The sequence below is a fragment of the Gemmobacter caeni genome (genome assembly GCF_003054195.1).
Classification (GTDB): Bacteria; Pseudomonadota; Alphaproteobacteria; order Rhodobacterales; family Rhodobacteraceae; genus Gemmobacter; species Gemmobacter caeni.
Genome location: NZ_QBKP01000020.1, coordinates 1 through 80,955 on the forward strand (window position 1 = coordinate 1; position 80,955 = coordinate 80,955).

Sequence of the window (80,955 nt, forward strand, 5' to 3'; positions counted from 1 at the left end):
TGCGGCGGCTTCGGCCCGAGCGCCTGCTGCAGCGCCGACAGCGCCACCGAGGTCAGGAGTTTGCTGACAAGGCCGCCGACGACCGTGCTGCCGATATCCGCACCAAACGGCTGAAGGAACGCCCGGACGTAATCCTCGTCCGACAGGCCCGCTTCCGGCAGTGGCCGGGCAGAGAACGGCTTGGCCGCGTCGAGAAGATCCTGCAACGGCGCCGGGGGATCGATCTGGACCGCATGCCGCCCCACATGGATCAGACCGCCGCCTTCGTCGATCAGAGCGGACGGCACCAGACCACGCTCCCAGAGGTTACCGGGTTGATAGTCCCAGCCATAGCCGATCCCCTCGGGCAGCATGACGGTCAGATCGCCATAAAGCCGGTGCCAGCCAAGCGACCAGCTTTCCTCACCCGCACCCCAGCCCACCAGCTCGACGGCAAGCCATTCGTCCTGGGTGTCGATCCCGGCCGTGATGACGGCCACGCCGGGCGGCAGGCCCTCGCCCCAATGCTCAACGCGACGGGAAAGTGCGCCGGAATCGACCGTCTGGGCGGCTTCCTCCTCCCAAGTCTCGCCCAGCTTGGTGTTGACCCAAGATTTCAGGCGGGCAGGATCGGCGGCCACGCGGCCATGCTCGGCAGCAATCTCGGCCCATGTCTCGAATGGCGACAGCAGCGCTGGCAGATGATAGCCACGAATGCGGCCGTCACCGGGCGCGGTGGCCTGCCAATTTCCGCCGCGCAACAGGGTGGACTTCTCCCGCTCTTCGTGTACCCCACCGCATTCCGGGCAAACACATGCGGCATCCTCGGGTTTGCCCTTCGGCCAGCGAATATCCTTCCAAGCGACGGTAAAAGCATGGGCGCAGTGCAGGCAGGAGACGAAAAACCGCCGCTGATCCGATTCCAGATAGGCGGCCTCGATCCGGCCGAAGCCTTTGATCGTCGGGGTGCTGATCATCAGGATTTTGCGGCGGCCGCGATAAGTGACGGTGCGCTGGACCGCCAGTGCGATTGGGTCGCCTTCGCCCTCCACGTCCAGCGGGAAGGCGTCGATTTCGTCCATGACAAGGAACCGCGCCGGGGTCGAGCGGAGCGAGGATGCGGCATTGGCCCCGGTCATCACCAGCTCACCCCCAGTGAACCGCTTGTGGGTGGCGGTGTTCCCGGCCTCACGGCTCTTGGCGGGCACCACGCGGGCGGTGATCTCGGGCACGATCTCGAAGAACGGATCAATCCGGGTGCCTGACGTTGAAGAAGCTGCGCAGGTGCTTGTTCATTTCGGCCTCGCCTGACACCAGTTCCTGACGCAATCCAAAGCGCCGCCCTGTGTCATACACGGCGGCGCTTTTTACGTTCGAGCGAAAAATTTTCCTGCCAAAGCCTTTACGCCGTTCTGCCAAAGCTGGTACGCCGCTACACATATTGGCCGGATCGGCTTGCCAAGATGCGCGACACCAGCCAAATGCTGCCGTTCATCAGTTTTGTCGCCGATGATGGATGCTGCAATGGAGCATCCGCCATGCGTGGTCGGTGGGTATCGCATGACGAACTGAAACCTTTACCCCTTGACGGCTGCAGCAGCGATCACTGCGGCTGCGACTATCGATGCATGTCTCGAAGGATGGCGATAAGCAGGCAGCCAGACTGGACAATTTCCTCATGATTTGGCTGGTGGTAGAAGAAAGAGGCGGAATGCGTCAGGATTGCCACGATGAGCGCCGATCCTGACGTTTAGCTCGGTCAGACCTTGCTGCGGTGGCGGAGGCCTGTCACGCAACCAGAGAATCCAGCATTTATTGGCTTTTTTTCAGGTCTGACCACAGGAGCTAAGGTTTGGCGTTTCGGTCAGACCTTGATCCTCTGTTTTGGACCTCTCACTAGACCTGACGTTCAGGTTTGACACAGCGGCCTCGGCGTGGATCTGCAATTTTTTTGTGTGTTATCTGCCTGTTGCCCAATGCTGGCCGGATGATCGGTGGATGTTATCCATGTGATGGCTCGATGTTATGCAAAACGGTCAAATTTCGCGGGCTCTATCACGTCACTACCAAAGCACTTTTCGGCACAATGGGCAGTTTCTTCTGTGGTTTCATGCCCTTAGAGGAGATGCACCCCAACACCTTTCACTGACAAAGGTAAGACACCCCTACAGGCGCAACCTCAATTTCTGGATGGAAATTTTCCGCAGCGCCATTTCCCGTCCGTGCCAGATGGAAATGAGATGGTCAGCCTTAACAACCGGACAGCGTAGCTTCGCATCTGCCAGGCGTGGCCGGAACGCAGGACGCGGGGCGAACCCGCGCCAACCATGAAGTGGTCATCCGCAAAGCAAAAAGGGCGGCCTTCGCAGGCCGCCCTTTCCCAACTCGGCACCGCGCTTACTGGCCCAGCGTGCCAGCCTGATGTTCGGCGGCGGCTTCGGCGGCTTCGCGGGCGATCTGTTCCTCCAGCTTCTTCTCGTTGATCGCGCGTTTGGCGGCGATTTCCTCAAGACGGCTGGCGTCATAGGGGATCAGAAGGCCCCATTCATCTTCCATGAACTTGCCTTCCAGCCGCTCCGATTCCTCGCGCGAGCGCGACTTGACGGTGGTCCCCAGCGGGATGCGGTCATAGAGGTCGATGATGTCCTGATTGAACAGCCGGATGCAGCCCGCCGAAGTGGCCCGCCCGATGGAGCGGTTGTCGATGGTGCCGTGGATACGGAAATAGGTGTCCCGGCCGCCGCGATAGAGATAGAGTGCGCGCGAACCCAGCGGATTTTCCAGGCCGCCCGGCAAACCGCCCGCATATTCGGCATAGAATTCCGGCATCGTGCGGATCATGTTCGCAGTCGGCGTCCAGGACGGCCATTTCTGCTTGCGGTTCACCGTCGCATTGCCCCGGAACCCCAGACCGGCGCGGCCAACGGCGATGGAATAGCGCCGCGCCATCCCACCCTGCTCGACCAGATACAGCTTCCGGGCAAAAGCATCGACCACGATGGTGCCCGGCGCCTCGGGGCCGTTATAGGCCACATCCTCGCGCGGGGGAGAGCCGATGAACTGGTTCGGCTTCACCGCCGGAATGGTGATCCCCTCGTCCACCATGGCGCCGTAGCCGGGCGGGGCTTCCTGCGGCGCGGGCTGCTGGGCGGCGGGGGCGGCACAAGCCGCCAGAAGCGGCAGCACGATCAGGGCAAGAAAGCGGGAGCGCAAGCTGGAAACCATTCGCATGTTATCTTTCGGCAGAGATTCTTATTTGGGTGCGACCCTTTGGATCAGCACCGAGCACGCGGCTCAGGTCAAGCCCTCAAAACGGTTCGGCTTCAAAAGAATACCCCCGGCCAAAGGACCGGGGGCAGATTGCGCAACAGTCAGGCGATCAGCGCAGCGCGCCGACGGACCACAGGAAGGTTTCGCCCGAACTGTCGTCCACGCCGTCATTGTCGGTCACCAGCCAGCCGGTGCCGGTAGCGTCGATGGCAAAGCCCTCGACCTTTTCGGCGGTATAGCCATGCCACTGCGCCAGATCGGGTTTGAGATCCCGCACCAGCTCTTTCGTCACCACCGGCAGGTCACTCCCCAGCGGGGCGGGTTGCAGTTGCGCCAGCGGCACGCGGGTCAGGTGTTTCACCTGTGCGGCGTCACCCGTGCCGTTGTCACGCTCGATGAAATAGGCCCAGTCACCGTCGATCTGGATTTCAGAAAGACCCATCCAGCGGCCCTCGGCCGGAACTTCCAGCGGATAGTGCACGGCCCCCCAGGTCTTTTCCTTCAGATCATAGGCCAGCAGCTTGACCATGCCTTTTGGATCGTCCCCCCACTCGCGCTGCATGGCCAGCCACAGCCGGTCGCCCTGCACGGCAATGCCTTCGGCGCCGAAACGGGTCTGATGCGCCAGCAACTCGTCCGGCAGCGCGATTTCCTTGTCGATCGCGCCTTCGGCATCGACGTGGTAGATCGCATGCGGCACCAGTTTGTCGGCACGGCCTTCCGAGGCCAGCCAGAAGCCGCCCTCGCCATCCGTGGCAATACCTTCCAGATCCAGCTTCTGCGCCGGATCGCCGTCACGCGTCACCACCACGGCGCCGGTGATGCGGGCCGGGGTTTGAGTCGCGTCGATGGTGTAGATGGTGGGGGCGGCGCGATAGACGCTGTCCGACACCGCATAAAGCTTGCCGGGGGTCGCCGGATCGGCAGCCAGCGCCGACAACGCACCCCAGCCGATGCCGGTGCCTTCGGCGGTCAGTGTCGGATAGGCGGGGGTGCCCTCCGCGCGTTCATAGATCATGACATGGGCGCGCACGCCGCCATCCTCGACCAGATCGACTTCGTTCGCGGTAACGAACAGATTGCGTGAGGGGACTGCAACAGCGCCTTCCGGGCTGATGCCCGAGGGGAGAAGCTGCTTCAGCACCGGAGCGGCCGGATCAGTCAGATCATAGACCCCAACGATGGATGCACGCTCTGACACGACGAAAGCCATGGTCGTGCCGTCAAAGCTCGCGATCTCGATGGATTCGGTTTCGACGCCCTTCTTGTTGCGGTGCTCGGGGTAATGGCCGATGGCAGCAATCGCCTGTTCGAACCGCGCACCGTCCTCGTAAACGACCGAGCCATCGCGGTTCCAGATCGTCCAGCCACGCGAACCGCCCTTCCAGTCGCCTTCATTGGCGGTGATCAGGTGGTCATTGTCCAGCCATTTCACCCCGTCGGGTTCGCGCAGAACACCATCTTTCTTGCCCGAGAAATCCAGCTTGCCGTCTTTCTTGGTGTCGATACCCGCCAGATCGACCGCGCCGGCGCTGAAATGGCTGGCCACCTTGCCATCGGCACCAATGATCACGATGTGGTTGTTCTCTTGCAGCGTCACCACGATGTCACCGGCGGCATTCACGTCGATGAATTCAGGTTCCGGGTCTTCCGGAGCGATCCCGGCAAGGCCCGTAACGTCGATCTTCTGCGCATTGGCACAGTCCACCGCGCCATCCTTCAGCGGCAGCTTCACCACATAGCCCGCAGGCATCTGCGGCAGGTCACCGTCATTCAGATCCTCGTCGCGCTCGTTCTCGATGGCCACGGCGACAAAGCTGCCATCCTTGGCGCGCACCACCGAATCCGGCTGGCCGCCCAGATCGCATTCGGCCACGACCGCTTTCGACGCCAGATCGACCGAGACCAGCTTGCCCGACGGCGCGGTATAGCTTTCCGAGGTATTCACGCCGACGAAGGCCATGCCGCCGATCACCTGTGCCGTGGTCGGCTCGCCCCCCATGTCGATATTGCCCATGGGCTTCGGCGCTTTCGGGTCCGCGATGTCAACCAGACCGATCACGCCCAGCGGGCTGTCGGAATAGATCAGGGTCATCCCGTCCTCGGTCGCAGTGATGATTTCCGCGCTGGTCGGACGCGCGTGATCCTCGCCTTCCGCCATATTCTGCGGCGTGGCGAAGCTGGCGATGCGGTTGAACACGGGTTCGGACAGGGCCGGGGTCGCGGCCACCAGCGCAAGGGCCGAGGTGAAGGTCAGAAAACGCATGGGCAATCCTCGATGAGTGATGGCCGACCCATGCGGGCGCCGCGTAACGTGCCCATGACGGCGATATGACGCTTTCACGAAATCCCTGCGCCTGCTCGCGCCGATGTGTTCGGAAGCGGTGTCGACAGGCCCGCGCGGCGTTGCTACCTGTCAGCCATGTCCGCGTTGCGCCCCCTGTTCCTGACGCTGATGGTCCTCATGGTCTTGCCTTGGGGGGCCTATGCTGGTGTGGGCGGGTCCTGGGCGCATCTGCACGGCCATGGCACGGCGGTGACCACCGCGCCCGTGACGCCTGTGATCGAGCGCGCGCGCCACAACTGCCGCACCGCCACTCTGCCCGGTGCCCCCTGCGGCACCGATCTGGCGCCGCCTCCGGCCGAGACCGGGCTGGTGGCGCCCGACTGGCGCGGGGCCGTCGCCGCCAGAAGTGCCGCTTGGCACAACAGCCATCCATCACGCCCGCCGGTCCGCCCACCCAGGCTCCTGCTGAAACACCTGCCCCGCGCCTGAGGCGCTTTCGTTTCAGCCTGCATAGGCCCGTTCCAGCCTGCCAAGGATCATTTCGTCATGCTTACCCGTCGTCTGTTCGCCGCCGCCGGTGCTGCGGCCACCCTTTCCGCCTGTGTCAAACCCGCCGTCGCGCCGCCACCGCCCGAGCCGGAGAAACCGGACTGGCCACCGCTGCCCGCCTTTTACGGCGCCATTACGGACGAGCCCTTCCCGGTGCCCGCCGTGCCGGAGGGGATCGTCCCGCCCGAACTCTGGCGTCAGACCGTCGCCAATCCCTTCCCCGGCGACAAGCCCGGCACCATCGTCATCAACCCCTCCGCAGGATTGCTTTATCTGGTCGAATCGTCGGAAAGCGCTCTGCGCTATGGCGCGGGCACCGGCGCCGCCGCTTTCGCCTGGTCGGGCAATGCCCGCTTGCAGTTCGGTCGCAAATGGCCGGTCTGGAAGCCGCCCGCCGCGATGATCGCCCGCAGGCCGGAGCTGGAGCCCTATTCGGTGGCCAATGGCGGCATGCAGCCGGGACCGGACAATCCGCTGGGCGCTCGCGCGCTGTATCTGTTCCAGAATGGAGTTGACACGCTTTACCGCATCCATGGCGCCTGCGAACCGAAATACCTTGGCAAGGCCGTATCCTCAGGCTGCATCCGGCTACTGGATCAGGATGTGATTGACCTGTACGAGCGCGCGCCCCATGGCGCGACGGTCCGTGTTCTGCATGCCGAGATGCCTGCCGAGCTTCTGGGCGTGTACTGACGCCTTGCCCGGCCACAGAAAAAGGGCAGCGCCAAAGCGCTGCCCCTGCCCTTCGGTGCGGACGGGTGTTTTCAGCCCACGACGTTGAAGGCCGGCCCGAACGGGTATTTGGTGATATCCTCGCTGCCATCTTCGGTGATGAAAAGGATGTCATGTTCGCGGTAGCCCCCGGCGCCGGGCTGGCCTTCGGGAATGGTCAGCATCGGCTCCATGCTGATGACCATGCCCGGTTCCAGCACGGTGTCGATATCCTCGCGCAGCTCCAGCCCCGCCTCGCGGCCATAGTAATGCGACAGCACGCCGAAGCTGTGGCCATAGCCGAAGGTTCGGTATTGCAGAAGCTGGCGTTCCTCGAAGAAGGCGTTGATCTTCGCCGTCACCTCTGAGCAGGAGGCACCAGGTTTCAGCAGGCTCATGCCATATTCATGGGCGGCCACATTCGCCTCCCAGATCTTCAGGCTGGCGGCATCCACTTCGCCCATGAACATCGTCCGTTCCAGCGCGGTGTAATAGCCCGAGATCATCGGGAAGGTGTTGAGGCTCAGAATATCGCCCCGCCGCAACTGCCTTGCCGTCACCGGGTTATGCGCCCCGTCGGTATTGATGCCCGACTGGAACCAGACCCAGGTGTCACGGTATTCGGCATCGGGAAAGCGGCGCGCGATTTCCAGCTCCATCGCGTCGCGGCCCGCCATGGCCACGTCGATCTCGCGCGCGCCTTCCTTCACTGCCTCGCGGATGGCAAAGCCACCCACATCTGCCACCGCCGCGCCATTGCGGATGATCTCCAGCTCTGCCGCCGATTTCATCAGGCGCTGGCGCATGGTGGCAGGGGCGATGTCGACCAGCTTCGACGGCGACAGGAAGGACCGGAGCTTTTCGGATTGCACCAGCGTCAGGTGATCGCCCTCATAGCCGATTACACGGCCCGGCCCGGAAACCGACAGGATCGCGCGCCAGTAATTGTCCCGCTGCCAGTCGGTATAGGTGATGTTGTCGCCATGGCTTCGCCGCCAGGGCTGGCTCGCGTCGATGCCCGCGCTGATCGTCACGCTTTCGCTGGCGGTGACAACCAGACCGTAGGGCCGCCCGAACGAACAATACAGGAAACCCGAGTAATAGGCGATATTGTGCATCGAGGTGAAGACGCAGGCGTCCACCCCCTCGGCTTGCATGATCCGGCGCAGCCCCGCCAGCCGCGCGTCATATTCCGACGCGGCGAAGGGAAGCACGCGGTCCCCTTGGTGGAAGCGATACATTTGCGGACGTTCCGTCATGTCAGACCTCGTTCATGGGGTCCGGCATATGTGCGGCGAGACCCCGAAAGGTCCCGGCGTACAGGACTGAGGCAGGTTGCCCTGCAAGCGACGGGGCTAGTGGCCCCTGTGGCGACGCCATCGCCACGGCTCGGATCGAACCTTGCCCCAAACCGGATCATCCCGCAAGCCCGACCGCAAGCCCCGGCTTTCGGCTTGCCCACCGCGACAAAGCGGGCAAGTCTGCGCTGACAGGCAGGGAGAAGGCGATGCGACAGGGGCCACGCAATGCGATCACCGATGTGGCAGGGCTGCACGTCGGCCACGCACAGGATGCACGCCTGCGCTCAGGGGTCACCGTACTGCTGGGCACTGCGCCCTTCACAGCCGCCGTCAGCGTGATGGGCGGCGCGCCCGGCACGCGCGAGACCGACCTTCTCGCCCCCGACCGGCTGGTGCAGCAGGTGGATGCGATCACGCTTTCGGGCGGTTCGGCCTTCGGTCTGGATGCGGCCTCGGGCGTGGCCGAGGGCCTGCGCGCGATGGGCCGCGGCTTTGCCGTCGGCGATCAGCGGGTGCCCATCGTACCCGGCGCTATCCTTTTCGACCTGCTGAACGGTGGCGACAAGACCTGGGTCCGGAACCCCTATGGCGCGCTTGGCCAAGCGGCTCTGGCCGCAGCGGGGCCGGAGGTGGCACTTGGCACCGTCGGGGCGGGTTATGGCGCGGCGACCGGCAGCCTGAAAGGCGGGCTTGGCACCGCCAGCGCTGTGCTGGACAGCGGCATCACCGTCGGCGCGCTGGTCGCGGTCAATGCGCTGGGGGCGGCCACCATCGGCGACGGCCCGCAGTTCTGGGCCTCCCCGTGGGAAATAGACGCCGAATTCGGCGGCCTTGGCCTGCCCTTCAGCTTTCCGCCTCCAGACGATCCGCTGCCGATGAAACGGCAGGGCGAGGCCACGACAATCGCCATCGTCGCCACCGACGCGCGGCTGACCCAAGCCGAAGCACAGCGCATGGCCGTCGCCGCCCATGACGGTATGGCCCGCGCGCTGGTGCCCTCGCATACGCTTCTGGACGGCGATCTGGTCTTTGCCGCTGCCACCGGCACGCGCGATATGGCGGCCCCCCTGCGTGACCTCTATCAGATCGGCCACGCCGCCGCCTGCTGCCTCGCCCGTGCCATCGCGCGCGGCATCTACAGCGCCCGCCCCGAACCTAGTGATCTGCAACCCTGCTGGCAAACGCTTTACGGCTGAGCCTTCCGCGGCAGCCGCCTCCAAGGGGGTTCGATGCCCCCGAGGAGGCGCCCTCAATTGTCGAAGACCTACCAGCGCCGCAGCGCCGCCTCATCCTCGTCCTTCGCCGCGACCCACGCCGCGCCGTCAGCGCCAATTTCCTTCTTCCAGAACGGCGCGCGGGATTTCAGATAGTCCATCAGGAACTCCGCTGCCGCGAAAGCATCCGCCCGATGGGCAGAGGCGGTCGCTACCATCATGATCGGCGCATTGGCCTCCAGCCGCCCATGGCGATGAATCACCAGCGCATCGGCCAAGGCCCAGCGACGCGACGCCTCCTCGACCATGGCGGCGATGGCGCGCTCGGTCATGCCAGGATAATGCTCGATCTCCATGGCCGCCAGTCTGCCGCCATTGTCACGCACAATGCCGGTGAAGGTGACCACCGCCCCCGCCCCCGTCAGGCCAGCGGTAAAGGCGTTGGCTTCAGCTCCGGCATCGAATGCGGTCTCCTGCACAGAAACCCGCATCTCAGCCCCCCGTCATCGGCGGGAAAAAGGCAACCTCGCGCACCCCTTCCAGCGAGGCACCGAAATCGGCAAGCTCCTGATCCAGCGCCACCCGCAGGCTCGTCAGATCGGCGAAGGCCAGCGCGTAACGCTCTTCCCGCGCCGCAAGCTCGGCCACCAGCCCCGCCACCGTTGCCGCATCGGTTTCAACCCGCTCGCGCGGCAGGCCGATCCGTTCACGCACCCAGGCGAAATACAGCACGTCGATCCGTTGCATCACTTGTCCCGCAGATAGGGCAGGGATTTGCGGAAGTAATCCCAGCCGGTCACAAGGGTCAGCATCGCCGCCACCCAGATCAGCACCAGCCCCACATTGGTGGCATAGGCCGCGCAATCGCGCCCGCCGCAGGTGCGGATCGCGTCAGCCGTGCCCGCCTCGACCGCCAGCGCATATTGCTCGGGTGTCATGCCGCGCAGCGCGATCCCCTCAAGATACTCCAGCCCGGTGCCAAGGAACAGCACCGCAATCGCCACCATCTGCGCCGTGGTCTTCCACTTCGCCAGCTTCGTCACCCGCAGCAACCCGGCCTTGTGCCCCAGATATTCCCGCAGGCCAGAGACAAAGACCTCGCGGAACAGGATCGCCGTCGCGGGCAGGATCAGCCAGGGGTTCATGCCGGAATAGCCGGTGATCACCATGATCGCGATGACCACCATCGCCTTGTCGGCGATCGGGTCCAGCATGGCACCGAATTTCGATTCCTGTTTCCACAGCCGCGCCAGATAACCATCGAACCAGTCGGTGATGGCCGCGCCGATGAACAGGGTGAGCGCGAACCAGTCGGCCCATGGCCGCTGGAAATACAGGAACATCACCGCAACACCGGGTGCGGCCAGCAGGCGCAGAAGCGTGAGGACATTCGGGATGTTCCAGGTCATGGCGCAAGTCGTAGCCGAAGCCCCGCGCGCATGGAAGGGGGTGCGGCCTTTACAGCCCGCCGCGCGACGTATAGGCAAACCGCTTTCCGAAAGAACAGGAGGCGCGGATGCGGCATTGCGGGATCGACTTCGGCACTTCGAACTCCACCCTCGGCCTCGCCGACGGGTCCGGCGCAAGGCTCCTGCCGCTGGAGCGGGCCAGCCCCACCCTTCCCTCTGCCGTCTTCTGGGCCGAAGACGGCCCGCCGCAATTCGGCCAGGCCGCCATCGCCGCCTATCTGGAGCATGAGGAAGGCCGCCTGATGCGGGCGCTGAAATCCACGCTCGGTTCCGGGCTGATCCACGAACGCACCCGCGTCGGCAACCGCACCGTCGCCTTCCGCGAGGTGCTGGGCCGCTTCCTCGCCCATCTGGCCTCCCGCCTGCCCAACGGGCCCGAGGCCGTGGTCATGGGCCGCCCCGTGCATTTCGTCGACGACGATCCGGCGCTGGACGCCCAGGCTGAGGCCACATTGGGCGAGATCGCCCGCGATCTGGGCTTCCGCGAGGTCTCGTTCCAGTTCGAACCCATCGCCGCCGCCCGCGACCACGAAAGCCGCTGCACGACCGAGGAACTGGTGCTGATCTTCGACATCGGCGGCGGCACCTCTGACGTCTCGCTGGTCCGCGTCGGCCCGGACCGCGCCCGCCGCGCCGACCGCGCGGATGACATTCTTGGCAATGACGGTATCCGCCTCGGCGGCACTGATTTTGACCGCATGCTGAGCCTCGCCGAGGCCCTGCCCCATCTGGGCTTCGGGGCCGCGACCAAGGGCGGCGCCGGCACCATGCCCCGGCATTATTTCCTCGACCTCGCCACCTGGCACCGGATCAACCAGCTTTATTCCCGCAGCACCATGACCGACCTCAAGGCCCTGCGGCACGAGATCGACAACCCCGAGCTTATCGACCGGCTGATCCGCCTGATCGAGGGCCGTCAGGGCCACGCGCTTGCGATGGAAGTCGAGCGGGTCAAGATCGCACTCAGCGACACCGAGGCGGAGCGCCTGCTGCTCCGCCCGCTGTGCGGTGCGCCCAATCCGGTGGTGCGCCGCGAGGCTTTCGAACAGACGCTCGCCCCTGCTCTCACCCGTTTGCGTGACCTGATCACCCGCGTACTGGCGCAAGGCGGCGTCACCCCGGCAGAGGTCGGCACGGTCTTCGTGACCGGCGGCTCCAGCCGCCTGCCGCTCCTGCGTCGCCTCGTGCAGGATATGCTGCCGCAAGCGCAACTCCACAGCGGTGACGACTTCGGCGCCGTCGGGCTTGGCCTCGCGCTGGAAGCGCGGCACCGCTACACCTGATCCGCATTTACCCTGGCAAGAATATCCCCGCCGGAGGCAGGCCGTCCGCGCATCGCGCGGACGGGACAAGAAGGCTTGCGCCACAGGCGCTCCGCCTGAAAGGCTCAGGCGGCGGCGGGGCGCCGGATCTGCGTGGCGGCTTCCAGCACCAAAGGGCGGAAACCGTCACCACCGTTGTCCAGCAGTTCGAACAGCTGCCGCCGCATCCGGGGTTCCCAGAAATCGTTGATGTGATTGGCAAGGCCCGTCACCCCCTCGGCATGGGGCTTGCTTTCCATGAAGCGGGCGATCTGGTTGGCCATGGTGATCAGTTTGTCATGCGACATGGGCGGCCTCTTGCAGCGTGATGCGTTGCGGGTGGGTGAAACATTCAAAACCGTCGGGCCGGGCCAGCGCGACGAGGGTCAGGCCCGCCGCCTCGGCCATGGCCACGGCAGCGGCAGTCGGGGCCGAAACGGCGATCAACAGCGGAAAGCCCGCGGCACAGGCTTTCTGCACCATATCGACCGAGGTGCGGCAGGTCAGGATCAAGGCGCCCTGCGCCGCCGGCCGCCGGCCGGCCAGCGCGCCGATCAGCTTGTCCAGCGCGTTGTGGCGGCCGACGTCCTCGCGCGCGAGGACAATGCCGCCTTCCGCCCAGAAGGCCGCGCCATGGGCGGCGCGGGTGATGTCATGCAGCGGCTGATGCGCCTCGAGCGCGGCAATCGCTTCCATCACCTGTTCCGGCGTCATGGCGAAATCGTTGGCAGGCACCGGGCGAGGCACGCGAACCGCCTCTTCAAGGCTGTCGATGCCGCACAACCCGCAGCCCACCGGCCCGGCCATGGTCCGGCGCCGCTTTGCCTGCCGGTCCGCTGCCGCCTGCGTCAGCCAGATCTGCAAATCAATCCCGCGCGGGGTTTCCACCGGCTCGATGCTTTCGATCTCGTCGAGGCTGGCGATCCCTTCGGTCAGGGTGAAGCCACGGGCGAAATCTTCCAGATCGGCGGGCGTCGCCATCATGACGGCATGGGTCGATCCGTTATAGCTCAGCGCAACCGCCACCTCCGACGGCAGCTCACGGCTGCCGTCGCGCACCGCGCCCGCCCGGAAGGCAAGGCGCGGAAGGGGGCGGTGGCTGTGCATCACTCGGCCGCCGCGATCCGGCGGGCAAGCGTGGCCTGCGCCTGATACTCCTCCTGCCACTCGGACGGGCCGTTGGAGGGCATGATCTGCACCGCCGTCACCTTGTATTCCGGGCAGTTGGTCGCCCAGTCCGAGAAATCGGTGGTAACGACGTTCGCCTGCGTTTCCGGGTGGTGGAAGGTGGTATAGACCACGCCGGGCGACACGCGATCAGTGATCTCGGCCTTCAGCGTCGTCTCGCCCGAGCGGCTGGCCAGCCGCACCCAGTCACCATCGCGGATGCCACGGGTCTCGGCGTCATGCGGGTGGATCTCCAGGATATCCTGATCGTGCCAGACGGTATTGTGGGTGCGCCGGGTCTGGGCGCCCACGTTGTACTGGCTGAGGATCCGGCCGGTGGTCAGCAAGAGCGGGAAGCGCGGGCCGGTCTTTTCATCCGTCGCCACATATTCGGTGCGGATGAATTTACCCTTGCCGCGCACGAAGCCGTCGATATGCATCAGCGGCGTACCTTCCGGCGCCTTCTCGTTGCACGGCCACTGAACCGAGCCCATCTCCTCCAGCTTGTCATAGGTCACACCCGCGAAGCTGGGCGTGGTCATGGCGATTTCTTCCATGATCTGCGACGGATGGGTGTAGGTCCAGCCAGCCCCCATGGCATTGGCGAACATCTGGGTCACTTCCCAGTCGGCATAGCCCTGTTTCGGCGCCATCACCTTGCGCACCATGTTGATGCGACGTTCGGCATTGGTGAAGGTGCCGTCTTTTTCGAGGAAGGACGAACCGGGGAAGAACACATGGGCGTAGTTCGCGGTTTCGTTCAGGAACAGGTCGTGGACGATCACGCATTCCATCGCCGCAAGGCCCGCCGCCACATGTTTGGTGTCGGGGTCGGATTGCAGGATATCCTCGCCCTGGCAGTAGAGGCCCTTGAAGCTGCCATCCACCGCCGCATCCAGCATGTTCGGGATGCGCAGACCCGGCTCCGGGTCGATTTCCACGCCCCAGGCCTTTTCGAAGATCGCGCGCACTTCGGGCAGCTTCACATGGCGGTAGCCCGGCAGTTCATGTGGGAACGACCCCATGTCGCAGGAGCCCTGCACGTTGTTCTGGCCGCGCAGCGGGTTCACGCCCACACCGCGCCGACCGATATTGCCGGTCAGCATGGCGAGGTTGGCGATGCCGATGACGGTGGTCGAACCCTGGCTGTGTTCAGTCACGCCGAGGCCATAGTAGATCGCCGCATTGCCGCCGGTGGCATACAGCCGCGCGGCACCGCGCACTTCGGCCGCCGGAACCCCGGTCAGCAGTTCCACCGCCTCGGGCGAATGTTTCGGATCCGCGACGAACTCCATGTAATCCTGGAACTCATCCCAGTCGCAGCGGGTGCGGATGAACTCTTCGTTGTAAAGCTTCTCGGTCACGATCACATGCGCCAGAGCGGTGACGATGGCGACGTTGGTGCCAGGCTTCAGCGCAAGGTGATGCGCCGCGCGGTAATGTGCGCCTTCCGCCATCTCGGTGCGGCGCGGATCGACGAGGATCAGCTTCGCCCCCTGCCGCAGCCGCTTTTTCAGGCGGCTGGCAAAGACCGGGTGGGCCGAGGCCGGGTTGGCGCCGATGACCAGCGCCACATCGCATTCCTCGACCGAGTCGAAGTCCTGCGTGCCAGCCGAGGTGCCATAGGTCTGGCCAAGGCCATAGCCGGTGGGCGAATGGCAGACGCGGGCGCAGGTGTCGGTGTTGTTGTTGCGGAACACCGCGCGGGTCAGTTTCTGCACGAGGAAGGTTTCCTCGTTGGTGCAGCGGCTGGAGGTGATCACGCCGACCGACTGGCGGCCGTATTTTTCCTGAATGGCCTTCATCCGGGTGGCGGCGAATTCCATCGCCTCCGCCCAGGACACTTCACGCCACGGATCGTTGATCGTGTCGCGGATCATCGGGTTCAGGATGCGGTCCTGGTGGGTGGCATAGCCATAGGCGAAGCGGCCCTTGACGCAGCTATGGCCGCGATTGGCCTTGCCGTGCTTGTAAGGCACCATGCGCACCAGCTCGTCGCCGCGCATTTCCGCCTTGAAGGAACAGCCGACACCGCAATAGGCGCAGGTCGTGATGATGCTGCGATCCGGGGTGCCGATGTCGATGACCGATTTCTCGGTCAGCGTCGCGGTCGGGCAGGCCTGCACGCAGGCGCCGCAGCTCACGCAATCCGAGGACAGGAAGGTATCGTCCTTCAGACCGGCATGCACGCGGCTGTCCCAGCCCCGGCCCGAGATCGTCAGCGCGAAAGTGCCCTGCACTTCCTCACAGGCGCGGACACAGCGGTTGCAGACGATGCATTTGCTGGGGTCGTAGCTGAAATAGGGATTGCTGTCGTCCTTCGGCAGCCATTGCGGATTGGCCTCGCCGCTGGTGTTCTTGGTGCGGAAATGGGTGTCCACCGCATCATAGCGCACATCGCGCAGGCCGACGGCGCCCGCCATGTCCTGCAATTCGCAATCGCCATTGGCGGCGCAGGTCAGGCAGTCCAGCGGGTGATCCGAGATGTAAAGCTCCATCACGCCACGGCGAAGCTGTTTCAGCTTGCCGGTCTGGGTATGGACCTTGATGCCCGCCGCCACCGGCGTGGTGCAGGACGCCGGGGTGCCGTTGCGGCCCTCGATCTCCACCAGACACAGGCGGCACGACCCGAAAGCGTCGATGCTGTCGGTCGCGCAGAGCTTGGGCACCGAAATGCCGATCTCGGCTGCGGCGCGCATGATCGACGTGCCTTCCGGCACCGTCACCTCGAACCCGTCGATCGACAGGGTCACCAGGGTTTTCGATTTCGAGGCAGGCGTGCCGAAATCGCGGTCATCGGGGATGATGAAGTCTTTCATTCGGCGGCCTCCTTGTGGGTCGCGGTGAAATCATCGGGGAAATGGGTGAGAGCGGACATGACCGGATAGGGCGTGAAGCCGCCCAACGCGCACAGCGAGCCGGATTTCATCGTCTCGCACAGGTCGGTCAGCAGCGGGATGCCCGAGGCATCGCCCCCGCCGATCCGGTCCAGCGTTTCTACGCCACGCACGGCGCCGATACGGCAGGGAGTGCATTTGCCGCAGCTTTCGATGGCGCAGAACTCCATCGCGAAACGCGCCATTTTCAGCATGTCAACCGTATCGTCGGCGATGGTCAGACCGGCATGGCCGATCAGGCCGCCCTTCGCCGCGAAATCCTCGTAGGTGAAGGGGGTGTCGAACAGTTCACGCGGGAACCATGCGCCCAGTGGGCCGCCGACCTGCACCGCCTTGACCGGGCGACCGCTGGCGGTGCCGCCACCGATGTCATCGACGATCTCGCCCAGCGACAGGCCGAAGGCAGTTTCGAACAGACCGCCGAACCTGACGTTCCCGGCGATTTGCAGCGCCATGGTGCCATGCGAACGGCCCATGCCGAAATTCTTGTAGAAGGCCGCGCCGCGATCCATGATCACCGGCACCGAGGCCAGCGAGATCACGTTGTTCACCACCGTCGGACGGGCCATGAAGCCCTCCAGCGCCGGCAGCGGCGGCTTGGCCCGCACCACGCCGCGCTTGCCTTCAAGGCTGTTCAGCAGGCTGGTTTCCTCGCCGCAGACATAAGCACCCGCGCCGACACGCACTTCCATGTCAAAGGCCCGGCCGGAGCCAAGGACCGAGGTGCCCAGCACACCCCCCGCCCGCGCGACCTCAATCGCCTTCTGCATCTGTGATACGGCATCGGGATATTCGGACCGGGTGTAGACATACCCTTTGGTCGCGCCGACCGCGAGACCGGCAATCGCCATGCCCTCGATCAGGGTGAAGGGGTCGCCTTCCATCAGCATGCGGTCGGCAAACGTGGCGCTGTCACCCTCGTCGGCATTGCAGACGATGTATTTCTGCGGCGCTTGCGCGTCATGCACCGTCTTCCACTTGATGCCGGTCGGGAAACCGGCGCCGCCCCGGCCACGCAGGCCCGAGTCGGTCACTTCCTGCACGATGGCCGCAGGCTCCATCGCAATGGCGCGGCGCAGGCCCTTCAGGCCGTGGTGCAGTTCGTAATCCTTCAGGCTCAGCGGATCGACGACGCCAACGCGGGCAAAGGTCAGCCGGGTCTGACGCTTCATCCACGGCAGTTCCTCGGTGAGGCCCAGCGCTTTGGGATGCGCCTCGATGTCACCGAACAGTGCAGGCACATCCGCCACCGACATCGGGCCAAACCCCATGCGGCCATATTCGGTGACCACCTCGACCAACGGCTCCAGCCAGATCATGCCGCGCGAGCCGTTGCGAACAACCGTCACCTCGACGCCGCGCGCGGCGGCTTCGGTCACGACGGCGCGCGCCACATCATCGGCACCCAGCGCCTTGGCGGCCGCATCTCCGGGAACGTAAATCTTCATCAGCGCAGCTCCTCTGCCAGGGCATCGATGCGCGCCTCGTCCAGACGACCCACCAGACGGCCATCGACCATCGCCGCCGGGGCGCAGGCACAGAGACCCAGACAGAATACAGGTTCCAGCGTCACGGCGCCATCTTTTGTGGTTTCATGCCATTCGATCCCGAACCGGCGCTGTGCATGTTCGGCCATCCGGTCGGCGCCCATCGACTGGCAGGCCTCGGCCCGGCAGAGCTTCAACACATGGCGCCCGGCGGGCTGTTCGCGGAAATCATGGTAGAAGCTCATCACGCCATGCACTTCGGCCCGGCTGAGCGTCAGGTGCTGCGCGATCACCGGCAGCGCAGCCTGCGGCACATGGCCGAAGCTTTCCTGAATGGCATGAAGGATCGGCAGCAGCGGCCCTTCCATTCCGTTATGTTCTGCGAGGATCTCGTTGACCCGCGACAGGACGGCGGCTTCGTCAAGGGGCATAGCTGACCTCCGGTTGGCTTGACGCCAAAATCCGGCAAAACGATAGACGGATCAATCGTGAAATACCGTTGTTCAATAGATACTATCTATCAATCCTGCCGGTACCCATCCGCCGCGCACTGTCGATCAGCGCGGCGATCAGGGGCGTGGGCGGATCACGATGCGCCGCGATGAGGCCCACCAGATGCTCAGCCTCCGGCGCGACGATGGGAATGGCCTGCAACTGCCCCGACCGCGCAAACAGATCGGCCAGCTTCTTGGGCAGGACCGAGGCCCAGTTGCCGCTCATCACATGGGTCAGCAGCGTGATGGTCGAATTTGATTCGATGGTCGGTGCCGCAGTCACCCCCGCCTCGGCCAGATGCAGATTGACGATGCGCCGGTTCTGCATGTCCGAGGTCAGAAGGCACAGCGGCAGACCGGCAAGCTCGGCCCAGGTCACGCGGTCGCGGCCCGCCAGTTCGGTGCCGGGCGCGCAGAGCAGACGGTAGAACTCGGAATACAGCGGCACCTGGGTCACACGGCCCAGCGGCTCATTGTCCAGATAGGTGATACCCGCATCCAGATCGAGCCGCTCGATCCCGGTCAGGATCTCGACACTGGTACGCGACAGAATGGTAACGCGCACATTCGGATGCCGTTTGGTGAAAGGCGTCGTCAGATCGGCGACCATCGACAGCGCGGTCGGAATGACCCCGATGCGCAGATTGCCCGCCAGACCGGACCGGACCGACCGCATCTCCTCGCGCAGCGCCCGTGCGTCACCCACGATCCGCCGCGCGCGGTCCAGCACCCGCTGGCCCTCGGGCGTCAACCCCTGAAAGCGCGAGCCGCGATAGACAAGCTGCACCCCCAGATGATCCTCAAGCTGCTTGATGGCCGAGGAAAGCGTCGGCTGCGTCACACCGCAGACCTCGGCCGCGCGACCAAAATGGCCCTCGTTGGCCAGAGCGATGAACATTTCCAGCTTGTCGATCATGCCGACTTGTTGCCGAACCGACGGGCCGGGCGCAAATCTTTTCCAAAAGATTTGCAAATTTCTTGCAGAAGAAATTTGCCCGCGCGCGGAAGCCTTGCCGCATCGGACCGGGCCGCCTACATGCGGGACATGATGTTGCGCTTGCCCTTCACCCAGAAACCGCCGGTCGTTCCGGTAATCCGCCTGCAAGGCGCCATTGGCGCGGGCAGCCGGTTCTCGCCGGGCCTCTCCGATGCCACTCTGGCGCCGCTGATCGAGCGCGCCTTTCGCCTGAAGCCCGCTGCCGTGGCGCTGGCCATCAATTCGCCCGGCGGATCGGCGGTACAATCGAGCCTGATCGCCGCCCGCATCCGGCGGCTGGCTGCCGAAAAGGGTGTGCATGTCCACGCCTTCGTCGAGGATGTGGCGGCTTCGGGCGGCTACTGGCTGGCCTGCGCGGCGGATGAGATCTGGGTGGATGACAGCTCCATCCTCGGTTCCATCGGCGTGATCTTCGCGGGTTTCGGCTTTCCCGACTTCCTGTCCCGCCACGGGATCGAGCGGCGCGTTGTCACCGCCGGCACTTCGAAATCGCTGGCCGATCCGTTCCAGCCCTCGAAGCCCGAGGATGTGGCGCGGCTCCGCGCCCTGCAAGAGCCGATCCATCAGGCTTTCATCACCCATGTGAAGGCGCGGCGCGGTCCCCGGCTCGCCGGGGGCGCCGATCTGTTCAACGCCGATGTCTGGGTCGGGCAGCAGGCGGTCGATCTGGGGCTGGCCGATGGCGTGGCGCATCTGGTGCCGAAGATGAAGGCGCTTTACGGCGACAAGGTGCGGCTTGTGCCGCTGGGCCAGAAACGCGGGTTGATTTCGCGGCTGACCGGCCGCGCCGCCGCCGCCGCGCTGGCCGAGGTGGAGGACCGTGCCGCTTTCGCCCGGTTCGGGCTCTGACATGCTGGTAAAGGTCGTCACCCTCTTCCTGCTCGGCATGGCCGCCATGGCCATGGTGTTCAAGCATCTCAACAGCCGCAAACGACATACAAAAACCGGAACCTGCCCGCGCTGCGGCAGGCACAGGATTGGCAATGGCCCCTGCCCCTGCGGCGCGGCGCAGAAAAAGGTGTAAACTTTGGGAATGGATCTGCTTTATGTGGCCGGCGGGCTGGTGCTTCTGGTGCTGGGCGGCGACGGGCTGGTGAAAGGCGCGGTGGCGCTGGCCTTGCGGCTGGGGATTCCGGCGCTGATCGTCGGCCTGACCGTGGTCGCCTTCGGCACCTCCGCCCCCGAACTGCTGGTGTCCGTTCAGGCGGCCCTGAAAGGCCAGGCGGGGATCGCGCTTGGCAATGTGGTCGGGTCGAACATCGCCAATATCCTGCTGATCCTCGGCCTTCCCGCCCTGATCGCCACCATCCACACCAGCAAGATCGACACGCGGCGCGGCTATCTGGTGATGCTCGGCACGGCGGTGCTGTTCGTCATCCTCAGCCAGTTCGGCCCGATCACCTGGTGGCACGGGCTGATCCTGCTGACCGCTCTGGCCCTGTCGATCTGGGATAACATCCGTCAGGCCCGCGCACATCGCGATGCTCAGCCCGATGACCTGCCGGCCGGGGATCACATGCCGGTCTGGAAAATCGCCGCCTTCATCCTTGGCGGGCTGATCGGGCTGGGCTTCGGCGCTTCCTTCCTTGTGGAGGGCGCCACCAATATCGCCCGCGCACTGGGAGTTTCCGAAACCGTCATCGGGCTGACCCTTGTCGCCATCGGCACGTCACTGCCCGAACTGGTGACAAGTGTGATGGCCGCGTTCCGGGGGCAGGCAGATGTGGCCATCGGCAATGTGATCGGGTCCAACACTTTCAACATTCTGGCCATTCTGGGCATCACCGCCGTGATCGCACCGATGGAGGTGCCCGCCCAGCTTCTGAGCTTCGACAACTGGGTGATGCTGGGCGTTTCGCTGCTGCTGGTGCCTTTCGTATTCTTCAGGCTGGATATCGGTAAGCTGGCCGGGGTCGGGCTGGCGGGCGGCTATATCGCCTACACCCTTGCGCTGGTGTCCTGATGCGGGCGCTGGTCACGGGGGCAGGCAAGCGGCTGGGTCAGGCCATGGCGCTGTATCTGGCCGGGCGCGGCTATGATGTTGCGGTGCATTACGCGGGCAGCGCCGATGGCGCGGCCGAGACGGTGCAGCGGATCGAGGCCATGGGCCGCCGCGCCATGGCCCTGCAAGCCGATCTGCTGGATGAAGCCCAGACCGAAACTGTGGTCGGCCGCGCGGTGAAGGGCCTGGGCGGGCCTTTGACCGTATTGGTCAACAATGCCTCGATCTTCGAATATGACACGTTGGCCAGCGCCAGCCGCATAAGCTGGGACCGGCATCTGGAAAGCAACCTGCGCGCGCCGTTCGTTCTGACGCAGCAGTTTGCCGCGCAGGCGCCCGACGCCGCGCTGGACCCCGCCGGGGAGCCGCTGGCCACCGGCCTCATCGTCAACATGATCGACCAGCGCGTCCGCAAGCTGACCCCGGAGTTCATGAGCTATACGCTGGCGAAATCCGCGCTCTGGACGCTGACCCAGACTGCCGCACAGGCGCTTGCCCCACGCATCCGGGTCAATGCCATCGGCCCCGGCCCGACCATGCAGGGCGCGCGGCAGAGCCTTGACCACTTCACCCGGCAACGGGCCAACACGGTGCTGGGGCGCGGCTCCAACCCCGCTGACATCACCGCAGCGCTGGGTTTTCTGCTGGATGCGCCTGCGGTCACGGGGCAGTTGATCTGCGTCGACGGGGGTCAGCATCTGGGCTGGAAAACCCCCGATATTCTGGGGGTTGAGTGACCTAACGGCAGGTCGCTGCGGCGACTTGTCCACTTTTCACAATCCGTTTACACGCGCGTCAAGAAAACCCTGATTTATCAGTTATTTGCCAAGCGTTTAATTTTAAATCCAGCAATATCAAATGGTTAAAATATCGCCTATTTTTTAAGCAACTCAAGGAACCCGCCTGAATACAAGGGAAAATCGCGGGTCGGGGGATTTTCTCCGCAAAGTTATCCACAGAAACTGGGGACAGCTTTCCCCTTGCCCTCAGGTCGCTATCATTGCAGCGAGGGACCGGGAATCGGCATATCCGTAAGATGGGGTTTTCCGTGCAGGACGACAGGCAAACCGCGCCGGTGAAAACCGGGCATGAGGTCATTCAGGACCAACTGAAAACGCTCGACGGCTCGCCCGGCGTCTACCGGATGCTGAACGCCCAGAACGAGGTTCTGTATGTCGGCAAGGCCCGCAACCTGCGGGCGCGGGTGTCGAACTATGCGCGGGCCTCCGGGCATTCGGGACGGATCGCGCGGATGATTTCGGAAACCGCCTCGATGATGTTCCTGACAACGCGGACCGAGGTCGAGGCGCTGCTGCTGGAACAGAACCTCATCAAGCAGCTGAAGCCGCGCTACAATGTGCTGATGCGGGATGACAAGTCATTTCCGAACATTCTGATCCCGACCGACCACCCGTTCCCGATGATCCGCAAGCATCGTGGCAAACGCAGCGACAAGGGCCGCTATTTCGGCCCGTTCGCCAGCGCGGGCGCGGTGAACCGCACGCTGAACCAGTTGCAGCGCGTGTTCCTGCTGCGCACCTGCTCGGATGTAATGTTCTCGGGCCGGACCCGACCCTGCCTGCTTTACCAGATCAAACGCTGTGCAGGCCCCTGTGTGGGGCGGATCAGCGAGGCGGATTATGCCGCGCTGATCGACGATGCGACGCGGTTTCTGGATGGCAAATCCACCACGGTTCAGGCCGATCTGGCCAAGGCCATGGCCGAGGCATCGGAAGCGATGGAATTCGAGCGCGCCGCGGCGCTGCGTGACCGCATCAAGGCACTGACCGCCGTGCAGTCGACACAAGGCATCAACCCGCGCGGCGTGGCCGAGGCGGATGTGGTCGCCCTGCACCTTGAGGGCGGGCAAGCCTGCGTTCAGGTGTTCTTCATTCGGGGGAACCAAAGCTGGGGCAACAAGGATTTCTACCCGAAAACCGGCGCGGGTGCCGAAGAGCCGGAAATTCTGGAGGCCTTCCTCAGCCAGTTCTACGATGACAAGGAACCACCGCGGCTGATCCTGCTCAGCCATGGGGTCGAAAACCCCGATCTGGTAACGCAGCTTCTGTCAGACCGTGCGGGCCGTAAGGTGGAGCTCGCAGTGCCGCTCAGGGGGGAAAAGGCGGAGCTGGTCGAAAACGCCCATCGCAATGCCCGCGAAAGCCTGGCCCGGCGCATGGCGGAAAGCACGACGCAGAACCGGCTCTTGCAAGGGCTGGCCGAGGCGTTTGACCTTGAGGCCCCGCCGAAGCGGATCGAGGTCTACGACAACTCGCATATCCAGGGCGCCCATGCGGTCGGCGGCATGATCGTGGCCGGGCCCGAGGGCTTCCTGAAAAGCCAGTATCGCAAGTTCAACATCAAGGGCGAAGCGGGCGCGCAGGGCGACGATTTCGGCATGATGAAAGAGGTGCTGACCCGCCGCTTCGAACGCCTTCTGAAGGAAGACCCCGAGCGCAAGACCGACGCCTGGCCCGACCTTCTGCTGATCGACGGCGGCGCGGGGCAGGTTTCGGCGGTGGCCGAGATCATGGCCGAACTGGGCATCGACGACCTGCCCTTCATCGGCGTCGCCAAGGGCATCGACCGTGACCACGGCAAGGAGGAGTTCCACCGCCCCGGCGAGCAACCCTTTGCCCTGCGAATGAATGACCCGGTGCTGTATTTCATCCAGCGCCTGCGCGACGAGGCGCACCGCTGGGCCATCGGTGCCCACCGGGCCAAACGCGCCAAGGCCACCACCTCGACCCCGCTGGACGAGGTGCCGGGCGTCGGCGCCACCCGCAAACGCGCGCTTCTGGCGCATTTTGGCAGCGCCAAAGCCGTGACCCGCGCGGCGGTAGAGGATCTGACCGCCGTGCCCGGCATTTCGGAGGCCCTCGCACAGCAGATCCACGACTTCTTTCACGAAAAGGGCTGAGCGGCGTGCTCAGCCCGCCTGTTTTGACACCGCCCGCGCCCGCAACAGGGTGAACAGCGCCGCCGCGATCACCAGCGCCGCACCGACCACCACATTACGCCGCAACTCCTCGTCAAACACGGTCAGGCCCAGAATCGCGATGAACACCAGTTGCAGCAGGGCAAAGGGCTGGATATCGCTGGCCTCGGCCACCTCATAGGCCTTGATCATCATGAAATGCGCCCCTGCCCCGGTCAGGCAGAGAAGGCCCATCCATCCCCAGTCCGCCGGAGCCATCGGCTGCCAGAACCAGAGGCCCAGCGGCGTGATCAGCACGGCCGCCACGATGCCTGTCCACAGGAAGCTGGTGCCCGCGTTGTCGCCCCGCGCCACATAGCGTGTCAGGAGCCCGTAAAGCGCGAACATGAAGGCAGAGAGCAGCGGCACCAGCGCCCAGGGGCTGAACACCGCCACGCCGGGCTCCAGAATGATCAGCACGCCGATGAACCCCACCCCGATCGCCGTCCAGCGGCGCCAGCCGACGCTTTCACCCAGAATCGGACCTGACAATGCTGCCACCAGCAGTGGATAGCAGACAAAAACCGCATGGGTGGCGATCAGCCCCAGCTTGATGAAGGCGACGACCATGATGCAGACCTCGGCCACCAGCAGCGTGCCCCGCAGCGCCTGAAGCCACGGGTGGCGCGACCGCAACTGCCCGCCGATACCGCCGGGCCACCGCGAGGACAGCGCCAGCGCGAAGGCCGCGAAGAACCAGAAGCGGATCATCACCACCATCCAGACGTTGTATTGCCCGGCCAGATGGGTGGAAATCCCGTCCTGAAGCGCAAAGACGAACGAGGTGGCCGACATGAGCAGGATGCCAAGCCGGGTATTTTGATGCGCGCGATAGGCGGCGGCCATCGGATCTTCCTTTTCCCAGGGGAAGGTGACGTGGCCTCAGACCCGCCAGCCTGCGGTCATATGCCGCTTATGGCCATGCCCCGGCTGCCGCTCTACCTGAAACCCCGCCGCCTGCAAGGCCCTGCGGACATGTCCCGCGGCCGTATAGGTCGCAAAGCTGCCATGCGGTTTTGTATGGTCCGCTACTGCCTGCATCAGATCGTCAGACCACAGCTCAGGATTCTTCGCAGGGGAGAAGCCGTCAAGAAACCACGCATCCGCCGCGCCGGTCCATGCGGGCAGGGTCTGCCGCGCATCGCCGGTCACGATCTCGGCCCGGAGCCCCGGCAGGTCCAGCACCCTTTGCCCCGCAGCCCATTGATCCAGAAACGGCCCCGCCACCGCCCGCGCCTCGGGGAAATGCGCCAGCGCGCGGGCGATGTCGGCGGCCTCCATCGGAAAGGCCTCGAAACTGGTGAAGTGCAGGACGCCAGGCCTGCCCATCGCGGCCCAGAGGATCTGCACCGCCAGCAGGTTCAGCCCGGTGCCGAAGCCCAGTTCCGCAATGTGGAACCCGTCACACAACCGCGCTTCCAGCCGGTTGCCGTGCAGGAACACATGCCGCGTCTCGGCCAGCCCGTCGTTCAGGCTGAAATACGGGTCATCGAACCGGGTCGAAACGGGGATCACCCCGTCGCGCCAGTCAAGGGTCGGGGCCTCGGGGCTCTGGTCCGGCATGGCGGTTTGTCCTATGGCAGATCGGCGCGACACTGCGGAAAGGAGCGGCGAATGACAAGCTGCGATGTTACGGTGCGGGGCGGCGGCATATTCGGCCTCGCCTGTGCCTGGGAAATGGCCCGGCGCGGCGCGAAGGTCCGGCTGATCGAGGGGACGCGCATCGGCGCGGGCGCTTCAGGCGGGCTGGTCGGCGCGCTCAGCCCGCATATGCCCGACCAGTGGAACGCCAAGAAACAGTTCCAACTGGAAAGCCTGCTGATGGCGGAAAGCTTCTGGTCCGGGGTTGCGGAAGCCTCCGGCCTGCCGACCGGCTATGGCCGTGCCGGGCGGCTGCAAGCCCTGCCCGATGCCCGCGCGGTCGAGACGGCGCGGGCGCGCGAAGCAACCGCGGCAGACCTCTGGCAAGGCCGCGCCACATGGCAGGTGATCCGCGCCACCGGCGCGGCCTGGGAACCCGCCAGCCCCACGGGCCTTCTGATCCACGACACACTCTCGGCCCGCCTGCACCCGCGTATGGCCGCCGCCGCACTCGCCGCCGCCGTCACAGCAAAAGGCGGCGAGATTCACATCGGCGAAGCCCCGGAACAGGGCATCGTCCTGCACGCGACCGGGGTGGCAGGCCTGACAGAACTCGGCGCGGCCCTTGGCAAGCCCGTCGGCGGCGCAGTGAAGGGGCAGGCGCTGAGCCTCCGCTACCCCGCCCCCGATGCGCCACAGATCTATGCCAGCGGTCTGCATATCATCCCGCATGCGGACGGCACGGTTGCCATCGGCTCCACTTCGGAAAACAGCTACGACGATCCTGCAACCACCGACACGCAGCTTGACGCGCTCCATGCCCGCGCCCTCGCCGCCCTGCCCTGCCTCACGGAGGCCCAGGTGCTGGAACGCTGGGCTGGTCTGCGCCCCCGCGCCCGCTCCCGCGCGCCCATGCTTGGCCGCTGGCCCGGCCGTCCCGGCCATTTCATCGCCAATGGCGGCTTCAAGATCGGTTTCGGCATGGCCCCAAAGGTCGCCACCACCATGGCCGACCTGCTGCTCGACAGCCGCGACCACATCCCCGAGGGCTTCCGCGTCGAAGACAGCCTCTGACATACGAAAAGAGGAGCCACCGGCCCCCCTTTGCTTCTTGCAAAAATACTCAACTTCCGGGGCCATCCACCCCGCGCAGGCGTCAGGCCGCTTGCAGATCGCCGATCAGCCCGTCGATATCGCCCTTGCGCCTTTTCAGCATGGCGCCGATTTCCTCACGCTCGGAGGCAAGCATGTTCACACCCTCGATGATGATGTTGAAGAACAGATCCTTGCCGGATTTGTTCGACACATGCCAGCGCAGGTCAAACGGCGCCTCACCGCGCAGACGCGCAACCGAAATGACCTCGAAATAGCTTTTCAGCGGTTTCGCATCGACCACTTCAATGGTGCCCCCGATGAACTCGCGGAAGCGGCGGCCATATTTGCGGCCGATATAGCCCTGATAGGCGCGGGTGAAGGCCTTCATCTGGGCCGGGCTGGCCGACCGCGCGGCCGGGCCAAGTGCCGAACGGGCTATGGCATTCACATCGGCATAACGGGCGAAGATCGCCTCGAAATCCTTGAACATCGCGGCTTCGGGCTTGCCCGAGTTGATCACCTTGTTCACATCGGCAATCGCCCGGTCGATCAGCGCCCGCGCCGAGTTGAGATCCAGCGCCAGCGCGGCTCCGGGCACGGTGACCAGTGCGGCACCTGCCAGTGCGGTGGCGGCAAAGGCGCGGCGGTTCAGAACGGGATGAGCCATGTCACTCCTCGTAAGGGTCGATGAAACTGTCACCACCATCTTCGGCCTTCTGACCAAGCTCGAACCGGCGGTTCTGAAGATAGAGCAGCCGTGCCTGCGCATAGCTGTCGGCGCTATCATATAGGACCGAGTCGATGGTTTCGGAATAGCGGTCCCGATCACCAAGTTTTGAACCGACCTTGGCCGCCGTGGCGTAATAGCTTTCGGGCGTCGGCAGGACCAGACGCACCGGATTGGCCACCACATCGACCGCCGTTCCGACGGTATCGCGCACCGTGCTCGGCCCAATGCCCGGCAGTTCGACATAGGCGCCTTCGCCCACGCCCCAGACATGCAGGGTTTCACCGAAATCGGTCTTGCTCTGATGCACCCCCATCGCGCCCGCCGGATCGAACAGCCCGCCGATCCCGATGGTGGAGTTGACCGCGAAGCGCAACACATTGGTGACAAAGCGTTCCGGGTTGCCCTGAAGCGCGCCGTTCACCGCATCCCCGGGCAGATCGAGGTTAGAGGCGAAGTTCGACACCCCTGTCTTGACCGGCGCCGGAATGATCGCGCCATAGGCTTTGGACGATGGCCGGACCAGCGCCTTGTCGAGCCCGAGATTGACCGAATGAAAGGCCCGGTTGGTCTTTTCATAGGGGTCGTAGGGTTCGGCAGGCGGCGGCGGCGCGGCGCAGGCAGACAGAATCGCTGCCGTGAGTCCGGTCAGGCCAAGGCGGATCGCCGAATTGCGCCGGATACGAGAATTCAATGGAAAAACCATCACCATAAGCCTAGTGTCGCGTCCATTCAGCGCCCCGAAGGACAGTCTTCCGGGCCAGAAGGCAAGGGATAAGCCGCACGCCATGCATTGACAACCGCAAAGCGTGGCGCACAGGTGACGCAAAATGATTTGGCAGCGGCTCCGACGGCCGATGCGAAAGGAGTAGGCAATAATGAGCCGACCAGAGCTTTCGGTGAATGTCGCACCGGGTCTAGCCGAACTCAGGGCCGCAAGACGCGAATCCTACGGCGTCATCCTCGCGGTGTTCCTGTTCAGCGTCGTGGTCAACCTGCTGATGCTGACCGGACCGCTTTACATGCTTCAGGTCTATGACCGTGTGCTGGGCAGCCGGTCCGAGCCGACGCTGGTCGCGCTTTCGGCGCTGGTTATCTTTCTTTTCATCATGATGGGTGTGCTGGATCACGCGCGCGGCCGCATCATGGCACGGGTCGGCGCGGCCTTTCAGGCCCGGCTGGACCGCCGTGTGTTCGAAGCTGCGCTGCGCCGCTCGCAGGTGGCGCCGAACGACCCCGCCGCCACTGCCGCCCAGCGTGATCTGGAGGCGGTGCAGCGGCTCTGGACCTCGCCGGTCCTGCTCGCGGTGTTCGACATTCCGTGGACGCCCCTGTTCATCGCCGCGATCTTCGTCTTCCATTCCTACATGGGCTGGCTGGCCATCATCGGCGGTATCCTGCTGATCTTCGTGACCATCCTGAACCAGCGGATGACCAAGACGCCGCTGAACCGCGCCAACAGCGCCACCATCGTGGCCGAACGCATGGCCGACAACCTCAAGGCCGAGGCCGAGGTGGTGCAGGCGCTGGGGATGCAGAGGGCGGGCTTTGACCGCTGGCAGAAGGCGCGCGCCACCGCTCTGGCGCAAACCATATCCGCCGCCGATCTGGGCGGCACCTTCTCGGTCCTGACCAAGACATTCCGCCTGTTCCTTCAATCGGCCATGCTCGGCCTCGGTGCCTGGCTGGTGCTGAAGGGCGAATTGTCCGCCGGCGCAATGATTGCCGGATCCATCCTGATGGGCCGTGCGCTGTCGCCCATCGAGGTGGCCATTGGTCAATGGGCCGTCGTCCAGCGGGCGCAGGAGGGCTGGAACCGCCTGGCCGAACTGTTCACCCGCGTGCCTGTCGAGCCGCCGCGCACCCAGCTTCCGCGGCCCAGGGCCAATCTGGAGGCGCAGAACCTGACCGTCGTGCCGCCGGGCGAAAGCTTCGCCACGCTGCGCATGGTGAATTTCCAGCTTCAGCCCGGCCAGGCGCTGGGGGTGATCGGGCCGTCGGGCTCGGGCAAATCCACGCTGGCCCGCGCACTGATCGGCGCGTGGAAACCGGCGGGCGGGAAGGTACGGCTGGATGGCGCAGCGCTGGATCAATACGATCCCGACACGCTGGGCAGCTACATCGGCTATCTGCCGCAGCGCGTAACCCTGTTCGACGGCACGATTGCGGAAAACATCGCCCGCCTTCAGGGTAACCCCGACGGGCTGAAGGTGGTCGAAGCGGCGCGCAAGGCCGCCGCCCATGACATGATCGTCAAGCTGCCCGAAGGCTATGACACCCGGGTGTCGGCCCTTGGCGGGCGGTTGTCGGGCGGTCAGATCCAGCGGATCGGTCTGGCCCGCGCCATGTATGGCGACCCGGTCATCGTGGTGCTGGACGAGCCGAATTCCAACCTCGACAACGAGGGGTCCGTGGCGCTCAATGCCGCGATCCGCTCGATGAAGGATGCCGGTTGCGCCATTCTCATCATGGCCCACCGCCCCGCCGCCATTCAGGAATGCGAACTCCTGCTGGTGATGGAGGATGGCACCCGCCGCGCCTTCGGGCCGCGCGATCAGGTGCTGCGCGACATGGTCAAGAACCACACTGAAATCGTCAAGAATGCCGGCCCCGGAGGCGTGACATGAGCGAACCCAAAACCCCCGCCGGTAACGAGGGCAAGCCGGAGAACCCGCTTCCCGCCGCGCCGCGCGCCACGGCGGTGGCAGAGCCACGCCCGGCCCGGCCCCCTGCCCTGCCGAAAGACGCGGCAAATGCCTGGTCGCCGCGCCGCTATGTCGTGCTGGGCCTCGCGGCCTTTGCCGTCCTGTTCGGCGGCTTCGGCGTCTGGAGCGTGACGACCAACATCGCCGGTGCCGTGGTGGCGCATGGCCAGATCGAGGTCGAGAACCATCGCCAGGTGGTGCAGCACCCGGATGGCGGGGTGGTTGAAACCATCGCCGTCACTGATGGCGACAGCGTGCAGGCGGGCGACCTGCTGCTGAAGCTTGATGGCACGGTGCTGCGTTCGGAACTGACCATCGTCGAGAACCAGCTTTACGAAATCATGGCCCGCCGCGCCCGGCTGACCGCCGAACGCGACGACCAGACCACCATCACCTTCGCGCCCGAACTGATCGCGGCAGCCGAGACCAAGGACGAGGTGAAAGAGCAGATGGACGGTCAGGTCCACCTGTTCGACGCCCGCGCCGATACGCTGTCCAAGCAGATCGGCCAGCTGGCCGAACGCCGCGCGCAGGTGCAAAGCCAGATCACCGGCATCGCTGCACAATCCGATGCGCTGGGAACCCAGCTGGAACTGATCCAGAAGGAACTGGCCGACCAGCAGTCGCTGCTGGAAAAGGGACTGGCGCAATCCAGCCGCGTGCTGGCGCTGCAACGCGAGGAGGCACGTCTGCGCGGACAGGTGGGAGAGCTTGAGGCCTCGAAGGCGCAGGCGGGCGAAAGCGTGTCTGAGATCGAGCTGGAGATGCTGCGTCTCAGCGCCTCACGGCGGGAAGAGGCGAACAGCCAGCTGCGCGACATCGGCTATCAGGAACTGGAACTGGCCGAACGCCGCCGCGCCCTGACTGAACGCATTGCCCGGCTGGAGATTCGCGCGCCGGTGTCGGGGGTCGTGCTGGGTCTTCAGGTCACCACGCCGCGCTCGGTCATCCGTCCGGCCGATCCCGTGCTTTACCTGATCCCGCAGGACCGCCCGCTGGTCATCGCCGCACAGGTTTCCCCCATCCACATCGACCAGGTCTATGCCGGGCAGGAAGCCCGGCTGCATTTCTCGGCCTTCAACTCACGCACCACGCCGGAACTGACGGGCCGCATCGCGCTGGTTTCGGCAGATGCCCTGACCGACCAGCGCAGTCAGGCCAGCTATTACCGGGCCGAAATCGTGCTGGAACCGGGCGAGATTGAAAAACTGAAGGGACTGACGCTGCTGCCCGGCATGCCGGTCGAGGCGTTCATCCGCACCCATGACCAGACGCCGCTGGCCTATCTGCTGAAACCCTTTACCGACTACTTCAACCGCGCCTTCCGCGAGACCTGAGGTCGCGGAAACACCGGAACAGGACGGGGGCGGCACTTGCCGCCCCTTTCGCTTGGCGCTAGCCTCCGCCGCGACAGAACAGGAGGTTCCCATGACCATCGAAGCCCGTCTTGCCGAACTCGGCGTCACCCTGCCCGACGCGCCCGCGCCGGTTGCCAATTACGTCGGCTTCGTGCTGACGGGGAACCTGCTGCATGTCTCAGGTCAGGTCAGCGCCGATGCCAATGGCCCGATCAGGGGCAAGCTGGGTGCCGATTTCACCGTGGAACAGGGCGCCGCCGCCGCGCGCGCCTGTGCCATCTCGCTGCTCGCCCAGGCCAGGAAAGCCTGTGACGGTGATCTGTCGCGCATCAAGCGGCTGGTGAAACTGGGGGGCTTTGTCAACTCCACCCCTGACTTCACCGACCAGCCCAAGGTCATCAACGGCGCTTCCGACTTCATGGTTGCGGTGCTGGGGGATGCCGGGCGTCACGCCCGCGCTGCCGTTTCGGCCCCGGCGCTGCCGCTGGGTGTCGCCGTCGAGATCGACGCGATCTTCGAACTGAAATGACCCGCATTCCGCTGCCCACCGCCTTTTTGCACCAGCCCGTCGCGCATCGCGCCCTGCACGACCGCGCGGCTGGCAGGCCGGAAAACAGCCTTGCGGCCATTCGGGCCGCGATGGATGCGGGCTATGCCATCGAGATCGACCTGCAACTGTCGTCCGATGGTGTGGCCATGGTATTCCATGACGAGGATCTGCCGCGCCTGACCGGGCGGTCGGGCTGGGCGGCGGATCATACGGCGGCGGAACTGGGTGCGATGACCCTGCTCGGCACCGATGAAACGGTGCCGACACTGGCCGGGGTTCTGGCTCTGGTTGCCGGCAAGGTGCCGCTGCTGATCGAGATCAAGGACCAGCTGCTGTCCCCCATAGGCCGCATCGGCCCGCTGGAACAGGCGACGGCTGCTGCACTGGCGGGCTATGACGGGCCGGTGGCGCTGATGTCCTTCAACCCTGACAGCGTGGCCGAAATGGCCCGGCTCTGCCCCGATCTGCCGCGTGGTTTGACGACAGGCAGCTATGACCCGGTGTCCTATGCACCACTGTCCCCCGCACTGTGCGACCGGCTGCGCGAGATCCCCGATTATGATCGCACCGGCGCCGGTTTCATCAGCCACGAGGCCGCTGATCTGCCCCGCCCGCGCGTCGCAGAGCTGAAGGCACAGGGCGCCGCGATCCTGTGCTGGACCATCCGGTCGCCCGAGGCCGAGGCGACAGCCCGCAAAATCGCCGACAACATCACCTTCGAGGGATATCTGGCCGCGAAGGCTTGACCGGCGCGCGCCGCGCCGCATCTGCTGTGCGTAACCATGATCGAGGGGCCGCGTGTCCGACCTGACCGTCACTCTGGCCGAAAGCATCGCCGCCGTCCCGGCTGCTGACTGGGACGCGCTGGCCGCGCCCGGCACGGGGCGCCCGGACGATCCGTTCACCACACATCGCTTCCTGCTGGCGCTGGAGGCATCGGGGTCCACCGGCCCCGGCACCGGCTGGCTGGCCCGGCCGCTGCTGGTGCATCGTGGAGCGCAGATGATCGCCGCCGCCCCGCTATACGTCAAATCCCACAGCCAGGGCGAATATATCTTCGATCATGGCTGGGCCGAGGCATACGAACGCGCGGGCGGGCGGTATTACCCCAAGCTCCAGATCGCGGTGCCCTTCACCCCTGCCACAGGGCGGCGCTTTCTGACCCTGCCGGGTGAGGAGGTCGCAGGCATGGCGGCGCTGATCGAGGGCGCGACCCGGGTGGCGCAACAGAACGGGCTGTCTTCGATGCACGCCACCTTTTGCACCGAAGCCGAGGCGGAAACCGGCGCCGCCATGGGGCTGATGCCGCGCCTGACCCAGCAATTCCACTGGCAGAATGACGGTTATTCCAGCTACGAGGATTTTCTGGCCACCCTGGCCTCCCGCAAGCGCAAGGCGCTGCGCAAGGAACGCGCCATGGCCAATTCCCACGGGTTGCGCATTGAAAACCTGACCGGCGATGCGCTGCGCGCCGAACACTGGGACGCTTTCTGGGCCTTCTATCAGGACACCGGCAGCCGCAAATGGGGCCGCCCTTACCTGACCCGCGATTTCTTTGATCGCATCCAGCAGACCATGCGTGATGATGTACTGCTGGTGCTGGCTTTCGACGGCAGCCGCCCGGTGGCCGGGGCGCTGAACTTCATTGGACGCAGCGCGCTTTATGGCCGTTACTGGGGCTGCGTGGAGGATTACCCCTGTCTGCATTTCGAACTGTGCTACCATCGGGCGATCGACTGGGCGATTGCACAGGGGCTGGACCGAGTGGAGGCCGGGGCACAGGGCGAACACAAGCTGGCGCGCGGATATCTGCCGGCAGAGACGCATTCGCTGCACTGGATCGCCGATCCCGCTTTCGCCCGCGCTGTGGCGGACTACCTTGAACGGGAACGCGCCGCCGTGGATGAAGAGATCGAGGTGCTGACCGCCTATGGCCCCTTCCGCCGTGGACCCGCGCAGGATGACTGACCGAAGGACACCGCCATGACCGCTCTGACGCTTTACACCAATCCGATGTCGCGTGGCAGAATTGCCCGCTGGATGCTGGAAGAGACCGGCCAGCCCTATACGGTAACGGTGCTGAACTATGGCACCACGATGAAGGCACGCGACTATCTGGCAATCAACCCGATGGGCAAGGTGCCGACGGTGGTCCATGACGGCCGGGTGATTACCGAATGCGCGGCGATCTGCACCTATCTGGCCGATGCCTTCCCCGAAGCCGGGCTGATGCCCGCAGACCGTGCCGCCTTCTACCGCTGGATGTTCTTCGGCGCGGGTCCGGTGGAACAGGCCGTCACCAATACGGCGCTTGGCTTCGTCGTGCCGCCCGAACGCCAGCGCACCGCCGGATATGGCTCGCTGGAGGATGTGGTCACCGCGCTGGAACACCGGCTGGCCGAGGCGCCCTATTTCGCGGGCGACAGCTTTTCGGCGGTGGATGTCTATCTGGGGTCGCAGATCGGCTGGGGCCTGCGCTTTGGCACCCTGCCAGACCGCCCGGCGTTCCGCGCCTATTGGGATCGTATCGCGGACCGCCCTGCCGCGAAACGCGCACAGGCCGCAGATGATGCGTTGATGGAGCAAAAAGCATGAGCACGCCACCGCTGTCCGAAGACGCCCGCGCTACCGCACTGCCGCCACTGATGGAAACCGGCTGGCAGCCGGTGCCGGGGCGCGACGCGATCCGCAAGATCTGGCGGTTCAAGGGGTTTTCCGAAGCCTGGGGCTTTATGTCCCGCGCGGCGCTGGCGGCGGAACGGCTGAACCATCACCCGGAATGGTTCAACGCCTTCAACATCGTGGATGTGACGCTGACCACGCATGATTGCGGCGGCCTGTCCGATCTGGATGTGAAGCTTGCCAACCGGATGGACAAGCTGGCGGGTGCGGCGGCAGTGGAACATGACCACACCAGCCGCACCGCCTGCCTGTGCGAAACCCGGCCCGGACAGGGCTGACCCCGTCCGAACCGAAAGGGCCGGACCGAGAGGCTCAGATCGCCGCCAGCAGCGACTCGCCGCCCGAGGCTTCGCAGACGCCGGGGCTTTCTTCCAGATGCAGCACCTTGACCACGCCATCCTCGGCGTAAAGCGCATAGCGCTTCGAACGGTCGATCAGACCTGCGGGCGGCGCAGTGAAGTTCAGACCGATGGCCTTGGTGAAGCTGGAATCCGCATCGCCCAGAAAGGTCAGCCCGGCTTCGGCCGCGCCGGTCGCATCGGCCCAGGCCTTCATCACGAAGGGATCATTGACCGAAACACAGATGATCTCGTCCACGCCCTTGGCGGCGAACTTGTCCTTGGTGCGGATGAAGCTCGGCACATGCGCCGTGGTGCAGACGCCGGTATAGGCCCCCGGCAGGCCGAAAATCACGACCTTGCGGCCCTTGAGCTTCGGCCCAAGCTCTACCTGCTCGGGCCCATTGGCACCCATGGCCAGCAAAGTGGCATCCGGCAGGCGGCTTCCTTCAGAAATCGTCATTTCACGTCCCTCGCGCGTTGCGTTACCGATAGCGCCAGATATAGGGTCCGCCGTAAGACAGGGCCAGAGGCGGCAGTGGAGGAAGACGGGATGGCGCATTTCGTGGTGGTGGGGGCCGGTCAGGCCGGGGCCGCTCTGGTGGCAAAGCTGCGTGCGCTGGGGTTTCAGGGCGACATCACGCTGATCGGCGAGGAAACCGCCCCGCCCTACCAGCGCCCGCCACTGTCCAAGGCCTATCTGCTGGGCGAGATGGAGGAGGAACGGCTCTGGCTGCGCAGCGCCGATTTCTATGCCGACAACCGCATCACCCTGCGGCTGGGCGAAGCTGTAACCGCCATCGACGCAAGCGCCCGCACCCTGACCGTCGGCGGTGAAACCCTCACCTATGATGAACTCGCGCTGACGACCGGATCGGTGCCGCGTCGCCTGCCCGCCGCGATCGGCGGTGATCTGGCGGGGGTCTATACCGTGCGCACGCTCGCCGACGTCGATGCGATGCGGGCCGAGTTTCAGCCCGGCCGCCGGGTCGTCATCGTCGGTGGGGGCTATATCGGGCTGGAGGCCGCGGCGGTGGCCGCGAAGCTGGGCCTGAATGTCACGGTGATCGAGGCCGCGCCGCGCATCCTGCAACGCGTCGCCGCGCCCGAAACCGCAGATTATTTCCGCGCCCTGCACGGCACGCATGGCGTCACGATCCGCGAGGGCGTGGGTCTTGCGCGGCTGGCAGGCGAAACCCGCGTGACCGCCGCACATCTGGCCGATGGCAGCGAACTGCCCTGTGATTTCGTCATCGCCGGCGTCGGCATCCTGCCGGTCACTACGCTGGCCGAGGCGGCAGGCTGCGCCATCGAAAATGGCATCCGCACCGATGCGCTGGGTCTGACAAGCCAGCCGCACATCTGGTCGGCGGGCGATTGCGCCTCTTTCCCGCATGGGACGGGGCGGCTGCGTCTGGAATCGGTGGGCAATGCCATTGATCAGGCAGAGGCCGTGGCCGCCAACATGCTGGGTGCAGGGCAGCCCTATGTGGCGAAGCCCTGGTTCTGGTCGGATCAATATGACTGCAAATTGCAGATTGCCGGGCTCAATACCGGCTATGACCACATCGTCACCCGCAAGGGCGAAGGTGCTGCGGTCAGCTTCTGGTATTATGCGGGCGACACGCTGCTGGCGGTGGATGCGATGAACGACGCGCGGGCCTATATGGTCGGCAAGCGGCTGATCGAGATGGGCCGCAGCCCCGCGCCAGAGGCTGTGGTGGATACGCCCGACCTGAAGGTGCTTCTGAAGGCATGAGGATCATCGGCGGCACGTTCCGGGGGCTGAAGCTGGCCGAGGTAGGCGCAGGCGATGCGGCGGCGCATCTGCGTCCCACCACCGACCGCGTGCGGGAATCCATCTTCAACCTGCTGGTCAACGGCCGCATCGCACAAACGGGCGATCCTGTGACAGGCGCACGGGTGCTGGACCTGTTCGCGGGAACCGGCGCTCTGGGGCTTGAGGCGCTCAGCCGTGGGGCGGCCCGCGTTGCCTTCGTCGATGACGGCACCGCCGCGCGCGCGTTGCTGCGTCGGAATATCGAGCTGATGCGCGCCATGGGCCAGACCGATGTCTGGCGCCGCGATGCAACGCGCATGGGGCCGAACCGGGGCGCAGGCTATACTCTGGTCTTTCTTGACCCGCCCTATGGCAAGGGTCTGGGCGAACAGGCGCTGGCTTCCTGCGTGGCGGGTGGCTGGCTGGCCCCCGGCGCTGTTGTCCTCTGGGAAGAAAGCGCCGCACCGCTTGCCCCCGCCGGATTCGAACAGATCGACCAGCGCGCCTATGGCGATACGGTCATCACGCTTCTGAGGGCGGCATGATCCCGGCGGCGGTTCTGTTCGATTGCGATGGCGTGGTGGTGGACAGCGAAGGCCCCACTTTCGACATGCTGGCCGAAGATCTGGCCGCGCGTGGCCTGCCGCTGACCCATGCCGAGATGGAGCGGCTGTTTCTGGGCGGCACCGTTGAAAAAGTGGGCCTGCGCGCCGCCGGGATGGGCGCCGATATCCCGCCGGGCTGGGCGGCAGATTTCTATGAACGGCTTTACGCCCGGCTGGCCGAAGGCACGCCGCTGATCCCCGGTATTCTGGACGTGCTGGACCGGCTGGATACGGCAGGGGTGCCCTATGCCATCGGCTCGAACGGAACCGGGCGCAAGATGGGCATTACCATCGGTCAGCATCCGGCGCTGGCCGCACGGCTGGAAGGGCGGATGTTTTCCGGCATCGACCTGAAGATGATCAAGCCCGCACCCGATCTTTACCTGCACGCCGCTCAGGCGGTTGGCGCTGATCCCGTCGCCTGCGTGGTGGTAGAGGACAGCCCGACCGGCGCGCGGGCGGCCCGCGCCGCCGGGATGCGCTGCATGGGATTTACCCCGCAGGGGGATGGTGCCGCGCTGGCAGCCGAAGGCGCGGTGATCTTCCGAGCCATGGTCGAACTGCCCGCATTGCTGGGGCTGGATTAAAGGTCGAACAGCCCGCCTTGCGCTGCCTGCTGCGGTTGCGGCGGGGCGAGACCGATGTGGCGCCATGCCTTTGCCGCCAGCATTCGCCCGCGTGGCGTGCGCTGGATCAGCCCCTGTTGCAGCAGGTAAGGCTCGATGACCTCCTCGATGGCATCACGGCTTTCCGACAGGGCGGCGGCAATAGTCTCCACTCCCACGGGGCCACCGCCGTAGTTCTCGGCCAAAAGCAGCATGTAACGGCGGTCTGCGCCGTCGAGGCCAAGGTTATCGACCCCCATCCGGGTCAGCGCCCGGTCGGCAATGGCGCGGGTCAGCCGCCCGTCGCCTTCGACCGTCACGAAATCCACCACCCGGCGCAACAGACGCCCGGCAATCCGGGGGGTGCCGCGCGCGCGGCGCGCAATCTCGCGCGTGCCCTCGGGCAGCGGTTCGACCCCCAGCAGGCGGGCGCCGCGGGTGACGATATGGTCAAGCTCATCCTCGGTGTAGAATTGCAGCCGGGTCGGGATACCGAAACGGTCGCGCAAAGGCGTGGTCAAAAGGCCCAGCCGCGTCGTTGCGCCCACCAGCGTGAAGGGTTGCAGGTCAATCCGCACCGTCCGCGCCGCCGGCCCCTCGCCGATCACCAGATCCAGCGCGAAATCCTCCATCGCCGGATACAGCACCTCCTCCACCACGGGGGAAAGGCGGTGAATCTCGTCGATGAACAGCACGTCGCGCGGTTCCAGATTGGTCAGGATCGCCGCCAGATCGCCGGGTTTCGCCAGCACGGGGCCAGAGGTCATGCGGAACCCCACCCCCAACTCGCGCGCCATGATCTGCGCCAGCGTGGTCTTGCCCAGACCGGGCGGGCCATGGAACAGCGTATGATCCATCGCCTCGCCCCGCATCCGCGCGCTTTCGATGAAGATGCGCAGGTTCGCCCGCGCCTCGGCTTGCCCCACGAAATCATCCAGCACCTGCGGGCGCAGGGCGCGGTCGGCGTCCTCGGGCAGGCGGTCGGGGCGAAGGGCGGGATCGGGCTGGGTCATGCCCGGAACAATCCCCGAACGGCGGTGATTTGGCAAGCGGATTGGCCGCGCCTCAGGCCCAGGGGCCGCGTCGCCCGCTGCGCGGGATCGACGAGGCGCGGGTCGCCTGCACCGGAGCCGCCGTCCCCCTCTGTCCTGCCAGTGCCATCAAGGCCGCCACCCGGTTTTCCGTGTTCGGGTGGGTGGAAAACAGCGCGTCGCGCGCATGGGCGTGCAGCGGGTTGATGATGAACATATGCGCCAGCGCCGGATTCGCCTCGGCCCGGGGATTGTCGATCCCCTTGGCGAAAGCCTCGATCTTGCGCAGGGCCGAGGCCAGCCACATCGGATGGCCGCAGATTTCGGCACCGATCCGGTCGGCTTCGTATTCGCGCGAGCGTGAAATCGCCATCTGCACCAGACCGGCCATCAACGGCGCGAGGATCATCACCAGAATTCCGCCAATCAGCCCACCGCCGCCGCCCTCACGATCCCGACTGCCGCCAAAGAAGAAGGCGAAATTGGCCAGCATCGAAATCGCCCCGGCCATGGTGGCAGTCACGGTCATGATCAGCGTGTCACGGTTGCGGATGTGCGCAAGCTCATGCGCCATGACCGCCGCGATTTCCTGCCGGTCGAGCCGCCGCAACAGCCCCATGGTCGCGGCCACGGCGGCATTTTCCGGGTTGCGGCCGGTGGCGAAGGCATTGGGCTGGTCTGTGTCGATGATGAACACCCTGGGGCGCGGCATCCCCGCGCCATCGGCCAGATCATGCACCAGCGCCACGAAATCCGGCGCGCTCCGGGCATCGACTTCGCGTGCGCCTGTCATCGACAGTACCGCTTTGTCGCTGTTCCACCAGGTAAACAGGTTCATGCCACCGGCAAAGACCAACGCGATCAGCGCGCCTGACGATCCGCCGATGAGGCCGCCAAGACCCATGAACAGGGCGGTCATCGCCGCCATCAACAGGGCCGTCTTGAAATAACCGTTCATCGAACACCTCCGCGCCCAGCGATATGGGGCGAAGGAAAGGGGCGGACAAGGCCCGCCCCCTCAGGCGTCATTCCGCCTTCATCGCCTCGATCGAGATTTCCACGGTCACATCGTCCCCGACATAGGGCGCGAACATGCCGAGGTTAAAATCGGTGCGCTTCAGCGTAGTGGTGCCGGTGAAGCCCATCCACGGCTTCTTCGCCATGGGATGCTCGCCCGCCTGGGTCAGCGCCGCATCCAGAACCACCGATTTGGTCACGCCGTTCAGCGTCAGGTCGCCGGTGATCTTCGCGGTTTTCTCGCCCGTCACCTCGATGCCGGTGGATTTGAAGGTGACCAGCGCGCTGTCGTCAGCCGCGTTGAAGAAATCGGGCGACATGAAATGGTCAAAGCGTTCCTGCCAGCCGGTCAGCATGGTGCGGACGGGGAAGGACACTTCGACGCTGGAGGCTGCCGGATCTTCGGCATCAAAGCTGATATTCCCGTCGAAGCCCGAGAACATGCCCGTCGTGGTCGAGAAACCAAGGTGGTTGTAGCTGAACACGATCTGGCTGTGCGAGGGATCAAGCACATAGGCCTCGGGCGCAGCCATGGCGGGGGCAGCGGTCAGCGCGGCCAGAAGCGACAGGGTGGAAAGGCGGATCATCGGGAACTCCGTCTGTTTGCAAGGTCGGGCAGCACATGCTGCATGCGCAGAAACTGCCCGGCCCGCCTTCTGTGCACAATTCAGTGCCTGCGAACATGGTCTGTTCGCTGCCGAACATCAAAAGCAGGTCAGAGCCCTTGAATGGCTCAGTTTTTTGGCATGAGGAGCTTCAGCGCCCGGCGGATCAGCTCGGCAGTATCAGCCTCGGGCGCCTCTCCCGAGACCGTGGCCACGGCCTGCGCCGCATCGGCCTGGCCATAGCCGAGGTTCAGCAAGGCCGACAGGGCATCCGCACTATAGGCCGCGCGGGTGACGGCAGGCCGGACCGGGACACTGCGGGCGGGCTTCGCCTTGACAGCGGGCGCGGGTGCGGCCTCTTCTTCCGTCACGACGGCCTCTGCCATCAGGCTGCTGCCCTGGGCCATGATCGCCGGGGCCTTGGATTTCAGCTCCAGCACCACGCGCTGCGCGATTTTCGGGCCGATGCCGGGTGCCGCCTGAATGGCACGGGCATCACCCAAAGTGATCGCCCGCGCTGTCCCCTCGGCCCCCAGTGTGCCCAGAATCGCCATGGCCGCCTTGGCACCCACCCCCTGCACGGTGGTCAGCAGGCGATGCCATTCTTTTTCCAGCATGGTCGGAAAGCCGAAGAGTTGCAGCAGATCCTCGCGCACCAGAAGTTCGGTATAAAGGGCGCAGGCCTCCCCCACGCCGGGCAGCGCCGCCAGAGTACGGTCGCTGACATGGACGATATACCCCACGCCGCGCACGTCGATCAGCACATGATCGGCACCGCGCCACTCGATCCGGCCCGCAATCCTGCCGATCATCCCGCCGCCCTCCGCAATGCAGCCTCCAGCCGGCCGCTCGACTGACAGTGATGCGCATGGCAAATGGCAATCGCAAGTGCATCCGCCGCATCAGGACCGGCGATCTTCACCCCCGGCAGATGCAGCCGCACCATGTGATCCACCTGAACCTTCGCAGCATGCCCCACGCCCACCACGGTCTTCTTTACGGCATTGGGCGCATATTCCCCCACGGTCAGGCCGAATTGCGCCGGCACGAGCAGGGCAATCCCCCGTGCCTGCCCCAGCTTCAGCGTGGCCACCGCGTCCTTGTTGACGAAGGTATGTTCCACAGCCGCCGTATCAGGCGCATGCGTATGCAGCACCTCGGTCAACTGGGCATGCAGGCTGCAAAGCCGCTGTGCCAGATCCCCGTCACCCGTTCCAGGTGTGGAATGGCAAATCCCGTTGGCGATATGGGCGATTCGCGTGCCGGAAACCTCGATCACGCCCCATCCGAGGTTCCGCAACCCCGGATCAATGCCCAATACCCGCATGCCCGCGCCTTTTTGTTCTACATTTTCCCCAAACTAGCACGAAAGAAGAACATCCGCCAAGATCAATTCGGGCTTGCATCCCGCGCAGGCCGGGGTATGAATTTCGCATATTTGCGACTATCCGGCCGATGAAGGCGACGATCGCCTGCGGCCCTCGCAAAGCACTGCCAGAACCCTGTCCACCGCAGCGGCCGAGCCATGCGGTTTCTGCATGTGGGCCATGCCTTTGCTTCGCTTGCTTTGCACCTGCAGCAAGATTATTTGACGCCTCGAAGGCACGGATGCCTTCGATCTAGGCAGTTTTGAAACGAGGAACACCGCCATGGCCGCTTATGAGACGACCCGTACGGCGCCCTTTGGCGCCATCTCCACCTACCGCTTCGTGCAGTTCCTGAGCAACATTTTCGCCGCCGTCGCCGACTGGAACGACGCCCGCGTGACGCGCAATGAACTGGCCAAGCTGTCGGACCGCGAGCTTGACGATATCGGGCTGTGCCGCGGCGACATCTATCAGATCGGCTCCAAACTGGGCCACTGATATCCGTCGCCGGATCGGGCGCGACGCGCCCGCTGCTATGCCGAAGGCCGCTCCTTACGGACGCGGCCTTTTTGGTATTTGACCGCCGGCAACCGGGTGCCCCGGCCCCCGTCGCTTTCAAAGATATTTGTCGAGTTGGGCCGAGATCCACAGTGTCACGGGATCAGCCTGCATCAGGAAACCGCCCAGACGCTCAAACCCCTGCGAGGCCTGCATCGCCACAACCCGGTCCTGAAAGGAAGCGTCGCCGATCTGATGATGCATCGCACCCTTCAGGCCAAGGACGCAAAGCCCAACGATAAGCAGAGGGCCAAGCACACGCCGACGCCGTGATCTGGGACGCTGATAATGGGACCGGCCGAGCGTTCCATCCGCCTCAAAGCCATAACCTTTGGCGCGCGCTTTTTCGACACGCGCGACACGGGCATAAAAATCGCCCAAATCCTGTTCGGCCATACCACACATACTCCACGATACGGCCCCCACCGAGCGTCCTACTTAAGGCTGAAATGTGGCAATATTGCGGCAAAGGCCCGCGCCCCGCCCCGTTTCAGCCTTTTTTCAACACCAGAGTCGACCATTCCCCGATGTCCTCACGCTGCTCCAGGGTGAATCCGGCCGCCAGATAAGCCGCCGTCACCGCCTCCGCCTGTACCACCAGAAGACCAGACAGAATCGCGATTCCTCCCCTGGCCGCATGGGCCGCCATATCCGGCGCCAGTTCGATCAGCGGACCTTTAAGGATATTGGCAAAGATCAGATCGAAAGGCGCGGCCTCCGCGAGCCGCGGCTGGGCAAACCCTGCCGCTTCAAGACATTCTACCCGGCCCTCCAGCCCGTTGATCGCCACGTTCGCCTCAGCCACATCCACCGCCACCCGGTCGATGTCGGAGGCCAGAATCAGAGCCTCGGGCAAAACAGACGCCGCGGCCAGCGCCAGGACAGCCGTGCCGCAGCCGATGTCGGCAACCTTTGCAGGCCGGAACCCGGCGTCGAACAACCGGTCGAAAGCCCGCAGACAACCAAGCGTTGTGCCGTGATGGCCGGTGCCGAAAGCTACTGTCGCCTCGATCTGCAGCGCGATCCGATCCGCAGGCACCTTGTCGGCATCATGGCTGCCATAAACAAAGAAGCGCCCCGCCTCAACCGGCGCCAGCTCGCGCCGCACATGAGCGACCCAGTCGATTTCCGGCAACTCCGACAGCGCAAAGGGCCGTGCCTCGAAAGCCAGCGCCAGAACTTCCAGCATCACCTCGTTGGGCTTCTCGGTGAAATAGGCCCCGACTTCCCAAAGCCCCGAGTCATCCTCGATCTCAAAGACACCGATGCCGACCGGCGCCGGGTCAAGCTTCTCGACCGCCTCGGCCAGGGCCTCGGCAGCATCTTCTCCCATCAACGTCGTGAGGGCGGAATAGGTCGGCATCGCGCGGCTCCTCTCAAGGCAGGCTCGCGCCGCGATAGACCCCGGCGGCTCAAGGGTCAAGCGGCGCTGGCACCGGGCCCGACCTGCCGGGGGCCAGCCCCCGGACCCCCGGAGTATTTCAGGCAAGAAGCAGGACCATATTGCTCTTTGTCCAAATACTCATTGCCGCTTTCCGGCCTGAACCCCGATCCGGCAGGGGCGCGGCTGCCACAGGCGGCAGGCCGGGCGGCGGCGCGGGCGCGGTCTCGACACAAGCAAACCCTCGGGGCACCGCCAAACTGCGGTCAGGCCCGGATGCCAAGGCCAATGGGGCAACTCACGCCCGTGCCGCCGAGTCCGCAATAGCCATCCGGGTTCTTCGCCAGATATTGCTGGTGGTAATCCTCGGCGAAGTAGAAGGTTGGCGCGGGCAGGATTTCGGTGGTGATCCGGCCGCGGCCGGCCGCGGTCAGCGCCTGTTGATAGGCTGCCATCGACGCCCGTGCTGCCTCGGCCTGCGCTTCGGTATAAGGATAGATCCCCGAGCGGTAGGTGGACCCGATGTCATTGCCCTGCCGCATCCCCTGCGTCGGGTCGTGGTTTTCCCAGAAAACCTTCAGCAGATCATCGTACGACACCTTGGCCGGATCGAAGATCACCCGCACCACCTCGTTATGGCCGGTCAGCTGGGTGCAAGTTTCCTTGTAGGTCGGATTTGGTGTGTAGCCGCCCGCATAGCCCACCATGGTCAGCCAGACGCCCGGCACCTGCCAGAACTTGCGCTCCACGCCCCAGAAGCACCCCATGCCGAACATCGCTTCGGCAAAGCCTTCGGGCACATCGGCATTCAGCGGCAGACCGCTGAGGAAATGCGTCTCAGCAGTCGGGATCGGCTCTGCCCGGCCCGGCAGGGCATCGGCAGGGCTTACCATCTTCATCTTGTCGGCCTTGAACATGTTCAGCATCGGCGCCTCCTGTCTGAAGGTCAGAATATAGGTAAGCAAAGGCCTGACGCCAGCACCGTCGCGCGAGAGTGATGGCTCAGGCCGCCGCCTGCGCCCAGTCCGCGCCGCCCCCAAGCCGCGTTTCATTCCCCGGCGAGGGATGGCGCGGCACCAGCAGCGAGAGGATGAACGAGGTCGCGGCCATGCCGGCGGCCAGACCGAATACCGCGCCCGGCGAGGTCACCCACAGATAGCCCAGAAGCGCCGGCAGGAAGACCGCCGCGATGTGGTTGATGGTAAAGGCCACAGCCGCCGTCGGCGCCATATCCGCCGGATCGCCGATCTTCTGGAAATAGGTCTTCTGCGCGAAGGACATGGCGAAGAACAGGTGATCCACGACGTAAAGCACAGCGGCCAGCCAAAGCCCCCAGTCGAACCAGTAGAGCCCGCCGTACAGGATGAACACGCAGAACAGGCCTGCATATTCCACCAGCATGGATTTCTGTTCGCCGAAGCGGGCGATGAAGCGCCCGATCAGTGGCGCCAGCGCCATATTGGCGATGAAGTTGATCAGCATGAGCGCGGTGATTTTCTCGACCCCGAAGCCGAATTTCTCGACCATCATGAAGGCCGCGAACACCACGAAAATCTGCCGCCGCGCGCCCGCCATGAATTGCAGCGCGTAATAAAGCCAGTAGCGGCGGCGCAGCACGATTGATTTGCGCTGCGGATGCGGCGCCTCAAAACGCGGATAGGCGATCAGGCAGAACACTGCAATCAGCGCGCACAGCCCGCCCGAGGCGAGGTAGACGCTGTTATAGGACAGGCCCAAGGCTTTCCACGTCAGCATGATGGCCGCATAGGCGACCAGCGAGGCGGCAGAGCCGGTCGCCACGATCCAGCCCAGCACCTTGGGTGCGCGGGCCTTGTCGATCCATTGCAGTTGCAGCGACTGGTTGACCGTCTCGAAATAGTGGAAGCCCACCGACGACAGGAAGGTGATCATCATGATACCACCGAGGGTGGGGAACCATGCAGTGACGGCGGTCGATACGCCGAGCAGCATCAGCATCCAGCCCGCGACCGACTGTTCCCGGAACAGCAGCAGAATGGCCAGCACGGCCACGGCCAGCAGGCCGGGAATTTCGCGCACCGTATGCAGCCAGCCGATCTCGACGCCGGTGAAGCCTGCGCGTTCGATGACAAAGTTATTCAGCAGCGCCGACCAGGTGGAAAAGGCCAGCGGCATGGCGACGGCCATCAGGAACAGCAGAGAAACAGGTTGCCGCCACAGCGGCAGGTGGCCGGCTTCGGCGAGGGGCAGGATGCGCATTTTCATGGCATCCTTTCTACGCCTGTGCCGGGCACCGCGCGAGTGCGGAATTGTGGCCCGCACAATTCTGCGCCGCAGCCCGGAAAGCCTGCGGATCAGTAAAAGCTTTGCGGGTCTATATCGACCGCGATGCGCAGGTTGTTCGGCGGCTTAAGCTGCGCCAGCCATTCCGCAACGGCAGCCTGAATCGGCGCATGTTTGTCGGCCTTGATCAGCAGCCGGACGCGGTGGCGGCCGCGGACGCGGGCGATGGGGGCCGGGGCGGGGCCGAACAGCTGCGCCCCGATCCGTCGCAGCGGGCCGTCGCGGCGGGCAAGTTCCGCCCCGAAATCAAAGACCTGCGCCACTTCCGGCCCTGAAAGGATGATCCCGGCCATCCGTCCCCAGGGCGGAACACCCGAGGCGCGGCGCTCGGCGCTTTCGGCCCGCCAGAACGCCTCTTCATCGCCGCCCAGGATTGACCGGATCACCGGATGTTCAGGCTGATGGGTCTGAAGGAGCGCCAGCCCCTGCCGGTCGCCTGACCGCCCTGCCCGCCCGGCGACCTGCCGCATCAGCTGGAACGTCCGCTCCGCCGCGCGCAGGTCCGATCCCTGCAAGCCCAGATCGGCGTCAATGACCCCGACCAGCGTCAGCAGCGGGAAGTTGTGGCCCTTGGCCACGATCTGCGTGCCGATGACGATTTCGGCCTCGCCCCTTGCGATTTCCTCGATCCGCTGTTTCAGCGCGCGCGCCGAACCGAACAGGTCTGACGACAGGATCGCAAGCTTCGCCTCGGGGAAGCGTTCGGCGACCTCCTCGGCCAGCCGTTCCACCCCCGGCCCTACCGGCGCCATCCGACCCTCTACCCCGCAGGAGGGGCAGGCTTCGGGCACAGGCTTGGTCGCGCCGCATTGGTGGCAGACAAGCCGCTTGAGGAAGCGATGCTCCACCATCCGCGCGTCGCAATGATCACAACCCACCTGATGCCCGCAGGCGCGGCAGATGGTAACCGGCGCATAGCCACGCCGGTTGAGGAACAGAAGCGACTGTTCCCCCGCCGCGCGCCGCACCTCCACCGCCCGCGCCAGCGGGTCGGAAATCCAGCGGTTCGAGGCCAGCCGCTCGCCCCGCATGTCGATCGCCCGCATCTCGGGCAGTTCGGCCGTGCCGTATCGCGCGCCAAGATCAAGCCGCGTATACTTGCCCTGTTCGGCATTCACCCAGCTTTCAAGGCTGGGCGTGGCCGAGGCCAGAACCACCTGCGCCCCACAGATCGAGGCCCGCAGCACCGCCATGTCGCGCGCATTGTAAAGCACGCCATCCTCTTGCTTATACGAGGTGTCGTGCTCCTCATCGACCACGATCAGACCAAGCTGCTGGAACGGCAGGAACAGGGCGGAACGTGCGCCGACCACCATCTGCGCCCGACCTTCGGATACCATCTTCCACACACGGCGGCGTTCGGTCTGGGTCACGCCGGAGTGCCATTCGGCGGGTCGCGCGCCAAACCGCGCCTCGACCCGCGTCAGAAATTCCGCCGTCAGCGCGATTTCCGGCAGAAGAACCAGCGCCTGCCGCCCTTGCCGCAGACATTCGGCCACGGCCTCAAGATAGACCTCGGTCTTGCCCGATCCGGTGACGCCCTTCAGCAGCGTCGTGCCATAGCCGCCCTGCGCCAGTGCCGCGACCAGCGCATCGGCGGCGGCGACCTGATCCCCTTGAAGCGTCACACCATCGGCGGGGTTCAGGTCGAGAAAGGGCAGATCGCGCGGCGCCTCGTCCTCGGACACCACACCCGCCTTCACCAGCCCCTTGACGACCGACGAGGAACAGGCCGCCGCCTCGCACAATTCGCCCAGAGTCACCGACGCGCCGCCGAAATCACGCAAGGCCTCGATCACCCGCAGCCGCGCGTCGGTCAGCTTGTTGGGCGCGGGGCCGGACAGACGATAGACCCGGCGCAGGCCCGGCGGCTCGCCCAGCCCCGGTGCGCGGGTGGCAAGGCGCAGCATCGCAGGCAACGGGGTCAGCGTGTAATCGGCGGCACGGCTCAGGAAGTTGCGCAGCTCCGCCCGCATCGGCCGCGCATCCAGCACGCGGGAAACGGCGCGCAGCTTCGCCGCGTCGAAATCGCCGGTCCCCGGTCCCCAGACCACACCCAGCATCCGGCGCGGGCCCAGCGGCACCTCGACGAAATCGCCGGTGCCACAGCCGCCTTCGGGGGCGCGATAGTCCAGAACGCCGGTCAGGGCCCGGCCCAAAGGCTCGGTCAGCGCCACGCCGACCCGTTCCCCTGCCGCAAAGACCCGATCCACCTGTCGCCTCTCTTTCCCCGTCCGTCCCTTTGGGCTAATACGGCGGCGAGAGCGCCCGCAACCCCGAGAGGACATCCCGGATGAAATTCTTCGTAGATTCCGCCGACGTGGCCGCCATTGCCGAGTTGAACGACCTTGGCATGGTCGATGGCGTGACCACCAACCCCTCGATCATCCTGAAGTCCGGCCGCGACATCATGGAAGTGACGAAGGAAATCTGCTCCATCGTTTCCGGCCCGGTTTCGGCCGAAGTCGTGTCGCTGACCGCTGACGAGATGATCGCCGAAGGCCGCAAGCTGGCCGAGATCGCGCCCAATATCACCGTCAAGGTGCCGCTGACCTGGGACGGGCTGAAAGCCTGCAAGGTGCTGTCGGGCGAAGGCAAGATGGTGAACGTGACCCTGTGCTTCAGCGTCAATCAGGCGCTGATCGCCGCCAAGGCGGGTGCCACCTTCATCAGCCCTTTCATCGGCCGTCTGGACGATATCAACCTCGATGGGCTGGAGCTGATTTCGGACATCCGTGACGTCTACGACAATTACGGGTTCGAGACCCAGATCCTCGCCGCCTCGATCCGCACCGCCAATCATGTCGCACAATGCGCGCTGATCGGCGCCGATGTGATGACCGCGCCGCCCGCGGTCATCAAGGGGCTGGCCAGCCATGTGCTGACCGACAAGGGGCTGGACCAGTTCGTGAAAGACTGGGCCAAGACCGGACAGAAGATCCTCTGATCCGCACCGTCTGAGCCGAAAAGGATGCCGCCGTCCCGGCCCGGACGGCGGCATCTTTGTTTCCCGGCTTTCCCTTTCGCCACATTTTCGCGCGACAAGGCCCCCGCGCATTTGCTAAAGTCGCGCAAAACCAACAAACGGGCAGTTAAAGCATGATCGAGCCGGACCTCCGCGACCGGATTCTGGAAAAGCCGGAAGTCATTCTGGAAGACCGCGACCTGATGCGCGCCCTGATCGCGGCGACGGATCGGGCGATGGGGTCGAATGTGGTCGATCTGCGTGGCATCGCCATGGAACGGCTGGAAAACCGGCTGGAGCGGCTGGAAGATACCCACCGCACCGTTATCGCCGCCGCCTATGAAAACCTTGCCGGCACCAATCAGGTGCATCGCGCCATCCTGCAAATGCTCGACCCGCTGTCTTTCGAGGATTTCCTCAAAAGCCTCGCGGGTGAGGTGGCGCAGACCCTTCGCGTCGACTGTATCCGCCTCGTGCTGGAATCGGTGCAGGAGGCCGACGATCCGGCTCTGCGCCGTCTGGGCGACGTGCTGTTCGTGGCTGAACCCGGCTTCGTGGCGGAATATGTCTCGGGTGGTCGCAATGTCAGCCTGCGCCCGGTGACCCTGCGCCAGACCATTCCCAGTTCCAACATGATCTATGGCGAAACCGCGGGCTGGATCCGGTCCGAAGCGCTGATGAAGCTCGACTTCGGCAAGGGGCGCCTGCCCGGCCTTCTGGTCATGGGCTGCGAAGACCCGCACCATTTCAAACCCACCCACGGCACTGACCTGCTGGCCTTCTTCGCCGGGGTGTTCGAGCGGACGATGCGCCGCTGGCTGTCGTGACGACACTGGCCATCTCTCCGGCCGCACGCGCGGCGCTGGAGGACTGGCTGACCCATCTGCGCGCGCTGGACGGGCGGGCAGACAAGACCGTGACGGCCTATGCGGCGGATGTGCGCGGCTGGTTGTCCTTTCTGGCCCATCATCGCGGCGGAACCGAAGGGCTGACGTCGCTGGTCACGGTGCCGGTGGGTGATTTGCGCGCCTGGATGGCGCATGAACGCGGGCGCGGGGTTTCGGCCCGGTCACTGGCGCGCAGCCTGTCAGCCGTGAAAGGATTCACCGCCTGGCTGGCCGACCGGCAGGGCGCGGATGCGACCGCCATCCTGCAAGCCCGCGCGCCGCGTTTCCAGAAGAAGCTTCCCCGCCCGCTGTCGGTCGACGGCGCCGCCGAGGTGCTGGACAGCGTGGGCGACGACGCACGCGAGCCCTGGGTTGCCGCACGCGATACGGCGGTGGTGACGCTGCTTTACGGCTGCGGCCTGCGGATTTCCGAGGCGCTGGGGCTGACAGGCGCCGACCATCCGCTGCCCGAGGTGCTGCGCATCACTGGTAAGGGCAACAAGCAGCGGCTGGTGCCGGTGCTGCCTGCTGCGCGCGCGGCCGTGGCGCGCTATGCGGACCTTTGCCCCTACGACCTGACCGCAGATCAGCCGCTGTTTCGCGGCACGCGCGGCGGCGCACTCAACCCGCGCCTGATTGCGGCGGCGATGGAACGCACGCGCAACCGCCTCGGCCTGCCCGCCAGCGCCACACCGCATGCGTTGCGTCACAGCTTTGCCACGCATCTGCTCGCCTCGGGCGGCGATCTGCGGGCTATTCAGGAATTGCTGGGCCATGCTTCGCTGTCCACGACACAGGCCTATACCGGCGTCGATGCCGCGCGGCTGATGGAGGTTTACGCAACCGCCCATCCCCATGCGCGCCGGGCCCGAAGCTGATCTAGTCGTTGATATCGCGGGTCCAGCGCTTCACCTCGCCGCGTTGCTGCGGGAAGACCTTACGCAGCAGGGCCCAGGCCACCACTGACACCAGCGCGAAAACTGCGATCTGGGCGGGCAGCCCCAGCGCCAGAAGCCCGGTCCAGAGGCCGAGGCCGATCGCCAGCGCGCCCAAAGCGAAGCCAAGGAACACATAGCCCGGTGCCAGCACCTCGACGATGCCCAGAACGAAGCCCCCGGCGACCCAGACCCACCAAGCCATGATCAGCCCCGCCCTTTCAGCATCTGGAACGCATTGCCGAACGCCTCCAGCGCCTGCGCGGGCAGCAGGATCGTCTGCTTGCCGCCGCCCTTGGCGACATCCGACAGCGCCTCAACCTGTTTCAGCGCCACCTGGTATTGCGCCGCCTCCAGCCCGTTTTCCCGGATCGCCTGCGCGATGACCCCTGTCGAATAAGCCTCGGCATCGGCGAGGATGCGGCGGGCCTTGGCCTGCTGCTCCGCTGCATAAAGCTCCGCCTCGGCGTTCAGCTCCACCGCGCGCTTCTTGCCCTCCGCCTCGGTCACCTGCGCGCGGCGGGCACGTTCGGCGTTGAGCTGCTGAAGCATGGCGGCGCGGGTCGCCTCGTCCAGATTAACGTCGAGGATTTCGGCGCGCGTCACCTCGATCCCCCAGTCATCCACCATCACCGCCACCTGCTCGCGCACCTTGGTGATAAGGTCGGCCCGGTTCGACTGCACCTGATCCAGTTCCAGCTTGCCGATTTCCGACCGCACGATCCCGGCGACCGTGGTGGCAATGGCGCCATCCACATCACGGATACGGTAGACGGTCTTTTCCGGCTCGGTGATGCGATAGAACACGCTGGTTTCCACCTTCACCAGCACGTTGTCAGCGGTGATCGCGTCCTGGCTCGCATTCGGCAACTGCCGTTCAAGGATCGAAACCTTGTGCGCGATGCTGTCAAGGAAAGGCACGACAAAGTTCAGCCCCGGCCCCAGCACTGCGCGCAACCTGCCAAAGCGCTCGACCACATGCTTCTGGCTTTGCGGCACGATCCGCACGCCAAGGAAGATGCAGAGGATGACAAAGGAGGCAAGCGCAAGGAAGATGGCGTTGCCGCCGATGAGGGTTTCGAAATCCATGACAGGTAACTCCGGTATTCAATCCCCGCCAAGATGGACTTCACAAACCGCCTGATCAATAGGCAAGTGATTCCGTCGCACAGGCCGGCAATAGCCGGACAGATCGGCGGCATTTGACAAAGACCCGATGAATTGTTCGGTCACTTGCCATTCGGGCGCAAAAATTTCCCGGCAGCATTCCTTTCGCGCCCGCAGAACGCCAGAAAATCCCATGGCAAAAAGGTATCATTTGTTCATGGCTTTCAACCAGCGGAGCGGCCCATGAAAATCGTCATCCTCGGCGCAGGTGTCATCGGTGTGACCTCGGCCTGGTATCTGAGCCGTCAGGGCCATCAGGTGACGGTGATCGATCGTCAGGCCGCCCCCGCGCTGGAAACCTCTTTCGCCAATGCGGGCGAGGTCAGTCCCGGCTATTCCGCCCCCTGGGCCGCGCCGGGTATCCCGCTGAAGGCGATGAAATGGATGTTCCAGAAGCATGCGCCGCTGGTCATCCAGCCGCGCCCCGATTTCGCCAAGCTGAGCTGGATGGCGAAAATGCTGATGAACTGCACCGCCGACGCCTATCATGTGAACAAGTCGCGCATGGTGCGGCTGGCGGAATATTCGCGCGATTGTCTGGGTGAGCTGCGCGCCGAAACCGGCATCAGCTATGATGAACGCACGCAGGGCACGCTGCAACTGTTCCGCACGCAGAAGCAGGTGGAAGGCGCCGCGAAAGACATTGAGGTTCTGCGTGAGGATGGCGTCGCCTTCGAGGTCCTGGACCGTGCGGGCTGCGTCGCGGCCGAGCCGGGCCTGGCCGCCAGCGCTGACAAGATCGCGGGCGGGCTGCGCCTGCCGGGCGATGAAACCGGCGATTGCTTCAAGTTCACCAACCGTCTGGCCGATATGGCCGCGGCGGCAGGCGTCGAATTCCGCTGGGGCGTCTCGATCCGGCGCATCCATACCGAAATGGGCCGTGTGGCTTTCGTGGAGACCTCGGAAGGCCGGGTGCACGCCGATGCCTTCGTGCTGGCCATGGGGTCTTATTCGCCCATGCTGGCCGCACCGCTGGGCATTGCGCTGCCGGTCTATCCGCTGAAGGGCTATTCGATCACCGTGCCGGTGGTGGATGAAAGCCGCGCGCCGGTTTCGACCGTGATGGATGAAACCTACAAGATCGCCATCACCCGGCTGGGCGACCGCATCCGCGTCGGCGGCATGGCCGAAATCGCAGGCTTCGACCTGAGCCTGAACCCCAAACGGCAAGCCACGCTGACCCATTCGGTCGAAGACCTGTTCGGTGGCGCGGGCGACCAGTCGCAGGCCCAGTTCTGGACCGGCCTGCGCCCGATGACGCCGGATGGCACGCCGATCGTCGGTCGCTCGCCGATCTCGAACCTTTTCCTCAACACCGGCCACGGCACGCTGGGCTGGACGATGTCCTGCGGCTCGGGCCGACTGCTGGCCGACATCATCTCGGGCCGCGCGCCGGAGATTGAACACACCGATCTGGGCTATGCCCGGTATGAGCGCAAGCGCAGCGCGCGCCCGGCGTTCCGCCCGGTTCCCGCGTGACGCAAAAGTTTTCCTGAAAACTTTTGCAAATTCCCTGAACAGGGAATTTGCCCCCACTGTCAGCCTCGCGCGGGTATGGTAAAAGGTGCCATGCCCGCGCTTTGCCGTTCCTGCCTGACCGCCTTCGATACCGGCAGCCGCTGCCCGGCCTGTCGCAGTCCGCGCGTGCTGTCGCACCCCGAGCTCTGGGATCTTTCCATTGCCCACATGGATTGCGATGCCTTCTATGCCTCTGTCGAAAAGCGCGACAATCCCGATCTGGCCGACAAGCCTGTCATCGTGGGCGGCGGCACGCGGGGCGTCGTTTCCACCTGCTGCTATATCGCGCGGATTTCGGGCGTGCGTTCGGCCATGCCGATGTTTCAGGCGCTGAAGCTCTGTCCTTCTGCCGTCGTCATCAAGCCGCGCATGCAGGTCTATGCCGAAGTGTCGCGCAAGATCCGCGCCATGATCGAGGATCTGACCCCGGCCATCGAACCCCTGAGCCTGGACGAAGCGTTCCTCGATCTCACCGGCACCGCGCGTCTGCATGGCGCGCCGCCAGCGGTGATGCTGGCCCGCCTTGTGCGGCGGATGGAGACGGAACTGGGCATCTCCGGCTCCGTCGGCCTGTCGCACAACAAGTTTCTGGCCAAGATCGCCTCTGACCTCGACAAACCGCGCGGATTTTCGGTGATCGGCCGGGCCGAGACCGAAGCCTTTCTGACCCCGAAACCTGTCCGCATCATCTGGGGCGTCGGCACCGCCACACAGACCGCGCTGGAGACGGCGGGCATCCGAACCATCGCCGACCTGCTGCGCTGGGATCAGGCAGATCTGGTCGCGCGCTTTGGCCATATGGGCGGGCGGCTCTGGCATCTGGCGCGCGGGCAGGACAGCCGCCGCGTCAGCCGGGATGAAAAGCTCAAGACCATCTCGAAAGAGACCACCTTCAATGAGGATACCGCCGATGCCGATCTGCTGGACGGGCATCTGTGGCGGCTGGCGGTGCAGGTGGCCGACCGGGCCAAGGCGAAGGGGTTGGCGGGCCGGACCGTGACGCTGAAGCTGAAACGTGCGGATTTCGTGCAGGTCAGCCGCCGCCACGCCCTGCCCGCGCCGACGCAGATGGCTGATCGCATCTACCGCGAGGCGCGGGCGTTGTTCGATCAGGTGCCGAAGGGGGCCGCCTACCGGCTGATCGGCTGCGGCATCGCCGATCTGGTGCCGGGGCTGGAGGCAGACACCACTGCCGATCTCTTGGACCCGCAGGCCGCCACCCGCGCGAAGGCAGAGGCCGCAACCGATCAAATCCGCGCCCGCTTCGGCCGCGACGCGATTATCAAGGGCCGTGCCCTGCGCTAGGTATTAGGGGACAGTGATCAGGGGCAGGGTTCCTTCCAGCCGTCGATGATGGCCACCGCCTCTTCCGCCGTATCGACATAACGGAACAGGTCCAGATCCTCTGGGCTGATGGTCCCTGCCTCGGCCAGTGCCTGCCAGTTGATGATCTTCTCCCAGAACTCGCGCCCGAACAGCAGGAAGGGCACGGGCTTCATCCGCCGTGTCTGGATCAGGGTCAGGCTTTCGAACATCTCATCCAGAGTCCCAAAGCCGCCGGGGAAGATGCAGATGGCCTTGGCTCGCATCAGGAAGTGCATCTTGCGGATGGCGAAGTAGTGGAAGTTGAACGACAGATCGGGCGTCACATAGGCATTGGGTGCCTGTTCATGCGGCAGCACGATGTTCAGGCCGATGGACTGACCGCCCGCATCATCGGCGCCACGGTTGCCTGCCTCCATCACCCCCGGCCCGCCGCCGGTCACGATGACATTCTCGCGGCCATAGCTTTGCAGGCTGCGTTCAGTCATCATCCGGGCGAAGCGCCGCGCCTCGTCATAATATTTCGACAGCTCCGCCAGAACCGGGGTTTTCGCAGTCTCCTTCTGCGCGGGTTCCGGGATGCGGGCGCCGCCAAACAGCACGATGGTCGATTTGATGCCACGCTCATCCAGCACCATCTGCGCCTTCAGCAGCTCCAGTTGCAGGCGCACCGGCCGCAACTCCTCGCGCATCAGGAAATCGGTATCGGTGAAGGCCAGCCGATAGGCGGGGGCACGGGTCTGCGGCGTGTCGGGGATGCGATGGGTCGCCGCCACGTCCTGATGGCTGTCACGGAACGGGTGCTGGCGGGCGTCGTCGGTCATGCGGTCTTCCTTGGTTTTGGTCGCGGTACAGGCGGCACGGGTCGGGAACGGCGATTGCGCGGGCCGGGGCCTGCGTCTATAGGCTATGGCGCAATCGCCGGATAGGGAAGGGAGCGCCATGAGCAACGCCGCACTGGAAGCCGCCATCGAAACCGCATGGGAGGCGCGCGACGCCATCACCCCGGCGACCAAGGGCGAGGCCCGCGATGCCGTCGAGGCGACGCTGGAGGCTTTGGGCGCGGGCACTCTGCGCGTGGCGGAAAAGCGCGGCGCCGACTGGCATGTCAACCAGTGGGCCAAGAAGGCGGTGCTGCTGGGCTTCCGCCTGAAGGATATGGAACTGCAATCCGGCGGCCCGCAGGGCAGCAGCTGGTGGGATAAGGTGGACAGCAAGTTCCACGGCTGGGGCGAGGCGGAATTCAGGGCTGCGGGTTTCCGCGCTGTGCCGAACTGCATCGTCCGCAAATCCGCACATATCGCCAGGGGCGTGGTGCTGATGCCCAGCTTCGTAAACCTCGGCGCCTTCGTGGATGAGGGCACCATGGTCGATACATGGGCCACCGTCGGCTCCTGCGCGCAGATCGGCAAGAACGTCCACCTGTCAGGGGGCGTCGGCATTGGCGGCGTGCTGGAACCGATGCAGGCCGGCCCGACCATCATCGAGGACAATTGCTTCATCGGTGCCCGCTCCGAGGTGGTCGAGGGCTGCATCGTGCGTGAGGGCTCGGTCCTCGGCATGGGCGTGTTCATCGGCAAATCGACCAAGATCGTCGACCGGGAAACCGGCGAGGTGATGTATGGCGAGGTTCCGGCCGGTTCGGTCGTCGTCGCAGGCTCCATGCCGTCGAAGAACGGCATCAACCTTTACTGCGCAGTGATCGTGAAGAAGGTGGATGCGCAGACCCGCTCCAAAACCTCGATCAACGAGCTGCTGCGCGACTGATCTCTGCCCGAGGCATTCCTGAAACGCGCGCGCCCTGGGCGCGCGTTTTGTATTCCGGCGTCAACCCTCGAAACAAGCGGCGCGCCCGTCGGCCCGGATGGTCTGCGCCCCGTCGAGGATTTGCGAGGCACGGCGCCGCAGGCTTGCCGTGGGCTTTGCCGGATTGCGCGCCTTGGGATCGGGCAGGATCGCCGCCAGACGCGCGGCCTGCACCGGGGTCAGATCCCTGGCAGACACCCCGAACCAGTGCTGTGCCGCGGCCTCGACCCCAAAGACACCTTCGCCAAATTCCGCAATGTTCAAATAGACATGCAGAATACGGCGCTTGGTCCAGATCAGTTCGACCGGCGGTGTCAGCAGCGCCTCGGCTGCCTTGCGCGCCCAGTTCCGGCCCTGCCACAGAAAGACATTCTTGACGACCTGCTGGCTGATGGTCGAAGCGCCCCGCCCGCTGCCTTCGGCCAGCGCGGCACGGATCGCCTTCATGTCGAACCCCCAGTGCAGGCAGAAATTGGCATCCTCGGCCGCCACGACCGAGCGGGCCATGACCGGCGCAATATCATCCCAGCCCACCCAGTCGCGCTCGATGCCGCCCAGCCGCCAGCTTTCCTGCATCTGATACAGATTCGTCGGCACCGGCACGACGGCGAAAATAAGGATCAGCGCGGCGAAAAGGCCGATCACCCCGGCAATGCCGCGCAAAATCCAAAGCCGCAGGCGCCCCCACAGGGGTGGCCGCAACGGCGCGACGATTTCGGGCGCCGGTTCGGCGGCGGGTTTCTTCTTGCGGGTGGTCTTGGCCATGCCCCCACAGATCACGAAGCCCGCCTGCCGGTCAAGGCAGGCGGGGCCATCCCGCCGCGTCGCGGATCAAAGCGACGACGCCGTCCCTTGACGGGCCAGCGCCTCGGCCAGCTTTGCTTCCTGATCGGTGCTGAGCGAGGTGCGCAGCACCCTGCCCTTGCCCGCAAAGCTGTCGAGCCCGGCCAGCACCTTGTCGGCGGTCATCTTGCGGATCAGGATACCCAGCGCGGCGCCGCCCGGCGGCAGGCTTTGCCCGGTCTGTTTCAGGAAATCGTCATTGATGCCAACATCGGTCATCCAGCCCGACAGCGCCCCTGCCCCTGCCCCGACCGCCGCACCCAGCAGCGGATTGAGGAACAGAAGGCCGATCAGGCCGCCCCAGACGCCACCACCAGCGGCGCCCATCGCGGTCATGTTGACCGCCTGATGCAGTTGCACCGTGCCGTCATCCTTGCGGGTGACAACCACGGCATCCTCCATTTCGATCAGATATTCCTGCTGCATCTTCACCAGTGCCGCGCGCGCCTCAAAGGCGGTGGCCTCGGTATCGAATGCAATGATGACAAGATCGGACATGGCAGACTCCGGTTACAGGATACGCGTTCCCCTTGAACGTGCGCCTTTCCCGCAGGTTCCACCAGCCCTGTCACGAAAAGATGACGCCCGCGGGGTGACCGCGGGCGTCCGGAACGGCAAGGGCTGTGCCCCACTTATTCCGCCGGCACCTTCGCCGCCTCGTCCGACAGCGGACAGGGCAGATGGACCAGCATCTCTTTCGGGCAGACCTGAAGGAAATTGGCCCGCTCGGCTTCCCAGTCCGCAAGGATCTGCGCGGCTTTCAGGCTGCCGGTCTCGGCGGCATGACGCTCGACCAGACCTTTCACCTGCGCTTCCCAATGCGGGTGGCTGACCGCGCAGGTCACGAGGCTTTCAAGGTTCATGAAATCCTCTGCCACCCCCTCGGGGTCGTAGAGATAGGCCATGCCCCCGGTCATGCCCGCGCCGAAGTTGGCCCCGATCCTGCCAAGGATCACCGCAACACCGCCGGTCATGTATTCACAGCCGTTGGTGCCGCAGCCCTCGATCACCACAGTCGCGCCCGAGTTCCGCACGGCGAACCGCTCGCCCGCCTTGCCCGCCGCGAACAGGTAACCATCGGTCGCACCATAAAGCACGGTATTGCCGATGATGGTGTTCTGATCCGCAACCAGCGGGCTGGACATCTGCGGGCGCACCACGATCAGACCGCCGCTGAGGCCCTTTCCGACGTAATCGTTGGCATCGCCCTGCACCTCGATCTTCAGCCCGTTGACCGCGAACGCGCCCAGCGACTGCCCGGCGTTGCCGGTCAGCTTCACCGTCAGATGGTCCGGTTGCAGGTTGTTGCGCATCCCGAACTTCTTGACGATATGGCTGGACGACCGCGTGCCGATGGTCCGCAGCGTGTTGCGCACAGCATAGGAGAGCTGCATCTTCTCGCCATCCTCGAAGAAGCGCGCGCCATCCTTGACGATTTCCGCATCCAGCGTATCCGGCACCGCATTGCGCGGTTTCGAACGGTCGTAGGTCACCTTCTGCGAGCCGTCGACCGTGATCAGCAGCGGGTTCAGGTCCAGATCGTCCAGCGCCTCGGACCCGCGGCTGACCTGGCTCAGCAGATCGGGGCGACCGATGATCTCGTCCAGCGAACGTGCGCCGATGGAGGCGAGGATTTCGCGCACTTCCTGCGCATAGAAGGTGATCAGGTTCACCACCTTGTCGGCGGAGCCCGTGAACTTCTTGCGCAGATCGACGTTCTGGGTGCAGACGCCCACCGGACAGGTGTTCGACTGGCACTGCCGCACCATGATACAGCCCATGGCGATCAGGGCGGCGGTGCCGATGCCGTATTCCTCGGCCCCCAGCATCGCGGCAATCACCACGTCGCGGCCCGTGCGCAGACCACCGTCGGTGCGCAGCGTCACCCGCTCGCGCAGGTTGTTCATGGTCAGCACCTGATGCGCCTCGGTCAGGCCCATTTCCCACGGCAGGCCCGCGTATTTGATCGAGGTGCCGGGGCTGGCGCCCGTGCCGCCGTTATGACCGGAAATCAGAATGATATCCGCCTTGGCCTTGGCCACACCCGCTGCGATGGTGCCGACGCCGCTGGCCGAAACCAGCTTCACCGTCACCTTGCAGCGCGGGTTGATCTGCTTCAGGTCGTAGATGAGCTGGGCCAGATCCTCGATCGAATAGATGTCGTGGTGCGGCGGGGGCGAGATCAGCGTCACGCCCTTGGTGCTGTGGCGCAGCCGCGCGATCAGTTCGGTCACCTTCATGCCAGGAAGCTGGCCGCCCTCGCCGGGCTTGGCGCCCTGGGCAACCTTGATTTCCAGTTCCTCGCAGGCGTTCAGATATTCCGCCGTCACACCGAAACGACCGCTCGCCACCTGCTTGATCTTGGCGCAGGGGTTATCGCCGTTCGGGAACGGATGCTGGTGCGCCGGATCTTCGCCGCCCTCGCCCGAGTCGGATTTGGCGCCGATCCGGTTCATGGCGATGTTCAGCGTCATATGCGCCTCGGGCGACAGCGCCCCCAGCGACATGCCGGGCGTCACGAACCGCTTGCGGATCGAGGTGATCGACTCGACCTCTTCAATCGGCACCGGCTTGCCCAGCGGCTTGATGTCCAGCAGATCACGGATGTGGATCGGCGGATTGGCCCGCATCGAAGCGCTGTACTGCTTCCAGACGTCATAGGACGCCCGGTCGCAGGCCGCTTGCAGCATGTGCATGGTCTGGGCTTCCCAGGCGTGTTTCTCGCCCGAGCGCCGCGCCTTGTAGAAACCGCCGATGGGCAGAACGTCGCTGCCGCCGCGCCAGCCCTTCGCATGGGCCTCTTGCAGCTTCTGCTGGATGCCGTGCAGCCCGATCCCCGAGATGCGGCTGTGCATGCCGGGGAAGTATTCGGCCACCATGGCACGCGACAGCCCCACCGCCTCGAAGTTCAGTCCGCCACGATAGGACGAGATGACGGAAATCCCCATCTTCGCCATGATCTTCAGCAGACCCGCGTCGATGGCGTCACGGTAGCGGCGCATCGCATCGGTCAGGCTGCCTTCCAGCAACCCGCGCGCGATGCGGTCGGCAATGCTGTCCTGTGCCAGATAAGGGTTCACCGTGGTTGCGCCGCAGCCGATCAGCACCGCAAAGTAATGCGGGTCGATGCATTCCGCCGCACGCACGTTCAGCGAGGTGAAGGTCCGCAGGCCCTTGCGCGTCAGCCAGCTGTGCACCGCGCTGGTGGCAAGGATCATCGGCATGGCCACCTTGCCCTCGCCCTGATGCTCGTCCGTCAGCACCAGATGCGCGGCGCCCGACCGCACGGCATCCTCGGCCTCGGCCCTGATACGCTCCAGCCCCAGACGCAGCGCCTCCTGATCGCTGTCCGCCGGGAAGGTGCAGTCGATGACCGCCACCTGCGCGCCGAACTGCTTCAGCATCACCTGATATTCGATATTGGCAATGAACGGGCTTTCCAGAACCAGAATCTCGGTCTGGGCGCTCGATTCATCCAAGACGTTCTTCAGGTTGCCGAAGCGGGTCTTGAGGCTCATCACCCGCGTTTCACGCAAGGAGTCGATCGGCGGGTTGGTGACCTGGCTGAAGTTCTGGCGGAAGAAATGGCTCAGCGGCCGATACTGCTTCGACAGCACCGCGACCGGCGTGTCATCACCCATCGAGGCGATCATTTCCTTGCCGTCCTCGGCCATCGGAGCCAGAACCTGCTCCAGCTCCTCGACCGTATAGCCCGCCGCGATCTGGCGCTTGCGCAGCGCCGCGCCCGTGAAGGTCTGTTCTTCCGGGATGTCGCGCAGCATCGAGTTCAGGTCGACGACCTTCTCGATCCATTCGCTGTAGGGCTGGCTGCGGGCCAGACGGTCCTTCATCTCGGCGTCGTGGTAAAGCTTGCCCTCCTTGGTATCGACGGCAATCATCTGCCCCGGACCGAGCGCGCCTTTTTCACGGATCGTGCCTTCGTCCACCGGCACCATACCCGCTTCGGACCCCGCGATCAGCAGGCCATCGCCGGTGACGACATAGCGCATCGGGCGCAGGCCGTTGCGGTCCAGCCCGCCGCAGACCCAGCGGCCATCGGTCATCGCCAGCGCGGCCGGGCCGTCCCACGGCTCCATCACCGCGTTGCAGTAGGCATACATATCCGCCCAGGCTTGCGGCATGTCGGCGGTCGTCTTGCTCCAGGCCTCGGGGACCAGCATGGTCTTGGCCATCGGCGCCGACCGGCCAGAGCGCACCAGAACCTCGAACACCGCGTCCAGCGCGCCGCTGTCCGACGTGCCCGAGGGGATGATCGGCTTGATGTCCTCGGCCATTTCCCCGAAGGCCGACGAGGCCATGCGGATCTCATGGCTGCGCATCCAGTTGACGTTGCCCTTCAGCGTGTTGATCTCGCCGTTATGGGCGAGCATGCGGAAGGGCTGCGCCAGCCACCATTGCGGGAAGGTGTTGGTGGAATAGCGCTGGTGATAGATGGCGAAGGTGGATTCGAACCGCTCGTCCTGAAGATCCGGGTAGAAGACCGAAACCTGCTCGGCCAGCATCATGCCCTTGTAGATGATGCTGCGGCAGGACAGGCTGCACAGGTAGCAGCCCGCGATCCCGGCAGCCGTCACCGCCTTCTCGATCCGGCGACGGATGATGTAAAGCTCACGCTCGAACTGTTCGTGGTCGATGTCCTTTTCACAACGGATCAGGATCTGTTCGATCTCGGGCCGCGTCGCATTGGCCTTTTCGCCCAGCACCGACGTATCCACCGGAACGTGACGCCAGCCATAGATATAATGGCCCATGCGCAGCACTTCGGTTTCGACGATCGTGCGGCAGCGTTCCTGCGCGGCGAAATCGGTGCGCGGCAGGAAGACCTGCCCCACCGCGATCAGCTTCTTCGGGTCGGCCTCATGGCCCGTGCGGCGGACCTGATCGTAGAAGAATTTCACCGGGATCTGCACATGGATGCCCGCGCCGTCGCCCGTCTTGCCATCGGCATCGACCGCGCCGCGGTGCCAGATCGCGCGCAGTGCATCCAGACCCGCATCCACCACCTTGCGCGAGGGCTTGCCACTGATCGAGGCGACCAGACCCACGCCGCAGGAAGAATGTTCGTCATCCTCGCGCCACAGGCCATGTTCGCCCATGAAGCGGCGCTTTTCCTCTTCGGCCTTCACCCAGGCTTCATCATAGATCGTCATGGCTTACTCCTCGGGATTGGCTTGCAACGTGGCCAGAAACTCGGCCTCGGTCATCTGCTGGGTCGGACCGGCGAAGGCAAAGGCTCCGGGCTTCCGGTCGATATAGATTTCGCGTTCCAGCCGCTGCCCGGACAGATCGTCCAGCAGGCCCGCGGCCATGTAATAGTCGGTCGGCCCCACACCCGGCTTCAGCCGATACCACAGCGCGGACCCGCAGGTGCCGCAGAAGCTGCGCTCAGCCCAGTCCGAGGAGGCGTAGGAGCGGATGTGTTCACTGCCCGTCACGGTCAGATCGGCCTCGGGTACATCCAGTGTGACAAAGGCAACCCCGGTCCAGCGGCGGCACATGGCGCAATGGCAGGCCCCAAGCTCGTGCGCGGGGTTGCGCACGGTCACCTGTACTGCTCCGCACAGGCAATGTCCGGTCAGATCATGGCTCATGGCGCACCTTTTGCAGCAACGGGTTCCCCGGCGCCTGAGACATCAGCGCACCGCATTCAAAAATCGGCTGGGTGGCGGCAAAGCCCGGCTCGCCCGGCTGGATGAACTGCACCGGGCTGCCATCCGAAGGAAACCACTCGCCGTTTTCATCCCATTCCGACGGACCGGCAAAGAACATCCGCCATTCGGGATGGATGTATTCGTTACCGCGCGCGTGGCGCATGACATTGCCGTCGAGATCGGTTTCAGTGAACTCGAATTCGGTCTGTTGCAGCGTCACGCCGTCAATCACAAAGCTTTTGCCGGTCAGCGCGTCATAGCCGGTGACATGGCTGCGCGAGCCGTCGTCCTTGGACAGCCGGAAATCGAAATCGTCACGTCCGCCCAGCAGCGCATCGAAACTGGCAGGGTCGGCGGGGTTGGCATCCAGCGTCTGCCGCACACGCGGGTTCATCTCGAAGCTTTCAACCCATTGGGTTTCCCGGTCGATCCGGCTGAGGAAGAAGATCCCCTCCTGATCGAAGTCAGCACGCCATTTGTCGCCGGGCTGATCGGCCGTGCAGGTATAGTGGTTCGAGACGCGGCAGCCGCGCGATTGCACCGTCAGATAGGTTTCGCAGCCCGCCGGGGGCGTGAAACTTCCTGCCAGCGCCGGAGACGCCGTCAGTGCCAGAAACAAGACGATCCCGTATTTCATGCCGCGTCCTCCTCGACAGGAACTGCAAGCTGCACGCCATCCAGCGCGTCAGACAGCATTTTCCGCAACCGGCGGGTGCGCCGCCCGAAGGCCAGTTGCACCGCATCATCCAGAATACCCGCGTGAAACATGCGCATGACGGTATCGTGCCGCACACCGGGCAGCGTGAAGCAATGCGTATTCGTTGCCGGGCGCAGCAGCCGCAGTTGCGCGCGCTCCGAACGATGGGTGCCATAGATGATGTAATGCTGGGTGGCCCGCGCCATCACGCTGCGCACATCGGAAATGCGATAAGTCTCGATCCGGTCGCGAAAGGATTTCCAGCGTGTTTCGTCCGGCACCACCGCCGGATCGACCGAAAGCTGTGGCGACAGCGCCAGCGCGCTGTCCACACGCGTGAAGCCGCCCAGGGCCAGAGCCGAAAAGCCGCCCAGTGAATGCCCCATGCTGACCACCTGGGTCGCGCCAACCTCAACCGCCTCGGCCTCGACCAGGGCGACGACCTCCTCGATCAACCCCGGGGCGTTCAGCCAGCTGCGGCGGACATCGGCGATGTAAAGCACATGATCGCGCCCCGAGGCACTGGCCGTTTTGGCAAATTCAAGCCGTGGCGGGCGGCGCTGATAGCGACCCACCCCCGAAAAGCAGACGACAAGACGGCGCCCGCGCCCGCGATGACGCCAGACGCGCAGCGCACGGTCATCCCGCAGCGTCGAAATTTCCACATCCGGGCGGGCAGCACGCGACGAAGGCGCCGCTGCGCTGCCTTCCGCCGATGCTGGTGCCGTCTCGCCCATGATCGGGCCCTCTCTTTTCAGGTCAGAAAGACTGCCGCATCACACGGCAGACAAGGGATTCCCGGCGCCAGCCCTTATTCGGCGGCGACGCTGGCGGGTTGCGCCAGATAGGCCTCGATCGCATCGGCCGCCTCGCGTCCGTCGCGGATCGCCCAGACCACGAGGCTGGCGCCGCGCACGATATCACCCGCCGCGAACACACCCGGAAGCGCGGTCTGATGGGTCTGGAAATCTGCCTTGACGGTGCCCCAGCGGGTCACGGCCAGTTCCGGCACGCCCCAGAGCACCGGCAGATCCTCAGGTTCAAACCCCAGCGCGGTAATCACCAGATCGGCGGGTTCGACGTAATCCGCGCCCTCGATCACCTCGGGGGTCTGGCGGCCGGTCGCGTCGGGGGCGCCAAGGCGCATCTTCTGCACCATCACGCCTTCAACCGCCCCATTCCCGGCAAAGCCCTTGGGCGCCGCCAGCCAGACGAATTCGACGCCCTCTTCCTCGGCATTCTGCGTTTCACGGCGCGAGCCCGGCATATTGGCCTTGTCGCGGCGATAGAGGCACTTGACCGAGGTCGCGCCCTGACGGATCGCGGTGCGCACGCAGTCCATCGCCGTATCGCCGCCGCCGATCACCACCACGCGCTTACCGCTGGCATCCAGATCGCCGTTGTCAAAGGCCTCGACCTCATCGCCAAAGCTCTTGCGGTTCGAGGCGGTCAGGTAATCCAGTGCCTGAACAATGCCCTTCTGGCCGACACCCGGCCCGCCGACGTCGCGCATCTTGTAGACGCCGGTCGCAATCAGCACCGCGTCATGCTGGCCCCGGATGGCATCGAAGCTCAGATCCTCGCCGACCTTGCAGTTCATCACGAAGTTCACGCCCGAGGCTTCCAGCTGGTCGATGCGCTGCATGACCACCGGCTTTTCCAGCTTGAAGCCGGGGATGCCATAGGTCAGCAGACCACCCGCGCGGTCATAGCGATCATAGACCGTGACCTGAAAGCCCTTGCGGCGCAGCATGTCTGCCGCAGCAAGCCCGCCCGGACCCGCGCCGATGATACCCACGCTTTCAGCGCGTTCCACGGCCGGTTTCACCGGCTTCACCCAGCCGTTTTCCCAGGCCGTATCGGTGATGTACTTCTCGACCGAGCCGATGGTCACGGTGCCATGGCCCGATTGCTCGATCACGCAATTGCCTTCGCACAGCCGGTCCTGCGGGCAGATGCGGCCGCAAATCTCGGGGAAGGTATTGGTCGCCTGGCTCAGCGCATAGGCTTCTTCCAGACGGCCCGAGGCCGTCATGCGCAGCCAGTCGGGGATATTGTTGTGCAGCGGGCAATGCGACTGGCAATAGGGCACGCCGCACTGGCTGCACCGGCTGGCCTGTTCCGCCGCCTTCTGTGCGGCAAATTCCCGATAGATTTCATGGAAATCCTGCGCACGCAGATCGGCCGGACGCTTCTCGGGCATTTCCCGTTCGACGGTCACAAACTGAAGCATCCGTTCCTTGGCCATGAGCCACGCCTCCCTCGGCAAATCGGTGGGTGCGCATTGATACTCCGGGCCGGATTCGAATAAAAGTCAGCAAAACTGACCTAAATACAGCTTTTTGCTGAAAAACGTCTGATGTGCTGACTTAAATTCCAGAATTTAGGTCAGCACAATTTACCTATCAAATCAAAACCCCAATGAAAGCGCCGTCAAAGTCACTGCGCCGAGCATGATTCGCCACCAGCCGAACAGCGCATAGCCATGGCGCGAGACGTAGCCGAGCAGCCATTTCACCACCAGAATCGCCGAGATCAGCGCCAGCACGAAACCCACCGCGATTTCGGTCATGGCACTGCTGTCCAGCATGTGCCGGCTTTTCCACAGGTCATAGGCGAAGGCCGCCCCCATGGTCGGCATCGACAGGAAGAACGAAAACTCCGCCGCACCGCGCTTGCCCACGCCCATCAGCAGCCCACCGACGATGGTCGACCCGGACCGCGAGACGCCGGGGATCATCGCAAGGCACTGGAACAGGCCGATTTTCAGCGCCACGCCCAGCGGCACATCCATGGCGTCCTCATAGCGGGGCTCCAGCTTCATGCGGTCGACCCACAGCAGCACCGCCCCGCCCCAGATCAGGTTGATCGCCACCAGCATCGGGGTTTCGAACAGCACGCGTTTGATGAAATCATGCGCCAGCACGCCCACCACAACGGCGGGCAGAAAGGCAAGCGCCACCGCGATGATAAAGCGGAATGCTTTGGGGTCGGTGCGGGCGGTGGAAAAGACCTGCCACAGCTTCGCCGAATAGACCGACAGCACAGCCAGCACCGCGCCCAGCTGGATCACCACCTCGAAGGTCTTGCCCGCGCTTTCGAAGCCGATGAAATGCCCCAGAAGCAGCAGATGCCCGGTCGAGGAGACCGGAATGAACTCGGTCAGGCCCTCGACAATGCCGAGGACCGCGGCGCTCAGCAGCGACTGGTCAGCCATGGATCAGGCCTTGCGCAGGTTCTTCGCCGAAGCCTTGATCGCGTCGTACTGGCCGGACGGACGATAGGGCCACAGGTAATCGGGCAGCACCGCCCCCATGGCGGCGGGCTGGATGCCCAGATCGGCGAAGCCCCTGGCGCCCGGCGCCACCACATTGTCGCGGTAAAGGTTCTTCAGCTGGTCGCCGGTCAGAACCTTGTTCTCGATCAGGCCCAGCGTGACCGCCTGCACCACATCGAAACCGAAGGCAATCAGCCGGCCGACGAAACGCGGCAGCGGCAGCAACAGGCGACGGCGATTGATGACATGCAGCATGCCCTTCATCAGGTCATGGAAGCTTTCGGCATCCGGCCCGCCCAGTTCATAGATGCCCGGCGCGGCCTGACCCAGGGCGCCTTTCACGGCGGCCGCGGCCACATCCTCGACATGCACGGGCTGGAACCGGGTCGCGGCGCCGAACATCGGAATCACCGGGGTCATCCGCGCCATGGCGGCGAAGCGGTTGAAGAAGCCATCCTCGTTCCCGAAGATGATCGAGGGCCGCAGGATCACCGCAGACGGGAAGGCAGCTAGAACGGCGGCCTCGCCCTCGGCCTTGGTGCGCGTGTAATCGCTGTCGCTGTCCCTGTCGGCACCCAGCGCCGAGATATGCACCAGACGGGTCACACCCGCCTCGGCCGCCAGCCGGGCCACCCGGCCCGCACCCTCGGCCTGCACGGCATCAAAGCTGTTCTTGCCGACGGCATTCAGGATGCCCACGCAGTTCACCACGGCATCGGCACCGGCCAGCGCCGCACGCACGCTTGCATCGTCACGGATGTTGCACAGCACAGGCTCCACCTGGCCCACAACGCCATAGGGGCGCACGAACAGCGCCTCATTCGGGCGACGGACGGCCACGCGCACGCGCCAGCCTTCTTTCGCCATGCGCCGCGCCACATAGCGCCCCACGAAGCCCGAACCCCCGAAGATCGTGACCAGCTTGCTCATGCTACGAGCCCTTCCCGGATGCTGCATTTTCGCCTGTCTCCATAACTTTAAGGGGATTTCCAAACAAGTCGCAAATCCTGTGAAGATTTTGCGATTCCCCCTGTTGACACCCCCGCGCGGCATCCGTAGATACCAGCTCACGACATCGCCCAGATGGCGGAATTGGTAGACGCGCTGGTTTCAGGTACCAGTGCCGCAAGGCGTGGAGGTTCGAGTCCTCTTCTGGGCACCAAATGTCCCTGTCATACGGGGACATACCGGGTCAAAACCCAAAAAATGCCAACAACCGCTGGACTTCGGTCCGGCGGTTGGTGTCATTTCGGGCCACGTTGTGCCACTGATGTGTTGGCATGGATGTTGGCAGTCTGGGGAGGTGTTGGCATTGGCTCTGAATCTCACGCGCGTTAAGGCTCTCGTATCAGAGGGCGGCAAGCCGAAGCGGGAATCCGACGGCGGCGGACTGTATCTTGAGGCCACGGCGTCCGGCTCCAAGCTGTGGAAGATGGCCTACCGGTTCGGCGGCCGCCAGAAGACCCTGTCGTTCGGCGCTTGGCCCGCCGTGTCTCTGGTGGACGCCCGCGCGATGCGTGAGCAGGCGAAAAAGATGCTGGCAGAGGGTCAGGACCCCGGGGCCGCCAAGCGCGCACTGAAAAGCGGCGGGAACGATAAGACGTTCGACGCGTGGGCCGGGGAATACATCGCGTTCCGCAAGGCGAACACCCGGAACCCGGTCGCGGAGTCCACCGTGGACAAGTTCGAGTGGAGCCGCGCCGCCGTCCGCCGCCAGTTCGGCGGAACCCCCATCACCGAAATCAAGGTCCCGGAGATCGTCAGCGCGATCCGCAGCATCGAGGGCACCGGGAAACTGCACAAGAGCACGAAGGCAAAGACGTTCGTCAGCCAGGTGTTCCGATACGCCGCCGCCAGCGGAATCGCCGTCATGGACCCGGGTCCCGTGATGAACGAGGCGGTGATCAAGCCGCCCATCCGTAACCACGCCGGTCTGACTGACCCGCACAAGGTCGGCGAGCTGCTGCGGGCGATCGACGAGTATTCCGGGGACGCGTCCACGCGATACGCGCTGATGATGGCACCGCACGTGTTCCTGCGGGACGGTGAGCTACGGGCGTTGCGGTGGTCCTGGATCAGCGACAACGAGCGGATGATCTCGATCCCGGCGGGGGCCATGAAGATGAAGCGGGAGCACCTGGTGCCGATTTCGGACCAGGTCCACGCGCTGCTGCGCGAGATCCGGCAGTTCAGCGGAAACTGCGAGCACGTCTTCCCGTCCCCAAGGCATAGGTCGCGGTCAATCTCGTCCAACACCCTGAACTCCTCTCTGCGTCGGATGGGCTTCTCCAAAGAGGATGTGACGTTTCACGGGTTCCGCACCACCGCGTCAACCCTGCTTAGGCACGTCCCCGAGAAGCATCGCGATTACTCTGACGCGGCCATCGAGCTTCAGCTGTCGCACGCGGACGACAACAAGGTCCGAGCAGCCTACGACAAGGCCCAGAGGCTGGAGGAGCGTGTTGCGATGATGCAGTCGTGGTCCGACAGGATCGATGGTTTCCGACAGCTACCGCCGTCCAAGTGACCATAAGTGTAATCGGTGAAAACCTGATTACACCCTGATTACGCTCTGATTACACTTGCGATTACACGCAACTAACTGAATTTAAACAATAATACCTTAGTGTAAAACGGATCGTGGTCTGTTTTATGAATCTGTATGCTCTGGCGTATGGTAAGTTAGAGCGGCCCGATTACGGCGATCTCGTTTTACAAACCCGATTACGCAAACGAAATCATACGCTTGCGTGTAATCCGAAGTGTAATCAGGCGTTAAACGGCCCCGTTTTCCCGATTACAAACCCCCTCTCCGATTACACTTCCGTGCCCGATCTGCTGGGAATCCGCCTGTCCGTGAGCGCCGTCCGAATCAATTTTCGCCCAAACATCATCGAAACTGATCTGGATCCGGCCGCCGTGGGGGTGAGGGGCGCAAAAAAGATGTGATCTGACTCAAGGAGTTAGCGGATGTTGCGCCGCCTGTTCGTGTCTTCGTGTGTTTTTCCGTTGTTGTCGGCTCATTTTCGTGTATCTTTTGAGCATGAAGGCACAAAACGGGACTGAAAATCATGCTTAAATTTCTGAACGATGAGCGGGAAGATGAACCGAAACTGCAGGCGCCGCTGTGCTTGGCCATCTTCATCCATGACGTCTCCAAGAAGTCCGACGGCGGCTACGACTTCAAAAAAACCGGGAATTCCATCGAGGTTTTGATGACCCCGGACCCTGATGATCTGACGGCCCAGTCCTTCGAGATCATGCGGGCCTGGGTCAAGCGGATGTCGTGCGAAATCGGCATGAGCATGAGCGTTTCGCTGACTGACACCTACATCGGTGTTTGTCTCTCTCGTCGCCGCCCCAACCACAAAAAGCGCGAGAAGTTCGCGGCGACCCTGATTGACCGCTGCGGCCGCGGGGACTTCGATTTTCGCTCCGTCACGGACAACGGGACCATGCGCCGTCTCACGCCTGACGACATGCAAATCCAGATCAACATCCTGTCGATGCAGATCATGATCGGTCTGGCGACCGGCTACGACGTCAAGCTTTAACCCGCCGCCCCCGGCCAAGACACGGAGGACCCAATGACCACCATCACCGAAACCGCCGCCCGCCCGTCCTGGGTCCGCCCGGATGACGTCTGCAAGATGCTGTCTGTGTCGCCTCGAACCTTGAAGCGCTACGTGGCCGACGGCACCTTCCCGGCCCCCATCAGGCTGACCAGCAAGACTAACGTCTGGTTCGAGCATGAGGTTGTCGACTGGATGAATGACCGCGCCGCGGAACTGCGCGCCGCCTAAGAGACCCCCACAAAAACAGGATATCGAAAATGAACGCACCTGTGCGAACGATGAAAACTGCCCAAAACGTCATCATTCCTGATGATGGTGATCCGGATGTTCTGCCGGAAATCATCTACCAGCTCATCAGGGCCCTGATGAGGTCTATTCAGCGGACGAACAATCTGGACTGTAGTTTCGGGGCCGGCAGGGGGTCTGTCTGGCTTTCCATGGGGTCCTTCGAGTTTTCCCACACTTATGGGGACGATCTTACGACCGACGAAATGCTGTGCGAACTGGCTTTCAATGCTTTGTGCGAGGCCATGTCGGTCAACGGGATCCGTTGGGAATACTTCTGACAGTCCCGCACGAACAGCAAACTTAACACTTCGAAAACATGGAGAATGACATGAATGCGTTTGCGCAGATGGGACCGGCTTGCCCCGTGTATCCCCAGAAGACCGGCCCTAAGATGCGGTATCACACGCTCAAATTTGACGGCAACGAATGCCGGAAAGTCAGCGCGGATGTTATGGCCATCGTCTTCGGCGAGGACGTCCGGCGTTTCGCGAGCCGCTGGGGCCAGTTCCCGCTGATCCAGATCGACGCGGACCGCGTGGCCGTGGCCGCCTGCGGCGTCGCCGTCGTCGCGATCCGGGATGCCAACTGCAAGGCCAAGCCGAACCTGGACCACAACACGTTCGTCTGGCTGTCCATGCTGGGGTATCTGGACCGCAAGCTGGAACTGGGGGAAGACGCCGAGTGCCGCTGCGCGGCCTGCGAGGGGCGGGAGGCACTCGAATGAATATGGTCAGAGCGTGGCACACCATCCCCGAGATCAGCTATTTTGAGATGGACGACAAAGACCTCTTGTGCGCTGTCCAGCTCAGCAGCGTGATCGTCAGCTTCACCGCTAACGTCGGGGTCATCCCGCAGATCGAGATGATCGACGAGATGGTGTCCGCAACCGCCATGGGCGTCACCGTGTCCGTTGGTCAAGATCAGGAACTTGATGAGTCTGTGATTTCCGGTCGCACCAACGGCTCTAACTCGATGCACCTCGCGCGAAACCTGATCAACTGTCTGATTACTTTGGAGGGCATGCTGGTTCTGAGGTCTAAGGCTGACGGGTCGTGCGAATGACGGTGGTCCTTACGGTCAACGCCGATCCGCTCAAAGAGTGCCGGGTCGGCGGCCTGAACGCCTTCCCGCCCGATGAGTGGAACCACGCCCTGACCGGTCTGCTGGTATCCAACGCCGTCTCCTTCGCGGAGCATTACGGGTCTGCGGTGTCCGTGACGGTGGACGACGAGTGGATCGTCACCGCCCGGTTCCAGGGTCTGTGCATGCGGAAGATGCTCAGGACGCCCGCAGATATCGGGCCGACGGAGCTGGAAGAGGCCGTTGTGAAGATGTTCGCTTTCCTGTCGATCACGGTCCAAGAGCAACGGTTGGCGGCGTCCGGACAGTAATAGCTGTGGCCCGTATTTCCTTGGGTAAAACAGCGTTTTCCCGAGGTTCCCGTGTCCGACGACGACATCATAAATCTGGACGAACGCCGCCCCGCGCGGGGTCGTCCGCCGAAGTCCGAGGCCACGAAGTCGGATTTCATGAAACCCTGCACCGTATCGTTTTTGGCGTCGGTCCTTCGCAAGGACAAGCGCACCATTGAGCGAAAATTGGCGGGGGTCGCGCCCGTGGCTCGCGAGGGCAAGTCGGACCTTTATGACTTCTCCCAAGCCTGCGAGGCGGTTTTCCGGTCCGAGACCGGCCTGTCCGCCAAGGCTCTGGCCAGTCTGGACCCGACGCAGCTCCCGCCGATCACTCAGGCGGCGTTCTGGAACGCTCAGAGGCAGCGTATCGCGGTCTATCAGGAAGCCGGTGAACTGTGGCGATCTGACCAGATCGAGCACGCTCTGGATGCCATCGTTCGCGTGTTCAGGGAGTCCTTGGTCGCACTCCCCGAGAAACTGAAAACCGCGTCTTCCAACGGGAAGACGCACCAAGACGTCGCATACGCTATCTTGGAGGCCGTCGAGAACCAAGCTGGCCGTTCCGTTCGTGAGCTCAAAGGCAAGTCGTTCAGCTCGGAGCTGGCTCTCATCGAGGAACAGATGACCACGCTGGACCTGTTTGAGGCGGGGGAGCTGCCGGAGGATGATTGACGTCCAGCAATATGAGCGGACCGTCAGTTCATTGTTCGCGGGGTGTTTGGCTGGTCTAAGGCCGCCGGAGAGACTGCCGCTGTCGGAGTTCTCCGAGAAGCACATCTGGGTCGATGACGTCATGACGGCGGGCCGCGAGCGGTTCAACTTCGACAAGCACGCATACCAGCGCGAGATCCTGGACTCTCTGTCGGACCCGGAATGCCAAGGTGTCTATCTCGTGGCCCCGTCCCGGTGGGGGAAGACGGCCTTGGTGCCGAACTTGGTCGCACACACGGTCGAGACGAATCCGATGGACATCATGATCGTCCAGACGTCCCGGACCAACGCGGTCACGTTCGCCAAAGGCGATCTTGAGAAGTTCTTCGAAGCTAACGACTGGTTCTCGGACAAAATCAGGCCCGGCAGGACGACGAACTCGCTGCTTATGAAAAAATTCCGGAACGGGACGATCCTGAGCATCGTCTGGCCGTCCGCGAAGAACCTGGCGGGCGTGAACCGCGGAGTCATCTGCCTTCCGGACTATGACCGTTCCAAGGCGGACGTTGACGGCGAGGGTGCTCTGGTCATCCAGGCGGCCGCCCGTGCCAAGGCATACGGAAGCCGCAAGACGATTTTCGTGGACTCGTCCCCATCCAAGAACCCCGAGAAGTTCGAGAGGTTCGAGCCGGAATCGCCTCACCAAGCCCCGCCTTATCCGGGAATCTTCTCGCTATATAACACCGGAGACCGCAGGTGGTTCTACTGGCAGTGCGTTTGCTGCAACCAATGGTTCCCCGCACACCCCGACCACCTGAAACACGATGACCACGGCTCCAATAAGGAGCGCGCGGCGTCCGCATACGTCCAGTGCCCCAACAAAGATTGCGGTGCGAAATATAAGCATGACGGCGATCGAGAGTCCGGTATGCCCGGCAAGGATGAGTTGAACCGCAAGGGCCGGTGGGTCCCTGACGGGATGTCTCTGGACGAGGACGGCAATCTGGTCGGAAAGATTCTCAATCCACCGGTTCCGGGCGTGGATAACTACCGTTCCTACTGGGCATTCGGGGTTATATCGGCATCCCAGACTTGGGAGAGGATGGTTCTCGAACGTCTGGACGCCGAGGACGATTACGCGAAGAGCGGCGAGGATGGAACGCTCAAAACTGTCATAAATTCGAACTACGGCCTGCCTTGGATCCCGCCGCATGTCGGCGATGGCTCCGACTGGGATAAATATTGGGAGCGTGCCGAGGACTATCAGCACGGCGTTGTTCCTCCGGAAGCCCGTTACCTTGTCAGCTCCGTTGACACACAAGGCACGTCATGGGTCATGCAGACCCACGCCTTCGGTCCCGAGGGCCGGATGTGGTGCATCGACCGCCGCCGCATCATGTATTCCGACAGGGACCACGAGACCCGCAAGAACCCGGACGGCACGCCCGAGAAGGCGTGGGTCAGGCCCGGGACATACCCCGAGGACTGGAAGGTTCTGGAACGCGAGCTGGCGTCCCTGAGATATCCTCTGGCGGACGGCTCCGGCGTCATGACGCCCGCGATAATCGGCGTGGACAGCAACGGCTTGGACGCCACAACGGACCACGCCTACGCGTGGTGGATGTCGCTGTCGGGCCCTGATCTTCCGAAGTCCAGGGTCCGACTCATCAAGGGCGACCCGAAGCTGAAAGTTCTGTGTGAGACCAAAAAGTCGGACGGGACGAAACGCAGCGACCGCAAGGCGTTCCGGGGGGACACCCCGATCCTGTTCGTGTCGTCGAACATGGCCAAGGATGTGATGGCCGCCAACCTGGCACGTGAGGTGGACGGACCGGGTTTCGTTCACCTGCCTAAATGGTGGAAGACGGATTACTTCAAGGAGCTGGCCGCCGAGCAGAGACGCGGAGACGAGTGGGTCAAGATCCGGAAGCGGAACGAGGCGTGGGACCTATTCGTGTATGCTCTGGCCCTGAACCGGTCGGAGACGATGCGTGCGGACCGAATTGACTGGTCATCCGACCGACTGCCCCCATACGCGTTGCCCGCCGCCCAGAACCCGTTCGTCACCCCCATAACCATCTCGTCGGACGGCACCAAGGTCGTTGGAACCGCTCCCACGGGCCGCAGGCCGTATTTGTCCAGAGAACAGATGCGGCAACAATTCCAGGAGCTGAACGGTGGATTTAACGGTTATCCGTGAGCGGCTGGTGCACGCCAGAGACCAGTATCACAAGCTGATGATGGGTAAGGCGACGCGCGTCTTGGTGGACCAGAACGGCGAGCGCATCGAATACACCGCCGTCTCCGCCGCGTCTCTGCTGAAATACATCCGGGACCTTGAAGCGATGCTTGATGCCGCGTCTCGCGGCGGTCGCGCCGTCGGTCCCCTCAGATTCGTTTGGTGACCAATGGGGCTTTTCGACAAGATCAGAGGTGCGTTCTCGGCTGAGACCAGCATCCCACAAGTGGCGGCTTCGGTCGGCAGCGCTTACGACGGCGCTGACCGGATGAACCTGGAGCTGGCGCGATGGACGCCGCCGCTGATGTCGGCGGACGGGGAGATTCTGGGATCCAAGGAGACTCTGGACGCGCGCGGACGGGACATGGTCCGGAATGACCCGCTGATTTCCAGCGCGGTCGACCTGTATCGGAACGGCGTCGTCGGCACGAAGATGATCCTGAACGCGAAGCCTAACGGCAAGGCGTTGGGCCTGACGGACGACGCGGTCGACGCCATCCAGGAGGAGGTCGAGGCGCTGTTCGAGGTCTATGCGTATTCCGAGCGCTGTTACGTGGATGCTGCCCAAAGAATGAACCTTACGGACATCGTCCGTCTGGCCGTCGGCGGGTCAGTCTTCTCTGGCGAGTTCTTGGGGACGTTCGAGCACTTTTCGGACCGCGTTTTCCGGACAGCAGTCCAAGTCATCGACCCGGACAGGTTGTCGAACCCGGATCACGCCATGGACACGGACGTCATGCGCGGCGGGGTCGAGAAGGACCGCTACGGTGCCCCGGTCGCTTATCACATCCGCACCGCGCACCCCGGCGATTACTACGGGATGGGTTCCGCTTCCCCGAGGTGGAAGCGCGTCCCTGCGCGGACAAAATGGGGCCGCACGATGGTCCTGCACGTCTTCGAGGCGATGCGGGCTGACCAGAGCCGAGGCGTCGCGAAGATGGTCTCCGCCCTGCGCCAGATGAAGATGACGTCCAAGTTCTCCGACGTGGCCCTTCAGAACGCCGTCATCCAGGCGCTGGTCGTCGCTACTCTGGAAAGCGACCTGAACCCGATCGAGGCGTATCGGCTGCTGGGAGGGGACGACGCCGGAACCGGGAACATGGGCTTTCTGGGCGAGATGAACGACGCCTATTTGAACGAGGCCCTCAGCTTCATGAAGGCGGGCCAGACCGCGAAGATGAACGGGGCGATGATCCCGTATCTGCCGCTGGGAACCAAGCTGAACGCGAAAGCTCTCGGTGACGGGTCTCTGGGCACCGCGTTCGAGACATCCCTAATACGTAAGATCGCCGCGGGCTTGGGCGTCAGCCACGAGGAGCTGTCGAAGAACCTGTCGGAGACCAGCTTCGCGGGGGTCAAGGCCGCGATGGCCCAGACGTTCCAGCAGATGCAGGCCGTCAAGCGCGCGGTTGCGGACAAGGTCGCGTCCGCGATTTACCGGAACTGGCTGGAGGAGATGGTCGGACGCGGGATGATAACTTCGATGCCGGCGCACACCAAGGGCACGGACTGGGTCATGCGCGGGTTCAATCTGGACGCCTTGGCCACCTGCACGTGGATCGGCGCGGCCCGAGGGTCAATCGACGAATTCAACGAGGTCCGCGCGGCCAAGATCCGCTACGAGATGGGCCTGACCACGATGGAGCACGAGTGCGCCCGGATGGGTCTGGACTGGCGCGACGTCCAGAAGCAGCGCCGCCGCGAGGCCCAGTATCTGGGCGGGAACGGTTCGCAGCCACAGTCGGCCCCGGCGCCCGGAACCGACCAGGCCCAGGCGTCCGCGGACGTCCAGGAGCGGCTGGCGGCGGTTGAGCAGTTCGTCGAGGACGCACAGAACGACCAGTGAGACGTATTTCCTGAACCGACGGGGGCGTAGTTCAGCGGGAGAACGCCGGTTTTGCAAGCCGGATGTCGAGAGTTCGATTCTCTCCGCCTCCACCACGAATCGGTTTAGCTCAGTGGCAGAGCGGCGGTTTCCAAGTCCGTGCGTCCGGGGTTCGATTCCCTGAACCGGTGCCAAGATTCCAACAGAACGGAAGCAGGGCTGAATGCACGGTTGGAGAACTTTTTAAAATTGTTCTTCAACTGGCGTTTCGGTTTTTCTCGGGTTCGCCGTATATCATCACCAAGCAGCCGGTGATGGTTTCTCCGTGGTTGAACACCGGCTGCCCCTGTTGCGGGATGGGGAAGAGGTCTATCCCGTCTGGCTCATAACCAGAAGCTCCCCGGTTCGAATCCGGGTCCCGCAACCACCACCCTCACGCGGACTTCGTATTAATGGTAAGATGCCCGGTCGCCATCCGGGGGATGCGGGTTCGAATCCTGCAGTCCGCTCCAACCCCCTGAAATCAACGAATGTGTAAAACGGCCAACGGCCGATTACACCTCAATTACACCCTGATGACACTTCGGATTACACATAACTCACTGAATATAAACAACAATACCGTAGTGTAAAACGGATCAGGGTCTATGATGAGAAATCATATGGTCTTGTGTATGGTAAGTTGGAACGGCCCGATTGCGGCGATCTCGTTTTACAATCCCGATTGCGCAAGCGAAATCATGCACTTGTGTGTAATCCGAAGTGTAATCGGGCGTTAAACGGGGCCGTTTTCCCGATTACAAAGACCTCTCCGATTACACTCGGGGCTTCACCCGCCCGCGTGTGAACTCTTCAACGAGCGTTGATTTTCGGTGTTTATGACGCCTGAAACGCCGCCTCCATCAACCAGCGTTGACGCCGTCCGCGTCCATCCGGGCCCGTATTTCCCCCGCGAACCGATTTTCGCGAGGCCCCGATGTCCATCTCCGCATTTTACGACGCAGTCCGTCCCTTGTTCGGCGGCAAGCTTAAACAATCGCAGGTGGACGGTCTGGCGGTCCTGCTGGACGCCACGGCGAAGCAGCCCTTGTTTTACCGCGCTTATCTTCTGGCCACGGCCCAGTGGGAGACGGCGCACACCATGCAGCCTTTGCGGGAGACGCTGGCTTCGACGGACGCGTCCGCCGTCGCTCGGTTGGAGAACGCGTGGCGCAAGGGCCAGCTGAAAGCCGTGAAGACGCCGTATTGGCGCGTGGACGCGGACGGGAAGTCATGGTTCGGGCGCGGATACGTCCAGCTCACGCACAAGGTTAACTACCAGAAGGCCAGCGCCCTGACGGGCGTGGACCTGGTCGCTGACCCGTCGAAAGCGATGGTGCCCGCGATCGCGGCGAAGATTTTGGTCGACGGCTCCGTGAACGGGATGTTCACGAAATACCGTCTGGCGGACTTCCTGGACGGCAAGACCCCGGATTACGTCGGCGCGCGCCGGGTCATCAACGGCACGAACAAGGCCGCCGAGATCGCCAAGCTTGCCCGAACCTATGAGGCGGCCCTGCGGAAGCTGGGGGACGCCGCGCCGGTCATCGACGCGGAGCCCGCGCCCAAGCCGTCCCTGCCGATCGACACGCCCGCAGTCACGGAGCCCGAGGCCGACACAGGCCTGCTGTCCGCTATTTTTCGCCTAATCACCAGAATTTTTGGGAAATAATCCATGTTCCGCATCATCCGAGAGATCAGCAACACGGTCAAAATGGCCAACGAGATCGCCAGCCGAGCCGGGCACGAGCCCCGCTGGACGCTGTTTCTGACGAACCGCTCCTTCATCGCACAGGTCATCGCCACCGTGTTCGCGGTCGCGGGGATCTTCGGGGTGTTCCTGCCGGTCGACGCGGGCGACGTCGTCGAGGTCATCGCCGCCGTCGGGTTCCTGGTGTCCCAGGGCTGGGCTCTGGTCGAGAGGGTCAGGGGCAAGACCGCCGTTGTCTGGAACCGCGACCAAGCCGTCAAGGCGGTCACCGAGGCCGAGGCGGTGAAAAACGACGCCCTGAGTCAGGCGCTGGACCGGGCTATCCGGGGCGCGTGAGCCGTATTTCCCCACCAGATTAACGCGGGGCGAATATGACCGAGCCGGTAAAACTGAAGATCACGTTCCCCGCCGACGCGGGTGCCATCCATCTGATCGCGCAGCCGTGTCTGGAAGGATTCATGTCGTCTTTCGGCGTTGAGATCAGCGCCGCTGACCTGAAACCCGCCGAGTCGCGGGCGCAGGACTTCGAGGATACCGGCGATGAGTTCTGGGATAACCCGGATCTCAGGGCGTTTCGTCCATATAATGTGGTGCGCGCCGCCGACGGCACCGGTGTGCTGGTCATCCCGGTTCGCGGAAATCTGTTGTCGGACTTCCCCTATCAGGCGGGCACATACGCCACGGGATATGATTACGTCGAGGCGTGCGTCAGGCGGGGTGCGTCCGACGCCAGCGTGAAGGCCATTCTGTTAGACATCAGCAGCGGCGGCGGGTTCGTTCGCGGTGCTGACGAGTGCGCCAGGTCTATTGCGGAAGCCTGTAAGTTGAAGGCCGTCATCGCTTACGCCTCCGGGATGATGGCGTCCGCAGCTTATTGGCTCGGTTCCCAAGGCACGAAGGTTCTGGTTTCGCCCACAAGCGAGGGGGTCGGGTCCATCGGGACCACGTCCGGAAGATGGGACAGATCTGCCCTGCTCGAGAAGGAGGGCGTGAAGCTGCACGCCTACAAGACAGGCGAACGCAAGACGGACGGCAACCCGTATTTACCGCTCACAGACGAGGAGATCGCGGCGCGCCAGGAGCTGATCGAAGACATCAACGACGAGTTTCTGACAGCCGTCTCCTCAGCACGAAACATAAGCGTTCAGGACATCCGGAAGATGGAAGCCGGTCTGTTCTCCGCGAAAAAATCGGTCCGCATCGGCTTGGCGGACGCGGTTAGCACCAGAGCCGAGGCCCTGATGGCCGCGTTCGGTGCGAAATCGGAACCCCAAGCCGAAACAGGGATCAACGAGGGATCGGACATGACCGACAAGACGAAAGACACCCCAAAGGCTGAAGCCGAAGCGGCTGCGGACATCACTTCCGGCACGGCGCCGGCACCTGTCGTGGATGCGGGCGCTGTGGATGCCGCCGTCAGTGCGGCGGTTGGAGCGGCGCTGACCCGCGTTAAGGATATTCTGGGCTGTGACGAGGCCAAGGGCCGCGAAGCGCAGGCGAACGTCTTCGCGTTCACAACTAATCTGGCGCTGGACCAAGTAAAACAACTTCTGGCCGCAGCGCCCGTCGCCGCCCCTGCGCCAGCACCTCACACAGCCGCCAATCCGTTCGAGACCGCGATTGTTGAACGGCTTGCAATAAGGACCCCGCTTCTGGGGTGATCGGCGTCCAAAAGGGACCCCACCGACCGGGGGTTGGGTCCATTGTGCCTTCGAT

The 80,955-nt window shown here is 64.2% G+C and carries 80 protein-coding genes and 5 tRNA genes; 45 read left to right on the plus strand and 40 right to left on the minus strand.

From position 1 onward, the window contains the following. The 3 genes from C8N34_RS21490 to C8N34_RS21500 form a co-directional block, all read right to left on the minus strand. On the minus strand, positions 1-1,211 hold a 1,211-nt coding region (locus C8N34_RS21490; protein WP_244910755.1), incomplete at its 3' end, for a terminase gpA endonuclease subunit. Between the two features lie 1,165 nt (positions 1,212-2,376). Continuing rightward, positions 2,377-3,210 carry a L,D-transpeptidase gene (locus C8N34_RS21495; RefSeq protein ID WP_407646033.1) on the minus strand — a complete coding sequence of 278 codons (834 nt, stop codon included), beginning with the start codon at positions 3,208-3,210 and terminating at the stop codon, positions 2,377-2,379. A gap of 148 nt (positions 3,211-3,358) precedes the next feature. Continuing rightward, positions 3,359-5,515, minus strand: coding sequence for an esterase-like activity of phytase family protein (locus C8N34_RS21500; protein WP_108130452.1), 2,157 nt, complete (start codon positions 5,513-5,515; stop codon positions 3,359-3,361). Positions 5,516-5,671: 156 nt separating this feature from the next. On the opposite strand from C8N34_RS21500, the gene C8N34_RS21505 reads away from it, so the two are divergent. Both C8N34_RS21505 and C8N34_RS21510 read left to right on the plus strand, forming a co-directional pair. After that, positions 5,672-6,025 (plus strand): hypothetical protein, encoded by a 354-nt coding sequence (locus C8N34_RS21505; RefSeq protein WP_054303837.1) that lies wholly within the window; start codon positions 5,672-5,674, stop codon positions 6,023-6,025. A gap of 57 nt (positions 6,026-6,082) precedes the next feature. Next, positions 6,083-6,778 carry a L,D-transpeptidase gene (locus C8N34_RS21510; RefSeq protein ID WP_054303838.1) on the plus strand — a complete coding sequence of 232 codons (696 nt, stop codon included), beginning with the start codon at positions 6,083-6,085 and terminating at the stop codon, positions 6,776-6,778. Between the two features lie 71 nt (positions 6,779-6,849). Here C8N34_RS21510 and C8N34_RS21515 read toward each other — a convergent pair whose 3' ends face one another. Further along, positions 6,850-8,055 carry an aminopeptidase P family protein gene (locus tag C8N34_RS21515; protein WP_108130453.1) on the minus strand — a complete coding sequence of 402 codons (1,206 nt, stop codon included), beginning with the start codon at positions 8,053-8,055 and terminating at the stop codon, positions 6,850-6,852. 248 nt (positions 8,056-8,303) lie between these two features. Here C8N34_RS21515 and C8N34_RS21520 point away from each other — a divergent pair, with 248 nt between their 5' ends. After that, positions 8,304-9,293 (plus strand): P1 family peptidase, encoded by a 990-nt coding sequence (locus tag C8N34_RS21520; RefSeq protein WP_108130454.1) that lies wholly within the window; start codon positions 8,304-8,306, stop codon positions 9,291-9,293. 68 nt (positions 9,294-9,361) lie between these two features. Here the strand turns inward: C8N34_RS21520 and C8N34_RS21525 are convergent, their stop codons facing one another. From C8N34_RS21525 to pgsA, 3 genes are read right to left on the minus strand one after another with little or no spacing between them, the layout of a single operon-like run. Next, a complete protein-coding gene (locus C8N34_RS21525; RefSeq protein ID WP_108130455.1) occupies positions 9,362-9,802 on the minus strand; it encodes a molybdenum cofactor biosynthesis protein MoaE in 441 nt (146 codons plus the stop codon). A 1-nt stretch (position 9,803) separates the two neighbouring features. Further along, complete coding sequence (gene moaD, locus C8N34_RS21530) at positions 9,804-10,049, minus strand: molybdopterin converting factor subunit 1 (protein WP_054303941.1); 246 nt, start codon at positions 10,047-10,049, stop codon at positions 9,804-9,806. A gap of 8 nt (positions 10,050-10,057) precedes the next feature. Beyond that, complete coding sequence (gene pgsA / locus C8N34_RS21535) at positions 10,058-10,720, minus strand: CDP-diacylglycerol--glycerol-3-phosphate 3-phosphatidyltransferase (protein WP_054303842.1); 663 nt, start codon at positions 10,718-10,720, stop codon at positions 10,058-10,060. A gap of 107 nt (positions 10,721-10,827) precedes the next feature. On the opposite strand from pgsA, the gene C8N34_RS21540 reads away from it, so the two are divergent. Further along, positions 10,828-12,063, plus strand: a complete 1,236-nt coding sequence (locus C8N34_RS21540) for an Hsp70 family protein (protein WP_108130457.1) — start codon at positions 10,828-10,830, stop codon at positions 12,061-12,063. Positions 12,064-12,167: 104 nt separating this feature from the next. Here C8N34_RS21540 and C8N34_RS21545 read toward each other — a convergent pair whose 3' ends face one another. From C8N34_RS21545 to C8N34_RS21570, 6 genes are all read right to left on the minus strand, one after another. After that, positions 12,168-12,389 carry a formate dehydrogenase subunit delta gene (locus C8N34_RS21545; RefSeq protein WP_054303844.1) on the minus strand — a complete coding sequence of 74 codons (222 nt, stop codon included), beginning with the start codon at positions 12,387-12,389 and terminating at the stop codon, positions 12,168-12,170. Further along, on the minus strand, positions 12,379-13,191 hold the full coding sequence (fdhD, locus tag C8N34_RS21550; protein WP_422387677.1) for a formate dehydrogenase accessory sulfurtransferase FdhD: 813 nt from the start codon (positions 13,189-13,191) through the stop codon (positions 12,379-12,381). Before fdhD ends, C8N34_RS21545 begins: the two co-directional genes overlap by 11 nt. Next, positions 13,188-16,067 (minus strand): formate dehydrogenase subunit alpha, encoded by a 2,880-nt coding sequence (fdhF, locus tag C8N34_RS21555; protein ID WP_108130459.1) that lies wholly within the window; start codon positions 16,065-16,067, stop codon positions 13,188-13,190. Before fdhF ends, fdhD begins: the two co-directional genes overlap by 4 nt. Continuing rightward, positions 16,064-17,593 (minus strand): formate dehydrogenase beta subunit, encoded by a 1,530-nt coding sequence (locus C8N34_RS21560; protein ID WP_108130460.1) that lies wholly within the window; start codon positions 17,591-17,593, stop codon positions 16,064-16,066. The genes fdhF and C8N34_RS21560 overlap by 4 nt, the downstream gene beginning before the upstream one ends. Then, a complete protein-coding gene (locus tag C8N34_RS21565) occupies positions 17,593-18,063 on the minus strand; it encodes a formate dehydrogenase subunit gamma (protein WP_108130461.1) in 471 nt (156 codons plus the stop codon). Before C8N34_RS21565 ends, C8N34_RS21560 begins: the two co-directional genes overlap by 1 nt. 82 nt (positions 18,064-18,145) lie before the next feature. Beyond that, positions 18,146-19,042, minus strand: coding sequence for a LysR family transcriptional regulator (locus C8N34_RS21570; protein WP_054303849.1), 897 nt, complete (start codon positions 19,040-19,042; stop codon positions 18,146-18,148). 129 nt (positions 19,043-19,171) lie between these two features. On the opposite strand from C8N34_RS21570, the gene C8N34_RS21575 reads away from it, so the two are divergent. The 4 genes from C8N34_RS21575 (at position 19,172) to uvrC (ending at position 24,045) form a co-directional block, all read left to right on the plus strand. Further along, complete coding sequence (locus C8N34_RS21575; RefSeq protein ID WP_054303942.1) at positions 19,172-19,972, plus strand: S49 family peptidase; 801 nt, start codon at positions 19,172-19,174, stop codon at positions 19,970-19,972. 184 nt (positions 19,973-20,156) lie between these two features. Continuing rightward, positions 20,157-21,086, plus strand: coding sequence for a calcium/sodium antiporter (locus C8N34_RS21580; protein ID WP_054303850.1), 930 nt, complete (start codon positions 20,157-20,159; stop codon positions 21,084-21,086). Then, complete coding sequence (locus C8N34_RS21585; RefSeq protein WP_108130462.1) at positions 21,086-21,862, plus strand: SDR family oxidoreductase; 777 nt, start codon at positions 21,086-21,088, stop codon at positions 21,860-21,862. The genes C8N34_RS21580 and C8N34_RS21585 overlap by 1 nt, the downstream gene beginning before the upstream one ends. A gap of 299 nt (positions 21,863-22,161) precedes the next feature. Continuing rightward, the gene (gene uvrC / locus C8N34_RS21590; RefSeq protein WP_108130463.1) at positions 22,162-24,045 is read left to right on the plus strand and encodes an excinuclease ABC subunit UvrC; all 1,884 of its coding nucleotides are present in this window, start codon (positions 22,162-22,164) and stop codon (positions 24,043-24,045) included. 9 nt (positions 24,046-24,054) lie between these two features. On the opposite strand, the gene C8N34_RS21595 is transcribed toward uvrC, so the two are convergent. Both C8N34_RS21595 and mnmC2 read right to left on the minus strand, forming a co-directional pair. Continuing rightward, the gene (locus C8N34_RS21595; RefSeq protein WP_108130464.1) at positions 24,055-24,948 is read right to left on the minus strand and encodes a DMT family transporter; all 894 of its coding nucleotides are present in this window, start codon (positions 24,946-24,948) and stop codon (positions 24,055-24,057) included. A 36-nt stretch (positions 24,949-24,984) separates the two neighbouring features. Continuing rightward, on the minus strand, positions 24,985-25,665 hold the full coding sequence (mnmC2, locus tag C8N34_RS21600) for a tRNA (5-methylaminomethyl-2-thiouridine)(34)-methyltransferase MnmC2 (RefSeq protein WP_108130465.1): 681 nt from the start codon (positions 25,663-25,665) through the stop codon (positions 24,985-24,987). 51 nt (positions 25,666-25,716) lie between these two features. Between mnmC2 and C8N34_RS21605 the strand changes: the two genes are divergently transcribed. Then, the gene (locus C8N34_RS21605) at positions 25,717-26,757 is read left to right on the plus strand and encodes an NAD(P)/FAD-dependent oxidoreductase (RefSeq protein ID WP_108130466.1); all 1,041 of its coding nucleotides are present in this window, start codon (positions 25,717-25,719) and stop codon (positions 26,755-26,757) included. Positions 26,758-26,839: 82 nt separating this feature from the next. Here C8N34_RS21605 and C8N34_RS21610 read toward each other — a convergent pair whose 3' ends face one another. After that, positions 26,840-27,445, minus strand: coding sequence for an MlaC/ttg2D family ABC transporter substrate-binding protein (locus C8N34_RS21610; RefSeq protein ID WP_108130467.1), 606 nt, complete (start codon positions 27,443-27,445; stop codon positions 26,840-26,842). A 1-nt stretch (position 27,446) separates the two neighbouring features. Next, positions 27,447-28,211, minus strand: a complete 765-nt coding sequence (locus C8N34_RS21615) for an MlaA family lipoprotein (protein ID WP_108130502.1) — start codon at positions 28,209-28,211, stop codon at positions 27,447-27,449. 172 nt (positions 28,212-28,383) lie between these two features. On the opposite strand from C8N34_RS21615, the gene C8N34_RS21620 reads away from it, so the two are divergent. The 7 genes from C8N34_RS21620 to C8N34_RS21650 all read left to right on the plus strand — a co-directional run bounded on the left by C8N34_RS21620 (position 28,384) and on the right by C8N34_RS21650 (position 35,078). Further along, positions 28,384-30,132 carry a type I secretion system permease/ATPase gene (locus tag C8N34_RS21620; protein WP_108130468.1) on the plus strand — a complete coding sequence of 583 codons (1,749 nt, stop codon included), beginning with the start codon at positions 28,384-28,386 and terminating at the stop codon, positions 30,130-30,132. Then, positions 30,129-31,547, plus strand: coding sequence for an HlyD family type I secretion periplasmic adaptor subunit (locus C8N34_RS21625; protein ID WP_082401066.1), 1,419 nt, complete (start codon positions 30,129-30,131; stop codon positions 31,545-31,547). The genes C8N34_RS21620 and C8N34_RS21625 overlap by 4 nt, the downstream gene beginning before the upstream one ends. A gap of 91 nt (positions 31,548-31,638) precedes the next feature. Continuing rightward, positions 31,639-32,097 (plus strand): RidA family protein, encoded by a 459-nt coding sequence (locus tag C8N34_RS21630; protein ID WP_054303858.1) that lies wholly within the window; start codon positions 31,639-31,641, stop codon positions 32,095-32,097. Then, on the plus strand, positions 32,094-32,864 hold the full coding sequence (locus C8N34_RS21635; protein WP_108130469.1) for a glycerophosphodiester phosphodiesterase family protein: 771 nt from the start codon (positions 32,094-32,096) through the stop codon (positions 32,862-32,864). The genes C8N34_RS21630 and C8N34_RS21635 overlap by 4 nt, the downstream gene beginning before the upstream one ends. Positions 32,865-32,916: 52 nt before the next feature. Then, complete coding sequence (locus C8N34_RS21640; protein WP_108130470.1) at positions 32,917-34,086, plus strand: GNAT family N-acetyltransferase; 1,170 nt, start codon at positions 32,917-32,919, stop codon at positions 34,084-34,086. A 15-nt stretch (positions 34,087-34,101) separates the two neighbouring features. Beyond that, positions 34,102-34,713 carry a glutathione S-transferase family protein gene (locus C8N34_RS21645; protein ID WP_108130471.1) on the plus strand — a complete coding sequence of 204 codons (612 nt, stop codon included), beginning with the start codon at positions 34,102-34,104 and terminating at the stop codon, positions 34,711-34,713. Further along, positions 34,710-35,078: a 4a-hydroxytetrahydrobiopterin dehydratase gene (locus tag C8N34_RS21650; RefSeq protein ID WP_108130472.1), complete on the plus strand. Its 369-nt coding sequence runs from the start codon at positions 34,710-34,712 to the stop codon at positions 35,076-35,078. The genes C8N34_RS21645 and C8N34_RS21650 overlap by 4 nt, the downstream gene beginning before the upstream one ends. Positions 35,079-35,112: 34 nt before the next feature. On the opposite strand, the gene C8N34_RS21655 is transcribed toward C8N34_RS21650, so the two are convergent. Further along, on the minus strand, positions 35,113-35,601 hold the full coding sequence (locus C8N34_RS21655) for a peroxiredoxin (protein ID WP_108130473.1): 489 nt from the start codon (positions 35,599-35,601) through the stop codon (positions 35,113-35,115). A 90-nt stretch (positions 35,602-35,691) separates the two neighbouring features. Between C8N34_RS21655 and C8N34_RS21660 the strand changes: the two genes are divergently transcribed. The 3 genes from C8N34_RS21660 to C8N34_RS21670 are packed head-to-tail and all read left to right on the plus strand — an operon-like array spanning position 35,692 to position 38,110. After that, a complete protein-coding gene (locus C8N34_RS21660; protein WP_108130474.1) occupies positions 35,692-36,897 on the plus strand; it encodes an NAD(P)/FAD-dependent oxidoreductase in 1,206 nt (401 codons plus the stop codon). Then, a complete protein-coding gene (rsmD, locus tag C8N34_RS21665) occupies positions 36,894-37,463 on the plus strand; it encodes a 16S rRNA (guanine(966)-N(2))-methyltransferase RsmD (protein WP_108130475.1) in 570 nt (189 codons plus the stop codon). The genes C8N34_RS21660 and rsmD overlap by 4 nt, the downstream gene beginning before the upstream one ends. Beyond that, a complete protein-coding gene (locus tag C8N34_RS21670) occupies positions 37,463-38,110 on the plus strand; it encodes an HAD family hydrolase (protein ID WP_108130503.1) in 648 nt (215 codons plus the stop codon). The genes rsmD and C8N34_RS21670 overlap by 1 nt, the downstream gene beginning before the upstream one ends. Here C8N34_RS21670 and ruvB read toward each other — a convergent pair. The 5 genes from ruvB to ruvC form a co-directional block, all read right to left on the minus strand. Continuing rightward, complete coding sequence (gene ruvB, locus C8N34_RS21675) at positions 38,107-39,141, minus strand: Holliday junction branch migration DNA helicase RuvB (protein WP_108130476.1); 1,035 nt, start codon at positions 39,139-39,141, stop codon at positions 38,107-38,109. The two genes, C8N34_RS21670 and ruvB, sit on opposite strands and share 4 nt — an antisense overlap. 52 nt (positions 39,142-39,193) lie before the next feature. After that, entirely contained in the window at positions 39,194-40,117 is a 924-nt protein-coding gene (htpX, locus tag C8N34_RS21680; RefSeq protein WP_108130477.1) for a zinc metalloprotease HtpX, read from the minus strand. Between the two features lie 67 nt (positions 40,118-40,184). Further along, on the minus strand, positions 40,185-40,763 hold the full coding sequence (locus tag C8N34_RS21685; RefSeq protein ID WP_054303868.1) for a YceI family protein: 579 nt from the start codon (positions 40,761-40,763) through the stop codon (positions 40,185-40,187). Between the two features lie 146 nt (positions 40,764-40,909). After that, the gene (gene ruvA, locus C8N34_RS21690) at positions 40,910-41,593 is read right to left on the minus strand and encodes a Holliday junction branch migration protein RuvA (RefSeq protein ID WP_108130478.1); all 684 of its coding nucleotides are present in this window, start codon (positions 41,591-41,593) and stop codon (positions 40,910-40,912) included. Next, positions 41,590-42,108, minus strand: coding sequence for a crossover junction endodeoxyribonuclease RuvC (gene ruvC / locus C8N34_RS21695; protein WP_054303870.1), 519 nt, complete (start codon positions 42,106-42,108; stop codon positions 41,590-41,592). The genes ruvA and ruvC overlap by 4 nt, the downstream gene beginning before the upstream one ends. A gap of 322 nt (positions 42,109-42,430) precedes the next feature. On the opposite strand from ruvC, the gene C8N34_RS21700 reads away from it, so the two are divergent. Beyond that, the gene (locus C8N34_RS21700; RefSeq protein ID WP_054303871.1) at positions 42,431-42,646 is read left to right on the plus strand and encodes a DUF1127 domain-containing protein; all 216 of its coding nucleotides are present in this window, start codon (positions 42,431-42,433) and stop codon (positions 42,644-42,646) included. Positions 42,647-42,763: 117 nt separating this feature from the next. Here C8N34_RS21700 and C8N34_RS26980 read toward each other — a convergent pair whose 3' ends face one another. The 5 genes from C8N34_RS26980 to C8N34_RS21725 all read right to left on the minus strand — a co-directional run bounded on the left by C8N34_RS26980 (position 42,764) and on the right by C8N34_RS21725 (position 48,622). After that, a complete protein-coding gene (locus tag C8N34_RS26980) occupies positions 42,764-42,910 on the minus strand; it encodes a hypothetical protein (protein ID WP_242013873.1) in 147 nt (48 codons plus the stop codon). Positions 42,911-43,196: 286 nt separating this feature from the next. Beyond that, positions 43,197-44,069 (minus strand): 50S ribosomal protein L11 methyltransferase, encoded by an 873-nt coding sequence (locus tag C8N34_RS21710; protein WP_108130479.1) that lies wholly within the window; start codon positions 44,067-44,069, stop codon positions 43,197-43,199. Positions 44,070-44,353: 284 nt separating this feature from the next. Continuing rightward, positions 44,354-45,013 carry a peptide-methionine (S)-S-oxide reductase MsrA gene (gene msrA, locus C8N34_RS21715; protein ID WP_170120570.1) on the minus strand — a complete coding sequence of 220 codons (660 nt, stop codon included), beginning with the start codon at positions 45,011-45,013 and terminating at the stop codon, positions 44,354-44,356. Positions 45,014-45,089: 76 nt separating this feature from the next. Beyond that, complete coding sequence (locus C8N34_RS21720) at positions 45,090-46,331, minus strand: MFS transporter (protein ID WP_108130480.1); 1,242 nt, start codon at positions 46,329-46,331, stop codon at positions 45,090-45,092. An 89-nt stretch (positions 46,332-46,420) separates the two neighbouring features. Next, positions 46,421-48,622 (minus strand): primosomal protein N', encoded by a 2,202-nt coding sequence (locus tag C8N34_RS21725; protein ID WP_108130481.1) that lies wholly within the window; start codon positions 48,620-48,622, stop codon positions 46,421-46,423. An 80-nt stretch (positions 48,623-48,702) separates the two neighbouring features. Between C8N34_RS21725 and fsa the strand changes: the two genes are divergently transcribed. From fsa to C8N34_RS21740, 3 genes are all read left to right on the plus strand, one after another. Next, the gene (fsa, locus tag C8N34_RS21730) at positions 48,703-49,356 is read left to right on the plus strand and encodes a fructose-6-phosphate aldolase (RefSeq protein WP_054303875.1); all 654 of its coding nucleotides are present in this window, start codon (positions 48,703-48,705) and stop codon (positions 49,354-49,356) included. A 152-nt stretch (positions 49,357-49,508) separates the two neighbouring features. Then, positions 49,509-50,201: a DUF484 family protein gene (locus C8N34_RS21735; RefSeq protein ID WP_054303876.1), complete on the plus strand. Its 693-nt coding sequence runs from the start codon at positions 49,509-49,511 to the stop codon at positions 50,199-50,201. Beyond that, positions 50,189-51,139 (plus strand): tyrosine recombinase XerC, encoded by a 951-nt coding sequence (locus tag C8N34_RS21740; RefSeq protein WP_422387678.1) that lies wholly within the window; start codon positions 50,189-50,191, stop codon positions 51,137-51,139. The genes C8N34_RS21735 and C8N34_RS21740 overlap by 13 nt, the downstream gene beginning before the upstream one ends. 1 nt (position 51,140) lies before the next feature. Here C8N34_RS21740 and C8N34_RS21745 read toward each other — a convergent pair whose 3' ends face one another. Together C8N34_RS21745 and C8N34_RS21750 are read right to left on the minus strand one after the other, a co-directional pair. Then, positions 51,141-51,401: an NfeD family protein gene (locus C8N34_RS21745; RefSeq protein ID WP_108130483.1), complete on the minus strand. Its 261-nt coding sequence runs from the start codon at positions 51,399-51,401 to the stop codon at positions 51,141-51,143. A 2-nt stretch (positions 51,402-51,403) separates the two neighbouring features. Further along, positions 51,404-52,285, minus strand: coding sequence for an SPFH domain-containing protein (locus tag C8N34_RS21750; protein ID WP_054303879.1), 882 nt, complete (start codon positions 52,283-52,285; stop codon positions 51,404-51,406). Positions 52,286-52,429: 144 nt separating this feature from the next. Between C8N34_RS21750 and C8N34_RS21755 the strand changes: the two genes are divergently transcribed. Next, positions 52,430-53,842, plus strand: a complete 1,413-nt coding sequence (locus C8N34_RS21755; protein WP_338419727.1) for a D-amino acid dehydrogenase — start codon at positions 52,430-52,432, stop codon at positions 53,840-53,842. Positions 53,843-53,932: 90 nt separating this feature from the next. Then, the gene (locus C8N34_RS21760) at positions 53,933-55,186 is read left to right on the plus strand and encodes a DNA polymerase IV (RefSeq protein WP_108130484.1); all 1,254 of its coding nucleotides are present in this window, start codon (positions 53,933-53,935) and stop codon (positions 55,184-55,186) included. A gap of 17 nt (positions 55,187-55,203) precedes the next feature. On the opposite strand, the gene C8N34_RS21765 is transcribed toward C8N34_RS21760, so the two are convergent. After that, positions 55,204-56,028, minus strand: coding sequence for an LOG family protein (locus tag C8N34_RS21765; RefSeq protein WP_054303882.1), 825 nt, complete (start codon positions 56,026-56,028; stop codon positions 55,204-55,206). Positions 56,029-56,146: 118 nt separating this feature from the next. On the opposite strand from C8N34_RS21765, the gene dapD reads away from it, so the two are divergent. Then, on the plus strand, positions 56,147-56,971 hold the full coding sequence (gene dapD, locus C8N34_RS21770) for a 2,3,4,5-tetrahydropyridine-2,6-dicarboxylate N-succinyltransferase (RefSeq protein WP_054303883.1): 825 nt from the start codon (positions 56,147-56,149) through the stop codon (positions 56,969-56,971). Between the two features lie 60 nt (positions 56,972-57,031). On the opposite strand, the gene mtgA is transcribed toward dapD, so the two are convergent. The 9 genes from mtgA to C8N34_RS21815 all read right to left on the minus strand — a co-directional run bounded on the left by mtgA (position 57,032) and on the right by C8N34_RS21815 (position 68,429). After that, positions 57,032-57,775 carry a monofunctional biosynthetic peptidoglycan transglycosylase gene (mtgA, locus tag C8N34_RS21775; protein WP_108130485.1) on the minus strand — a complete coding sequence of 248 codons (744 nt, stop codon included), beginning with the start codon at positions 57,773-57,775 and terminating at the stop codon, positions 57,032-57,034. Positions 57,776-57,841: 66 nt separating this feature from the next. Beyond that, positions 57,842-58,351, minus strand: coding sequence for a DUF1269 domain-containing protein (locus tag C8N34_RS21780; protein ID WP_108130486.1), 510 nt, complete (start codon positions 58,349-58,351; stop codon positions 57,842-57,844). 134 nt (positions 58,352-58,485) lie between these two features. Continuing rightward, positions 58,486-63,024, minus strand: a complete 4,539-nt coding sequence (gltB, locus tag C8N34_RS21785) for a glutamate synthase large subunit (RefSeq protein WP_108130487.1) — start codon at positions 63,022-63,024, stop codon at positions 58,486-58,488. A gap of 3 nt (positions 63,025-63,027) precedes the next feature. Next, positions 63,028-63,465 carry a GFA family protein gene (locus C8N34_RS21790; RefSeq protein WP_054303887.1) on the minus strand — a complete coding sequence of 146 codons (438 nt, stop codon included), beginning with the start codon at positions 63,463-63,465 and terminating at the stop codon, positions 63,028-63,030. After that, entirely contained in the window at positions 63,455-64,162 is a 708-nt protein-coding gene (locus tag C8N34_RS21795; protein ID WP_054303888.1) for a hypothetical protein, read from the minus strand. The genes C8N34_RS21790 and C8N34_RS21795 overlap by 11 nt, the downstream gene beginning before the upstream one ends. Then, complete coding sequence (locus C8N34_RS21800) at positions 64,159-64,959, minus strand: alpha/beta hydrolase family protein (protein WP_054303889.1); 801 nt, start codon at positions 64,957-64,959, stop codon at positions 64,159-64,161. Before C8N34_RS21800 ends, C8N34_RS21795 begins: the two co-directional genes overlap by 4 nt. Positions 64,960-65,033: 74 nt before the next feature. Then, positions 65,034-66,470, minus strand: coding sequence for an NAD(P)-dependent oxidoreductase (locus C8N34_RS21805; RefSeq protein WP_054303890.1), 1,437 nt, complete (start codon positions 66,468-66,470; stop codon positions 65,034-65,036). 162 nt (positions 66,471-66,632) lie between these two features. After that, positions 66,633-67,439 carry an undecaprenyl-diphosphate phosphatase gene (locus C8N34_RS21810; RefSeq protein ID WP_108130488.1) on the minus strand — a complete coding sequence of 269 codons (807 nt, stop codon included), beginning with the start codon at positions 67,437-67,439 and terminating at the stop codon, positions 66,633-66,635. Between the two features lie 3 nt (positions 67,440-67,442). Beyond that, on the minus strand, positions 67,443-68,429 hold the full coding sequence (locus C8N34_RS21815; RefSeq protein ID WP_108130489.1) for a complex I NDUFA9 subunit family protein: 987 nt from the start codon (positions 68,427-68,429) through the stop codon (positions 67,443-67,445). Between the two features lie 147 nt (positions 68,430-68,576). Here C8N34_RS21815 and C8N34_RS21820 point away from each other — a divergent pair. The 19 genes from C8N34_RS21820 (at position 68,577) to C8N34_RS21910 (ending at position 80,900) form a co-directional block, all read left to right on the plus strand. Further along, a tRNA-Leu gene (locus tag C8N34_RS21820) sits at positions 68,577-68,661 on the plus strand. Between the two features lie 150 nt (positions 68,662-68,811). Next, positions 68,812-70,026, plus strand: a complete 1,215-nt coding sequence (locus C8N34_RS21825; protein ID WP_158640771.1) for a tyrosine-type recombinase/integrase — start codon at positions 68,812-68,814, stop codon at positions 70,024-70,026. A 544-nt stretch (positions 70,027-70,570) separates the two neighbouring features. Next, positions 70,571-71,053, plus strand: coding sequence for a hypothetical protein (locus tag C8N34_RS21830; RefSeq protein ID WP_108130491.1), 483 nt, complete (start codon positions 70,571-70,573; stop codon positions 71,051-71,053). Positions 71,054-71,086: 33 nt separating this feature from the next. Next, on the plus strand, positions 71,087-71,302 hold the full coding sequence (locus C8N34_RS21835; RefSeq protein ID WP_108130492.1) for a helix-turn-helix transcriptional regulator: 216 nt from the start codon (positions 71,087-71,089) through the stop codon (positions 71,300-71,302). A 29-nt stretch (positions 71,303-71,331) separates the two neighbouring features. Next, a complete protein-coding gene (locus C8N34_RS21840) occupies positions 71,332-71,640 on the plus strand; it encodes a hypothetical protein (protein WP_108130493.1) in 309 nt (102 codons plus the stop codon). A 50-nt stretch (positions 71,641-71,690) separates the two neighbouring features. After that, positions 71,691-72,086: a hypothetical protein gene (locus C8N34_RS26020; RefSeq protein ID WP_145693678.1), complete on the plus strand. Its 396-nt coding sequence runs from the start codon at positions 71,691-71,693 to the stop codon at positions 72,084-72,086. Further along, positions 72,083-72,424 carry a hypothetical protein gene (locus C8N34_RS21850; protein WP_108130494.1) on the plus strand — a complete coding sequence of 114 codons (342 nt, stop codon included), beginning with the start codon at positions 72,083-72,085 and terminating at the stop codon, positions 72,422-72,424. Before C8N34_RS26020 ends, C8N34_RS21850 begins: the two co-directional genes overlap by 4 nt. Then, positions 72,421-72,753, plus strand: coding sequence for a hypothetical protein (locus tag C8N34_RS21855; RefSeq protein ID WP_108130495.1), 333 nt, complete (start codon positions 72,421-72,423; stop codon positions 72,751-72,753). The genes C8N34_RS21850 and C8N34_RS21855 overlap by 4 nt, the downstream gene beginning before the upstream one ends. Before the next feature lie 51 nt (positions 72,754-72,804). Then, positions 72,805-73,446: a DUF1441 family protein gene (locus C8N34_RS21860; protein WP_108130496.1), complete on the plus strand. Its 642-nt coding sequence runs from the start codon at positions 72,805-72,807 to the stop codon at positions 73,444-73,446. After that, positions 73,439-75,625: a terminase gpA endonuclease subunit gene (locus C8N34_RS21865; protein WP_108130497.1), complete on the plus strand. Its 2,187-nt coding sequence runs from the start codon at positions 73,439-73,441 to the stop codon at positions 75,623-75,625. The genes C8N34_RS21860 and C8N34_RS21865 overlap by 8 nt, the downstream gene beginning before the upstream one ends. Continuing rightward, positions 75,603-75,830 carry a gpW family head-tail joining protein gene (gpW, locus tag C8N34_RS21870; protein WP_199750740.1) on the plus strand — a complete coding sequence of 76 codons (228 nt, stop codon included), beginning with the start codon at positions 75,603-75,605 and terminating at the stop codon, positions 75,828-75,830. Before C8N34_RS21865 ends, gpW begins: the two co-directional genes overlap by 23 nt. Before the next feature lie 102 nt (positions 75,831-75,932). After that, positions 75,933-77,510 carry a phage portal protein gene (locus tag C8N34_RS21875; RefSeq protein ID WP_158640772.1) on the plus strand — a complete coding sequence of 526 codons (1,578 nt, stop codon included), beginning with the start codon at positions 75,933-75,935 and terminating at the stop codon, positions 77,508-77,510. A gap of 20 nt (positions 77,511-77,530) precedes the next feature. Then, positions 77,531-77,605, plus strand: a tRNA-Ala gene (locus C8N34_RS21880). Between the two features lie 3 nt (positions 77,606-77,608). Further along, positions 77,609-77,683, plus strand: a tRNA-Trp gene (locus C8N34_RS21885). Between the two features lie 156 nt (positions 77,684-77,839). Further along, positions 77,840-77,916, plus strand: a tRNA-Met gene (locus tag C8N34_RS21890). Positions 77,917-77,926: 10 nt separating this feature from the next. After that, positions 77,927-78,001 (plus strand) — tRNA-Gly (locus tag C8N34_RS21895). Positions 78,002-78,465: 464 nt separating this feature from the next. Then, a complete protein-coding gene (locus C8N34_RS21900; protein ID WP_108130499.1) occupies positions 78,466-79,200 on the plus strand; it encodes a glycoside hydrolase family 19 protein in 735 nt (244 codons plus the stop codon). A 3-nt stretch (positions 79,201-79,203) separates the two neighbouring features. After that, complete coding sequence (locus tag C8N34_RS21905; protein ID WP_108130500.1) at positions 79,204-79,575, plus strand: hypothetical protein; 372 nt, start codon at positions 79,204-79,206, stop codon at positions 79,573-79,575. Positions 79,576-79,610: 35 nt separating this feature from the next. Then, a complete protein-coding gene (locus C8N34_RS21910; RefSeq protein ID WP_108130501.1) occupies positions 79,611-80,900 on the plus strand; it encodes a S49 family peptidase in 1,290 nt (429 codons plus the stop codon). The last annotated feature ends 55 nt before the right edge of the window (positions 80,901-80,955 follow it).

Excerpts from the sequence above, each read along its gene's own strand:
- fsa (WP_054303875.1), top strand. The coding sequence starts at position 48,703 with ATGAAATTCTTCGTAGATTCCGCCGACGTGGCCGCCATTGCCGAGTTG.
- C8N34_RS21595 (WP_108130464.1), bottom strand. The coding sequence starts at position 24,948 with ATGGCCGCCGCCTATCGCGCGCATCAAAATACCCGGCTTGGCATCCTG.
- C8N34_RS21620 (WP_108130468.1), top strand. The coding sequence starts at position 28,384 with ATGAGCCGACCAGAGCTTTCGGTGAATGTCGCACCGGGTCTAGCCGAA.
- C8N34_RS21710 (WP_108130479.1), bottom strand. The coding sequence starts at position 44,069 with ATGCCGACCTATTCCGCCCTCACGACGTTGATGGGAGAAGATGCTGCC.
- C8N34_RS21575 (WP_054303942.1), top strand. The coding sequence starts at position 19,172 with ATGATGTTGCGCTTGCCCTTCACCCAGAAACCGCCGGTCGTTCCGGTA.
- C8N34_RS26980 (WP_242013873.1), bottom strand. The coding sequence starts at position 42,910 with ATGCATCATCAGATCGGCGACGCTTCCTTTCAGGACCGGGTTGTGGCG.
- C8N34_RS21815 (WP_108130489.1), bottom strand. The coding sequence starts at position 68,429 with ATGAGCAAGCTGGTCACGATCTTCGGGGGTTCGGGCTTCGTGGGGCGC.
- C8N34_RS21500 (WP_108130452.1), bottom strand. The coding sequence starts at position 5,515 with ATGCGTTTTCTGACCTTCACCTCGGCCCTTGCGCTGGTGGCCGCGACC.
- C8N34_RS21765 (WP_054303882.1), bottom strand. The coding sequence starts at position 56,028 with ATGACCGACGACGCCCGCCAGCACCCGTTCCGTGACAGCCATCAGGAC.
- C8N34_RS21830 (WP_108130491.1), top strand. The coding sequence starts at position 70,571 with ATGCTTAAATTTCTGAACGATGAGCGGGAAGATGAACCGAAACTGCAG.
- C8N34_RS21505 (WP_054303837.1), top strand. The coding sequence starts at position 5,672 with ATGTCCGCGTTGCGCCCCCTGTTCCTGACGCTGATGGTCCTCATGGTC.
- C8N34_RS21565 (WP_108130461.1), bottom strand. The coding sequence starts at position 18,063 with ATGCCCCTTGACGAAGCCGCCGTCCTGTCGCGGGTCAACGAGATCCTC.
- C8N34_RS21495 (WP_407646033.1), bottom strand. The coding sequence starts at position 3,210 with ATGCGAATGGTTTCCAGCTTGCGCTCCCGCTTTCTTGCCCTGATCGTG.
- C8N34_RS21685 (WP_054303868.1), bottom strand. The coding sequence starts at position 40,763 with ATGATCCGCCTTTCCACCCTGTCGCTTCTGGCCGCGCTGACCGCTGCC.
- C8N34_RS21560 (WP_108130460.1), bottom strand. The coding sequence starts at position 17,593 with ATGAAGATTTACGTTCCCGGAGATGCGGCCGCCAAGGCGCTGGGTGCC.
- C8N34_RS21580 (WP_054303850.1), top strand. The coding sequence starts at position 20,157 with ATGGATCTGCTTTATGTGGCCGGCGGGCTGGTGCTTCTGGTGCTGGGC.
- C8N34_RS21585 (WP_108130462.1), top strand. The coding sequence starts at position 21,086 with ATGCGGGCGCTGGTCACGGGGGCAGGCAAGCGGCTGGGTCAGGCCATG.
- C8N34_RS21900 (WP_108130499.1), top strand. The coding sequence starts at position 78,466 with ATGTCCATCTCCGCATTTTACGACGCAGTCCGTCCCTTGTTCGGCGGC.
- C8N34_RS21840 (WP_108130493.1), top strand. The coding sequence starts at position 71,332 with ATGAACGCACCTGTGCGAACGATGAAAACTGCCCAAAACGTCATCATT.
- C8N34_RS21875 (WP_158640772.1), top strand. The coding sequence starts at position 75,933 with ATGAACCTGGAGCTGGCGCGATGGACGCCGCCGCTGATGTCGGCGGAC.
- rsmD (WP_108130475.1), top strand. The coding sequence starts at position 36,894 with ATGAGGATCATCGGCGGCACGTTCCGGGGGCTGAAGCTGGCCGAGGTA.
- ruvA (WP_108130478.1), bottom strand. The coding sequence starts at position 41,593 with ATGATCGGCAGGATTGCGGGCCGGATCGAGTGGCGCGGTGCCGATCAT.
- C8N34_RS21910 (WP_108130501.1), top strand. The coding sequence starts at position 79,611 with ATGACCGAGCCGGTAAAACTGAAGATCACGTTCCCCGCCGACGCGGGT.
- C8N34_RS21540 (WP_108130457.1), top strand. The coding sequence starts at position 10,828 with ATGCGGCATTGCGGGATCGACTTCGGCACTTCGAACTCCACCCTCGGC.
- uvrC (WP_108130463.1), top strand. The coding sequence starts at position 22,162 with ATGGGGTTTTCCGTGCAGGACGACAGGCAAACCGCGCCGGTGAAAACC.
- C8N34_RS21745 (WP_108130483.1), bottom strand. The coding sequence starts at position 51,401 with ATGGCTTGGTGGGTCTGGGTCGCCGGGGGCTTCGTTCTGGGCATCGTC.
- mtgA (WP_108130485.1), bottom strand. The coding sequence starts at position 57,775 with ATGGCCAAGACCACCCGCAAGAAGAAACCCGCCGCCGAACCGGCGCCC.
- C8N34_RS21635 (WP_108130469.1), top strand. The coding sequence starts at position 32,094 with ATGACCCGCATTCCGCTGCCCACCGCCTTTTTGCACCAGCCCGTCGCG.
- C8N34_RS21850 (WP_108130494.1), top strand. The coding sequence starts at position 72,083 with ATGAATATGGTCAGAGCGTGGCACACCATCCCCGAGATCAGCTATTTT.
- C8N34_RS21510 (WP_054303838.1), top strand. The coding sequence starts at position 6,083 with ATGCTTACCCGTCGTCTGTTCGCCGCCGCCGGTGCTGCGGCCACCCTT.
- C8N34_RS21645 (WP_108130471.1), top strand. The coding sequence starts at position 34,102 with ATGACCGCTCTGACGCTTTACACCAATCCGATGTCGCGTGGCAGAATT.
- C8N34_RS21865 (WP_108130497.1), top strand. The coding sequence starts at position 73,439 with ATGATTGACGTCCAGCAATATGAGCGGACCGTCAGTTCATTGTTCGCG.
- C8N34_RS21700 (WP_054303871.1), top strand. The coding sequence starts at position 42,431 with ATGGCCGCTTATGAGACGACCCGTACGGCGCCCTTTGGCGCCATCTCC.
- htpX (WP_108130477.1), bottom strand. The coding sequence starts at position 40,117 with ATGAACGGTTATTTCAAGACGGCCCTGTTGATGGCGGCGATGACCGCC.
- C8N34_RS21760 (WP_108130484.1), top strand. The coding sequence starts at position 53,933 with ATGCCCGCGCTTTGCCGTTCCTGCCTGACCGCCTTCGATACCGGCAGC.
- ruvB (WP_108130476.1), bottom strand. The coding sequence starts at position 39,141 with ATGACCCAGCCCGATCCCGCCCTTCGCCCCGACCGCCTGCCCGAGGAC.
- C8N34_RS21905 (WP_108130500.1), top strand. The coding sequence starts at position 79,204 with ATGTTCCGCATCATCCGAGAGATCAGCAACACGGTCAAAATGGCCAAC.
- C8N34_RS21655 (WP_108130473.1), bottom strand. The coding sequence starts at position 35,601 with ATGACGATTTCTGAAGGAAGCCGCCTGCCGGATGCCACTTTGCTGGCC.
- C8N34_RS21835 (WP_108130492.1), top strand. The coding sequence starts at position 71,087 with ATGACCACCATCACCGAAACCGCCGCCCGCCCGTCCTGGGTCCGCCCG.
- pgsA (WP_054303842.1), bottom strand. The coding sequence starts at position 10,720 with ATGACCTGGAACATCCCGAATGTCCTCACGCTTCTGCGCCTGCTGGCC.
- C8N34_RS21810 (WP_108130488.1), bottom strand. The coding sequence starts at position 67,439 with ATGGCTGACCAGTCGCTGCTGAGCGCCGCGGTCCTCGGCATTGTCGAG.
- C8N34_RS21525 (WP_108130455.1), bottom strand. The coding sequence starts at position 9,802 with ATGCGGGTTTCTGTGCAGGAGACCGCATTCGATGCCGGAGCTGAAGCC.
- gltB (WP_108130487.1), bottom strand. The coding sequence starts at position 63,024 with ATGACGATCTATGATGAAGCCTGGGTGAAGGCCGAAGAGGAAAAGCGC.
- ruvC (WP_054303870.1), bottom strand. The coding sequence starts at position 42,108 with ATGCGGGTATTGGGCATTGATCCGGGGTTGCGGAACCTCGGATGGGGC.
- C8N34_RS21720 (WP_108130480.1), bottom strand. The coding sequence starts at position 46,331 with ATGAAAATGCGCATCCTGCCCCTCGCCGAAGCCGGCCACCTGCCGCTG.
- C8N34_RS21515 (WP_108130453.1), bottom strand. The coding sequence starts at position 8,055 with ATGACGGAACGTCCGCAAATGTATCGCTTCCACCAAGGGGACCGCGTG.
- C8N34_RS21615 (WP_108130502.1), bottom strand. The coding sequence starts at position 28,211 with ATGGTTTTTCCATTGAATTCTCGTATCCGGCGCAATTCGGCGATCCGC.
- C8N34_RS21545 (WP_054303844.1), bottom strand. The coding sequence starts at position 12,389 with ATGTCGCATGACAAACTGATCACCATGGCCAACCAGATCGCCCGCTTC.
- C8N34_RS21605 (WP_108130466.1), top strand. The coding sequence starts at position 25,717 with ATGACAAGCTGCGATGTTACGGTGCGGGGCGGCGGCATATTCGGCCTC.
- C8N34_RS21750 (WP_054303879.1), bottom strand. The coding sequence starts at position 52,285 with ATGGATTTCGAAACCCTCATCGGCGGCAACGCCATCTTCCTTGCGCTT.
- C8N34_RS21660 (WP_108130474.1), top strand. The coding sequence starts at position 35,692 with ATGGCGCATTTCGTGGTGGTGGGGGCCGGTCAGGCCGGGGCCGCTCTG.
- C8N34_RS21520 (WP_108130454.1), top strand. The coding sequence starts at position 8,304 with ATGCGACAGGGGCCACGCAATGCGATCACCGATGTGGCAGGGCTGCAC.
- C8N34_RS21780 (WP_108130486.1), bottom strand. The coding sequence starts at position 58,351 with ATGTCCGATCTTGTCATCATTGCATTCGATACCGAGGCCACCGCCTTT.
- C8N34_RS21625 (WP_082401066.1), top strand. The coding sequence starts at position 30,129 with ATGAGCGAACCCAAAACCCCCGCCGGTAACGAGGGCAAGCCGGAGAAC.
- C8N34_RS21570 (WP_054303849.1), bottom strand. The coding sequence starts at position 19,042 with ATGATCGACAAGCTGGAAATGTTCATCGCTCTGGCCAACGAGGGCCAT.
- C8N34_RS21795 (WP_054303888.1), bottom strand. The coding sequence starts at position 64,162 with ATGAAATACGGGATCGTCTTGTTTCTGGCACTGACGGCGTCTCCGGCG.
- C8N34_RS21650 (WP_108130472.1), top strand. The coding sequence starts at position 34,710 with ATGAGCACGCCACCGCTGTCCGAAGACGCCCGCGCTACCGCACTGCCG.
- C8N34_RS21790 (WP_054303887.1), bottom strand. The coding sequence starts at position 63,465 with ATGAGCCATGATCTGACCGGACATTGCCTGTGCGGAGCAGTACAGGTG.
- dapD (WP_054303883.1), top strand. The coding sequence starts at position 56,147 with ATGAGCAACGCCGCACTGGAAGCCGCCATCGAAACCGCATGGGAGGCG.
- C8N34_RS21805 (WP_054303890.1), bottom strand. The coding sequence starts at position 66,470 with ATGGCCAAGGAACGGATGCTTCAGTTTGTGACCGTCGAACGGGAAATG.
- msrA (WP_170120570.1), bottom strand. The coding sequence starts at position 45,013 with ATGCTGAACATGTTCAAGGCCGACAAGATGAAGATGGTAAGCCCTGCC.
- C8N34_RS21800 (WP_054303889.1), bottom strand. The coding sequence starts at position 64,959 with ATGGGCGAGACGGCACCAGCATCGGCGGAAGGCAGCGCAGCGGCGCCT.
- mnmC2 (WP_108130465.1), bottom strand. The coding sequence starts at position 25,665 with ATGCCGGACCAGAGCCCCGAGGCCCCGACCCTTGACTGGCGCGACGGG.
- C8N34_RS21855 (WP_108130495.1), top strand. The coding sequence starts at position 72,421 with ATGACGGTGGTCCTTACGGTCAACGCCGATCCGCTCAAAGAGTGCCGG.
- C8N34_RS26020 (WP_145693678.1), top strand. The coding sequence starts at position 71,691 with ATGAATGCGTTTGCGCAGATGGGACCGGCTTGCCCCGTGTATCCCCAG.
- fdhF (WP_108130459.1), bottom strand. The coding sequence starts at position 16,067 with ATGAAAGACTTCATCATCCCCGATGACCGCGATTTCGGCACGCCTGCC.
- C8N34_RS21630 (WP_054303858.1), top strand. The coding sequence starts at position 31,639 with ATGACCATCGAAGCCCGTCTTGCCGAACTCGGCGTCACCCTGCCCGAC.
- C8N34_RS21610 (WP_108130467.1), bottom strand. The coding sequence starts at position 27,445 with ATGGCTCATCCCGTTCTGAACCGCCGCGCCTTTGCCGCCACCGCACTG.
- C8N34_RS21735 (WP_054303876.1), top strand. The coding sequence starts at position 49,509 with ATGATCGAGCCGGACCTCCGCGACCGGATTCTGGAAAAGCCGGAAGTC.